Source organism: Erythrobacter sp. JB2-19, assembly GCF_057365005.1.
Genome location: NZ_CP200290.1, coordinates 1301491 through 1415371 on the forward strand (window position 1 = coordinate 1301491; position 113881 = coordinate 1415371).

Below are 113881 nucleotides of genomic sequence, written 5' to 3' on the forward strand. Positions count from 1 at the left end.
GAACAAGGTCAGAAACACCGCAAGGCCGAGCAGGCCAAAGATGATCGATGGTACCGCGGCGAGATTGTTGATCGAAACCTCGATAATGTCGGTCCAGCGGTTCTTCGGCGCATATTCCTCTAGGTAGAGCGCGGCCAATACACCGATGGGAAACGCCAGCAGCAGCGTGATCGTCATCGTCAGGATCGAGCCCTTCAGCGCGCCCCAAATGCCCACCTGTTGCGGGCTGGTCGCGTCGCTGCGGGTCATGAACCCTGCGTCCCAATTCTTTGAAAGCTTACCGTCGCTCACCAGCTGCTGAGCGAGCGCCTGCATTTCAGCAGAGCCTTCTCCCGATAGGCCAGAGGCAAGGTCAGAGGATGCGGGCAAGTCGAAGGTGTGAGAACCGCGGATCAATGCCGGGTTGCTGATCAGGTCGCTAGCAACATCGCGCCAAGCTTCATCGCTAATCTCAGCCGCACCGGCCTCACCAAGTTCGCGTTCAGCATAGAATTCAACAACGGCGCGCAGACCCTGAGTTTCGAGCGATTGAAGCGCGCCTGGTGAACTGAGGGATTGTGCGTCGCCGGTCAGGCCAGCTTCGGCAAAGTCAATCGGCACGGCCAGCTCTGCGCGCTGGAAACCACCAATCCCGTTCAGCAGCATATTGCCGAGCAGGAAGATCAACACCGCAACGGAAAACACAATCGCGCTAAGCCCGAGCGCGCGGAAACGTCGCTCAGAGCGATAGCGCTGCTCGATCCGCTTGGCGAATTCCGGTGTGCGGGTTGGGTGCACCAGTTCTGGGTTGGCGGTATCAGTCATAGGCCTCTCGGAAGCGTTTGACGACGCGAAGAGCGATAAAGTTGAGCGCCAGCGTGACCATGAACAGCACAAAGCCGAGCGCGAAGGCGCTGAGTGTGGCCGGGTGGTCGAAGCTGCCTTCGCCAGTCAGCATTTTGACGATCTGCACGGTAACGGTGGTCATTCGCTCCAGCGGATTGACCGTCAGGTTGGCTGCGGTTGAGGCGGCCATTACAACGATCATTGTCTCGCCAATCGCGCGGCTGACGGCCAGCATCACGCCCGCGACAATGCCGGGTAGGGCTGCGGGGAACAGCACGCGGCGAATGGTCTCTGATTGGGTCGCACCCATTGCGAGGCTGCCATCGCGCATTGCGCTGGGCACGGCGGCGATGGAATCGTCGGCCATGGACGATACGAACGGGATGATCATCACGCCCATCACAACGCCAGCGGCCAGCGCGCTTTCTGTCGAAGCGCCAGAAATACCGATCGCTACTGCAATATCGCGGATTGCCGGCGCGACTGTCAGCGCGGCGAAATAGCCATAGACAACCGTTGGTACACCCGCGAGAATCTCTAGCGCTGGCTTTACCCAGGCGCGCAGTTTCGGGTTGGCATACTGCGTGAGGTAAATCGCGCTCATCAAACCAAGCGGGATCGCGACAATCATGGCGATGATCGCGCCGATAAAGATAGTGCCCCAGAACAGCGGAATCGCGCCATAGCGCGTGCCATCGGCTGCTTCGGGACTGCTCATCGGGTCTGGGCCCCAGAAAGAACCGAACAGGAAGTCTATTGGTGAGACCATGCCAAAGAAGCGCACCGTCTCAAACACGAGGCTTGCAAAAATGCCGAACGTCGTAAGGATCGCGACCAGTGAGGCGAGCAACAACACGATCATCACCGTTCGCTCCACCCGAGTGCGGGCGCGGAAATCCGGCTTAACCCGTAGGAACGCATAGGCGCCCCCAGCGAAGGCAATCATCACTGTAACGACCAGTCCGATCAGATTGTAATGCGAGATCGCCTCTCGGAATGGCTCGATCAGAGCCTCCGCATCAGAGTTGAACACGCCTTGCGCGCTGCCGGTGGCGACGGCGCGGGCTTCTGACAGGATCGATTCGCGTTGGAATCCAAAGGAAGGGAGGGCCTCTGCGCCAGGCGATGCGAGTACCGTCTGCATCACGAGCTGCGGTGCGAGGAATGACCACAGCGCAACGAACGCCAGAACAGGTAAGGCAACCCAGACGGCGACATACCATGCGTGATAGGTTGGACGCGCGACCAGGCGAACATTGGCGTCGGATTTCTGGAAGCTCCACGCCTTCGCACGGCCAGCCAGCCATCCGGCAAGGCCGAGGCCAATAGCGATCAGGATAAGCGTAATCGGCGACATTTCTTAGCCCTGTTTACCCCTGAGAATCGCTACAGGATCAGCATCAGTTTGAATGCCTGCGCCCGCGATGTTGAAGAAATAAGACAAATTCATGACAGCGAATTGGAGGCATTGGACTGGTCTGCTCTGCGCCCTTTGATATCGCTATCTTTTGTGTCCTGTTGCGGTTGATCATTTTCTTGTGTTTCGAGCGGGATTCGCACGATCACCTGAGTGCCTTGACCCAATTCGCTCTCAATTTCGAGCCTTCCGCGATGACGCTCCACAATATGTTTCACAATCGCGAGGCCCAATCCCGTTCCGCCAGAGGCTCGACTGCGCCCTGGATCGGTGCGGTAAAAGCGGCGGGTAAGATGCGGTAAGTGTTCTGGCGGGATGCCTTCGCCAGTGTTTGCGACTGTCAACCGGGCCTGCTGCATGTCTTTAGAGCGGACAAGATCGACGGATACCGGCCCATTTTCTTCGCCATATTTCATCGCGTTATCCACGAGATTGCGTACCAATTGCTCCAATTGTTGCATATCGCCGCGAATATCGACCGCCTCAAATTCGCCAAGTTGCAGCCGTTCGATCCGCTGCGCGCCTGCCGCGTCGCGCGCTGCTCTAGCTACGATTGGTGCGAGTTCGAGCAGTTCACTTGGTTTGTCATGCTTTTCTGCCTCGATCCGCGAGAGCGACATCAGATCACCCACCAATGCTTGCATACGATTTGCCTCGCGCTGGATGGTGCCGAGAAACTTCTGCGGGATCGGCGAATCGAGAGTTTCGGAGCTCTCGCTGAGCGTCTCGGTATAGCCAATGATACCGGCCAGCGGCGTGCGCAGTTCGTGGCTCGCATTGGCGACAAAATCCGTGTGTGCGCGGCTAATATCGGCCTCGGCGGTTTTGTTGATCAGCTCGATCACAGCCAGACTTTCGTCAATCGCTTGACGGTTGATCTGCCAGATGTCCCGCCGCCGCACGAGGCCGCGCACAACCGCTCTACCGCTGCGCCCTTTTGACAGCAGTGAAATAGCCTTTGGTTGGCGAAAAGCCATGCGCGCATCCTGCCCGACCACGTGCTCGCCCAGCATCTTGCGCGCAGTGCGATTGGCGATGGCGATGGTGTTGTTTTCCGTCACTAGGAGAGGCGTTGCCGAGTTTTCGATCAACTTGCGCATGGCGTTTTGGGTCAGCGGCGGTTCGGCTTTTGTGCTGGGCGGATCGGGCGCGGTAGAAGTGGCGAGCACCAAAGACCCCAACCAGACAAGTATGACGGCGCAGACAACAATGAAGTCCACGCCGAGCAGCAGCAAAGCGATAAACGTCACTAGCGCCAAAAGCGCGCTCACCGGAGGGATTGAGTTCTGGCTGCCCATCGCGATTTCGCCTGTAACCCCAAGCGACTAGCGTGGGAAGGGCGCAGCAGCATTTGCGCCGGAAATCGGCGTTTAAAACTGTGGTTTTGTAAGGAGGTGGTGACCCCTACGGGAATCGAACCCGTGTTTCAGCCGTGAAAGGGCCGCGTCCTAACCGCTAGACGAAGGGGCCACACTTGTGTGCGAGGCCGCGCATCTAGTGGGGTAGTGGTTGGCGGTCAAGCCTGTAATCGAAGAACTTCGCGGTTTCTGGCAATCAATCGGCAAAGGCGGCGTCTTCGAGGTGCAATTCTGCTGCGGGCCTTGGGCCCCAATCGTCGATCTTCGCACGCCCGGCGAGATGGAAACGACGGCCTTTTGATCGGTGGATCAGGGTTTGTGCCATTTCGGTTTCCGCCGCGCGAAAGGCGATGGCTTTAAACGATTTGCCATCTTCACCCGCCGCGATCAGGCGCAAATGATCTTTGCCAACAACATCGGCTTTGATGATGCGCACTGGCCCCACGGCCAAACGCGGGGCGGGCCAGCCAACCCCGTAAGGACCAGCCGCTTCCAGCGTCTCGACCAGTTCTGGCGTCAGCCCGCCGGGAGCAACCGACAGATCGAGCTGCATGCGCTGGCCAAGGCGCGCCCGCTCAATATCCTTGGCGAGGCGCGTGTCGAGGAATTCTGTGAAAGCGGGGAGTTTGTCATTCTCGATCGTCAGACCCGCCGCCATCGCATGTCCGCCGCCCGCCACCAGCAGACCTTCTTCACGAGCAGCGATGATCGCCGCGCCCAGATCAACGCCGCTGATTGAGCGGCCCGAGCCTTTGCCTTGCCCCTCCGCCTTATCACGGGCGATTACGATGGCGGGGCGGCCGGTTTTCTCCTTGATGCGCCCGGCGACAATACCGATTACGCCCGGATGCCAGCCATCCCCTGCAAGCACGTGGACCGCATGGTTGTGTTGGCTTTCAAGCTGCCGTTCGGCTTCTTCTTGGACCTCGGCCTCAATGGCGCGGCGTTCTTCATTGAGCTGGCTTAATTGTTCCGCAATGGCGCGCGCTTCCTCTGGATCACGCGTCGTCAGAAGTTTCACGCCCAAAGTCGATTCGCCAATCCGCCCGCCAGCATTAATCCGCGGGCCAAGCGCAAAGCCAAGATCGCTTGCTTGTGGCGCGCGTTTAAGGCGACTTGCATCCATGAGGGCCGCCATGCCGATCCGCTCGCGGCGGGCTAGAACTTTCAATCCTTGCGCAACGAAAGCGCGGTTGAGTCCATGCAGCGCGGCAACATCGGCCACAGTGCCCAGAGCAACCAGATCGAGTAGCGCCATTAGGTCAGGCTCTTTGCGGTCCTTGAAATAGCCCTCGCTGCGCAGGTTTCTGACCAGCGCGATAGCTAATAGGAAAGCGACCCCGACGGCGGCCAAATGACCGTGCGCGGCGGCAAGGTCGTTTTCATCCAACCTGTTGGGGTTCACCAGAGCGGTGGTTGGTGGCAATTCGGCGCCGCATTTGTGATGGTCAACGACAATCACATCGACGCCTTCGTCTCGGGCCATACCAAGCGCTTCATAAGCCATCGCGCCGCAATCGACGGTAACGATCAGGCTTGATCCTGACCGCGCGAGTTTGACCAAGGCTTCGCCGCTAGGGCCGTATCCCTCCAGCAAGCGGTCAGGAATGTAATATCCTGCCTCAACCCCTAATTCGCGTAGTAGCTGAACCAGCAAGGCGGAGCTTGTTGCTCCGTCCACGTCATAATCGCCGTAAATCGTGATCTGCTCACCGCTTAAGACGGCCTTGGCGATCCGCGAGGCTGCGCTCTCCATGTCGTTAAATTCGGATGGGTCGGGTAAAAACTCGCGCATGGTGGGTTTGGCATGGCGCGCCACATCCTCGCGCGCGACACCGCGTGTCAGCAGCAATTGGGTGAGGATGTCGCTCGTCAGCGTATTGGCCTCCGCACCCAGTTCCATATTGCCGCCGCGCCATTGCCAGGCGCGCTCTGACAGAGACGATGCGACGCCTAAAACGTGAGAGATTGCGAGAGATGCCATGCTGCGAAGCTTAGCCTATTGTTTCGCTGCGTGACAGCGCCGCTGATTGACAATCGACAGCCCGCTCGCTTGTGGTGGCTGGATGGAAAACAACGCTCAGCTTCTCATCATCTGGCACAGCCGCACAGGGGCCAGCGAGGCCATGGCTAAGGCTGTGGCTGATGGGGCAGGCGAGGGCAGTGTACTCTTGAAGGCGCAGGATGTGACGAGCGCAGATTTGCTCTCAGCAGGCGGTTACATCTTCGCTTGTCCTGAAAACCTTGCGACGATGAGCGGCGCTATGAAAGAGATGTTTGATGCACATTATTATGATGTGCTCGGACAGATTGAGGGCAGACCTTATGCCAGCATCATTGCCGCAGGATCGGACGGAGAAGGGGCGCAGCGCCAGCTGGATCGGATCGCAACCGGGTGGCGGTTGAAAAGGGTCGCTGATCCGATAATCGTCAACTTCTCAGCTCAGACACCGCAAGAGATTATTGCGGTAAAACAGGTGCCGCCAGAAGTTTTGGAGCAATCACGCGCGTTGGGCGAGGGATTGTCAGAAGGGTTGCGAATGGGGGTTTTCTGACCAGTTGTTTGGCTTTCCCCTAGCAAAACCAAGACGGGACTCGACGGTGACTAAGAATCAGGTCACTATCTTGTTGCAAACGATCTGAAATTTCGCGCCGGGACGAGGAAGGGGGCGGAGATAGTCGATCACGACGGACAAACTGGCTCTCCGGGCCTGTACCTGCTGTTTGCGAAAGGCGAGCGGCCGGATCGTACCGCCATGAAGGAATTCTTCGCGGCGCAAAACACTGTGCTGTTGTCCCATGATCCCTGTGATGCCTCGCCGCTGCAATTGGTGGGGACGGATCACGTGCACTCGGATAAACCGGCTAGCGCTGCCAATCCTGAGGCACAAGAATATGCCTGGATGGAGCTATTGCGCGAAGGGCTGACCTTCGACCTGGAAGGCATCTCACCTGGCCCGCCATCTGGATTCCCTGAAATTGAACACCGTTTTGATCTGGAGCAAGCGCCGAACGGATTTCGTTTCGATGCGATGCGAATTTCGGTGGGGCAGCATCTCTCAGGTGGGGAGCGTTCGTTGCCGATTATGCGCGGCATGGTAGGGCTGGCTCGCGATTTAACGCACCATTTTGACGATGTGGAGGCCGTTGTCTGGTCTCCTTCAAAAAGTGCGATTGGCCGCCAGTATTTCGAATCTGTCTCAACTGCATGGATTGGGGGCGGGTCCTTTCCCGCGCTCGGCTTAACGGCCTTTCGCGAGACGATTGACGGGGCGCTGCAGACAGTGGGTCTCGACTATTGGATTGGTCAGGATCTGCGGATTGAGCCGCCTTTGGCCAATGGGAAGGTTTCCGCCACCAGGCTTGGAGTGCGGTTGGTCAATCAATTGATCTTGGTTGGCGGGCTGAGTGAGAGCGAGCGGATTGTCGCGCCAGACGGCAGCCGATTGATCATGCGTCCATCGAAGAATGGAAAATTTGTGAGGGTTTGGCGCGAATAGGACGCGGTTAGAGGGGCAACATGCACGGCAATATCGGGCCTGCGTATGCGCCTACGCCTGCGCTGGCAAAGCGACGCGGGGCTATCCCGTTCCGATCGGTCAATCGCCGTAGAGAGCCGGGATATGATGCAGGCCTCCAAAGGCACCATTTGTTGCCTAGGCAATTGCTGCAGCGTGACTGCTTTGGTCATTTGTTTGCCGACATAAGCCGCACCGCCATTGGCTTTGACGATTTCCGTGCGAACGGCCTTCTGCTGCCAGCCAATGAGGACGCGACGGTCCGCACGGGCATGCCGCTGCATCGCGGTCCGCATCGCCACTATAACGAAATGGTGATTGAGCGTGTTGGCCGGATTGAGCGAAGCTGGGCAGAGACCCGCATTCACGATCCTGAGGCTGCCTTCATAGACGCTTTGATGCGTTTGCAATTGCTGCAAAGAGCGCTGCGTACTTATCTGCTCAGCCAAAAACGCAAGTTGCTGCTCAATCGCAAGGATCCGCTGGGCAGCGGCTATGATTTCACAGAGCTCGATATGATGGCCGAGCAGCTCTGGAAGGCGACCTAGCAGAGCGGCCTTTCAGCAAGCTCGTCAGTCGGCCCAGCTTGTGTAGTCCGACTTGGTGAGCAGCGCCGCTTTCGCCGCGTGATACTCAGCTTCGAATTTGCTGACCATGTCCTCAACTGTATCGACCGATTTGATCGCGCCGACGCCTTGTCCAGAGCCCCAGATGTCTTTCCAAGCTTTGGCTTTGGTGTTGCCGCCGCTGCCGAAGTTCATCTTGGAGGGGTCACTTTCCGGCAGGTTGTCAGGATCAAGCCCAGCGTTCTCGATCGAGCTGCGCAGGTAGTTGCCATGTACGCCGGTGAACAGGTTTGAATAGACGATGCCGTCCGCTGATCCCTCAACGATGCCGTCCTTATAGGCTTGGTCAGCATTGGCTTCTTTGGTCGCGATGAAGGCGCTACCCGCATAGCCGAAGTCTGCGCCCATAGCTTGGGCAGCCAGGATCGATGCGCCGTTTGCGATCGAGCCCGACAGAGCGACCAGCCCGTCAAACCACTCACGGATTTCCTGCATCAAGGCGAAAGGTGAGAGCGTGCCAGCATGGCCGCCAGCGCCAGCGGCAACCGGGATCAGGCCATCTGCGCCCTTTTCAATCGCCTTCTTGGCAAAGCGGTTGTTGATCACATCGTGCATGGTGATGCCGCCCCAATTGCGCACTGCATCGAAGATCTCTGTCCGCGCGCCGAGCGAGGTGATGACCAGCGGCACTTGCCATTTCTCGCAGGTTGCCATGTCGGCCATGACGCGGTCGTTCGACTTGTGCACGATCTGGTTGACGGCAAACGGCGCGGCTGGCCGGTCTGGGTTCTCGCGGTTGTGCTTGGCCAGCTCTTCGGTGATCTGGTGCAGCCATTCGTCGAGCAGCGTCTGCGGGCGCGCATTGAGCGCAGGGAAGCTGCCGATGATCCCGGCCTTGCACTGAGCGATCACCAGTTCGGGACCAGAAACGATGAACAAGGGGGAGCCGATCAGCGGCAAGCGAAGGCGATCAAATGGAGCGGGAAGAGACATCAATTTCTCCGTCAATGCGGTCGTGGTTTCAGACAGTTAGTCTGCGTTTCTACGCTCAGTCCATAGCGCCGGTTCCCGCCCTGTCGAGCGCCAAGCGCAGTCGGGTCGCGACCAGCCCCCATTGCCGTAACGGAATGTGATGCGATCAAGCGGTTAGAACCTCTTCAATGCCATAGAAGCGCGCTGCATTGCCGGCATAGAGCGCGGCTTTCTCTTCCGCACTTGCGCCCGCTGTGATCCGCTTGAACGCGTTCCACAGAACCGGGTAGGTCGCGCCCCAGCGATCAACCGGATAGTTGCTTTCGAACATCGCACGCTGCGGTCCAAAGGCCTCAATGCAGGTCTCGATATAGGGCTTCCACATGGCGGCGAGCTCTTCCGATCCCATGCCCGCTGCGGGGCCTTGTTCAGGCATTGCGCAATTGTGCATCGCCAAGCCGCCCAGCTTCACCATGACATTGGGGCATCTGCCAAGTTCGATGATGGCCGCCCGCCATATGTCGAAGCGTTCGTCCAGCTTGCCAGTGTAACTCGCAGTGCCGAGCGGTGTGCCGCAATGGTCAAGGCAGATCGGTTGGTCGGGGAAGGCGTGTGCAAGGTCGATCACATCGGGCAATTGCGGCTCCAGGATCCAGGCGTCGAAGGTCAGTCCGCGTTTCCCAAGCTCCGCAAAGCCTGCGCGGAAGGTCGCATCACGGTACAGCTCTGGCGGCGCATGGAATGGAGGGCCAAGCACGTCAGGATCCGCATCCCAAGCGCCCTGATGGCGGATGCCCTTGAACCGGCTGTTTGCCCGCGTCCCGCCTGCCTCGATCAGAGCATCCAGCACTGGGCCTGCGCCTTCGCCCAGCAGCATGTTGGCATGGCCGATGATGCCCGCACAGGCGCGCAGGGGACCGTAAAGCCCGCTGGCCGATTGCGCCGCAACGCCGTTCACAAACTCAACCTCACCGACCGGCTTCAGGTCTTCGCCCAGCGCCGCATTGTAGAACGCGCCGCATTCCATGAAGACGGTGCCGATGACGTTATGGCCCGTTTGCAGGTCCGCATGCAGTTGATCGAAGGTGTAATACGCCGCATCCACCAGCGTTTCGATGAAGCGATGTCGGGGCTCCGGGAACATCGGCAGCATCGGCCGAAGGTCCCACAGGTGATGATGCGGATCGATGATCGGCAGTTCAGGCTCAAGTATCGCTTCACTCATTGCATTGTCTCTCCCTTGAGCCTTGGCCCCTTAAGCCTAGGCATAGCCACTCCGTTCGCCGCACGCAAAGCACGTTTGGAACAGCTGGAACACAGTCTTAGGCTTAAAAACCAATCGATCACAGCGGCGCCATCTGATCGATTTTTCCGATTAACCCGCTGTGTCCGCACGCATGCCATAATGAACGCTTAGCGCGCCGTGCCAAGGTAGGAAATGCTGCCTTACGTCAATCCGCGTATGACCTGCCAAGATCACCTTTAATCAAACCTTGCGAAGGCTCTGCCCGACAGCAATCGAGCCAGGACCATAGCGATGTATCATACCAAGATTGACCCGGTTAATGCGCGGTTGGCGCGGTTGCAGGTGTATGAAATCGATGATCCTGATAAACCTGTTTACCACCAACTTAGCGACATTTTGAGTGCGGCGGTGTCGCAAACTGCGGCAATCTACGTCGATCAATATGCGAAGGTTATGGGTCTGACCCTAAACGACGAGGGTCGCGAGGCGTATATCGAGGAGGTGACCAGGCATTTGCTGGTGAAATATCGCCCGCCTTATGACGAAGCATGGATAAACCGCCGCGAGGATATTGCCGAACTGGTCTATACCTCACGCACTGACCCTGCGGGGCATCTCGGCGCGCTCAGCGTTTCACAACAGTTTGAATTGCGCACAGTTTTCCAATCTGCTGACAGCGTCGAAGAAGGCATGTTGCTGGTCACCGAATTGAGCCGCCTGCACACCATGGATGCTGAAATCCTGCTGACCAAAAATCAGCAATGCCGTGAGAATGAACATTACAAATGGGTGGCCAAACAAACGGAAATGTTTCGGGCGGCTGTAAGTGACGCAGTGGAGCGCGCGGCAGAGCAGAGCGAAGAGAGCAATCATAAGGCCGATCAAGCCAGCAATCTGATTCGTGATTTGCGGGCTCTTGCGGATGAGGTTTCGGTTGCGTCGAGTGAATCTGCGGCGGCTATGGGCGATGCTGCCAACACAGCAGGTGGTTTGCGTATGACCTTGGATGATATGACCTGCGAACTTTCCCGCGCGTCACAATCCTTAGCAGCCGCCACGCAAGTTGCGGAGGAAACCCACGAGACCGTCGATGATCTAACCTCGCAAACCGCATCTATCCAATCGATTGCACAGATGATTCAGTCGATCACCTCGCAAACCAGCATTCTGGCGCTGAACGCCCGGATTGAAGCGGCGAGGGCAGGCGAGGCGGGGCGCGGGTTTTCAGTCGTCGCTAGTGAGATCAAAGGCCTGTCTGAACAAACCGCCAAAGCAACCGAGGATATCGTTTCGCGATTGGGCGGGATCGAAAAGGCCAGCGACCGCGCGCTGAATGCAAACCGGACGATGCACGAAACATTTAGGGCCGTACGAGATGTCACTCAATCGGTCTGTAATGAAGTGACGTTGCAAGGCACAACGGTAACAAAGATTGCAGCGAGCGTTGATGAAACATCACTAAGTGCGCGCTCATCCAGCGAAGCAGTGCAGCGCATTCGTGAGCTGGTTGACGGGATCGCCAAAGAGATGACCGCCGCAACCGGTTTGACCAGTGATTTGAAAGCACAAATCTCAAACCTGCAAGCTGGCGCAGATGACTTCTTGCAAAGCCTATCACTCAATGCTGTGCGGGGTGCGTTGAACAAAAGGCGGCGTGAAGGCGGGGCCGCGCTCAAATCAGCGCTCTAACAAGGCGGTGCCGATTGCGCGGTTGAGATCAGCTGCATTGGCCGTATTGCCAAGCGAAACAACCACTCTGCGGGGCTTCTTCGGGGAAGCCGGGCGCGTCATGAAGAGGGTGCGATAACCTGCATTCGCCCCAGTGTGCCAGACATTCGCGATGCCGCCATTACCATCCGGCGACAGCATAACGCCAAAGCCATAATGTGTGCCGGGCATGAAGTCTGTTTCGGCCTCCGGCGTGAGCATTGCTTTGGCTATCTCTGTGGGGATTGCGCTTTCTTCTCCGGCCGCTGCATCGAGTAAGGCGGCGACGAAACGGGCGTAGTCCTCTGAGGTGGACCATAGACCTGCCGCGGCTTTTTCCGGATAGATGTGCCAGCTGTTTTCGATGGCGCTGAAAACGCCTTGGGTAGGCGCAAATCCTGAATCCGCGCCAACGACAGTCAGGGGCGCGATATCAGCCTCGATTGTGCGCTGAGCGAAGGTGCTTTGCGTCATGCCGAGTGGGCCGAGCAACAGCTCGTCGGCTAATGTCTCGAAGTTCTGGCCTGTGGTGTCTTCCGCCCATAATTGGGCGACGGTGTAGCCGCCGCCTGAGTAGCGAAATTCGCCTGGACTGCCGTCAAATGTGAGCTGAGATTCGAAAATTCGCGGGGGCGCATCTATGACGTCGGCAGTGCTAAGCAGAGCGCTGTTACGGGGATAGCCGGGGTAGCCCGATTGTGATGCGCCGGTTGTGTGGGACAGCAACTGGCGCAAAGTAACAGGTCTGTTGCCGCCTTCGAGTGAGGCAATGTCTACAGAGGTGATCTGCCCGCGTATGTCCTGATCCAGGCTGACGCTTTGTTGCTCAGCCAGGATTAGAATGACGGTAGCGGCGACCGCCTTGGAAAGGCTGGCAACCTGCATCAATCCGCCTTGTTTGGCGCGCCCAAAATAGAGACTTTGCGGTTCTTCACCTGCATCCAGCACAGTCACGCTCAGCGCAGTGACGCCGAGCTGATCTGCCTCGGCCGCGATGAGTTTTGGAATGTCCTCCAGTCCCGCTTCAACGAGGTTTCGCTCAAATTTAGGATTGAGCGATGGTTCGAAAAGGCTCGCAATGCCAATGCCTGCGACAGGCAGGAGGATGACCGTAAGCACTCCCGCAATCACGATCTTCCATTTCGACATTGCGTTCCCCCGCGCGCCAGTCTTGCCTTACTTGATGGCCGAATTCGCCGCGCTCAGCACAGCGCGAACACTGGCGGTTGAGACGTCTTCGTCAATGCCAACACCCCAGATGGTGCGTCCGCCGCTCTCGCATTGCAGATAAGCAGCGGCGCGGGCATTGCGGCCAGAACCAAGTGCGTGTTCGGTGTAATCGAGCACCTTGAGGTCGAGGCCGAAATTCTCCTCCAGTGTGGTTAGCACGCTGGAAATCAGGCCGTTGCCGCGCCCGCTGACGCTTTGCTCTTGTCCGGCGACCGTGATTGTCCCGGCGAAGACCCGCGTGCCATCACCGGTGCGGCTTTCCTCATAACGCACCAGCTGAAAATGCTTATTCTCGGTCTGGACATGATAAGTCGCTTTGAACGCCTCCCAAATGTCGGCTGCGTTCAGTTCACGGCCCAGCTCATCAGCCATGTTCTGGACATGGCGGCTGAAATCAGCCTGCATTTTCTTAGGCAGCTTCAGGCCCTGATCTTGTTCCAGCACCCATGCGAATCCGCCTTTGCCGCTTTGCGAATTGACCCGAATAACGGCCTCGTAATTGCGGCCAAGATCAGCGGGATCGATCGGCAGATAGGGGACGCGCCAGCTTTCATCATTCTGGGTGCCCCGCGCTTCGAAGCCTTTCTTGATTGCGTCTTGATGGCTGCCGGAAAAGGCGGTGAAGACCAGCTCTCCGCCATAGGGATGGCGTTCGTGCACGGGCAGATCGTTGCAATATTCCACTGTCTCGATCACGCGGTCTATATCAGAAAAATCGAGGCCGGGGTCGATCCCTTGCGTGTACATGTTGAGCGCTACGGTGACGAGGCAGCAATTGCCTGTGCGCTCACCATTGCCGAACAAGCAGCCTTCGACGCGGTCCGCGCCCGCCATCAGTCCCAGTTCCGCCGCGGCCACACCGGTGCCGCGGTCATTATGGGTGTGCAGGCTGATCACCGCGCTATCGCGGTTCGGCAGGTTCCGACAGAAATACTCAATCTGGTCGGCGTAGATATTGGGCGTTGCCGCCTCGACCGTGGCAGGTAGGTTGAGAATGATTGGATGGTCCGGCGTCGGCGCCAGCACACCCATCACTGCCTCACACACCTCAATGCTGAAATCCAATTCGGCGGTAGAGAACGTCTCTGGCGAATATTGGAAATGCCAGTCTGTGTCAGGCCGCGCGCCCGCCTCGTCACGCATTACCTTGGCCCCGGCAACGGCAATTTCGCGCACTTCGTCCTTCGACATGCGGAACACGATATCGCGCCATGCGGGCGAAACGGCGTTGTAGAGGTGGACGATTGCTCCGCGTGCTCCAGCCAGACTCTCAAAAGAGGTGCGGATCAAATCCTCTCGGCTTTGCGTCAGCACCTGGACGAGCACGTCTTCGGGGATGCGGTCTGACTTTACGAGGCCTGAGATGAAGTCGAACTCGGTCGCTCCTGCGCTGGGAAAGCCAACCTCGATTTCTTTCACCCCGACCTCAATCAGAAGATCAAAGAAGCGGTTCTTCTTCACCGCATCCATCGGATCGATGATTGACTGATTGCCATCGCGCAGATCGGTCGACAGCCAGCGCGGAGGGGAGATGATCTGCTGAGCCGGCCATTGCCGGTCTGGCAGATTGATCTGGGGGAAGGGGTGATATTTTCGCGAAGGCTGGTTGAGCATAGGCATGATGGCGCGGCTTTCGTGTGCTTGTAAGTGCCATTTGGCAGGTGAATTTTACGACTGTTTGGCGGGTTTGTTTGCTTCCCTTGGGCGCTGCGCATGCCCGGCCGGGAGCATACGTCAGGTCACGCCCAAGGGCGCGTAAGTCGTAGGAATAGCTGCGTGCGTGTTCGCGTCATGAATAACTGCATCGCGCAGAATGGCGCGCATGGCAAGTGCCAAGGATTTTTCGTGGGGAATGTAACCGAAGGTTGCATGCCGGCGAACTCAGGGGCATCATGTCGTCAAGGCACACAATAGGAGACTCCCCAATGCGTAAATCACTATTTGCAATTGCTTTATTGGCCACTGTCGCAGCATGCACTGCGCCAGCGGAAGAAGTTGAAACCCCCGATGTTGCTGAAGCAACCGAGAATGCTGGCCTGTTCGCCGATCTTGGCGGTGAAGCAGCAAATCCAATCCACACCGCTGCCAAAGGTGATACTCTGGCTGTGAGTGGTTATGACACGGTTAGCTATTTTGAAGGCGACGGTGTTCCTGTCGAAGGCTCAGAGGAATTCACTGTGCGCTACGATGGTTATGACTATCGTTTCGCCAGCGCCGAAAACGCTGAGAAGTTTAAGGCAGAGCCAGCCAAATATGCACCAGCATACGGCGGTTATTGTGCCTGGGCGATCGGCGCGAACGATGCTCTCGCACCGGGTAATCCCAACGTCTATGAAATCGTTGATGGCAAGCTCTACTTGAACTTCAATGAGAGCGTTCAAGAGAATTGGCAAAAGGACATCCCAGGTTTCATCGAAGCTGGCGATGTGAACTATCCAACTCACTCAGCGGATGAGCACTTCACCGACTAAGCGAGACATTCTCGAACATTATGAAGCCCCGTCGGAGTGATCCGGCGGGGTTTTGTGTTTGTGGTTTGATGCATCACTGCCCTTGCCAGCCCACACCCTCCACCCTTCCATCCGGAGCCTACCGGGACACAATCCGGGTGGAAGGGTGGAGGGTGTGGGCTGGCTCGGATATATCAATCAGACTGAGAAACTACGGTCACCCTTACAGTCGCTGCGTGATCGATCTCTGCTAGATACTCGCTCCCACTCAGCCGCACCGCGCGTCGCGGATCACACCAGTGTTGTCGATCATCACATTGAGGCGTGATGAGGTTGGGTCTGGATTGATAAAGGTCGAACCTGGAATCACGAAGCGCACCTCGTTTTGAGAGCCGACCGCTGCGACAATCTCTGCGCGCGTCGCTTCATCAGCGTTTCGTCCAAGAAACGGTGCGACCGCAGGCGCTCCGCAAATGGAGGCATTGGGATCGCTGGCGGTGCCCGGAACAAACGGCCCGGTCGTTCCGCTAACGGGTTCGGAATAGGTGATGCTTGGCTGGATTGATTCCTTTGCGGGCGCTGTGCCATTCTCGCCGTCAGTCGCCGTATCAGCTTCCGGGTCGCCCGCTGCTTCATCACTCGCCGGTGCAGGGGTGGGCGGTCCCTTAATCCGGGCGGCAAACTCGTCAGCTTGGCTGGTGCCTTGATCCGGCGCTGCACCACCGCACGCCGCAATCACCAGCGTGGATGCAGTCAGAATTGCAAACCTTAGCTTTCTCATGATCGGCCCTATTGATCTTAAATATTCTCGCCTGTGCTCAGGCGCTTTGGACGTTTCGGTTTCGTGACAGGCTGTTATCACGGGGTCAATGCGCGGCTACCTCCAGCGTAGCCGATCCACTGTCAACTGATCCACGCTGGTCACACCCATCAGGCGCATGCCGCGCTCAATTTCATCCTTAAGGATGCCGATAGCGCGCTCGACCCCGTCTTGCCCGGCGGCGGCCAATGCATAAAGATACAGCCGCCCGCCAGATGCCGCGCTCGCACCTGTGCAAACGGCTTTTAGTGCGTGGGTTCCGCGCCGCACGCCGCCATCGCAGATGATCTCAATCTCACCGCCAACCGCATCGACGATCTCACGCAATTGATCAAACGGAGCGCGGCTGCCGTCCAATTGCCGCCCGCCATGGTTGGAGATCATGATCGCATCCGCCCCAATCTCAACCGCACGTCGGGCGTCGCCTGCGCTCATCACGCCTTTCAGCACGAATTTGCCGCCCCAATCGCTGCGGATGCTGGCCGCGGTGTCCCAATCCATCGAAGTGTCGAGCATGGTGTTGAAATATTCTGCAATGCTTACCGCCTTGCTCGATCCCTCGCTCACATGCGTATCGAGATTGGGCAGCGCAAACTTTTCGCGCAGCAGATAATCGAGCGTCCAACGCGGACGCGTTGCATAGCTCCAAATGCTGGCCGGGGTGAAGCGGGGTGGGGTGGTGAAGCCGCTGCGCAGGCAGCGCTCGCGCTTGCCGGACACGATTGTGTCCACCGTCAGCGCCAGCGCATCAAAGCCGGAGGCCTGACAGCGCTGGATCATGTTAGCGTTCAGGCCTTTGTCTTTATGGACGTAGAGCTGGAACAGCTTGGGCCCGCTGGTCAGCGCGGCGATTTCCTCAATGCTGCGCGTCGCCAAGCTAGAGATGCCAAACCACAGGCCGAATTTCTCCGCCGCTTTCGCGACTGCTGTTTCCCCCTGCCAATGAAAGGCGCGCTGCACGGCGGTGGGGGAGAGCATCAGCGGCAGCGCCGATTTGCGGCCCAGCAAAGTGCAGCTGGTGTCGATCGTCTCCACCCCGGCGAGCACATCAGGCACCAGATCGCAGGCGTCATAGGCGCTGGTGTTGCGCGCCTTGGTCAACTCATCATCGGCGGCGCCATCAATGTAATCGAACACGGGGAAGGGCAGACGTGCCTTCGCGAGCGTTCGAAAATCCTCGATATTATGACAATCAGACAGCCGCATCAGCAATCAAAGCTCTCATAACTCTGCCGCCGATTGAGCTCCCACACGGTGTAGCTTTCCGCCGGTTGGGCCGCGTCACAGCGGACATAGTTCGGATCGGCGGGCAGGCAGCTTTCGCCGCAGATCATTTCGGTCGCCTCTTCCTGCCAGTCAATATGCCACATCCGGCCGCCGGGCGTCGAAACATAGCCGTCGATGCGGTCAGCAATGTCGCCTTCCAGATCAATGGTGGAGGGCACCTCGCTGTCATACTCATCATTGTAGCTGCCATGGGTGTGGAACGATGCGACCGCGAACTTCTCGGGATTGGACACCCATTGAAAACTGCAGGTTGCTGCGTCGCCTTCAAAGATGTCGGACACGCTCAGCTGCCCGTCTTCATCTTCCAGCATCAGCCCGCACAGCTCGCGTTTTTCTTCGAACGATCGGCGTTGCAGATTGGCGAGGGTGGATTTGGCCAGCGAGTCTAGCTGTTCTTGCGACGCGGTGGGCTCGCGAACGGCATATGGCCCCCGGAATGTATCGGTCGCTGTGCCGAAAACAACCACGACCCAGGCGATGCCGCATGCCGCATAGGCGAGATGGAGGGGTTTTGGCATGCGCATTGTTGCCCCCTCAGTGACGGTTCAACTTCTCTTTGTCTAGCAGGGCTTTGCGGCGCGCTCATGCGCAACATTCTTTGGCCGTTGAACGGGCGGATTTCGAAAAATTTCAATTTTTTTTGCGGGCAGTGAAACCAAACGGCCAAACCTTGCGAACTCCATGATGTGCGCGGCCACTGGGCCAAACATCAGATGCCAGAAAGCGAACCGGTCCCCCTACGGTTCAATTTTTTGACCCTCCCTGTCCCTGGCTCTGAGTCTGGTGGCCGCAGCACAAACAGTATTTTTGGAGAACCCCGATGAAGTTTAAGTATCTAGCAATCGCAGCAGCATTCGCCGCTCCGCTCGCACTTGCAATTCCTGCCCAAGCTGATGGCGGCATATTTGTTGGCGTAGAAGGTCAGAGCATCGCAGTTAGCGGTTACGACACGGTCAGCTATTTCCAAGGCAATGGCGTTCCTGTGAAGGGCGATGCCCGTTTCTCAGTTAAGCATGACGGCGCAGAATGGCTCTTTTCCAGCCGAGCCAATGCAAACAAATTTAAAGAAAATCCAGATGCCTATGCGCCGCAATATGGTGGCCACTGCGCTTGGGCGATGAGCCGCGGTTCACTCGCACCAGGTGACCCAACGCTGTACAAAGTTGAAGGCGGCAAGCTGTACCTCAACTTTAACCGCGACGTTCAGCAAACATGGCTCGGCGATATCGCTGGCTTTATTGCCAAGTCTGATCCGGCTTGGAGCAAAATTCCTGAAGGTAAGCGTTTCGGCGATTGAGCCAATCAGGACCACCAATCTCCCACTCGCACTATGACTACCAATCAAATACTCTGACAAAAGGAATATTCTACCATGTCTAGTTCAAAGAACCTCGCCCGCATGTTGATGGTTGCAGGCGGTCTCGCCGTTGCATCGACCGGTGCACCAGCGCTTGCTGATGCGCCATGCGGCCCTCGCACGCAAAGCGCATGCTCGGCCAACCCTTGCCGCGCAGCAAAGAAGGCTAAAAAGGCCAATCCATGCGCAGCAAATCCATGTGCCGCTAACCCGTGCGCAGCGAACCCATGTGCTGCCAATCCATGCGCAGCGAACCCATGTGCCGCTAATCCGTGCGCCGCTAATCCTTGTGCAGCAAACCCCTGCGCAGCCAACCCTTGCGCGCCTAAAGCTTAAGGCGTGCATATAGTGTGGCCGGGGACGCACCCTCCTAGCGCACCCGGTCACATTTGCGTTTGAGAGGTGCCGTCCCTCTGCGGGGGCGGCATCTCGCCATTTGGACCATAACCATGACTGACGGCCTATCGCGCACTCAATACGCTGACATGCTGCTTGCCAGCACAGAGGCGATGTTCGCTGGTGGCGAACCGCTCATGAGCCGACTATTGCCGGAGGATGGCACGGCTGAGCTGTGGGAACACTATCCCGAGGGCGATGTTGTCAATGGTCCGGCGGGCAGCCGCTATTTCTACCATTGTCACCCGCCTGGCGAACGCGCCGAAGGTGAACATGGCCATTTTCATCTATTCTTTGACCGGTCAGCCATGCCCGGCGGCACTGTTCCGCTGATCGCCGCGCCTTTGGCTCCGCGCGATGAACCGCGCGCTGATGTGGTGCATATTGCCGCCTTGGCCATTTCCAACCAAGGGCTGCCGATTCAGTGGTTTGGTACCAATCGCTGGGTCACCGACGAATGGCTATACCCTGCCTACGCTGTGATCGCGATGCTGGATCAGTTCGATCTGCGCGGTCCCAACGGCGACCCATTGGTGAATGAATGGCTGACCGCGATGGTGGGCCTGGCCCGCGAAGACATCGCAGATGTTCTGCACACCCGTGACGATGTCCTGCGCGAGGCAGATATGCACGGCAGAGTCCACGGTGAAGACCGTGCGGTTGAGATAACCAGCACGGCCCCGATTTCGCTTGAACGTTTGCTCGAAACTGCGTGAGATGGCCTGGGCCGCGCGTTCCCGCGCAGCCCCAAGCTGTGCTTAGTTCTTAGACTTATCGACCAGCTTGTTCGCGCTGATCCATGGCATCATTGCGCGCAGCTCCGCTCCGGTCTTTTCGATCGGATGCGCTTCGGCTGCTTTGCGGCTGGCCTTCAGCTCTGGCTGGCCTGCGCGGTTATCCAACACGAAGTCTTTCACAAACCGACCTGATTGAATGTCCGCGAGCACTCGCTTCATTTCAGCCTTGGTCTCATCAGTGATGATGCGCGGACCGGTTTTGATATCGCCATATTCCGCAGTGTTGCTGATCGAATAGCGCATGTTGGCGATCCCGCCTTCGTACAGCAGATCGACGATCAGCTTAGTCTCGTGCAGGCATTCGAAATAGGCCATTTCCGGGGCGTATCCAGCCTCGGTCAGGGTCTCAAAACCGGCCTGAATCAGGTGAGTGATCCCGCCGCACAGGACGGCCTGCTCGCCGAACAGGTCGGTCTCGCACTCTTCCTTGAAATTGGTTTCGATCACGCCGCTGCGGCCGCCGCCCATGGCGCTGGCATAGGACAGGGCGAGCGATTTTGCATAGCCATTGCCGCCGCTGCTGGTGCCTTCCTGGTGGACCGCGATCAGGCACGGGACGCCGCCGCCGCGCTCATATTCGCTGCGCACGGTGTGGCCGGGGCCCTTTGGCGCGATCATGATCACGTCGATGTCCGCCGGCGGCTCGATCAAGCCAAAGTGAATGTTGAGACCGTGCGCAAAGGCGAGCGCGCTGCCCGGCTTCATATGGCCCGCCATATCATCGGCCCAGATCGCGGCCTGATGCTCATCCGGCGCCAGCACCATCACGAGGTCAGCCCATTCAGCCGCCTCGGTGTTGTTCATCACCTTAAAGCCAGCGGCCTCTGCCTTGGCCCGCGTGGCGGAGCCTTCGCGCAGTGCCACGGCGACTTCTTTAACGCCGCTGTCGCGCAGGTTTTGCGCATGGGCATGGCCTTGGCTGCCATAGCCGAGGATCGCGACCTTCTTGTTCTGGATCAGATCAAGATCAGCGTCGGCGTCGTAATAGACTTTCATGGATTTCCCTTTGTCTTCAATTCTATATTTAAGAGCCTTCGGCTCCGCGTAGCATTCCCACAATACCTGAGCGGCCGACCTCTACCAGGCCGAGTTCGCGCATCAGGGCGATGAAACTGTCAATTTTGTCCGGTGCACCGGTCAGTTCGAATACGAAACTTTCGGTGGTGGTGTCGACCACGCTGGCACGGAAGATATCGGCAACGCGCAGGGCCTCAACCCGCGCCTCGCCAGTGCCGGTGACCTTGATGAGCGCCAGCTCGCGCTCAACATGCGGGCCAGCTGTGGTGAGGTCGACGACGCCGTGCACTGGTACCAAACGCTCCAGCTGAGCCTCGATCTGATCGATCACTTGCGGCGGGCCATTGGTGACGATCGTGATCCGGCTGATCGCGTGATCGTCTGAAATATCGGCCACGGTCAGGCTGTCGATGTTGTAGCCGCGCGCGGTGAACAGTCCGGTGATCTTGGCCAGAATACCAGGCTCGTTATCGACCGTAACGGTAAGGACGTGCCGTTCGGCATTGTCGTGCGCAATTTTCATGTGACTGTTTCCTTCGCGGCCCGCTTAGACCAGCGCCTTCGCTTCGTCGTCCATGGTGCCTTCATGCGCATCGCCATACAGCAGCATTTCGGTGTGCGCCGCGCCTGATGGGATCATCGGCAGGCAGTTTGCATCCTTGGCGACCATGCAATCGACGATCACCGGGCCATCGGTGGCCAGCATCGCTTCAATGCCTGCATCCAATTCGTTTTCCTCGGTAATGCGAATGCCGGTCCAGCCATAGGCTTCGGCCAGCTTCACAAAATCCGGTAGGCTATCGGAATAGCTGTTGGAATAACGGCTTTCATAGGTCAGTTCCTGCCACTGGCGGACCATGCCCATATATTCATTGTTGAGGATGAAGATCTTGACCGGCAGGCGGTATTGGCTCGCCGTCCCAAGCTCTTGAATATTCATCTGAATGCTGGCTTCACCCGCAATATCAATCACGAGTGCATCGGGACAGCCAAGCTGTGCGCCAATCGCCGCTGGCATGCCGTAACCCATGGTGCCAAGCCCGCCACTGGTGAGCCATTTGTTCGGCTGTTCAAATCCGAAATATTGCGCCGCCCACATCTGGTGCTGGCCAACCTCGGTGGTGATGATTGGCTCGTGCTTGTGGGTGAGGGCATGCAGCCGCTCGACCGCCCTTTGCGGCATGATGGCGCTGGGATCTTTGGCGGATTTTTCCGGATAGGCGAGGCATTCGCGCGCGCGCCAACCGGCGATCCGCGCTTTCCATTCGCCAAGATCCTTCGGTTTTCGCGCGCCCCAGCTCTCGATCATCTGACCAAGCACTGTGGAACAATCACCAACAATGCCCAGCTCAACTGGGACAACTTTATTGATCGAGCTGCGATCAATATCGATGTGTACCTTCTTGGAATCAGGCGAAAATGCATCAAGTTTGCCAGTGACACGGTCATCAAAGCGCGCGCCGATGCAGACCATAACATCGGCTTTGTTCATCGCCAGATTGGCTTCATACGTGCCGTGCATCCCCAGCATGCCGAGCCAGTCGGGATGCTCAGAAGGAAACGCACCAAGCCCCATCAGGGTTGAGGTGACCGGCGCGCCGGTGATGTCCTGCAATTGACGTAGCAGGCGGGTCGCCTCTGGTCCGGAGTTAATGACTCCGCCTCCGGTGTAGAAAATGGGGCGTTCGGCAGCCGCAATCATTTCAACTGCTTCGATCACCTGCTCTGCGGGCGCTGCCATTTGCGGGGTATAGCGGTGCGATGCGGTCAGCTTTGCAGTGATCCTGCGCGATGGCACGGCGATCTGCACATCCTTGGGGATGTCGACCACAACCGGGCCGGGCCGCCCAGTCGTTGCAATGCGAAATGCCTCTTCCAAAACGGACTGAAGCTCCGCCGGGTCTTTGACCAGATAATTATGCTTTGTGCAGTGGCGCGTGATGCCGACGGTATCCGCCTCTTGAAAGGCATCGGTGCCGATCAGGCCGGTTGGAACCTGGCCGGTAATGACGACCATTGGGATCGAGATCCATATAGGCATCGGCAATCCCAGTGACGGCATTGGTCGCGCCGGGGCCAGAGGTGACCAGAACCACGCCCGGCTTGCCAGTGGCGCGAGCATAGCCCTCTGCCGCGTGTGCAGCGCCGGCCTCATGCCGGACCAGGATATGGCGCAGGCGTTCATCGCCAAACAGCTCATCATAAATCGGCAGAACAGCCCCGCCGGGATAGCCGAATACGAACTCAACACCCTGATCCACCAGGCATTGCGTTAGGATCGCTGCGCCTGATTGCTGATCGGCTTTGAGATTGTCGGGGTGGGGATGGTCCGACACGATTGCTTCCTTCTCGGTCTTGCTTGGCTCAGGCGCGGTCTGCATCCTGGGGCCGGCGGCTGATTTCACTTTGCTTGTTTCGACACAAGCTTGTATCAATAAATGAGGCCCGGCGCAGCGATAATGCGTCGGGCCTGATGAGAGCCTGCTATGAGTTATAATCTATCGCGTCAACGATTAATAACGTAATAATGATGCGAATACATCGGCTACATCAACATTTTTAGACTCGGAACGAGTCCAATCTTGCGATGATTGGTTGCGGAACCACGTATATTGCCGCTTTGCGTAATTGCGGGTCGCCTGCGCACCTGCGGCGATCACATCGGGGATCATGATGTGGCCGTGGAGATAATCGGAGATCTCCGGCACGCCGATCGCCCGCATTACAGGCAATCCCAGATCGAGCTTACGCTTAAGCAGAGCCTCAACCTCTTCAATCGCGCCATGTTCCAGCATCAAGCCAAAGCGGCGATCGCAGCGATCATAGAGCCATTCGCGCTGAGGCAGCATCACCAGCGGATGCAGCGTGATATCCTCGGCAATGCCGCCGGTTTTGGCATTGTGCCAATCGCTAAGGGAAGTGCCAGTGGATCGCACCACCTCCAGTGCGCGGGCGATCCGCTGGCTGTCACCGAGGGCCAGCATCAGGGCGCGCTCAGGGTCTTCAATCTGCAATGCGCTGTAGGCGCCTTGCGTGGGCAGAGCGCGCACATGGCGGCGGATTTCCGGGTCGATTTCCGGGATCGGGGCAATGCCCTCCAGCAGGATGTTCATATACATGCCGGTGCCGCCGACCAGGATCGGGACCGCGCCGTTTTCATGGCAATCGGCGATTTCCACGCGCGCTTTGCTGGCCCAATCGGCGGCGGAGCAGGCCCGCGATCCATCCCATGTGCCAAACAGGCGGTGCTCGATGCCCTCCATCTCCTCGGTGCTCGGACGCGCGGATAGCACTTGCAGATCGGCATAGACCTGCGCGCTGTCGGCATTGATCACAATCCCGGTCTTGCCCGCCTCGGCCAGCGCCTTTGCAAGGGCAATTGCAACCGCGCTCTTGCCGCTGGCGGTCGGCCCTGCAATGAGCGCGACTGGATTCAAATCAGGAGTATCACTTTTGCTCATTGCACGGCTGATAGCAGACAACGCGCAGCTTGAAACACGTCTTGTTGAGGGGCCGGAATGGCTGGCCGCAGCGGATGCAGAATTTTCGCTCACTCAGCTGGATGATGACCTGCACGAATTGGAGTGGGGATCGGAAAATGATCCCTCGTTGCTGCCGCGTGTGCTCGACGAGGTGCTAAAGCCTGAGGCCTCCTTGATCAGCGATCAAGGCTTTGAGATGCCGGACGTGTTCGTCTCCGACATGGATTCCACCATGATTGGGCAGGAATGCATTGATGAGCTGGCGGCTTATGCCGGGATCAAGCCGCAAATCGCGGCGATTACAGAGCGCGCAATGCAGGGTGAACTCGATTTTGAAGACGCGCTGCGGGAACGGGTGAAACTGCTTGCGGGGCTGGATGAGGGCGCAATTGCGCAGTGCCTGGCGGAGCGGATCACGCCCACACCGGGCGCGGCGACATTGGTCGCGACCCTGCTGGAGCAGGATTGCCGCACCGTGTTGGTCACCGGCGGCTTTCATCATTTCGCCGATGCGGTGGCAGAGCAATTGGGTTTCGAACGTGTGGTCGGCAATGTGCTGGAGGTGGAGGGGGGCAAGCTCACCGGGCGTCTCGCTGGGCCAGTCACCGATGCCGAGACGAAAGCGCGGGTGCTGCGCGAAGAGGTCGCAAAGGCAGGGCAGGGCGCGTTCAGCCTGGCTACCGGCGACGGGGCGAATGACATTCCGATGATCCATGCCTCAACCTATGGCTTTGCTTACCGCGCGAAGCCAAAGGCGCGCGCCGCCGCGAATGGGCGAATTGATGACGGAGACCTGACCGCCGTTTTGACCCTGCTCGGCGTGCCACAAGATGAGTGGGTTGAGGGCTGATTGCTGGCCGGTGGGCGCGCGATAGGGTGAGGTCAATGCGGGGCGAGTAACACGTCTTTACAAACCTAGGTCTTGTTTTGGGACTTAAACTACGTTATTTACACTAATGTAAGTAAGCGTCGGTATCATACGAATACCGCAACCCAATAAGGCCCGCACTGATGATCACCACCGCTCTTGAATATGCCCCTGACGGCACCGTCCTGCGTCACCCCGACCGTCCGCAGCCGAAATATTCATTGCCCAAGGCCGTGGGGCATTTCCGTAATTTGATGCGGGACAAGGAAGACACGAGCGAGGTCTTCAAGATTTTCGAAGCGTTGCCATCGAAGAATTTCATGCCGCGCGTTCGCTCTTTGATGCTGAGCGATTGGGGCGAGAAATTGCGCGCCAGCGAGCCAAACCTGCCCGATATTCTCGATGATCACGCGGAGCTGCGCAAAACCCCAAAGGGCAGCGTGGCCCATGCCTATTGCGATTTCATGGAGCGTGAAGGGCTGACCGCAGCGGGTCTGGTTGCTGAAAGTGATGCTTTGGGGCGCCCGAAATATAACGATCTCGTTCAGTGGTTTGGCGATCGTTCGCGCGACACGCACGATCTCTTCCACGTGCTCACCGGCTATGGCCGCGATGCCTTGGGCGAACAGTGCGTATTGCTATTCACCTATGGTCAAAGCCCCAGTCACGGGCACTTGCTGATCGGCTATGCCGGGGCGCTCAACATCAAAAAGTCGCTCGCGCGTAGCAATGCTCCGGTTCTAGGCGCTGCGCGTCAGGCTCAGCGCACGGGCAAGGGCGCACCAAGGCTGATCGAGCAGTCGATCCGCGAGCTGCTGGCGATGGATTTGCATGAGGCGCGCGCGATGCTCAAAATTCCAGAGCCTAGCGTCTACCGTGAATGCCACCGGATTTGGCGCGAAGAGGGGATTGATCCCTACGACATGCTCGCCAGCGAAAACACGCCGGAAGCGGTCGCCGCTTAAGCTGACGACTGCGCTTTCGAATTGCGGCGCCATGCGGCAAATCGAATGCCCGCTGCGGCCAAAGCGACCGCGGTGAACAACACTCCCTCTAATGCGGTTTCGGGCTGAGTGATCCGACCGGCGTAGCTCTGTAGGAATATAAACCACAGATAGTGGATCCCGGCCCAATGCAATTGCTTCCAACGCTTGCCGAGCAGCTTCATCGCTTGTTGGTTGGACGTAATCGCCATGGCGAACAGCAAGACGTAGGCGAAGCCGCCTCCAAGTACGGCTATCAGCTCCGGCAACTCACCCAAGGTCCGGTAAAGCATCACAATTGCCACCAAATGCACCGTGTGCGTGAGCGCGAAACCCAAGCCGATATACTTACGCTGCCTAAGCAGCTGCTTGGCCCATGGGGCTTTTGTCAGCTGCACAAGTGGGCGCGCAATATAGGCGAGAATCAGCAGAGGAAACCCGACCCTGGCGGTGAAGCGCGTTGCGGCGGACCATTGCTCTTCCGCGCCGTCACCCACCGCAAACCCAGCCGCCATCGCTCCCACCGCGAGGGTAATGGCCAGCCATATGGGGTAGCTCTTGGACATCGTCATTCAGCTTGCATCCTAGCCACCGCTATAGCCAGCTAGCGATCTGGCTCAGCGGCTTTTTCTTCAGCGCATGAGCTGGCACGGTTGCATCCGCGCTGGGCCGGCCGGCCACCACAATCATCAGCGGCTTTTCCCATTCGGGCCGCTCACACGCCTCGCGCAGGAAGCCCATGGGTGATGGCGTATGCGTCAGGGTCGAACAGCCGCCCTCATGCAGCGCCGCGATCAACATTCCGCAGGCGATCCCGACGCTTTCATTGACGTAGTAATTCTGCGTTTTGCCATCCTCCTCGATCCCGCCTTTGCGCTGAGCAAACACGACGATCAAATAGGGTGCGGTTTCCAGAAACGGCTTGTCAGCATCGGTGCCAAGGTCGCTCAAAGCATCCAGCCATTCATCGCTCGCCTTGGGTTTGTCGCCATCCTCGCCGTAAAACCGCTTTTCCTCTTCCTCCGCTGCGAGGCGGATCGCGCGCTTCTTCTCTGGCGAGGTTACGACGGCGAAATGCCACGGCTGATGATTGGCGCCATTGGGCGCCGTGCCAGCAGCCTCAATCGCGGCCTCGATCACTTCACGCGGCACCGGCTGATCGGAAAAATAGCGGCAGGATCGGCGCTCTTTCAGCCGATCGCGAAGGCTCTGCGCGCGGGCAATCGCCTCCTCAGCGGGCAGGGCGGGCAGGTGATAGGGAACGGTTTCGTGGTCTTTCATGCCCAACCTATTGCGCGTTGGCTCGGCAAAGGAAAGAGGCGAGTGCACGCACTACTAACATCAATGTAGGTTGCATTTTGTGAACCTATTTGTCATAAGCTGTGTGCGACTCGAAAAAAGCGGAGCAAACACATGAACTGGCTCGACCTTCCACTGCTGCACCCGGACCGCGATGTTACCGGGTTCCGCCCGATTGCGGCCTTGCGCCATTTTCGCAAACTGGTGGCAGATAAGGAAGACACGAAGCAGGTTTTCCATATCATTGAGGCGTTGAAAGGCCGCAAGGTCCAGGCTCAGGCAGAGGAATTCCTCAAATCACCCAACGCGCGCAATTTTATGCGGCGCGAGAGCATTCTGCCGGTTGCTGACATGCTCGATGATCACAGCCGCTGGGACGATTGCGAACCGAACACCGTCGCGCAGCATTACATCCGCTTTATGAAGCGCGAGGGCCTGACCGCGAATGGTCTGGTTGAGGAAAGCTATGGCTGGCGACCGCGTGAGGAACGCCCGGAGGATCAGGTTGAATGGTATCTGTGCCGCCTGCGCGATACACATGATCTGTTCCACATCCTTACGGGCTATGGCCGCGATGCCCTGGGCGAGGCGGCGCTGCTCGGTTTCAGCTATGAGCAGAACCACAATCTCGGCGTGAAATTCATTGCCTATGCCGCCGCGCGGCAGATCAAGAAGGTGACCGGCACGAAGGCACCGCTCTACGATGCGATCCGCGAAGGGCGCGATCTGGGTAAAGCCGCCGCCACTTTGGCGCATATGGATGTTGAGGCGGTGATGCGCGAAGACATTGATACGGTCCGCACAATGCTCAGCATTGGAGAGCCGGTGATCTATCGCCAATGCCTGGCTCAGCTTGATGCGGAAGGTTTCGCTAAACAGAATCTCGACCTGTCGGAGGTTCAAGCAGCCTAATCATCGATGCGAGAAATCACCCGATACAACACAGCGAGTGAGGCATAGCCCAGGATTGCTGCGAGCAGGAACGGCGCTCCGGGAAAGAACAGCCCCTTATCATCGGCGAAATAGCCAAAAGTCGCTGTCATAATCACTGGTCCGATGATGCTGGTGATGCTCATGGTGCTGGCGACTGCACCCTGCAATTCACCTTGCGCGTCTTCTGAAATCCGTTCGCTCATCATCTGCTGCATCGCGGGGAAGGTTACGCCTGCGACTGTGCCGACAATGATTGCCAAGATAATCATCCAGCTACCAACCGCAAAAGCGGATATCAGATAAGATGGTAGACCGATCAGCAAGCCCACGACGGCCGTGCGTTTTGCGCCAAACCGTTTGATCATTACGCCAGTAAGGCCCGCCTGACTGATGACCAGCAGCACACCATAGAGCGTTGCCCCAAGTCCGATGTCAAGCTCACTCCATTCGAACCGGAAACGCACGTAATATGACCATACCGCCATGGTTGCTTGCGCAGCCATTTGCAGCAGAAAGATGACGCCCAAAAAGCCCAAGACGATTGGCGTCTGCGCCATTTGAATGATCGTGCCCATCGGATTGGCACGGGCGAATGAAAAGGTGCGGCGGCGATCAGCGGGTAAAGTTTCGCGCAGCATGAAAAAGCCGAACACAGCGCCGCCAATTGCTAGAATGGCTGAGGCGACGAAAGGCGCTCTTACCGAATATTCACCCAAAACCCCGCCAATTGCAGGACCGACGACAAAGCCGAATGCACCGGCGCCGCCAAGAATGCCGAACAGCCTTCCGCGATCCTCTGGCCCCGCAACATCGGCAACGCAGGAATTCGCCGCGGCCCAGCTTGCCCCCATGATCCCTGATATGATCCGGCCGATGAACAGCCACCACAGGTCCGGGGCAAGAGCCATGATGATGTAATCGATCCCAAGCAGGAACAGTGTGACAAGCAGGATAGGACGGCGACCATATTGGTCGGACAGCCCGCCGATCACCGGCGCAAACAGGAATTGCATCAGTGCATAAGCAAACAGCAGCCAGCCGCCGATGCTCGCCGTCTGGTCTTCGCTCTGCCCCGTCATGCTTTCAAGTAGGGCGGGCATGACAGGCACAATCAAGCCGATACCCATCATGTCGACAAACACGATGAAGGCGACAAATCCCAAGGTGGATTTGCTAACCGGTTGGCTGTTTCCCCCTGTCATGTCACCACATTTGCATCATACAATCGCCATAGTCGACCGCGAGGTGCCACAAGGCGCCAATGCCGAGCGCGCGAACCCACCACGGCGCTTTGGGCAAAGCAACCATCACCGCATAAAGCCCCGCGCCGACCCAGCCGTGCAGATAGTGAAAACCAATGCTGCAGCGGTTCGGATCAAAGATCGGATCGGCCAGCAGGTGATCGAGATCGATCAGGTTCGCGCTGGCGATCACTAACCCTGCGCGCAACCAATTCTCGCGCCAGATCAGCCAGCCGATTGCAAACGGGACGAGCCAATGACCACCGTAGTGGAGTATGGGTTGGAGGAGGTCCAACTAGTTTCCGATCAGGCTGAGCCTGTCGAAGCCTTGAATTTTCTTATTCGCGAAGGGGCGAGGGAAAGACAGCCCTTCGACAAGCTCAGGGCGAACGGCTTTGAAAGTCACCTCTCCATCCAATCCCTCGGCGTCACCCCGGACTTGATCCGGGGTCCATCCCCACCGGCAAGTTTGCGAAGAGTGCGCTTGCGATGGAGGCTGAACCAGGTTCAGCATGACGGGGGATTGGGTTCGTTCACCCCTCCATCCATTCGTGTAATCGTCATCGCGAGGAGGCCAATTGGCCGACGCGGCGATCCAGATTGCGACGGAAGAGAGATGGATTGCCGCGCCTTGCTCGCGCAAGGCTCGCAATGACGAGTGGGGCCGTCACCCCTCCATCCAGTCCCGGAAGAAGCTGGCATGGGCTTCGCGGAGGTCGGCGAGGGGGACGTTCACTTCGTTGTGCATTTGGTCAGCAGGGATATGGATTGACTTACCTTCAACGCGGCCGAGGCCAGCCATATCGATGCCGGCACTTTCGATCGTGTCGACTGCCTCTTGGCCATCTTTGTCTGAAACGCAGATGAGGTAACAACCTTGAGACTCTCCAAAAAGAAAGTCAGGGCGAAGCGAGCAGTCGTTTTCCAAATACACACCGAGGTTGCTAGCCATTGCCATCTCAGCAGCCGCGACTAACCAACCACCGTCCGACACGTCATGAACAGCATTCGCTAGGCCTTTTCCTATTAGAGTTCTGACAAGATCAGCTGTTTCTCGTTCGCGTGATAGGTCTACTTCGGGCGGAGTTCCTCCACTTTGCATCAAGATTTCGTTCGCCCAGAGTGATTGCCCCAAAGTACCTATGGTACTTCCCACTAGAAGGAGGAAATCACCCTCATTCTTGAACCCCATCGTCATCATCTTCGAATAATCATCGATAATGCCGACTCCGCCGATGGCTGGGGTGGGGAGGATCGCGCTGCCGCCACCGGTCGCTTTGCTTTCGTTATAGAGCGAGACGTTGCCGCTCACGATTGGGAAGTCGAGCGCACGGCAGGCGTCGCCCATGCCCTCCAGAGCGTGGACGAATTGCGCCATGATCTCGGGCCGCTGCGGGTTGGCGAAGTTCAGGCAATTGGTCACGGCCAGCGGGCGCGCGCCGACGGCGCATAGGTTGCGATACGCCTCCGCAATCGCTTGTTTGCCGCCTTCATACGGGTCGGCATAGACATAGCGCGGGGTGCAATCGGTGGTCAGCGCCAGCGCTTTCTGCGTGCCGTGCACGCGCACAACGCCCGCATCGCCGCCCGTTTGCAGCGTATCACCCATCACCTGGCTGTCATATTGTTCCGAAATCCAACGGCGGCTGGCGAGGGCCGGGCTGGCCATGAGTTTGAGCAGGTCAGCGCCGATATCCGTGCTTTCCGGCACATCATCCAGCGGCTTGATCTTGGCCCAGGCCTTGTATTCCTCTTTCGAGAGGTACGGCCGCTCATATTCCGGCGCGTCGGCGGCCAGCGGCCCTAGCGGAATGTCGCAAACCACTTCACCGCCCCATTCCAACACCATATGGCGGGTGTCGGTCACTTCGCCGATCACGGCAAAATCGAGCTCCCATTTCTTGAAGATTTCGGCCGCCATCGCCTCTTTGCCGGGCTTCAGCACCATGAGCATCCGCTCCTGACTCTCGCTCAGCATCATTTCGTAAGGGGTCATGCCCTCTTCGCGGCACGGGACCATATCCATGTTGAGGCGGATGCCCGCCTTGCCATTGGTTGCCATTTCCACGCTGGAGGAGGTGAGGCCCGCGGCCCCCATATCCTGAATGGCGACGATGGCGTCGGTCGCCATCAGTTCCAGACACGCCTCAATCAGCAGCTTTTCCGTGAACGGATCGCCAACCTGCACGGTGGGGCGCTTGGCCTCTGCGTCTTCCTCAAAATCGGCGCTGGCCATGGTCGCGCCGTGGATGCCATCGCGCCCGGTCTTTGACCCGACATAGACGATGGGATTGCCGACGCCGGTTGCGGCGGAATAGAAAATCTTATCCGTATCCGCGACGCCCACGGTCATCGCATTGACCAGAATATTGCCGTCATAGGCCGGGTGAAAATTGGTCTCGCCGCACACGGTCGGCACGCCGACGCAATTGCCATATCCGCCAATGCCCGCGACCACGCCCTTTACCAGATGCTGCATCTTGGGGTGCTCTGGCCGGCCAAAGCGCAGCGCATTGGCGTTCGCCACCGGACGCGCGCCCATGGTGAAGACATCGCGCAGGATCCCGCCAACGCCGGTTGCCGCGCCTTGATATGGCTCGATATAGGATGGGTGGTTGTGACTCTCCATCTTGAAGATCGCCGCCTGGCCATCACCAATGTCGATCACGCCCGCATTCTCACCCGGGCCGCAAATCACCCAAGGAGCTTCGGTCGGCAGTTTCTTCAAATGGAAGCGCGAGCTCTTGTAAGAGCAATGCTCCGACCACATCACGGAAAAGATGCCCAGCTCCACCATATTGGGCACGCGGCCCAGGCTTTTCAGGACCTGTTCGTATTCCTCAGGCGAGAAGCCATGCTGCTCGACAATTTCGGGTGTGATTTTGGGCGCGCTGGCTGGTGATGAATCGCTCATGCACGGCCCTTTAATTCACTCGCTTGGGGCCGCCAAGCCTCCACGCCGAATGTGCCAGCGGTTATGCCCGACCCACCACGCCAGAACCGTGGTAACGGCAAAGGCGATCAGCGCCTGGGCATAGAGTACGATGTTCGCCTCTGTCGGGACAGGACCGAACCAATTGATCACCTGCATCAGCAGTAGCACACCCAGCAAGATCAGCGGCGGGCCAATCGGGCCGCGCGTGCGCTTCACATAGATCATGAACGCGCCAATGGTGATCAGCAGCTCCAGCGGCATCGCGATCTGTGGGTAATTCCACAGGCCTAGGCCATATGCCTTTGGCCCGCCTGCGATGGTCATATCCGGTGCATGGGTCAGCCAATCGAGCGCCCAGTGCGACAGGACGACAAAGGCGGCGAGGACCCCGCCAAAGAAATTGCGCTGCCAAATCATCACGATAATCGCGAACACCGCCGCCCATATCGCCGTGCCTAATAAGGAATGCGTGAAGGGCATGTGATAAAGGTCAAACGGCACCATCACCGTCGCGTCCGGATCGACCCGCATTTTTTCAACGCCCACTATGGCAAGTGCGAAAAAGCCCCAATCGACCAATTGCGCCGCGACAAACAAAGTGCCCAGCCGCGGAGAGCGCGGTGAGATGGCTGCGGCGGCAAGTGCCGGCGCGAAGTGACCGATAAACATGGGTGCCCCTTATCCCGATTTTACCGCGCGGATTTCTGCGTGAATTTCAACGTGACGAATGCCGCTATAGAGCTAGCCGTGCCGGTTGCAAACGCGCCCCAGATTATATCCAGCACTGTGACATGCGTTGCCCACACCTTGAACACCGCCTGGCTGGTAAGATCAAAGGTGGCATAGCATAGTGCACCCAGCAGCGCGCCATTGAGTGTAGCACTCGCTACTTTGCCGCTTTCAAGCGCTGGCTTTACGCCAAACCAAACCATGCCTGCGACATAGAGGAAGTAGAACGTGGCCGCCGCGCCGGCATTGATGCTGTCGGCCATCAACTCGCCAATGTTGGGCTGATAAAGGTTCGCTCCCGCCCAATTCAGCCACATCGCATCCAGCACGCCAAATGCGAGCGCCGCCGTGATGTAGGCAATGAACCACTTCATTTGCATTTCCCCGTTTCATGCGCAGCCTTGACCGGGCGCGCCGCGCGGGTCAATGCTCCGCGCTTCGTGAGCCGGGATCAAAACCCGCTTTCTAGTAAATTTGTGGTCTAACGAGGGACAGATCATCGAAAACGCGCCCGAACTTTCCGAAATGAGCTTTGAACAGGCGCTCAGCGCGCTGGAAACCATTGTCCAGCAATTGGAGCGCGGCGATGTTCCGCTCGACGAATCCATCGCCCTGTATGAGCGCGGTGAGAAGCTGCGCGAGGCATGCCAAAAGCGGCTTGATGCGGCGAGCGCGCGGATCGAGAAGATCGTGACCAACCGTGATGGCGCCGCCGCCGGCACAGAGCCGCTCGACGCGCAGCAATAGGAGCCGCGACGCGTGGGGGATAAAGCAAGCTTGCTGGCCGATCAGCTAAAGCGTGTTCAAGGCGAGATCGACTCTGTTTTCGATGCGTTTTTGCCTGTGCCCCAGGATACGCGCGCCCGGCTGGTCGAGGCGATGCGATACGCCGCAATTGGTGGCGGAAAGCGTGTCCGCCCGCTGTTATTGGTTAGCACAGCGGAATTGTTCGGCGTTGATCGCACGGCGGCCCTGCGCGCAGCCTGCGCGGTCGAGGCGATTCATGTCTATTCGCTGATCCATGATGATCTACCCTGCATGGACGATGATGATCTGCGCCATGGCAAGCCGACTGTGCACAAGGTGTTTGACGAGGCGACCGCGGTGCTCGCGGGCGACGCTTTGCACGCGCTGGCGTTTGAAATTCTGGCCGATCAAGACACTAGCACGGATCCCTTTACCTGCAGCGAGTTGATGATGACGCTGGGCACAGCCAGCGGGATGAAAGGCATGGCGGGCGGTCAGATGATGGATATGGTCGCGGATGATGAAGGGATCGAATACGACCTTCACTCCATCACCCGGCTGCAGCAGCTTAAAACTGGCGCTTTGCTGGCCGCTTCGGTTGAGATGGGAGCGATTATGGGCAAGGTTGCCCCGGAAGGGCGCGCGCATTTGCGGGCGTACTCACGCGATATTGGCTTGGCATTTCAGATTGCCGACGATCTGCTCGATGTGAGCGGGGATGAGGCAAAGGCGGGCAAGGCGCTGCGCAAGGATGAAAGCCAAGGTAAGCAGACCTTCGTTACCTTGATGGGCGCGGAGAAGGCCCGTGAACAGGCCAGCGCGCTGGTCGATCAGGCGATTGGTCATCTCGCGAGCTATGGCGAAGAGGCAGAGACGCTGCGGGCGCTAGCGCGCTTTGTGGTTGAGAGGGATCGATGATTACTGGCGCCGTTAGCGGCAAGGTGATTGCATGCGCCATGATCACTCTTGGTTTAGTTGGGTTGATAGGCCTTCAGCATTGGTCTGATCAGTCTCATCGAGATGCTCTCGGAAATTCGGAGGCTCGCATAGAGGCTCTGAATGTCTTTTTTCCCGGCTTCATTTGTGAAGACTTGCGAGTTGTCGAAGTCATCGAGCCATATGATGACCTGCCATATGACGGTGGGTCTGAGATGGTTATGTCAGATGGATGCAGGTCTGATCTATTAGCTAGAGTTCGCGGCGAGGACTCTTTTTTCCCGTCTCTACTTGATGAGAATTGCTACCGCCGCGATGGTAGAACAGCTACCCGTGAATTGTGCTTCAGGGAAAAGACGGTCTATTTTGGCAGCGGCCAAATTGGCTGACTTACGAACCAGCTTGCTCGGCCGTTGAAAGGGATAGATAGTTATGAGCGAACGCATCGGAATTTATCCCGGGACCTTTGACCCGATCACTTTGGGCCATGCCGATATTATTCGGCGCGGGGCGAAACTGGTCGACAAGCTCATCATTGGGGTCACCACCAATCCGTCTAAGAACCCTATGTTCTCGACCGAGGAGCGCTTTGCCATGGTCGAGCGTGAAGTTGCGAATATGGGCGTGAGCAATGTCGAAGTGGTGGGTTTCAACGCGCTACTCGTCAAATTCGCGCAAAAGCAGGGCGCAAGTGTAATCATCCGCGGATTGCGCGCGGTGGCGGACTTTGAATACGAATATCAGATGGCGGGCATGAACCAGCAACTTGATGACGATATTGAGACCGTGTTCCTGATGGCCGATGTATCGCTCCAACCCATTGCCTCGAAATTGGTCAAAGAAATTGCGCTATATGGCGGTGATATAACGCCTTTTGTCAGTAAAAAAGTGTGTGATGAGGTCAATGCGCGGGTCAAAGAAATCGGCCTGAAGGGCGATTATTAGGCCAATCGCGCTGTCCCGGGCCTGCGCTTAGCTGTCGATGGCGTGTCACTCATTCATTGAAGTGTCAGGCGCGCGTGGTTAAACAGCGTCCAGAACACACAATTGCCCGGAAAAACGACCTTCATGATCTTTCGTAAAATACTCTGCGCTTCCGCTTCGCTTGCGCTGTTTTGTGCGCCTCACGCTGCTTCTGCGCAAGACGCAGAACCCGAAGGTGAGGCACCAGCCGCAGAAGGTGAAGCGCCAGCAGCAGAAGCCGAAGCGCCAGCGGCAGAACGCCGGGTCTTTGGGCCCGTGAGTTTTGATATGAATGAGGATCCCGATAATGTCTGGGTGCTCGATCTGTCGAACGGCGAACGCGTGGCAATCCGGTTGAAGCCGGATTGGGCGCCGAACCATGTTGAGCGGGTCAAAACGCTGACCCGTCAAGGATTTTACGACGGGATCATTTTTCACCGCGTGATTGAGGGCTTTATGGCTCAAGGCGGGGATCCAACGGGCACCGGTCAGGGCGGCTCTGAATTGCCTGATCTCAAGGCAGAATTTAACCCGATGCCGCATGTCCGCGGCAGCCTGGCAATGGCCCGAGCTACCTCAGAAGACAGCGCGAACAGCCAGTTCTTCATCGTATTCTACCCGCGTTTCAGCCTGGATAAGCGCTACACCAACCTAGGTCGCGTGATCAGCAATATGGCCGGCGTCGATGCGATCAATCGGGGCGAGCCGCCAACCGAGCCAACCCGCATTCTTCAGGCCTCGCTGGCCAGCGACAACAAGCCGAAGCCGGCATTGCCAGCACCAGCGGTGGAAGAAGAGATCACTGCGGACGCTCTAAGCGCGCCGATCAGTTAAGAATCTGATCCCGGTTTTGCTTTCCGCAGCGGGCAGGCGCAGCTAAGGCCGCGCGCATGCGCGTTGACCTGTTTGATTTCGACCTTCCGCAAGATCTGATTGCGCTGCGCCCGGTGCGCCCGCGCGATGCTGCGCGCATGCTTGTAGCGCGCGGGGATGAGCCGTTTGCCGATAAAGGCGTTCGCGATCTGCCCAGCCTGCTTAAGGCGGGCGATGTGCTGGTCTTCAACGATACGCGCGTGATCCCGGCTCAGCTAGAGGGGCGACGCGCGGGCGGTGAAGCCAAGATCGGTGCGACGCTGCACAAAAGGATCGATCTGCGCCGTTGGCAGGCCTTCATCCGCAACGCGAAACGCGTGAAAGAGGGCGATCAACTGGTATTTGGCGGCGGAGTGACCGCCATTGCGGAGGCTCGCCATGCTGATGGCAGCATCACTTTGATGTTCGAAGGCGAGGAACCGGTTGAAGTGCTGCTGGAGCGGGCGGGGCGGATGCCTCTGCCGCCTTATATCGCGGGTAAACGCGGGATCGATGAGGCTGACCTCAAGGACTATCAAACCATGTTTGCCACCGAGGATGGCGCAGTTGCTGCGCCCACGGCTTCGCTGCATTTCACGCCTGAGCTCGTCGATGCGATTGATGCGGCGGGGATCGGGCGAGAGACGCTGACCTTGCATGTGGGCGCGGGCACATTTCTGCCAGTGAAGGCTGACGACACCGACGATCATCAAATGCACAGCGAATTTGGCCGGATAGAGGCCGATGTTGCCGAGCGCCTGAACGCCGCCCGCGCGGCTGGCGGGCGGTTGATCGCGGTTGGCACCACCTCTCTGCGGTTGCTCGAAAGCGCGGCGCGGGTGGATGGCCAGATCGAGGCCTTTGCGGGCGATACCGACATCTTCATCACGCCGGGGTATCAATTTCGCGCGGTCGATGGGCTGATGACCAATTTTCACCTGCCGAAATCGACGCTGATGATGCTGGTCAGCGCGCTAATGGGCCGGGACCGTATGATGGCGGTCTATGCCCATGCGATTGAAAACAAATACCGGTTCTACTCTTATGGTGACTCGTCCCTGCTGCTGCCGTAACCAATGGCTATGCATGAACCCATTCTTTCCATCGCAGGCCTGACCAAGGTGTATTCTGGCGGCGTAAAGGCGCTGGATGATGTTGATCTGGAGATCCGCAAGGGCGAGATTTTTGCTCTGCTAGGGCCAAACGGGGCGGGCAAGACGACGCTGATCGGCGCGGTTTGTGGATTGGTGCGGCCAAGCGGCGGGGTGATCACCGCATTCGGTCATGATCTGTCGCGCGAATGGCGAGCTGCGCGAGCGCGCATTGGCCTGGTTCCGCAAGAGCTTAGCACGGATATGTTCGAGACCGTTGAGCGGGCGGTCAGCTATTCACGCGGCTTGTTTGGCCATCCGCCGGACAAAGCGCGCATCCACGAAATTCTGCGCTCGCTCAGCCTCTATGAAAAGCGAAGTGCGCAAATCCGTGAGCTTTCGGGCGGGATGAAGCGCCGCGTTCTGATCGCGAAAGCGCTGGCGCATGAGCCAGAGCTGTTGTTCCTTGATGAACCCACCGCTGGGGTTGATGTCGAGCTGCGCAAAGACATGTGGCAGCAGATTAGCGCTCTGCGAGAACGCGGGACAACGGTTATCCTCACCACTCATTACATCGAAGAGGCGGAGGAAATGGCTGACCGCGTCGGGATCATTCGCGGCGGCAAAATCCTGATGGTGGATGACAAAGCCTCAATGATGAAGCGGCTTGGGCGGACGGAGGCGGTGCTGCAATTGGCTGAGCCGTTGTCTGAATTGCCGCAGAGTATTTCGGCGTTACCATTGGAGTTGAGCGCGAATGGCCGCGAGCTGTGCTTTCGCGGCGGAGATGGGACAGGCAAGGGCCGCCAACAGGTCGCCGAGCTAACCAAGGCGCTGATCGCGGCGGGAATTGACTTCACTGGTATCGACATCCGTGAAAGCTCGCTGGAGGATATCTTTGTCTCGCTCCTCTCCGATCAGCAGGAGGCCGCGCAATGAGTTTTGGTTTCAACGCGCGCGGTGCTTGGTCGATCTACACTCGCGAATTGATGCGGGCGTTGCGCACGGCATTCCAGTCGATCCTCTCGCCCGTGCTCACCACATCGCTCTATTTCATCGTGTTCGGCACGGTCATCGGCGCACGGATGGAGCCGGTTGACGGGGTCGCTTACGGGGCCTTCATCATTCCCGGACTGCTGATGCTTACCCTGCTGGGGGAAACCACCAGCAATTCGAGTTTTGGTATCTACATGCCGCGATTTACCGGCACGATTTACGAGCTGCTCTCTGCGCCGGTGGGCGTGGCAGAGACGCTGATCGGATTTGTCGGGGCGGCGGCGACCAAGGGGCTATTGCTAGCAGGCATCATCCTCATCACCGCGACCTTCTTTGTCGATTACGAGATTAAATATCCGCTGTTTACCGCACTCTACATCATGCTGATCGCGGCGAGTTTCTCTCTGTTCGGCTTTATTCTCGGCATTTGGGCGGATGGTTTTGAAAAGCTTGGGATTATCCCGCTGCTCATTCTCACTCCGCTGACGTTCCTGGGGGGCACATTTTACTCGATCGATGATTTGCCAGAGCCGTGGAATTCGGTCGCATTGGCCAATCCTATCGCCTTTCTGGTCAGCGGGCTGCGCTGGACGTTTTATGGTACCTCGGATGTGCCGATTGAGTTGTCGCTGGGCCTGACGCTCGGCTTTTTGGTCATTTGCACGGCAATTATCGCATTCATTTTCAAGACTGGCTGGCGCTTGCGAGAGTGACGCGCTAGGCGCTGCGCGACTTATGACCGAGCGTTTCAAATTCAGCATCGCTGCCACCGATGGCAAGGCGCGAACCGGCAGCATTGAGATGCAGCGCGGCACCATCGCGACGCCTGCGTTCATGCCGGTTGGCACGGCGGCCACCGTGAAGGCAATGAAGCCAGAGAGCGTGCGGGCGCTGGGCGCGGATATTATCCTTGGCAACACCTATCATCTGATGCTGCGTCCGGGCGCGGAGCGGGTGGCGAAACTGGGCGGATTACACAGTTTCATGAACTGGGATCGCCCGATCCTGACCGATAGCGGTGGCTATCAGGTGATGAGCCTGTCTGACCTGCGCAAGCTGACCGAGGAAGGCGTTGAGTTTCGCAGCCATATCGATGGCTCCAAACACATGCTGACCCCAGAGCGCTCGATGGAAATTCAGCGCCTGCTGGGCAGCGACATCGTGATGGCGTTTGATGAATGCCCGCGTGCGGATCGCCCACGTGATGAGATCGCCGCTAGCATGGAGCTTTCCATGCGCTGGGCCAAGCGCAGCCGCGACGGGTTTGATAGTGGCGGCGAGCATGCGGCGCGCTCAGCCCTATTTGGAATTCAGCAGGGCGCTCTGGATGAGGAACTGCGCAAGATCAGCGCTGAGAAGCTCACTGACATTGGCTTTGATGGCTATGCGGTCGGCGGCCTGGCCGTGGGTGAGGGGCAAGAGGCGATGTTCGGCGTGCTCGATTATGCACCGGGCCAGCTGCCGGAGGATAAACCGCGATACCTGATGGGTGTTGGCAAGCCAGACGATCTGGTCGGCGCGGTGGAGCGCGGGATCGATATGTTCGATTGTGTGCTGCCAACCCGCTCTGGCCGCAATGGTCAGGCTTTCACCTGGAACGGCGCGATTAACCTGCGCAATGCGCGCTTTGCCGAGGACACCGGACCGCTGGATGAGCGCTGCGAATGCCCGACGTGTAGCACCTATTCGCTGGCCTATTTGCACCATTTGCAAAAATCAGGAGAGATCCTGGGCGCGATGCTGGTGACCGAGCACAATCTTGCCTTTTACCAAAGCTTGATGAAGGCGATGCGCGATGCCATTGCGGGCGGAACATTTTCTGCCTTTGCCGCTGATTTTCGGCGCGATTATCTGAAAGATCGTAAGTGATGCCCAAGACCCCCGAGGCCAAAGCTCCAGAGGCCAAAGCCCCTGAGGAATGCGCGAGCATGACCGAAGTGCGCGAAGGCGTGGATGCGACCGACCGGGAGTTGGTGGCCCTGCTGGAGCGGCGCTTTGGCTATATGCGGGCGGCGGCCCGGATTAAGCCCAGCCGCGATGTGGTGCGTGATGAAGCTCGCAAGGCGAGCGTAATCGCCGCCGCTGTTGCCGAAGCGGAAGCGCGCGGCCTGCCCGGCGATGTCATCGGCGATATTTGGGAGCGCCTCGTCGAAGGTTCGATCGCTTACGAATTTGAGGAATGGGACCGCACGCGGGGCTAGGCGTCACCTATTGCGTTGGAAGCGTCCGCTATTGGATCGGAGATAAGTCAGCGATTACGGCTGTTTCTGGGGGTGAAAGCGGGCATGTCGGTTTAGGCGGAAATCAAGACCGGGAAACGCCGCATCATCCAGTATTTGCTCTCACCAATTAACAAGGTTTTAGATGAAGCAGGACGGGAACGCTAAAATTTGGGGTGATAGCGTTAAAGCAAGTGCTCGAACCGCCTGCACTTTTCGGTGGATTAAAGGCTAAAGTTTTCTGCAACCCGTCTGTAGGTTCAATCGAAAGCTATCAATATTCTGTGAATTAACCATCATCAATTGATTTACGGGTTGAATACTTTGTTCAGAAGTGCACAATTGCTGGAGGAGACTGCGGGTCATTGTACTCGCTAAATATAGGGGCGATTTGGATGGAAAGGCAACTCCCACTGATTCAATCTAAGTCATTTGTCGAACATGTTGTGACATCGTTTCGTGCTTCGCTGGGCGGGTTAGTGGTATTGATGCTCGCCATCTTATCGGCAGCCTGCGGAGAGCGAGAGACCTTCCAATACGAAATGACGGTCGAAGTCGAAACGCCCGATGGGGTGTTAGCGTCGAGTGCGGTACGCGAGGTAACGCGCTCTAGGCCGTGGATTGAGGGGCCCTTCGCACAAAAGGCGCCGACGTGGACAGTTAGGGGTGAAGCCGTCGCGATTGATTTGCCAAATGGGCGGCCCTTATTTGCGGTCCTGACGGGTTCCCCCCTCGATGCCTCCCAGCCACATAGCACTATGTCCAGATTTTTTGAGGATCGTGGTGCGGTCGAAGGGCAGGAGTTCAATCTTTGGACCATGCGAGACGGTGATTCTGTGATGGACAATGCGATGTTGCGGCCAATGCTGGTAATTCTGCGCGACCCAAGTGACCCGGCAAGTGTGATGGAAATTGATCCAGCGGCAGAAAATGTTGAACTTGGTCGCGGGGTTTCGCTTCGTAAGATTTCGGTCGCTCTAGTTGATGAAAAGCCGGACTATGTGTTGATCGAGAGATATCCTTGGATCGCCAATTATAAAAACAAATGGCTCAATGGGTCGCAAGCGAAGTCCATAGATTTGCGGGCAGGGACTGGTGCCCGCTTGCAGGCGGGACATTTTTCAACTGGAGTAACAGAATGAATTTCCAGCTCTTGATGTCGTTGCTTGCACTAGATTCCTATAACCGTGGTTATGCTGAACAAGTGTCCGGCTTGCCCGATGTAGGCGCAATTGGTCCGGTAACTATCGATAGGATATCGAACACGACGCCTGGATCCGACGACTTCGAATCCGGTTTCTTCGCAATTGCATACGAAATCGGTGAAGGGGTTGAAGGCGTAGCGCCGGGCACGAAGGTGATAATGTATCGGGGGACTGATAATTTTGCCGGCGAAAACGGGAGTGTTTCGGCCGGTGACGGCTTCAACGGATTCGGCATTGCGCTCGGCCGGTTTGGTGGCCCTCAAGCTAAGCGCGCAGTCGAATTCTATAATGATGTTCTCGGAAGGCAGCCAGGAGACAGCATAGCGGGCCAAGAGCAGGTGATTCTCAGCGGGCACTCGCTTGGTGGCGGGTTGGCAGGCTTTGTTGGTTCCCTCTTTCAGCAGCAGACGGTGCTTTTCGATCCGATGCCTTTCAGGGCTGCTGCGTTTAACGCGAGCTATCTCCAGGCTACAAGCTCGGATGGAGCTGAAGCGGCAGCGCTCGGTCCCGGAGAAGTCGAGCTAATCAACTTGGTCTACGGCGGCTTTGCATTTCAAGGTGTGCCAGGTTGGGCTGCGACAGCTCCTATCAGCGGTTCCTATATTGCGAACACGTCTTCGGATTTAGATGCAAACAACCTTGATAGCATTCGCATAGCTCTTGGCCTCGAGTCTGCCGTAGAAGGACTGACAAGGTACAACTTGCCAGACAACGTGGATCTCCAGACTACATTGTTCAATAAGGTTGGGCAGCGTCACGCGGGTACACTTATTGCGCTGCGCGAGTTTGCAAGTACGCTTCCACAAGGCGAACAAGGTTGGCGTGAAATTGCAAAATACTTGCTTCCCGCCTTTTTCGATCAAAGTGTTGCTAGCGCAGCTGGTGGTGCATCGATTGACGGTACCGGCAGCGATCCATCGAACGCAGTGCAAGCCGCAATCGCCTATTCTGCTTTAGAAGGCGAAAATCTCGTGTTCGGCGATACCGGCATCCGCGCTTTATTCGATGATGCCGACAATTTTGGCGACACGGCGGATGCTCTGCCCAGCTTTATTACGGATGAAATCAAAACCAACATCAGTAAGCTAATTATGGAGTTTGCTGGCTTACTAGCGGTAAATAAGGTCGAGCAAACCGATTGGGCTGGGGCCACTAGCGGCGTTCTTGGGTTGGCGAACGCCTCCGCCGATAGCGCGCTGTTGTTTGATTTTTCGGACGAACGCTGGACGCTGAATGGTGCAACCGAACTCAAAGGTGTTGGCCGAAAGATTGAACTAATCGACAGTTTGGTGACCAAGGCTCTTGGGTCATCGACCAATCAATCTGACCCCAGCGAAACACTCTTGTCATTAAAGCAGTGGCTCGGACTTCGGCCTGGCGAGGACAACACTGCCATCAACCCCTTCCGTAGCGTTGATGGTGCTTCGATTGCATTGAGTGAAGGCGCGCTTTACAGTGTCTCCGCGTCAACCTCTCGCCAGCTCATAATAGGGACAGATGGCGCTGAGGAGTATACGATAGTGGGCTTGCCATCCATCGTTCTGGGGGGCGGCGGTGCTGATGTAATTTTTGGAACTTCAGGCGATGATGCCTTTTTGGGTGGCGATGGTTTCGACCTTTTCCAAAGTCAGGGAGGCGATGACTTTTTTGCAGGGGGTGGTGGATACGACACCTTGTTGCTGCGCTCAGACCAAGGCGAGCCTGAGGATGTAAGAATTGAGCGCCGCAATCCAAATGATAATAGCGGGCATGAAGTCTACGGTATCACTAATGGTGACGACAGTTATACCGTAGTCGATGTCGAGTCATTGAAGCTTGCTGATGGCAATCGGCGGCTCATTATTGATTCTCCGCTTTCAAGTTACGGTTTGTCTAAGATTGAAGTCGATTTTGGTTCAAGCGCTTACGCGCAAGACCAAGACAAGGTTGACCTGTCTGGCTTAGGTCACGGTGCCAAATTCTCGCTTGCAACAGGCGTGCTCTCAGCTGTTGGCTCAGGCACAGTCTCTGGCCTGAAAATCACCAACGCTAACTCAGTCGATGGCACCGCTTTCGACGATTACATCGAGGGCGCATCAGGTAAGGTTGGCACCGATGAGGGCTTCTCCGATATTTTCGGTGGTGCTGGCAACGACACGATATTCGCCCGCGGCTGGTCTTCTCTCATTGATGGCGGGGAAGGCGCAGACCGCATTAATATTGGCGCGAACGCCGTCGTCCAAAACTCCGAAGCGATCGACAAGACCTATTTCGGCCAGCAGCTCTATGGCGGAGTAAAGCAATGGTGGATGGAAGGGGGCACCGCATATTGGTCCCCGTTCTCCACCATCATGGCAGCGTTCCCGGTGATCGGATCAAGCATTCTGGCTACCGCGTCTTTCTTCGTGGACTCTGCGACCATGAAATTCGCGAGCTACAAGAGCCTCGAAGATGGCAGCCTTGGCATCAATTTCGGTTATGGGCTCGGCGGTGCAGCAAAGATTGAGAACTATCAACTCGATCTAGATACTGGATTGGGCTCAGGCGGAATTGCCGTCTTCGAGGCAAGCCGCGGCAATGGTTCTGCGTCGGGAGGCCGAGACGCAAACAAAGAGAAGTTCATTCAATTCGTCAACCTCGCACTCAAGGCAGGCTTTGGCGTCGGGTTCACGGGCTGGGACCCTATTGTTCTCGATCTTGACGGCGACGGCTATGAGCTGACTACGCAGCGCAACAGCGGTGTGCATTTCGAATTTGACGGTGATGGCTTCGCTGAGAAAACCGGTTGGGTGCGCCCGGATGATGGCTTCCTCGTGCTTGATGCCAATGGCAACGGCATTGTCGACGATTCCAGCGAGTTCTTCGGTGATGAGACGCAGGGCGGCTTTGTCGAACTGGCCACCCACGATCTCAACAGCGATGGCGTAATCGATGCCAATGACGCTGTATTCAGCGAGTTGCGCGTATGGCGCGATCTCAACAGCGACGGTGTGACCGATGATGGTGAATTAGTAACCTTAACAGATTTGGGCATTACCTCAATCAGTCTCGCAGCCACGACTCCGGCAGAAGTGATCGATATTGGCGGCAACACCATCGCATTTGAATCGACCTTCACACTTGACGACGGAACGGTTCGCAAAGCCGGGGATGTGGTGCTCGATATCAGTCATATCGACACGCAATATATCACCAGCACGACCATAAGCGCTGCAGCGACCGCTTTGCCGGAACTGCGCGGCTTCGGCAACGTGGCGGACTTGAGCGTAGCGATGAGCGAGGACGCCGCACTTCTGGCTCAAGTCGATGCCTTTGATCAGCTCGCAACCAGTGATTTGACCACGCTGAAGCAGGCTGCAGAAGACATAATCTATGCTTGGGCCAATGTAGACGGCGTCGCGGCTGATGCCATTGGAGCGGGTGGCTTTGATGCGCGCAAGCTCGCTTTCCTTGAGGCTTTCAGTGGACAGGAAATCGCACCGCGCGATCCCGTCACGGGCGAAGTCTCGACGGCAGGCCTTGCTGAGTTGGAGGCAAGCTGGACCGACACGCTCGAAAGCCTGACGCTCCGCTTGGTTATTCAGAGCTCAAGCCTGCCGGCGTTTGCCGACATGACGTACCGCGAGGACATCGATCTCATCGTGATGGGCGGGGCGGACACGCTGAAGCAGGCCTATGAGGCGATCCTTGGTGGTTTGTCCAGCGATCCGGTTGCTGCGCAGGCAGAATGGGATGCATGGGGCGAGTTGCTGCGCGCGGTTCAGGATGGTTCGCGCAGGTTTGATAACAATATTGTGCGCGATGATTTTGCAGCGGCGCAGCTGCAGTCGGCAATTCTCGCGAGCGGCACTAGCTTTGATCTTGCCGCTCTCGCGCCCGCGCTGGGCATTGATAATCTGCAAGTTGGCACAGCTTCAGCCGAGACTTTGTCGCAAATTGACGGCGGGACGATATTCTCTGGACTGGGTGATGGGGACACTGCGGTCGGTCGCTCAGGCCAAGATGTGTATTTGCTCGAAAGCGGCTTTGGCGCCGTCACGATTGACGATGAAGAAGCCAGGCAGTCGGGTGACCGGATCCGGTTTGTCGATCTGAACCGTGCGGATGTATCAGCCGCGCGGGTCGGCGAAGACCTCGTGCTTACCGTTGATGCAACCGGCGATATTGTGACCATCCTAGGTCAGTTTGCAGATGTCGTGCCGCTTTCGTCGGACGTCATCATCAGCAACAACCGCGGCATAGAGGAAATCCAGTTCGCCGATGGTGGCATTATGGAGCTGCCAGACATTGCGATTGCTGTTGGCGAGGGTACATCGGGCGATGACGTGATGCATGGAACAATGCACACAGATGTCTTCCAGGGCCGCGAAGGCAATGATCTGCTGATGGGCGGCGACGATGCTGACCTCTATGTTTTCGATGCAGGAGATGGTTCGGATATCATTCGCGATACCCAGACCAATCCGCTGCTCCGTGCCGCTGATATGGTGATTTTTGGGGACGATATTGCACCATCAGATTTGACATGGTCTCGCGGAGCCGACCCTGATGATTTAGTCATCACGATTGGCACGGACGGCGACAGCGTTACGATTGAAAATCAATTCAGCTACTCATCACTTGGATACAACGCTCAATTCGCACCCAACTCCCGGATCGAGGTGTTCTCCTTCCGTCACTACGGGGATGTCTACACGCACAAGGACATCCAGCAGCAATTGATCGCCTCCGAAACCACCGATGGCGATGATGTAACTCGCGGCTTTGGTGACGATGACATCTTTGGACCAAGCCTTGGCGATGATACTCTCATTGGTCTTGATGGGGCTGACACGTACTTCTTCGCTCGTGGCTACGGCAACGATACGATTGACGAGCAGGCAGAGTATATTGACGTCAATGTGGGTCTTGGCGGCCTCTCATTGGAACACGGCGCCGATACGATTGTGTTTGCGAACGATATTGCGCTTGAAGATGTGACATTCAGCCGGTCGAGCAGCGCGCCGCATCTCACCATTGCGCTTGATAGCGGTGAGACGATGACCGTTAGAAACCAGTTCGACGGCTTCCAAACTGGTGTTTTGGGCGAGCAATGGTTCGACCGGATCGAATGGTTTGAGTTTGGCGATGGCACGCGCCTCAGCTGGCAGGATATACTGCTTGAGGTTACGACTGGCGGTGATGGCGATGATAGCCTTTGGGGCGATCTTTATCAGGATACGCTCGCGGGTGGGTTAGGGAACGACTATCTCTCCGGCGGCGGATATGCCGACACCTACATTTTCAATCTGGGTGATGGTCAGGATGTCGTAGACGACAACAATCCCTTCATTCTTGGCCAGGGCTTCGTGTCGGTTGATACGACGCCGGATGTGCTGCGCTTAGGGCAAGGAATTACCTCAGCCGATGTGCAGCTCGTGCGCAATGGGAATGATCTGACGCTGATGATTGGTGCGGGCGGAGACTCTGTCACCCTCAAAGGCCAGAATGCTTATTACCACACGGGCGTATTCGGAGCCATTTCAGATAGCCGGATTGAACGCGTTGAATTCGCCGACGGCGAAACCTGGACCTGGCAGGATCTCAACGAACGCGCGATTGCTGACCAGACCACTGCGGGTGATGATGTCATCAGCGGATTTGCGCTCGAAGACCGGTTTGAGGCCAGTGCTGGCAACGATACGATGCGCGGCGGCGACAGCAGCGACACCTATGTGTTCGGCTTCGGGTCCGGTCAGGACCGGATTGAAGAGACCGTCAACAACCACAATTTTCAGGATGACGACCGAGTAGAGTTCGGCGCCGGGATTACGACCAGCGATATCAGCTATTCTCGCAGCGGCGATGACCTGATCATCAACCTGCTCGGTACTTCGGATCAGCTTACGATTGCAGGGCAGTTCGACAATTATGTTTGGCTGACAGACCACGACGTCGAAACTTTCCACTTCGAAGACGGCACCACTGTCACCAAGGCGGAAATCCAGCAGCAGCTCACCATCGGAACCGCCGGTAATGATGTCATCTATGGTTTCCATACGTCCGACACGCTTGTCGGCGGACTAGGCAATGATAGCCTGCATGGCGGGGATGGATCCGACCGCTATGAATTCAATCTCGGTGATGGCCAGGATACGATCTACGAGACCGTTGAATATGCCAATCTGGATGACGATGACCGCCTTGTGTTTGGGGCTGGCATTCTGCCCGAAGATATCACGCTCAACCGTACTGGTGATGCACTCACGCTCAGCATAAATGGCACTACCGATTCTGTTACTATTGACGGTCAATTTGCGTTCGCGAGCTGGTTCAGCTGGCACGATGTCGAGTTTTTCGAATTTGCCGATGGGACAGTTTGGACCAAACGTGATGTTTCAAACTTCTTGTCTGGCGGTACTGCTGGCGATGACGTGATTGTCGGCACGTTCCAATCCGACGAAATCAATGGCGGAGCAGGAAATGACACCCTGCGCGGCGAAGATGGCGCGGATATTTACTACTTTGATATCGGCCACGGCCAGGACCGGATCGAGGAAACTCGGACCAATGCAAACCTCTCCAACTACGATCAAATCGTCTTCGGTGAAGGTATCACTGCTGCGGATTTGACCTTCTCGCGCAGTGGCGACGATCTGACGATTGGCTACGTCAACGCGCCCGATACGATCTTAATCGCCGGGCAGTTCGACAACTACATCAATTTCACCGATCACGATATCGAGCGCCTGCAATTTGCCGATGGAACGGTCATGACCAAGGCGGAAATCCAAAGCCAGCTTACAATCGGTACGTCGGCTGACGAAACTGTGTTTGGCTTCCATACCCATGACTATCTCGATGGCGGGGCAGGCAATGATATCCTGCGCGGTCTTGATGGTTCGGACACCTATTTCTTTGGTCGCGGGTCGGGCAACGATATCATCCGCGAAAGCGTTCAATACGTGAACATCGACGATGATGACCGGATCCAGTTCGCGCCGGATTTGACGCTCGATGATATCGTCTGGTCGCGCAGCGGCACAAATTTGATCATCGCAATTGCCGACACATCCGACACCATCACTGTCGAGGGCGGTCTCGATAAGGAAGGCAGCACCGGATACACATGGCGCGACATTGAGTTCTTCGACTTCGCTGATGGGACCACGCTGACAAAGCAAGATGTCCGGGAAATCCTGCTAACGCCAACCGATGGTGACGATACCCTGGCTGGCTTCTACACCAGCGACGTGCTGGCGGGGGGACTTGGCAACGACATACTGCGGGGCGGTCAAGGCGCCGATCGGTACATTTACAACCTCGGCGATGATCATGACGTCATCGAAGAATACCATTTGCGAGATGGAAGCGTAGACGTCCTGCAACTAGGATCCGGGATCACGCCAACCGATCTGGTATTCGGCACATCCTTCCAGAACACCTTCGATATGGTCATCAGCTTTGCAAATGCTGATGGCTCGATCCAGTTATCCAATCAGGTTCTGGGTGGCTCGGATTGGGGCATTGACCGCGTCGAGTTTGCCGACGGCACGCAGCTTGATCGCGCGCAGCTGCTTGCTCGCTATCTGGCGGAGCAAGGTGGGGCCGGTGATGATCTGATTGGCGGCGACAATACGGCCAACGTCCTTGATGGACAGGCTGGCGATGATTTCATCCGTTCGCTTGGCGGCAGCGATACGCTAACCGGCGGCGCAGGTGCCGACCGCCTCGAAGGCGGTAGCGGCTCTGACATCTACAACTATTCACTTGGCGACGGCACGGATACGATTTTCGATGCCGGAACAGACGCGTCCGACCGCCTGATATTCGGCGCAGGCATCGCGCCCACAGATGTTTTGCTCGATCCTGATCTACTGTCACCCAATGCCATGGTTGTCCGGTTTGTCGGCAGCAGTGAGACCATCTACATCGAGGAGCAATGGGCGAGCAATTCGGGCCTCGAATTCATTGAATTCGCTGACGGTACTGTCTGGGACTACGCAGCGATACAACAGCAATTTGCTCTCGGCGAAGAGCGCGCTGGTAGCCAATCTTTGACGGGTACCAGCGGCGCTGACGTGATCAATGGCTACGGCGGTAACGACACGATTAACGGCGCAGGTGGGAATGACACGTTAAGCGGGGGCGCTGACAATGATACCGTTATCGGCAGCACCGGGAACGACACCTACGTTTACAATCTGGGCGATGGCGAAGACCGCTTTTTCGAAAGCGAGAGCCGGTTCAGAACAGGAGGCAATGACACGCTTCTATTCGGCGTGGGTATAGCTCTTAGTGATTTGACCTTTAACAAGTTCGGTTCCGACTGGGACGATCTGCATGTGACGGTCGCTGACGGTGGCTCTATCCACCTTGATGAACAGGATGCGAGCTACCAAGGCCGCATGTATAACCGTATTGAGAACTTCGTATTCCAAACACAGGAAGCCGACGGTTCCATTACTCAGACGACACTATCTTCGACGGCAATTCAAGCACATCGAATTGCCGAAGCGGTAACCGATCAGGCAGATACGATTATTGGCAGCCGCGGCGGCGATACTGTTCTGGGCGGAGCCGGGAATGACGCACTTTATGGTTGGAGTGGCTCCGACACCCTCGATGGGCAGGCAGGCAACGATACCCTTGTGGGCAGCACTGGCAACGACACCTATGTCTACAACCTTGGCGATGGAGACGATCGTTTCTTTGAGAGCGAAAGTAAGCACGGCCATGGCGGCAACGATACTTTGCTCTTCGGAGTGGGGATCACCCTCAGTGATTTGACCTTTGACAAGTACGGTTCTGACTGGAACGATCTGCATGTGACCGTTGCTGGCGGCGGCTCAATCCATTTGGATCAGCACGATGTTAGCTACCGCGGCCGCTTGTACAATCGGATCGAGAATTTCGTGTTCCAAACACAGGAAGCCGACGGTTCGATCACCCAGACGACAATGACGGCAGCAGAAATCCATATTCACCGCCTTGCCCATGCCGTGACTGCTCAAGACGATACGATCATCGGTAGTCAATATGGGGAACTGGTAAGCGGCGGAGCTGGAAATGACACTCTCTACGGGTGGAATGGCTCGGACACACTCAATGGCGATGAAGGTGATGACTATCTCGTCGGAAGCACTGGCAACGATACCTATGTCTACAATTTAGGCAGTGGGAACGATCGGATCTTCGAAAGCGAAAGCAGGCACGGCCATGGCGGAAACGATACGCTGCTTTTCGGAGCAGGGATCACGGCCGATGATTTAGTTGTCACTCGATCATTGTCGAATGCCAATGACATCGAATTGACGTTCAAACACTCTACGGGTTCGATTTACATCGATGGTCAGAGCGACAGCTATCGCGGCCGACTCTACAATAGAATTGAAAACTTCACTTTTGCCGATGGCACAACACTGAGCCACGCCGACATTGCGGCGCGCATGATCGTGGTTAGCGGGGCGACTATCACGGGCGGTGTTGCTGATGATGTGCTTTCCGGTACGGCAGCAAACAACGTGATCCTGGGCAACTCTGGCAGCGATGAGCTGTTCGGGGAAGACGGTGATGACGAACTGACCGGCGGCCTAGGCGATGATCAGCTGTTTGGCGGGATTGGTGCAGATACCGCTGTTTATGCAGGTCTAAGCACCGAATTTACGATCCTTACATCGGGCGGCACCTTCCAACTGCGCGATGATGAGATCGCAACAGGCGATGATGAAGGAACCGACACGCTCGTTGGTATTGAAACGCTGAGGTTCGGCGATGGTCAAACCATGGGCATCACCTCCCCGATCATCCTTGATTTTGGCGGTGATGGCATCACTACTCAAAGCGCGAGTGAAAGTGCTGCCCGCTTTGATCTTAATGGCGACGGAATTGGCGACGATACCAGTTGGATCTCCGGCAACGATGCATTCCTATTCCTGGACCGTGACGCCAATGGCACCGTATCTGGTGTCGAAGAAATTAGCTTCGTCGATGACATACCCAATGCCGCGACTGACCTTGAAGGGCTACGGGCGTTTGACAGCAATGGGGACGGTGTTCTTGACGCAGAGGACGCGCGCTTTGCAGAGTTCGGCGTTTGGAACGATGCGAACGGGGACGGTGTGGCTGATGCGGGCGAGATCGCATCACTAGCGCAAGCAGGCGTAGTATCGATCAATCTGTCCGGCACACAGAACAATGCGGATTTCCAGTTTGGCGATGTGGCCGTTGCCAATATCGGCAGATTCTCGCTGGCAAATGGCGAAACGCGCGAGTTTGCGGATGCAGCGCTGACCTATTTTGCAGGCACTCCAGAAGAGACTGAGGTTGCTAATTCTGAGCTGGTGCCGGAAATGGTCGCTCGCGGCTTTAATGCGGCTCTCTACGCCGACCTAATGGGCTTTGGTGCGCAATTACCAACCCGTGACGCGGTCTTCGACATGATCCGTTCGGATCATTTTGAAGCCTTAGGCGATGTGTTCGGTTTGTTCGACCAAGCCAGCAAACCTGCGTTCGTTTCAACTCATTTATCCGTTGCAACTCCAGCGCCGGTCGCCTTTGAAACAGACGTAACCTTTGAACAGAGCCGGATATTGCAAGTGATGCCTGGAGAGCGCAGCGAGGCTAGCGATCTTGGGATCCCGCCACTTAGCGAGCGCTTGCTTCACGTAGCACCGCAACGAAGAACGCCGCTTGAAGAGTTCGAGCTAGGCGAGTTCAATCCTGATCTTGAAGGCGCCCGTGCGGACTTCGCTCGCAGGCTGATGATGATTAGCCAAGACATGGCCGCATTTGGAGCTCCATCAGCTGCAGAGACTGCACGTCTGGACCGCAGGTCAGGATATATGCCGGAACTGTTCGTGGCTTAGTATGGGGCTGGCGTCCAACCCAGTTGTTGATGTTGGCGGACGCGTTGGTCAGGTCTAGACATGCCTGGGTCTGACCATGGGGTAGACTCTCGCTCACCCTCGGCTCATTTCCACTTGATCCGTGGAGCCTGCACAGATGCATCTGTAGCACTCGATTGTCAGTAACTGGGTCGGAAGGAGACAGTCCGCTTTTTGCGGTACAGAAGACGATTTGCGGCAGGGCGCCGTCGCTGCCGGAAAACCAAGGCCGCATCACAAACAAAAAGGGCGGCCCGCTCCGCTGAAGGAGGGGGCCGCCCGTTTCGTATGAGATGTTCGCGGATTAGCGCGAGTAGAACTCGACCACGAGGTTTGGTTCCATCGTTACCGGGTAAGGCACTTCGTCGAGCTTCGGTACGCGAGTGAAAGTGATCTTGTCTGTGCCATCAGGCGCGACATAGTCAGGAATTTCACGCTCTGGCAGGCTTTGCGCCTCGATAACCAGAGCCATTTCCTTGGCTTTCGCACCGAGGCTGATCACGTCGCCCACGTCGCAGCGGCGGCTGGCGATGTTGCACTTTACGCCGTTCACAAGGATGTGGCCGTGGCTGACGATTTGGCGCGCAGCAAAGATCGTTGGTGCGAACTTCGCGCGGTAAACGATCATGTCGAGGCGGCGCTCAAGCAGGCCGATCAGGTTCTGGCCGGTGTCGCCCTTGATCCGGGTCGCATCCTTATAGGTGCTGCGGAACTGCTTCTCAGTGACGTCGCCGTAATAGCCTTTGAGCTTCTGCTTAGCGCGCAGCTGAAGGCCGAAATCGCTCATTTTGCTCTTGCGACGCTGACCGTGCTGGCCAGGACCGTAAGAACGCTTGTTCACTGGAGAGTTTGGACGACCCCAGATGTTTTCACCCATCCGGCGGTCAAGTTTATGCTTCGAGCTGGTACGCTTCGTCATAGATATATCTTTCAAATTGCATGAGCCGCCCCAGTGGCGACCGTTGAACCCGGCATCGCTCCGCTTGAAGATGTCTCAAGCGCGGCTACCGCTTCACCGGGGTGCGGAGCCAATTTGCGAAGGCGCGCGAATAGCAGGAATGGTGAGCGCGTCAAGCCTTTGTCGCAGCGCGCTGTCCCTGTAATTGCCGTGCGTTTGGCCTAGGGATCAGGGGGTATTCGGCCGAGCGAGGACAAGACCCCGCGCAAGGTGCGGATTTCAAGGTGATTCCACCCTGGCTTGGTCAGCACATTGCGTAAGGTTTGCGCTGTTGCCTCGCGTCGCGGTTCTGGCAGGAAATAGCCCTTTGGCTCCAGCAGTTGCTCAAAGTGAGCGACCAATCCGTCGAGCTCTTCTTGCGGGGCGGGGGGAGCAGGTCCTCTTGCGGTGGCTGAGCAAGGTCAGTCTCACCACGCACCACTTTTGACCATTCATAAGCGCACAGGATCACCGCCTGTGCCAGATTAAGCGAGCCAAATTCTGGATTGATAGGCACGGTCAAAATACTGCGCGCCAGGCCAACGTCCTCGGTCGCCAGTCCAGAGGCCTCGCGTCCGAACAGAATGGCGCTGCGCCCGCTCTGGGCCTTGATCTCGCGTGCGGCCTCATCGGGCGTCACAACCGGCTTTGATACGCCGCGTTTGCGCACCGTAGTGGCGTAGATATTCGCGCAATCGGCCACCGCATCTTCGGTGGTGGAGAAGACCTGCGCCTGCTCCAGCACGATATCCGCACCAGCCGCCGTGGGGCCAGCGGCCGGATTGGGCCAGCCATCGCGCGGATCGACCAGACGCATCTTGGTAAGCCCGAAATTGAGCATTGCGCGCGCGGCATGCCCGATGTTCTCGCCCATTTGCGGACGGACAAGGACGATGATGGGTTGGTTGCTGCTGGCCATGCGCGCGGATCAGTCCTGCGCCGCTTCCTGCACGGTGCTGGCAAATTCCTCAAAATCGCGCGCTTCGCTGAAATCGCGGTAGACCGAGGCGAAGCGGATATAGGCGACGCTGTCGATCTGCTTCAGTCCCTCCATCACCATTTCGCCGATCTTGGCAGAGGGCACTTCGGCATCGCCAGCGGTTTCCACTTGGCGTTGAATGCCGGATACCAACCGGTCGATCCGGTCCTGTGTCACGCCGCGTTTGCGGCAGGCGAGCGAGACGGAGCGTTCCAACTTGTCCCGGTCAAACGGCTCACGGCGCTCTTCCTGACCGCCATCGCCCGCTTTGACGATAACGATTTCGCGCAATTGCACGCGTTCAAAAGTCGTAAAGCGCGCGCCGCAGCTGGAGCATTGACGCCGGCGCCGGGTCGCGGTTGCGTCCTCGGTCGGCCGGCTGTCCTTAACCTGGCTGTCGTCGTTCGCGCAAAAGGGGCAGCGCATGGTTTGGGGCTACTTCTTGATACGGTTGTAAAGGGCGATACCAGCGCCAGCGGCAAGGCCAAGTGGCAGGCTGATCACGGGCAGGATTGCACCGGCAACCGCACCAATCGCTGCGCCAGTTAGCACAGGCTTGGTAGAAGGGTGCTTCATCCCTTCCTTGGCCATGCCGGACAGTTCAGACTTGGTGTCTTCAATCCAGTCGGGACCATCGTCTTCCGCGTTGCTCATGATCTTGGCCCTCACATGCCCGGATAGACAGGGAAGGCGGAGCAAAGCTCGCTGACACGGGTGCGCACGCTTTCTTCGACCTGCGCATCGCCTTCTGGGCCATTTTTCGAGAGACCATCGACGACTTCTGCTATCAGCTTGGCCACCGTGCGGAATTCAACCGGGCCAAAGCCGCGCGTCGTGCCTGCTGGTGTGCCAAGGCGGATGCCGCTTGTCACGAATGGTGACCGTGTGTCGAACGGGATGCCGTTCTTGTTGCAGGTGAGCCAGGCGCGGTCGAGGCCAGCCTCGGCAGCCCTTCCGGTCACGTCTTTCGCCGTCAGATCGACTAGCATGGAGTGATTGTCCGTGCCTCCAGAGACGATCCGCAGGCCGTTCTCTTCAAGGCTCGCGGCGAGCGCGCGGGCGTTTTCAACGATCCGGTGCGCGTAGGTTTTGAACTCAGGCTGCAACGCCTCGCGGAAAGCCACTGCCTTACCGGCCACTACATGCATCAACGGGCCGCCTTGCAGGCCAGGGAAGACCGCCATGTTCAGCGGCTTGGTCAACTTCTCATCATTCCACAGGATGATGCCAGAACGCGGACCGCGCAGGCTCTTATGCGTGGTGGAGGTGACGATGTCGCAATGCGGGAAGGGTGATGGGTGCGCGCCGCCCGCGACCAGGCCCGAGATGTGGCTCATATCGCACAGCAGATATGCGCCGACTTCGTCCGCGATTGCACGGAACGCGGCAAAGTCCCAAGTGCGCGAATAGGCCGTGCCTCCGCAAATGATCAGCTTCGGCTTGTGCTGGCGCGCGGTCGCCGCAACCGCGTCCATATCGATCAGCTCATCGCCCTCTGTCACGCCGTAGCTGACCGGGTTGAACCATTTTCCGCTCATATTGACAGGTGAACCATGGGTCAGGTGCCCGCCAGAATTGAGATCAAGGCCCATGAATGTGTCCCCCGGCTCTAGCAGAGCGAGAAACACAGCCTGGTTCATCTGGCTGCCGCTGTTTGGCTGAACATTGGCAAAGTTACAGCCAAACAATTGCTTGGCGCGCTCAATGGCTAATGTTTCGACCTGATCGGCATAGTCACAGCCGCCGTAATAGCGCTTACCCGGATAGCCTTCGGCATATTTGTTGGTGAAGACACTTCCGGTCGCTTCCAGCACGGCGCGGCTCGCTATGTTCTCACTCGCGATCAGCTCAATCTTGTCGCGCTGGCGGGCCAGTTCGCTGGTGACAGCGGCTGAGATTTCCGGGTCAGCGGCGGCGAGGTCATCGTTCCAGAAACCGTCCATCACAGGCAGAACGTCAGAGGGGGCAGTGCTCATTGGTGGGTCTCGATTCGTGTCGTCTGGATGGGCGGAGTGCCGAGTTTGGCAACGCGGCGTTGATGCCGGCCAGCGGGATCATCAGCGTCGGCGAATTCTGTTTCTAGGAAGGTCGCGATGCAGCTCTTGGCCATCTCGATGCCTGTCAGCCGCGCACCCAGCGCAATCGCATTGGCATTGTTGTGCTCGCGCGCGAGCGCGGCGGACAGCGGCTCTGACACCAGCGCGCAGCGCACGCCGGGATGGCGGTTGACGCTGATCGAAATGCCGATTCCCGATCCGCACAGGGCGATGCCGCGCTCGACGGTTCCCTCCGCGACGACTTCGGCCAATTTATAGCCATAGTCGGGGTAATCGACGCTCTCGCCCGCTGCGGGCCCAAGGTCTGCCACCTCATGGCCTTCTTCGATGAGCCATTCGGCAATTTCCGCTTTCATTTCGGTAGCGGCGTGATCTGATGCAATTGCTATACGCATGGGGGCTGATTTAGGGGCTCGCGCGCCCGATGACTAGGCCCACCAAGCGGCTTTTCCGGCAGCTTCCCCAAATCTATGCGTTTTGTATAGGTGATCTACGCGAAACGCAGAGTGCAAGCTGTCCAGCAATGGGGGATAGAGCGCGTGTAATTTAGGGGAATTGCAATGATAAACCCGATTGGCGGCGGCTTGGCCGTCATAACGCGTATGGTGAACCCCCTCCTTCCTGGAGGCGCGGTGCAAATCTCGCCCGATGTCGCTGGGCATTTCCAAGACCCACTGGGCGCGGGCCGCTTTGCCTCCGCCACCACGCCGGAATTTGTGGTCGCGCGCTGTTATACCGATTGCAGCCCTGGGGCAGACTTCCATCCACCACCACTGGCCACGCCAAGCTCGACCAGCGGGGACCCTGAGCCTGTGCAAGAATGGGTTGCAAAGACCACGGGGGATGGGCGTGCAGAGCTGCAGTTGGGAGATGGCTACACCCTCAATTTTGACGAGCGATCCAGCGAGATTGAAGTCTTCAATGCAAACACAAGCGAATACACGAGAATTTGGGGCGATCCGCACATCGATGCTCAAGGTATACGGGCGTTCGATTTTTGGGGTACAACCACATTCAAGCTCGAAAATGGTGCGAAGATCACGATCAAGACCGAGCAATGGGACGGCAATCCCAACGCTTATGTCGCCAGCAAGGTTGTAATCACAAAGGGGCGCAATGCTGTGGTTGTTGACGGCATCAGCCAAAACCAACTGGGCGACCTTTCGCTGGACGTTTCCAAGCGGGGTTATGCTCTCGATATGCGGCATCGTGATGGATATTTATTGCAAGAGAATGCAAGCGGGGTCGGTTGGAAATCGGAGTTTACCGGTGAGATCGCTACCCAAGAGGACTTGGATGCGACCCGCATTGGCGGCCGTTTTGAGCCTGGGAGCCGCTGGCCTTCTTGGGCGCAAACACTGCCGTTATTCAGCCAATTCCTGATGTTTGAAGGGTTGGTCAATTTCTCCTCAGAGCTTGGTGATGACCCGCAGGATGCACCGAAGCGCAAACCACGAGTCCACTGCTAGGCCGCCTTTCTGCATTGCGAATTCTCAGCCTGCATTGGCCGCCAATTGGCTTCTTAGGCCAGGCATTATGTAAGCTAAACGCTCGTTGCCCTTGGCTTTTCCTGCAAGATACTGAACAAGCTTGCGCATCGCTTGGAAAAGGCAAGGGGATTTGAATGCGCTGGCTGACTTTGGCTGTGATGGTTGTGATCGGCATCGCTCTCGCGATTTTAGGCACCACGCCGCAATCCCCGGCTAGCATCAGCAGCGATGAGGCGAGCTTTTCTGCCGAGCGGGCGATGGAGCATGTGCGCATTATCGCGGCAGAGCCGCATCCCACAGGTTCCGTCGCCAATGCTAAGGTGCGCAGCTATCTGGTCGCAGAGCTGGAGGCGCTGGGCGCGGAGGTGTCGCTTTCCGAAGGGCCGGTTCCAGAGCGCGCCCGCGCCAGACTGGGCCGGTGGAGCGGCGAGGCGCCGCCCGATGCGCTGACCCTGACCAATGTTATTGGCGTTATCCCCGGCCGTGATCGGTCAAAGCCTGCCGTCGCCCTGATGGCGCATCACGATACGGTTTGGGGATCACCCGGTGCCTCTGATGACACAGCGGGTGTCGCGAGCATATTGGAGGCGGTGCGCGCGATCACCAGCCAAGGGACAGTCGAGCGCGATATCATCGTGCTGCTGACTGATGGTGAAGAGGTGGGCCTGCTGGGCGCGCAGCAATTCATCGACGAAAATCCACTCGCGGATAAAATTGGCGCGATGATCAATCTGGAGGCACGCGGCGCAGGCGGGCGCACGACCCTGTTTCAGACCTCGAAAGACAATAGCGCGGCGATTGAGCTTTATGCAGGTGCCGTCTCGCGGCCAGGCGGATCGTCACTGGCGACCTTCGTATACGAGGTGCTTCCCAACGACACCGACCTGACGCCTGCGTTGGAGCGGCCATATGTGGCCTATAATCTGTCCTTTATAGGCAGGCCGGGCCTGTATCACTCGGCTAAGGCCACGCCGGAAAACCTGGATCAAGGCGCCGTGCAGGATATGGGTGATCAGACGTTGGAGCTGACGCTGGCGCTCGCCAATGCGGATGAGCTGCCAGAGGCGGCGGAGGATCGAACTTTCTTCGACGTGTTCGGCATTTTCCTGCTGCATTATGGCGCGGTCATCGGCTGGGTGCTGCTTGCGCTTGCCGCGGTGCTGCATGTGATTTGCTTGCGAATGAACCAGCCCGGCGATTGGTGGAAGAGCTTGGCTGCGTCTGCGGTGGTGATCCTGGGCGGCGGGCTCGCGCTTTACACGCTCAATGCGATTTCGGGGCAGGGGGCTGGCGAGTCGGTTTATTACGACCGGCTGGCGGCAATCCCGATGCTGGAGGCGCAGGCGCTGCTGATTTGCATCGCAGCGCTCGCAGTTAGCGCGCCTCTATGGGCTGGGCGGCGCGGCAGCATCGTTGGCATTTTGATCGCTTTGGCGATGCAAATATTCGTGCCAACCACCGCGTTTCTGGTAGTTTGGCCGCTGCTGCTCGCCGGAATTGTCGGGGTGGTGACGGGCAAGTCCGATGGAGCAATTGCGAAAGTGGTCGCGGTGGTTTGCGGCGGTGTGGTGCTTGGATTGATGCTGCAATTTGGGCATCAATTTATGCAAGGCGTTGGGCCGGATGCACCAATGGTGGTGGCTCTGCTCGCGGCTTTGATGGTGCCGGTGCTTGGCCCAATGATCCCGGCGGTGAATGCGAAACGTTGCTTTATGATCGCGGGGGTATGCTTGGTCGGCGCGCTCGCCATTGCGACCTGGGTGCGGTTTGATCCGGTTGCCGATACGATGCCGATTTACGAGACTCAATGAATGGATAGGGCGTGTCCCGCCCTATTCAGCGGGATTTGCCCCAGACGCTATCAATTCATCCATCAGTCCGGGCATTTCGGCCATTACGGTTTCCATGGTCTCATCCATGAAATTCTGATTTGCACCGGCAAACGCAGGGTGAGATATAAGGTCCTGCGAACGTTGCATAAATGCCTGGCCACTCGGAGTTGAGACGAACGCAAGGATGTCGCGCAATTCCGGCTCTGAGTAGGTCTCGGCATAGGCCATGACCCAGCCATCCATTAGAGCTGGAATGTGGCTGCGCATGATGGTGTCGGTCTTTACAGACAGGCGCTCTTGCCAATCAGCGATAATGCCATTCGCATTTTCGTCTGTGATCATGCCGCTCAAAGACTGCATCATCTGACTTTCCATTTGATCAGTGATCGTCTGGAACATTTCGACGCGTGTCTCTTCAGGAAAAGACTTGTCTAGGATGTCAGCGGCGAGGGCCAGTCGCACATCGCTCGTCTCAGATGCAGTTGCGTCGTCACCATCGGGCACCCCCTGCGCAGCCAATGGCGCCGCCCACAAAACCAGCGGAGCGGCGCACAAGGCAAATCGCTTAAATGGCATCACTGATCCAGGAAAGAGCGCATTTTGCGTGACCGCGAAGGGTGCTTGAGCTTGCGCAGCGCCTTCGCCTCGATCTGACGGATGCGTTCGCGCGTCACGCTGAACTGCTGACCGACTTCTTCCAAAGTATGGTCGGTGTTCATGCCGATGCCAAAGCGCATCCGCAGCACGCGTTCTTCGCGCGGCGTCAGCGATGCGAGCACGCGGGTGACGGTTTCTTTCAGGTTTGCCTGGATCGCGGCATCCACAGGGATGATCGCGTTTTTGTCTTCGATGAAATCACCCAGGTGCGAATCTTCCTCATCACCAATTGGCGTTTCGAGGCTGATCGGTTCCTTGGCGATTTTCATCACCTTGCGCACTTTTTCCAGCGGCATGGACAGGCGCGCTGCCATTTCCTCTGGGGTCGGTTCTCGGCCTTCCTCGTGCAGGAATTGACGTGAGGTGCGCACCAGCTTGTTGATCGTCTCGATCATGTGGACCGGGATACGGATCGTGCGCGCTTGGTCCGCGATCGAGCGGGTGATCGCCTGACGGATCCACCAGGTCGCATAGGTGCTGAATTTGTAGCCGCGGCGATATTCAAACTTATCAACCGCCTTCATCAGGCCGATGTTACCTTCTTGAATAAGATCAAGGAATTGCAGGCCACGATTGGTGTATTTCTTGGCGATGGAGATCACCAGTCGAAGGTTGGCTTCCACCATTTCCTTCTTGGCGATACGCGCTTCGCGCTCGCCCTTTTGCACCATGTTCACGATGCGGCGGAATTCAGGCAGGGCCATACCGGTGTTGGCGGCAATATCGGTGATTTCGGTGCGAATACGCTCAACCGCTGCGCCTTCTTTCTCAACGAAAGCGGCCCATTTCTTGTCTTTTTTCGCGTTCGCCTTGATCCAGCTATCGTCTAGCTCGTTGCCGACATAGCTTTTCAGGAAATCGATCCGTTTGATCTTGTGACGCTCTGCCAGACGCAGCATCTGTCCGCCCAGCGCGGTCAGACGGCGGTTGAAGGCATAGAGATTGTCGACCAGGAATTCGATCTTGGTCGCATGGAACTGCATGCTTTCGACTTCCGCCGTCAGCTCTTCGCCCAGTTTTTCGTACTTGTTTTCTTTGGCCTTCGGGAATTCATTGCCAGCCGCCAGAGTGTCGACCCGCTCAGCCTGCAGTTTCTCGAAGGTTTTGAACAGCTTGGTGATACGAGCAAAGCGCTCGATCGCATCCGGTTTAAGCGTGGCTTCCATCTGCGCGAGTGAAAGAGTGTTGTCCTCTTCCTCTTCTTCTTCGCGTTTTGAGCTGCCTTCTTCGCCGTCTTCATCCTCATCGGATGTTTCGTCGCTGTCATCTTCATCATCGTCGCGGATGGTTGGGCCAGCGGTCTCTTCAGAGATTTCGCCGTCGTCATCATCCTCGGCGCCTTCTGCCATTTTGTCAGCAGGCGGCTCTTTGGAAAGCATCGCGTCCAGATCGAGGATTTCGCGCAGCTGCATTTCTTCGTTGTTGAGCGCTTCGGACCAATGGATGATGGCGTGGAATGTGATCGGACTTTCGCACAGGCCGATGATCATCATGTCGCGGCCGGCTTCGATCCGCTTAGCAATCGCGATCTCGCCTTCACGGCTGAGCAGTTCCACCGCGCCCATTTCGCGCAGATACATACGAACCGGGTCATCGGTGCGTTCGCCCGTGCCGGTCTTCTTGACCGCTGCGGCGGGCGCTTTCTTGGCGTCTTTCTTGTCATCGCCGACCTGCATTTCTGCAACTTCGGCCTCTTGCTCAGCTTCGGCCTCGGCCTCTTCGTCGTTCTCGACGATCTGGACGCCCATTTCCGACAGAGCGGTTTGGATGTCCTCAATCTGATCCGGGCTCATTTCACCAGACGGCAAAGCTTCGTTGAGCTCATCATAGGTGATGTAGCCCTTTTTCTTCGCCTTGGTCATGAGCTTCTTAACTGACGCCTCGTTGAGGTCGATCAGTGGAGCATCGTCTTTATCTTGCGCTTTAGCTTTTGAAGCCATGGATCCCAATTAGTCCGTTCTAAAGTCGCTCGCCGGATCGTCATCCGACGTCGAGGTTAAATCTGTTGTCGCCGCTTGTGCGGCCTTGCGGCGCCCGAAGGCCTTCAATCTATCATTCAATAAGGTCTGGCTTTGTCGTAACCTGGCTTGCTCAGCCATCGATCCTTCAGGGTCTTCGTCAAACCTGGCGATGGTTGCCAATAGTGCAGCATCCAGCGCAGGTCTTTCGACCAGTAACGACACAGCTTCAGCCAATTCCTCGCTCGCATCACTCGGTGTGGTGCCTTCTCTGAGGAAAGCATAACGACTATCGTCCGGTGGGGCGGGAAGGCCTTGCTCGCCTGATATGGCGTTTGTGCCGCCCGAATCAAGCGTTTCTGCAAGTTCGAACAAGGATTCCACCAGATCATTTGTTTTTGGGTCGAGCTGCGCGAGCCGCGTGAGCGCCTCTGAGTGACGTGAAATCTCGTTTGGATGGCGGACAAGGCCAGCGATTACGGCGCGGGACAGGGCATCGCGCATCCCGCCTGACATGGCGCGTTGTAACTCGCCGCGCGCCTCCGCCGACAGGGTTGGATTGCGCGGTTTGCCAAAGCTTTGCCGTCCGCTGCCGCCTCGCCAATTCGAACCTGATCCGCCGCGCTGCTCCCTCGGTGGGAATGCAAAGGCGGAATAACGATCCAGCAATTCGCGGCGGTAGAGGGCAACGATATCGCCGTGCCCTATGGTATCAACATGATCGAGCAGGCGTTTCTTGAGGCCCGCTTTGGCCTCGGGGCTATCGAGAGGCTGCGCATCGCGTTCAAATTGCCACAGAGTTTCCAGCAGGCTGGCCGGTTCGCTCAGCAATTTCTCCATCGCCTGCGGGCCGCTTTTCGCGATCAGATCGTCCGGGTCCATCCCGCTGGGCAGGCGCACAATGTTGAGCGAGCGCCCCGGCGCAAGCATCGGCAGAGCGCGGCCAATTGCGCGCATCGCCGCCTTTTGCCCCGCATTGTCGCCATCAAAGCACAGGGTCGGCACCTCGACCATGCGCCATAGCATCTCCAACTGCATCTCAGTCAGCGCGGTGCCGAGTGGGGCGACTGCGTCCTCAAACCCAGCCTGCGCCAGCGCGACAACGTCCATATAACCTTCGACCACGATTACTCGGTTCGTTTGCCGAGAGGCGGGGGAGGCACGGTGCAAATTGTAGAGCGTGCGGCCCTTGTCGAACAGCGGGGTGTCCGGCGAATTGAGGTATTTCGCGATGCCATCACGCTTACCCAGAATGCGCCCGCCAAAGGCGATCACTCGCCCGCGTGCGTCCTGGATCGGCAGCATGATGCGGCCCCGGAACCGGTCATATTTGGTACCATCATCGGTCGCGATCCGCATACCGGTTTCAACCAGCATCGTCTCATCAAATTTGGATAGCGCCCCCGCGAGTGCTTGCTTGTTTTCTGGCGCATAGCCGAAGCCGAATTCGCGAAGCGTCATTGGTTGCAAGCCCCGGCTTCTAAGATATTCCTTAGCTTCGCGCACCTCTGCGCTCGATCCGCTAAGCAGATTGTCCATGAACCATTGTTGCGCATCGGTTGTCACATCAATCAGGCTGGCGCGCTTTTCCGCCTTCTTCGCCGCGACGGGGTCTGGCGCGGGGACTTCCATCCCGGCCTCGGCCGCCAATTCCTTCACCGCATCCATAAAGCCCATGCCGCGCTGGTCGGTCATCCAGCGGATCACATCGCCATGCGCGCCGCAGCCAAAACAGTGGTAGAAGCCCTTTTGATCATTGACTGTGAAGCTGGGCGATTTCTCGTCGTGAAACGGGCAGCATGCTTTCCATTCACGCCCAGCCTTTTGCAGCTTGTCGGTGCGCATGATGACCGTCGACAGCGTCACGCGCGCGCGCAGTTCGTCCAGCCATTGCGGGGAAAGTGCCATAAGGAGAAAATGGGCCTAGTCGCCGCTGCAATCAAGCGCGGCTTGTGGAACAATCTGTGCGTGATCGCGGCTTAAGAAAGCGCAGCTTTGACCAGCCCGCTCGCCATTCCGCCATCGAGCAGCGCGCCGTGGCGCTTTTTCAGCTCGCCCATGACCCGGCCCATATCTTTCATGCTGTCTGCGCCAAGCTCTGCTTTGATCGCGGCGATGGCGGTGGCGGTTTCTTCCTCGCTCATCATCGTCGGCAGGAATTCTTCGATAATGCTCAGCTCGGCCTGTTCCTTCGCGGCCAGCTCCGCGCGTCCGCCATCTTCATACATCGTGATCGATTCGCGGCGTTGCTTCGCCATTTTCTGCAGGACTGACGTCACCAGCTCATCATCCGGCGTGTCCTTGCCCGACGTGCGCATTTCAATGTCGCGGTCCTTAATCTTGGCCGAGATCTGGCGCAGGGTCGCTGTGCGTTCTTTTTCGCCTGCTTTCATTGCAGTGATCGTGGCCGCCTTAATTGTGTCGCGCATGGTACCTTCAGGCATCGTCTGGGTCTTCTTTTTGTCTAAGCTGTGGATGATTGAGTGTTTGGTCGCGCTCTAACGTGTTTCTGGCCGCTCGCCTAGGTTGACGTGAGGGCTGCGCAGCCCTAGCTGCTGGGTCTTAGCGACATTGCTGGAAACCCACTGACTCGGAGCGCCCTATGGCCGACACCGCATCTTCTCGCGCGCAACCCACCGGCGCGACGGGAGTCCTCGTTCTGGCCGATGGTTCGGTGATCTGGGGACGCGGCTTTGGCGCCGCCGGTGAGAATGTCGGCGAGGTCTGCTTCAACACTGCGATGACCGGCTATCAAGAGGTGATGACCGATCCCAGCTATGCGGCGCAGATCGTGACATTCACGTTCCCACACATCGGGAACGTGGGAACGAACGGCGAAGATATCGAAAGTCGGGTGGAAGGTGCCGTGGGCTGCATCGTGCGCGAGGATGTGACGGAGCCATCGAATTTCCGCTCGGCCGAACGCTTTACCGAATGGATGACGGCCAATGGCAAGATCGGGCTGGCCGGGGTTGATACCCGCGCGCTCACCCGCCGCATCCGCCTGTCCGGCGCGCCCAATGCCGTGATCGCGCATTCGCCCAGCGGCACGTTTGACATTCCCGCGCTGATCAAGCGCGCGCAGGATTGGGCTGGGCTACAGGGCATGGACCTTGCCAGCCGTGTTTCGCGTGAGGCGCAAGAAAGTTGGGAAGGCGGATATTGGCGCCTGGGTGAAGGGTATACGGATGTGAACCTGCCCAAATCCGTTCGCCCTGAGCCTGTCGAAGGGTCGGATTTGGACGCCGCCCGTATTTCGACAAGCTCAGCACGAACGGCTATTGAAAGGCCGCATGTGGTCGCGATTGATTACGGCGCAAAAGACAACATCTTCCGCAATCTGATGCGGGCCGGCGCTAAAGTGACCGTTGTGCCCGCGCAGACCTCGCTGGAGGATATCCTCGCGCTATCACCCGACGGCGTGTTCCTGTCGAACGGTCCGGGCGATCCGGCGGCGACCGGTGAGTTCGCGGTGCCGGTGATCAAGGCTCTGCTGGAGCGCGATATGCCGCTGTTCGGCATTTGCTTGGGGCACCAGATGCTGGCTCTGGCCGCGGGTGCGAAAACGGTGAAGATGCACCAGGGCCACCGCGGCGCGAACCACCCGGTTCAGCGCGTGGGTGAGGGCTGGGGCGAGACGCTTGAGCTGGTCGAGATCACCAGCATGAACCACGGTTTTGCCGTGGATGCGGATAGCCTGCCAGACACTCTGGAGCAGACGCATGTGTCGCTGTTCGATGGCTCCAATTGCGGGATCGCGGTGAAGGGCAAGCGCGCGTTTGGCGTGCAATATCACCCAGAGGCCTCGCCGGGGCCGCAAGACAGCTTCTACCTGTTTGAGAAATTCGTTGGGGGTCTGGGGTGAGATCCGTCGTCTCTCGCTTAACACTTACGGCCAGCCTCTTGCTGCTCTCTGCCTGCGAAAATCCGTTCGCGAAGAAGGATTGGCGTGAGGTTGAAGAGACCGCTGAGGAATGCGCTGCGCGTCTTTCTGGCAAGCTTGAAGTAAGGCAATTGCTGGAGGCGGCAGAGGGGCAGGTCGTGCCAACCTATGCTTTCGACATTACCAAGATGGAGCTGATGGCGATTAACGAGATGATCGTTCCCCCTCCGGTAATTCGCGCGGCTCGCTGCGGACATCTGCCTTTGGCGCGACCGCGCCGCCTGTCGCCGCCTTTATGGAGCTCAGCGTGACGGAAGACGGCGCGTTCTATTTCGGCGACGACCCCTCGCTTTACCGCGTTCGCGGAAAAGCAGTGTCGGGTGATCAGGTTCTAGCCAGTGGATGCGCCATGCAAAAGCCGGGAATGCGCTTCATTAGTTTCAAGCTTCAGAATTCGCGCGGTGCAAGCGCCGAAGGTGAGGACAATTGATGATCCCCGCCGCCATGTCTCTCCCCTACCACAACCATCCTTTTAAGGGTCACGCCTAGATGCCCAAACGCAGCGACATATCCTCCATCCTCGTCATTGGCGCTGGTCCGATCATCATCGGTCAGGCGTGCGAGTTCGATTATTCGGGCACTCAGGCGATTAAGGCGCTGAAAGAGGAAGGGTACCGGGTCATTCTGGTCAATTCCAATCCGGCCACGATCATGACCGATCCGGAGTTTGCGGACCGGACCTATGTTGAGCCGATCACACCAGAGATCGTGACCAAGATCATCGAGAAAGAGCGCGCGGCGCATCCCGATGAGACAATGGCCTTGCTGCCGACGATGGGCGGGCAGACCGCGCTCAATTGCGCGCTTGCACTGGATGCCGATGGCACGCTGGAGAAGTTCGGTGTTGAGATGATCGGTGCAAAAGCAGACGCAATCGACAAGGCGGAGAACCGCCAGCGTTTCCGCGATGCGATGGATGCGATCGGGTTGGAAAGTGCGCGCAGCGGCGTCGCCAACACGCTGGAGGAAGCGCGCGAAATTCTGGAACGCACTGGCCTGCCATCGATTATCCGGCCCAGCTTCACGCTTGGCGGCACGGGCGGGGGCATCGCCTATAACAAGGCGGAGTTCGACAAGATTGTCTCCGAAGGGCTCGATGCATCGCCCACCACGGAGGTGCTGATCGAGGAATCGCTGCTCGGCTGGAAAGAATATGAGATGGAGGTCGTGCGCGACCGCAAGGACAATTGCATCGTCATCTGCTCGATTGAGAATGTCGATGCGATGGGCGTGCACACCGGCGACAGCATCACGGTGGCCCCGGCGCTGACACTGACCGACAAAGAATATCAGATTATGCGCACCGCCAGCCTCAAAGTGCTGCGCGAGATTGGCGTGGAAACCGGCGGGTCGAATGTGCAATTTGCGGTCAATCCCAAGGATGGCCGCCTGATCGTGATCGAGATGAACCCGCGCGTGTCGCGCTCATCCGCGCTTGCGTCCAAAGCCACTGGCTTCCCGATTGCCCGCGTCGCGGCAAAACTGGCGGTGGGATACACTCTCGATGAGATCACTAACGAGATTACAGGCGCGACCCCGGCCAGCTTTGAACCGACTATTGACTATGTCGTCACGAAAATCCCGCGCTTTGCCTTTGAGAAATTCAAAGGGTCAGAGGCGAAGCTTTCCACCGCGATGAAATCGGTCGGCGAAGTGATGGCGATTGGCCGCAACTTCCGGGAATCGATGCAGAAGGCTCTGCGCGGTCTGGAAACCGGGCTCGACGGGTTCAACCGCGTCCGCGAGTTGGAGGGGGTAAGCCGCGATGTCGTCACCGCGGCGCTCAGCCAGCGCACACCGGACCGCCTGCTGAACGTTGCTCAGGCTATGCGCGAGGGCATGACGCCGGAAGATATTCAGCCGATCACCGGGTATGACATGTGGTTTCTGCGCCAGATTGAGGCGATTGTGGCCGCAGAGAGCGACATTGCTCTGAACGGCTTGCCGCAAGATGCGGACGGTTTGCGTTCTCTGAAGGCCATGGGCTTTTCCGACAAGCGGCTGGCGATTTTGGCGGTGCGTTCCGTCGGCGTGGCAGGCGGCATGGCGGAAACGCAGGCGAAGCGTAGCGGGCTGCTGCATGATGCGCTGCAAGCGATGGCGGGGGCAACCAGCGAGGACGAAGTGCGCGCCCTGCGCGAGCGGCTGGGTGTGCGGCCAGTGTTTAAGCGGATCGATAGCTGCGCAGCCGAATTTGAGGCGATCACGCCTTATATGTACTCGACCTATGAGGCGCCGACATTCGGAGAGCCAGAGTGCGAGGCGGCCCCATCGGATCGCAAGAAAATTGTGATTCTGGGCGGTGGTCCGAACCGGATCGGGCAGGGGATTGAGTTCGATTATTGCTGCGTCCACGCCTGCTTCGCGCTGGAAGAGGTCGGATATGAGACCATTATGGTCAATTGCAATCCGGAGACCGTTTCGACCGATTACGACACATCGGACCGGCTCTATTTTGAACCGCTGACTGCGGAAGATGTGCTGGAAATCCTGCAAGTGGAGCAATCCACTGGCGAGCTGGTGGGCGTGATTGTGCAGTTCGGGGGGCAGACGCCGCTGAAGCTTGCTCAAGCGCTCGAAGATGCTGGCATCCCGATCCTTGGTACGTCGCCCGACGCGATTGATCTGGCCGAGGACCGTGAGCGTTTTGCCAAGCTGGTGAACAAGCTCAATCTGAAGCAGCCGGCCAATGGCATTGCGCGCAGCCGCGATGAAGCCGCCGCTGTCGCTGCGCATATTGGCTATCCGGTGCTGCTGCGGCCATCCTATGTGCTGGGCGGACGGGCGATGGAAATCGTCGATTCCGAGGCGCAGCTTGATGATTACATCAACACCGCCGTCAATGTATCGGGCGAGAGTCCAGTGTTGATCGATCAATATCTGCGCGATGCTATCGAGTGCGATGTTGATGCTCTGTGTGATGGCGACGAAGTGCGCGTCGCCGCCGTGATGCAGCACATTGAAGAGGCCGGCGTACACTCCGGCGATAGCGCCTGCACATTGCCGCCCTATTCGCTTCCGCCAGAAACTATCGCTGAAATGGAGCGCCAGGCAGAGGCTCTGGCATTTGCATTGGGCGTGCGCGGCCTGATGAACATTCAGTTTGCGGTGAAGCAAGAGGATGACAAGCAAGTCGTCTATCTGATCGAGGTCAATCCGCGTGCCAGCCGCACCGTGCCGTTTGTGGCAAAGGCCATCGGCCAACCGGTGGCGAAGATCGCCGCGCGCGTGATGGCGGGCGAGAAACTGGCAGACTTCCCGGCTTTCCGCCGCGACCTGCCATATATGGCAATCAAAGAGGCGGTGTTCCCATTCGCTCGCTTCCCCGGCGCCGATCCGATCCTGACCCCGGAGATGAAATCGACCGGCGAAGTGATGGGTATCGACACCAATTTTGAGGCCGCCTTCCTCAAATCGCAATTGGGCGCAGGGATGACCCTGCCACGCGAGGGCACTTTGTTCGTCTCGGTTAAAAACAGCGACAAGAGCGTGATCGTGCCTGCTGTGCGCGGCATGATCGACAAGGGGTTCAAGGTTGTCGCGACCGGAGGCACTCAGACCTATCTGGCGGAGCAAGGGCTGGCGGTTGAGAAGGTCAATAAAGTCGCAGAAGGCCAGCCGCATATCGTCGACAAAATCATCGATGGCGAGATTGCGCTTATCTTCAACACCACAGAGGGTTGGCAGTCTCTACGGGACTCCAAATCGATCCGCGCCACCGCTTTGGAAAAGAAGGTTCCCTATTACACAACGGCCACCGCTTCGAAGGCGGCGGCAGCCGCAATTGGCGCTGTAAAGCCAAGCCAGCTTGAAGTCCGCGCATTGCAAGACTATTATAGCTGAGTAATACAGCGAAGTTTCCCGACATTTCGATGCAATCTCGCCGCCTCGGCAGAAGCGGTTATGCACGAAATGACCCATAATCTCGGGGGCTTAGGCCAATAGAAAGAGACGGAATGGCGACGATGGAAAAAGTTCCAATGCTGGCTGAGGGCTATGAGCGGCTAACCACCGATCTGAAAGCTTTGCGTGATGAACGCCCAAAAATTGTTGATGCGATCGAAGAAGCTCGTGCGCATGGCGATTTGTCCGAGAATGCCGAGTATCACGCTGCGAAAGAGCGTCAGGGCCAGGTTGAAGCCATGATTGGCGACATCGAAAGCAAGGTCAGCCGCGCTCAGATTATCGACCCAGCGACGCTGACCGGCGACAGAATTGTGTTCGGTGCGACCGTCACTTTGCTCGACGATGATGATAAGCCGGTGAAGTATCAGATCGTTGGTGAGACAGAGGCTGATGCCGCAGCGGGACGCATTTCGTTCAGCTCACCTCTCGCACGGGCGATGATTGGTAAGCAGGTCGAAGACGAGATCGAAGTAACGGTCCCGTCTGGCGACAAGTTCTACCTCGTCAACAAGATCGAATTTATCTGAGCTTCGCGCGTGAGGTCGCTCTAAGTGAGCGGCTTTTCCATGGCCAAATTGTGGATCGGCACGCCGTCTATTTCAAAGTTGCGGCGGTTCTGAATAACGTAACCTGCACGCTCAAACGCGGCGCGGGCGAGTTCGCTAGCCTCGGTGTATAGGCGGGCCGAGCCTTGCTCGCGTGCGTGCTCTTCCGCTGCGCTGAGAACGGCTTCTGCCAGGCCGCGTCGCGTGTGATCAGGGTGGCAATAGAGGTGATCGAGGTGTCCGCCGTACTCCGCTGATATTTCCAGCAGCGAATAGGCCTGAACCATATCATCGGCATCTACGGCGACGAAGATTGCCGCACCAGCGGCTATACGCTCTAGGAAACGTTTGCCGCCTGGCACGCGGTTTGCCCAAGCATCAACCTGCTCTGGCGAATAGGCCCGAGAGCCAATCGACAGGATCGCGGCCTGCATGACCTCCGCAAGCCTATCGGCATCCGCCTCGCGGTACGGGCGTATGGTGTATGTCATTGAGCGTAGCTTTCGCTCGCGCTGTCGGGCTTATGCGTCCGGCGTCAGCAGTTGATGGATCGGCACAAGCACATATTTCATTTCCGCATCATCTACTGTGCGCTGTGCCTGCGCGCGCCATGCATCTTCGGCGGCATCATAGCTGCTGAAAACGCCGACAACGTGGATGCTTTCCGGGTCAGCAAACTCGATCCCGCGAGGGTCATTCACGCGGCCACCCATTACGAGGTGGAGCTTCTGGCTTGGGGTGGTCTCTTCCATGTTGGGCGCCTTTCCTTGGGGAGCAAGAATATCTCCGCGCCCCTTAAAGCAAGCGTGGCTGGGTGCAAGTCCTGCGCATTAACACCTGGTTTGGTGGGTAGGGTTTCGCAAGAGGGCTCAGCGGGTAACGCGGCCCTTCATGTCTCGCACGGCGCGTTCTGCTTTGCGTGTCGCCCGGCGAGAGATCGCGCGCGTCGTGTCACTGGCACTGCCGACTACATGGCTGGCATCGCGCTTTAGCTCGCGCGCTTTGGCGGTTCCAGCATCGCTCAGGTCTTCGATCGCGTCCTGGCCGCTTTGCGCGGCATCCATCGCGCTGTCGATGGCATTGATCCCATATGCGATCACAGCATCGCCGAGCAGTGAGAGTACCTCGTTGCTGCGCTTTTTGGCACTGGTCAGAGAGGCGGTCTTGATGCTTTCTGCGCCCTTTTTCGCACCGCTGACCGCGCCTTTGGCCGCTTTGCCAGCCGCACGGCGGCCCGGCTTGGTCATCATGCCAATCGCAAGGCCCGCTGCGACTGCGCCGCCAATAGCCACGGCGGGGTTATTCTTGATGAACTCGCCCGCTGCGCTCGCCGCCTCGACCGCATCATCGCCAATGCTGCGTTTTGCATTGCGGCGCTCGCTGGCTTCGATTTTGGCGCGCAGCTCGTCGCGCTTGTCGCCTGTGTCAGTCATTGTTGTCTCCGGGTATTGTCTCGCTGAGCGCATCGTCGGGGGAAGGGGCTGCGTCATCTGCGATCTGTTCAGTCTCGGCGATTGCCTCGCCACCATTCAATGTGTCGTGCTCAGAAGCTTCTGCCTCAAGGTTATCCTCGGCTGCTCCATCTTCTTCGCCAGCTCCGATCAGCTCCAGGCCCAGCCCTTCGAGGATCGGGCCGCGTGCAAACCATAGAGCGATGGCGCCAAACAATGCCGCTATAATGCCGCGATTGTCGCTGGCTGCCTCGCCAGCATCGCTCAGCGCATCTTTCGCGCCAGTGCCGATGCGGCGGACGGTGCGCTCTGCCAGACCTTTGCCGGATAGGCCGGTCTTCAGGTGGGTGATGTCATCTTTTAGCGCGGCGAGGGCTGCGTTGCGCAGTTCGCGGTCTTCAAGGAATTGCTCATCCAGCTTGCTCATGCGTCGTCATCGCCCTTGAACAGCGCGACTAGACCCAGGGCATTGCTGCGAACCAGCAGCAGCAAGCCGATCACGCCGAGCAGCAGAACGCCCACGACTATGCCGATCGCGCCCCAGATTGTGAGCAACGGCTCCAGTGCGATGACCATGCCGACGGCCAAGGCGATGAACATCAAATGCAGCAGAATGAGCGCCAGGATCGCAAAGACAACTGCACCGCCGATCTTGCGACCAGCCAGGCTTGCACGCCGTTTTTGGAACGCAAGCTCTGCCTCGGCATAGGTGCGGCCGTCATCGATCAGCGCGGCAATCTCTTCGGTTAGAGATTCGCTGAATTCATCGTCATCTGTGTTGTCGGGCAAGGGGGTGTCAGCGTTATCAGACACAGCCTGTCCGTCCACCGGGCTCTGGCCCGCTGGCGCGGCGTCTGGGTGAGAATTCGCATCGTCTCCCAGACGGTTCGGCTGTTCCTCATCGCGCATGCACAGCCCCTAGCAAGCGCAGATTAATCGTTAGAGCCGCGGAACATGCGCGCGATCAGGAAGCCTGCAACGGCGGCCAGACCAACGGCAACGCCGGGACTCTTGCGGACCATTTCACGGGCATCTTCGCCCAGCTCGTCCACGCTTTTCGCGTCCAGCTTTGCTGAGGCTTCGACCAAGCTTTGAGAGGCTTTGCGCGCATAATCGCCATATTGCTCGCCAAAGCGCTCATCAATTTGAGCAGCTGTATCGCCAACCACGCGGCCAACCGATGCGATTGCGTCGCTGGTCGCAGCTTTGCCTTCCGTGGCAAGCTCATTGGCCTTGGTTTTGGCCTGATCGCCGTAAGCTTTGGCGTCTGCCACCAAATCGTCACTCTTGTTCATTGCATTCTCCCGATAAGATCCAGCGCGTGTACCAGCCTCAGCGCGCAGTGCGGCTGCGCCTGCTTTGGCCTCTTCTAGCGCTGCGTTAAAGCGGCTCTTCGCCTCAGTACGGTGCTCGCTGCCAGTTTCAACCGGCACGGTAGGCATTTTCTCAGCTGATTTCGCGGTCGCGCCCGTTTTCTTAGGCGCGGCCTTCTTTGGTGCAGCCTTCTTTGCAGTGGATGCCTTTTTCGCTGGGGTGCGTTTAGCTGGGGCTTTGCCGCTCTTCGCGGCGGGTTTGGTTTTCTTTGCGTCAGCCATTGGTCTGTTTTGATCCTCCAGATACGTATTCACAGCGAATGTATAGGGGCACATTCGCTTCAATAGTCCAACGCGCCTTGCGCGGAATTGATCCGAAGCATAGAGCGCATTTGCTCCCACTATATGGGGGTGTCTTAGTAATATACAACACATTCTCTCCGGAGCAAAACATGACTGCGATTATTGATCTGCACGGCCGCGAAATTCTGGACAGCCGGGGCAACCCAACCGTTGAAGTGGATGTGTTGCTGGACGACGGCAGCTTTGGGCGCGCTGCGGTGCCCTCCGGGGCATCGACGGGCGCCTATGAAGCGGTTGAGCTGAGAGATGGTGATGCGGCGCGTTACAAGGGCAAAGGCGTGCTGAAAGCGGTCGATGCGGTTAACGGCGAAATCGCGGAAATGCTGGACGGCCTGCACGCCGAGGATCAGCGCGATATCGACATGGCGATGATCGCTTTGGACGGCACGGAGAACAAGGGCCGCCTCGGCGCGAACGCAATCCTGGGTGTAAGCTTGGCGGTTGCGAAAGCGGCGGCGAATGCGCGCGGCATGCCACTGTTCTCTTATCTTGGCGGGGTCTCGGCCCACCGCCTGCCGGTGCCGATGATGAACATCATCAATGGCGGCGAGCACGCGGACAATCCGATCGACATTCAGGAATTCATGGTGATGCCGGTCGGTGCGCCAACCCTGGCCGAGGCGGTTCGCTGGGGTTCTGAGATTTTTCACACACTGAAAAAAGGTCTGGCAGACAAAGGCCTGGCGACATCCGTAGGTGATGAGGGTGGCTTTGCCCCTGATCTGGCGAGCACACGGGCGGCGCTCGATTTCATCATGGCCTCGGTGGAGCAGGCTGGCTTTACTCCGGGCAAAGACGTGGTTCTCGCGCTTGATTGCGCAGCGACTGAATTTTACCGTGATGGCAAATATGAAATCTCCGGCGAGGGCGTGTCGCTCGATGGTCCGGGCATGGCCGACTATCTGGCGAAACTGTGCGCAGACTATCCGATCAGCTCCATCGAAGACGGCATGGACGAGGACGATTTTGACGGCTGGGCGGCTCTGACACAGGCGGTCGGCGACACAGTTCAGCTGGTTGGCGACGATCTGTTCGTGACCAATCCAGATCGCTTGGAAATGGGCATTGCCAAGGGGCTGGCGAACTCCCTGTTGGTGAAGGTCAACCAGATTGGAACGCTCACCGAAACTCTGGCAGCGGTCGATATGGCGCACCGCGCGAGCTACACCTCGGTTATGAGCCACCGTTCTGGTGAAACCGAGGATTCCACCATCGCTGATCTGGCGGTTGCGACCAATTGCGGGCAGATCAAAACCGGTTCGCTGGCGCGCTCTGACCGCCTCGCGAAATACAACCAATTGATCCGGATCGAGGAAGAGCTGGGCGCAAGCGCAGACTATGCGGGAATGGGCTGTTTTGGTTCGCTGAGCGCTTAAGCCTGACAGTGACGTGAGGGCGGCTGATGCGTGGTGACTAGGTCGCGCCGCGCTTCACCGCCTCTTCAAAATAGCGATCCATCGCTTTCAATCCGGTGTCGCTCAGCCGCACCAAAATGCGGCGTTGATCCTCAGCGTCTTGTTCGCGCAGAATGAGGCCTTGTTCCGCCAGTACGCCAAGCCAGCGCAGCCCGGTGGTGGGCGGAGCGGCGGAGCCAATGCAGGCGCTGGAGACAGAGACGGACTTATCGTCGACATGCGCGACGTAAAGGTCGAGCAATATGTCCCACGCAGGCTCTCCAAACAGATCAGGATCGCCGAAGAAGGTGCCGCGTGTGCGTCGCACATCGTACGCTTTTCTCGCCATGAGCGCGTAGCTGCGCCGCCGGGCTGATAAGGTTGTTGGGGCGCTTTGAGGTGCGTCTGAGATCGGGGCAGGGGCTCCCTCATTCCAGGCGTCGGCGTTTGTGCTGGCCCTGTCCTCCCCGCCGGTGAGCGAAGCGAAGACCGCTGCCTGATCGCCAGAGCGCAACTGCTCTGCAATGGCGATTAACTGGTCTGCTACGGGTGCCAGGTCACCGTAACTTGGTTGGGATGCACTCGTTCGGGGATCACTCGATTGATGCTGGTCTGCGGATTGGAGGGGGCACGCTCATCGGTTGCGCTCTGATCGGTCAGAGCATTATCTGTCACATGTTCGTCTGACATGTCGCGGTCTGATAAAGTTGATCTGCGAGCTTCATCCATGGTCAGCTCAGCATAGCCATGGTGAGAGATGTGGAACTCGACCGAACCAAGCAATCCTCCTTGCACATATGGGCTTGAAGAATGGTTGAACGGTTTGCCCCCGGTCGCCCTGTGTAGCCCTTGCTTCTCTCCATAATGGAGCGGAATAAGTTTGGCTTTACGTGTGATTACGCATGCGGGCGTGTGGGCGGTTTTGGTCCTTCTATTCCTGACATGTAATCCATGCGCAGCTTGGTGATCGCAGCATCAACATGTGCAGCGGCAATAAACGCACCGATCCTGTCCAGATCTCGATAGCTGTGCCTCTAGGGTCATGATAATCGGCGCAATCTCAGCCTGGATTGCGTTCTCTTGAGCGGTCAAAACAAATCGATCCCAATTTGAAGGTCATCTACGTCGTCCCGCGGACTGCAACACGCGCTGAATTGATGGCTGCCAATTCAACCTAATGCCTTCATAAAATCTACAGAGGGAAACTACGTAGTTTTCGCCCTATAGTTCGAAATTGGCACAGCTTTTCCCCCTTTTTCAGTGTCAGCGTGGGAACCTTTGGGTGAGGTCCAGGAGGGCTAGCGCCGCCTTCGCCGCTTCACCGCCTTTGTCCTTCGCTGCGGGATTGGCGCGCTCCAGCGCTTGTGCTTCGTTCTCGGTAGTGATGATGCCATTGCCGATTGGAATGCCATCCATGGTCAACGCCATAATCGCCCGTGCGCTTTCCCCGGCCACGATCTCAAAGTGATAGGTTTCGCCGCGGATCACCACGCCAATCGCGACAAAGGCGTCATAGCCTCCGCCCTCCACCGCGAGTGCAATCGCGCCTGGGATCTCGAGTGCACCTGGCACAGTGAGCACTTCCGCCTCGTGCCCGGCGGCCTCAATCGCGGCCTTCGCGCCGGCGATCAGCATGTCATTTAGATGCGCATAGAAGCGCGCTTCGACGATCAGAATGCGGGCCATAATCTTTACTCCGGAATGGGGTGGTGCCCGACGATGTTCAGGCCATAACCCTCGATCGCCACGACGTTGGGCTGTGAATTGGATAGCAGTATCATATCGTCAACGCCCAGATCGGCGAGGATTTGTGACCCGATGCCGACGTTGCGATTGGCCTCATCGTCGGTGTATTCGCCGCTTGATCCAACCCGACCGGTCAGGATCACGATAATGCCAGAGCCATGCTCGCCAATCGCCTGCATCGCGCGCTGCAAGGTGCGTTTACGCGGGCCAGGCTGGCCCAGCACATCGTCAAACACCGAGATCGGGTGAACGCGGGCGATGGTCGGCTCGCCGGGCTGAATGTGGCCCTTTTGCAAGACGTAGGCTTCGTTTTCAGACACGGTGTTGCGATAGGTAATCATGCGCCACTGCCCGCCATAGTCGGAATCGAACGCGCGTTCGTCCAGTCGCTCAACCAGATGGTCATTGCGCATGCGATAAGCGATGAGGTCGCGGATTGTCCCAATCTTCAGGTCATGCTTGCGGGCGAATGTCACCAGATCATCAAGCCGCGCCATCGAGCCATCGTCGTTCATGATTTCGCAAATCACGCCGCTGGGGTTGAGACCTGCAAGGCGTGAAATGTCCACGGCCGCCTCGGTATGGCCAGCACGCACCAGCACGCCGCCATCGCGAGCGGTCAGAGGGAAGACATGGCCAGGCGTGACGATATCGTCCGGACCCTTGGTCGCATCAATCGCAACCGAGACGGTGCGCGCCCGGTCCGCCGCAGAGATGCCGGTGGTCACGCCTTCTTTCGCCTCGATGGAGATCGTGAAAGCGGTCTGCATGCTTTCCTTATTGTTGCGGCTCATTGGCTCCAGACCCAGTTGATCAACCCGCGCCTTGTCGAGTGAGAGGCAGATGAGGCCGCGTCCGTGCGTCGCCATGAAGTTGATCGCAGCGGGTGTCGCCATTTGCGCCGGGATGATCAGATCGCCTTCGTTCTCGCGGTCTTCATCATCGACGAGGATGTACATCTTGCCATTGCGCGCTTCGTCGATGATCTCTTCGATTCCGACCAGAACGGGGCGCTCATCATTGGCGTCAAGGAACGCTTCCAACTTGGTCAGCGTCTCAGTGGTGGGATTCCAGTCTTCATCTGCACAGTCGCGCAGAGTGTTAGCATGGAGGCCAGCGGCGCGGGCGAGGCCGGCTTTGGTCATCTCGCCATTTTCGACGATTGTGCGAACGCGTGTGATTGTTGATGTGCTCATATCTGCGAGGTACCACATTTCAATGTGATTGCAAACTCTACTATCTGTCTTTGCCCAATCGCTGCGACCCCGATCGAAAATCCGCATCCACGCACGAGCGACGATATTTTTTGCCTGGGATCATTGATGAATTTCAAAAACCGAATTCGGTTTCATGCGTTTTCTGTCTATTGAGGCGTTGACAGCCAGAAGAGCTTGCTTCAAATTTGTCCGGACAAATTATTTAGGATCAAAAGATGTCTTCCGATCTGCCGCCCCCTTATACCGCTCTAACTCGCCATCCTATGCTGCCTAAGCCTCAGCATGACGAAGCTGCTCGCTTCAATTTCCTCACTCATTTCAATCGTTATGTCTCCGGTGCCATCGGGACGGGTAACAAGCTGGCCTATGAAAAGCGTGCCTTGCCCTCGTTCCGGGCAGAGCATGGCCGAGATCCAGAGCATCGCTATGAGATCCGCGATGCAATGAATCAGAATGGCTGGCATCGAACATGGTCCGCGTTGAAACGCAATTCGATGGAGATGCGACAACACAATGGTCGTCAGATCGTGCTTCGCCAGATTGATGAACTCAATGCGCTGGCCAGGCAGTATAATGAGCATTCCAATATGCTTGAGCTCGACCCGGCCATTGAGCAACCACACTACCAGACTGCGGTAGATATTCATTGTCAGCCAGGTGGTTATCACAGCGAAGAAGTGCCTAGCGACGTGACGATGGGTGCCAATTATGATGTTGGCCTGTTCGCGACAACGGGTGGCGCGCTTGGCGGACTTAACGATGGCGGTGGGCAGGCCGTTGTTGAGTGGGCCAAGAAAGAGCGTCCTGATTGGTCGCCCAAACGGATTCTGGATATTGGCTGTACCGTTGGCCACAATGCCGTGCCAATTGCACTGGCTTATCCTGATGCAGAGGTTATCGCCATCGACACTGCTGGCGCGAGCCTGCGATATGCGGCGGCTCGTGCAGCCTCGATGGGTGTGACAAACATCAAATTTGTCCAAGCATCTGGCGAGGATTTATCGCGTTGGACTGATGGTCATTTTGACTGGGTGCAAACCACTATGTTCCTGCACGAGCTGTCCGCCAAGGCGATGCCAAAGCTTTTGGCCGAGGCCCACCGTGTGCTCGCGCCAGGCGGCCTGATCTTCCACATTGAACAACCTCAATACTCTGATGAAATGCCCTTGTTCGAGCAGTTCATGCGCGATTGGGACGCCTTTAATAACAACGAGCCTTTCTGGACCGCGATGCACTCGCAGGACCTTAAGCAGGTGATGGCTGAAGCAGGCTTTGATCGCGAAAATCAATTCACGATCGGTGTTCGCGCCGTAGTCGATCCAGAGATTTTTCCGCCGTCTCCCGACGAGGGTGAAGAAGATTTCGGCCGCGCTGCGATCTGGAATGCTTATGGCGCCTGGAAAGGCGAGACGCAGGCGGTTGCGGCATGAACAATGAAGATTTCGACTGGGTCCTCGCATCGGGGCGCCGAGCCAAAGGCAAACGTCCTGAGTATTTTGAGGACCCTGCGCTAGATCGCCTCTATTCCGTTGTGTTCGCTTTGGCCGCTGAAGTTTCCGCTTTGCGTGAACGGCAAGACACGGTTGAGCGACTCCTTGAAAAGAACGGATCGCTGACCCGTGAAGACGTTGAGACTTTCATGCCTACACGCGAAGAAGGTGAAGAACGCGGGCTAGCAACGAAGGCATATGTCTCTCGGATTATGCGCGGCTTCCAACAAGAAGTCGAAGCGATGGAGGCTGAAGATCCGCCAATCATGGAGATCGTGGATCGGCTGTCAAAGAGCTAACTGAACCAGCAGTCTGCTGCGAACGGGAGGGGAAATGGAATTCTTGGAATTGCACGAGCTTAGCATTTTGCGCTGGGTGCATATTCTGGCCATGGTCTATTGGCTCGGCGGTGAGTGGGGTGTCTTTCAGACCAGTTATCATGTGACGAACCCAGCGTTGTCGCTCGAAGAGCGCAAGCGGCATATGGAAACGGCCTATCGCATCGATATTCTCGCACGCACGGGCATTGTTCTGTTGCTCCCGCTCGGGCTGCATATGGGCAAGCTCTTCGGTTTTGTGCCGATGCTCAATGGATCGGGTGTCTGGTGGATGTGGCTCTTCTTCGCAGCGTGGCTGGGGATGACCTGGGGGGCCTTCATCAAGCGTGAGACAGATATCGGCGTCAAAATCTCTCGCACAGAAGAATTGCTGCGCTACCCTTTGATCGCAGCTCTCGTGCTGTTCGGTGTGATGGCGCTGAGTGGCTACGGCCCGATTGAGGTGGGTGAGGGAAATCACTGGTATCCGGCCAAAATGATTATGTATGCTTTTGCCCTTTGCATTGGTTTGTTTCTTCGCCTGGTCATGCGCCGTTGGACCGAGCGATTCAGGATACTCGCAATGGGGCCTGACGCAGAGCAGGAGGCAGCACTGGCAAGGGAAATCGGCCAGGCGCGGATCTCTGCGTATATCTATTGGATAACCATCGCGAGCGTGTGTTTCCTGGGCGCGGTGAAGCCGTTCTAAGGCATGGTCTCAAGGAGCAAGTTTTGGATTGGTGAACATTGCGCAGAGCAAGCGCTGAGATAATGCTGCGCGTTGCGACTGGCAATTATGGGGCGCTCGATATTCGGGCCACCGATACCAAGGATGCTGGATGCTATCTGCGCGAAAAGACGCGCTGGCTGAAATAGGAGAATTCTGTGCCTGCTTACATGATCGTTACCGCAAAGATCGCTGACCGCGATGCCTTCATTGAAGGTTACGGTGCCACTGCCGGCGCACTGGTCGCAAAGTTCGGCGGTAAATATATCCTACGCGGGCCTGGAGCAGAATTGCTTGAAGGAGATTTTGGGGACGGGGCCTCGATGGTTATTTCCGAATGGCCTGACAGGGCTGCGGCCAAAGCATTTTGGGACAGCCCGGAATATGGCGAAGCGAAGAAGCTTCGCGAAGGAATAGCTGATTGTCAGGTGCTGTTGATCGAGGCACCAAGCATTAAGGATGCGCTCAATGGTTGATATTATAAAGCGGACCACATTGATGGTGCGTGATGCCGACAAGGCAGCAGATTGGTATGAAAACGTACTCGGCATGAAACGCTGGATGGATGTGCCGTTCACATTGTCGGGCAACCAGCTTGCAGCCGGTAGCAAGGGCGATCAGACCCGCCTGATTATTATGCAGGCAGAACACGACACGATTGGCATGATCGGCCTGCTGGAATGGGTCGATCCCAAGCGGACGGATATTCCATCTGAGGTTCCGACAGAGATCGCTTTCGGCAGCCCGGTTTTCGTTGTCGCTGCCGAGGATTGCCGCGCTACGATTGAACGGGCCAGAGCCCATGGATCGCGCATTCATGCCGAACCCAACGATTGGTCGGTTACCGGCGCAGACGGCAAGGTCAAGGACATGGTCGGCGCAAGTTTGTGGGATCTGGACGGCTATTTCTTTGAGGTAAATCAATTGGTGCGAGTGCATGAAGGGTGAGCCATTTGGCGGTCCTTTCTGCCTTTGATGCACATGCGGACCACATCATTGACGATGATGCCAATTATCAATGGCGTATTGCGCACCGGCCGCAAGGCAATGTCGTGCCCGATGATTTTGCCTGGCATGCGGAGCCAATCCCGGAGCCGGGGGAGGGCGAGGTGCTGCTACGCACGCATTATCTCGGCCTGGCCCCGGTCATGCGGTTTTATATGCAAGGAACAGCGCGGACGGGTGATGCCACACTTGGCCCGGGCGATGTGATCCACGGGCGCGGGGTCGCGCAAGTTGTCAAATCGCGCCACCCGGATTGGCGAGAGGGTGAAGTCGTGCAGGGCCAGATCGGCTGGCAAACCTACAAGGTCAGCAAGATGACCCGGCAAGAAAAATTCTTCCGCATGCCGAACAACGGTCTTCCCGCAGCACTGGGAGCAGGCGTTCTCGGGATGACTGGCCTGTCCGCGCATGCGGGTTTGTTCGCTTGCGGTGATCCGCGTGAAGGCGATCGAATGGTCTTGTCTGGTGCCGCAGGCGGGGTTGGTTCAATGGTCAGCCAAATGGCCGCAAATGTGGTTGGCTGCGATGTTGTAGGCATTGCTGGAGGCACAGAAAAATGCGCCCTTATCCGGGAGCATGGCTGCCGTGCGGCGATCGATTACAAGGCAGACGATATCGAGGCGAAGCTAGATGAACTGCGCGCCGATGGTATCGATCTCTATTTCGACAATGTCGGCGGGGAGACACTGGAGGCGTGTCTTGAACGTCTGCGCATGCATGCCCGCATTGTATTGTGCGGTTCGATCAGCGAATACACTCGTGAAGAGCCGTTCATGCTATCCAACTACACGCGCCTACGTGCAACCGACAGCGTTATGCGGGGCTTCTTCGTCTACAATCACATTGATCGATGGGATCAAGTAATGGGTGACATTGCAGGCTGGGTTGCCGATGGCCGATTGAAACCTGTGCAAGATATCGAAGAGGGTTTTGGCGCTATGCCACGGGCCCTCGCAAATCTCTATTTTGGCGCCAATGTGGGCGTCCAATGCTGCAGCGTACGCGGCGAACCTAAGGAATGGCTATGAGTGACAAACCTCCCGTCCGATTTCAACGCGGCAATTTTGTTGTTGCCGATCTCGACCGCGCACTGACCTTTTACGAAGAGGTGCTGGGTTTTGAGGTTGAGTATCGTTTGGGCGACAATCCGGATAGTTACTCACGGCCCGTCTTTGCCATTCCGACAGAGGCAACGCTTGGCTTCGTTACGCTTAGCCTGCCTAACCAACAACGTGTCATGGCGTTGACTGAGATTAAGGGAATTGTGCTGGAGCCGGTTCCGCATCCGCGCCGCAATGCCATCGTGTTGGAAACACAAGACCCTGACGCCGTGATGGCTGGTGCGCGAGATCTTGGCCTTACGGTCTATGAGGAGGAAGTACTCAAGACCGGCGATGGCCGTGTGGGCCGGGAGATTGGGATCGTTGATTTCGACGACAATCTAGTCGTGATCTACAAGATTTTGGGAGCCGGCGAGTGAGCGCTGAGGCAGTTGCCCAAGATGGAGCGGAAGTGAACGCTGAGGACAAGCCTTACCCCAGTGCCGTTGCTGGCTGGACGCTCGTCGTCTTGCTAACTCTGGCCTATATCTTCAGCTTCGTTGATCGCTATATTCTTGGTTTGCTGATTGAGCCGATAAAGGCTGAATTTGGATTGTCGGACAGGGCGATTGGTTGGCTCCTGTCTGCCTTCACAATTGTATATGGTTTCGTCGGCATCTTCATGGGATGGATGATTGACCGCGGGCGGCGTACGTGGATTGTCGCTATCGGCATGGCACTGTGGTCGGCGGCCACCGTGGCAACGGGCACCGCGAAAAGCTTCGCTCAGTTGTTTACTGCCCGCATGGGCGTGGGCGTGGGAGAGGCAACACTTAGCCCCGCTACATTCTCGATGATCGGAGACAGTTTTCCGCCGGAAAAACGCGGTAAGCCTATTGCGTTCTATTCGAGTGCACTACCGATAGGAGCGGGGCTTGCTTCACTGCTATCGGGTGCGGTCATCGCCTGGACGGCGGCCAGCGGCACCCAAAGCTTACCGCTGTTTGGGGAGTTAGAACCGTGGCGTTTCACACTGATTGTCGTTGGCCTGCCGGGGCTGTTTTTTGCGGCTCTGTTTTTCTTCGTTCGCGAACCAATCAGACGCCCTGCTCAAACGAGCGAAGACGTAATTGCCGGAAACGGGATTGCCGATGCGTTCCGATACATCTTTGATAATTTTGCGCTATATTTCGGTTTCGTGATGGTCGTCTGTTGCATGACCGCGATTGCGTATAGCCAAGGGTTTCTTGCCCCGGTTTTTGAGCGGACTTGGGGATGGTCGCCGCAAACCTATGCGACTTTCAATGGCATTGCGTTGCTGATTATCGGTCCGCTCAACATGATGTTGATGGGCACGATTTCAGACAGCTGGACAACTAAGGGGGTTCCCGATGCAGCCTTGCGTTTGATGTATATCGGGTTCTTCATCATGGTTCCAACGGCAGCTTTGCCGATGTTCATGCCCAGCGCTGAGCTGGCCTTCCTGATATTGTGTGTCAATACTGTGGGGATCGGCATCGTCTCGGCAATCGGTGTCACGGCTTTGCTTGTTATCACGCCGGCCCAAATTCGTGGTCAAGTCGTTGCGCTGTATTATCTCGCGATCAGTTGGTTCGGTTCACTCGGTCCGATTATGGTGGGTGAGTTATCGAGCCTTGTGTTCGGGGAGGATGAGTTGCGGCTAGCGGTTGCTACTGTGCCATTCATCTTTGCGATTATTCCGCTCGCCATGATGCCGATGACAAGGCGGCTTTATGGTGACCAGATCGCCCGCCTCGATGGAAGTGGCCGATGAAACAGAGCACGCCTGATTTTTATGCGGGCGATCTTTTTGGCGAGCTCTATGAACCGCCAGCGGCGGCCAAGCTGCATCTCCTTGATTACCTCCCAGGCCTTGCGGCATGCGGGACGGCATCGTTGGCGGCCGTATGGTTGGCGGAGCATTATGGCTTTCCGATCATTTTGCTCGGACTTCTGATCGGGCTTGCCCTAAGCTTTCTAGCTGAGGTCGAACGGACCGCGCCTGGGCTAGATCTTGCGTCGCGTTACCTGTTGCAGGCAGGGCTGGTATTGCTTGGCCTGCAAGTAACATTTGCGCAGGTTGCCGAGCTAGGCTGGCTTGCGTTTGCCGGCTTGCTGTTGGTGATGATTGTTACCTTTGCCAGTGCAATGGTGACTGCAAGGATACTCGGCGAACAGCGTGAAACTGGTATTCTGGCCGGCGGCGCAACCGCGATTTGCGGAGCCTCTGCCGCGCTCGCTTTGTACGGAGTGATTGGGAAAGATCGGTTGGACCAGACACGCTTTTCCGTCACCCTTGTTGGGGTGGCTGTGGCTAGCGCTATCGCCATGTCAACCTACCCAGCGATCGCGCAATCGGTTGGATTGTCTGATGCGCAGGCGGGATTCCTGATCGGCGCATCCGTGCATGATGCGGCACAGGCCATTGGCGGGGGGTACAGTTATAGCGATGCAGCAGGGGCAAGCGCGACCGTGGTAAAGTTGTCGCGCGTGGCAATGCTGGCGCCGATGGTTGCATTGATCGCCTGGTGGATCGCGCGGACTGGTAACCCCAAAGCAGAGGGAGCAGCAAAACGGGTCGCGCTGCCGTGGTTCATACCCGTCTTCTTCCTTGTGGTGATCGTAAACAGCTTCGTCGCGGTCCCGGATCAGGCAACCGAAGCGTCGCTCAACCTGTCCAAGGGGTGTCTGCTGCTAGCGGTGACCGCCACGGCGATGCGATCACGCCTGGAGTTGTTGCTGGACGCGGGGTGGAAAACCCTGGCCCCGGTGGTCGTGGCAACTTTGGTGTCTTTCACATTGTCATTCGCTGTGGCTATATTCTTGACATGATTAGCTGCGGCTATCGTAATGGGCCAGATGGCCAAATCCATTTCCGTGAGGCGGGAGAGGAAGGGGGCGTTCCTCCTCTGATCTGTTTGCATCCTGCGCCCTTTAGCGGGCTTGCCTTCACCAATATCTTGCCGCACCTGGCGAAAGATCGCCGAGTGATCGCTCCCGATTTTCCGGGGCACGGGGGATCTCATTCTTTCTCAGCTCAAGCCTCCATCGATGACTACGCCAAAGCGATGGCCGCTGTGATCAAGTCCTTGTGCGGGGAAGGGCCGGTTGACCTATTCGGATTTCACACGGGCACGTTAGTCGCGACAGAGCTGTCACTGATAGCTCCAGGCATGGTTCGCCGAATGGTGTTGTGTGATGTTCCAGGGTTTCCGCCAGACGCACGGAAAAGTTTTCTGGAAAGCAATGGGACACCGCCTAGTTTTACGACTGATTTGTCTTCGTTGGCCCCAGCTTGGGAGCGCGGCGTTATGCGTAGGATCGAAAGCCAGGGGATGGACCGCAGTTTTGCTATGTTTGTAGAACAACTGCGGCACGGTGAGGCGATGAATGCCGGTTTCCATGCCGGTTTCAGCTACCCGTTGGAGGATCGTCTTGCTCGGGTAAGTGGCGATGTCACTGTATTGGCGTCGCAATCGGGCCTGCTTGACACAACACGCCGCGCGGCAGGCCTAATCCAGGGGGCAAAGCTGGTGGAGCGTCTCGACATAACCCGCGCGGTTCTGGACGAAGCGGCTCCTGTAACAGCGAATGCGGTGCTTGCGATCCTGGATAGTTAAGCCGGGCGGGGCAGGGCGGTGACGTGCTTAATGCGTTCCATTGAGAAGCTGGCACTAACGTCGGACAATCCCGGCACCTTTGCGATCAACCTTTGATAGATACGATCATAGTCACCGATATCGCGAACCTGTAGAACCAGCATATAGTCGATGTCGCCTGCCATCCGGTGACATTCAATTATCTCGTCGATTGCTGCGACGCCTTGCGAAAAAAGCTTCAGCCATTCGCTATCATGGCGATTGATGCGGATCGTGACAAACACCGTCGTGCCGAGCCCAATCTTGTCTGGGTTGAGCAGCGCAACCCTACGATCAATTATGCCCGCGTCCTCCATTCGCTTGATACGCCGCCAACACGGATTGGTGGAGAGGCCCACAGCTTCCCCTATGGCGTGAATAGGCTGCGCGCTATCTCGCTGAAGAATCGCGAGAATTGCCCAATCAAGAGAATCAAGTTCTATATTTTTGTCCATATCCGAGAAAGAATACCACAAATAAGACGTAAGAGAGGTGAATTTGGGAAATATTTTTCCGAAAGGTAGCCTATAAGCCTCGGAACGACGGAAATTTTGGAGCAGCCTGAGCCATGAAACGTTTTTTTACCGAGCACCCAGAATCGGTGGGCGAAAACTATTGGCAGCACTTGCGGCATGCTTGCGGGTTCGGCGTTCGAATGATTTTGGGCGGCTTTGCATGCGTGCTTCACGGCTTGCTGCCGTTCCTATTCGTGAAAACGGGTAGCAAACAGATCGAAACGTTGCATGGGAAAATGGTGATCGGCCGCAGCAAACTGCCGCAGCCGATCGACTTTGTTATTTGAGATCGTGATCCCGGCCTGCGCCGTTAGTTCAACAACTGGTTGATCTCGACCGCGACGCCATTGGGCTCAAACACGTTGCATCCCCGCACATTGATATCGGGCCTTCCATCGCGGCCTGGATAGACTTGCAGGCGGGTTGGACCAGTCATGGTCACTCCCTCCAACTTAACCGCCGCCTCACATGTCGCTTCCGCATCATCAGTGTTTACCACCAGAAATGCAGTTCCCGGCGCGAGGCGCTTCGCATATGGCTCGTCATTTCCTTCAAGCACAGGATCGAACGGGTGTAGCAATCCGATCCAGCCGATATACGGATCATTACCGTTGAGCAGCACCAATCGAGCCTTTGCGCCCGGCTCACCAACAGGCAAATTCACGCCCGACAATTCCACAACGGTGTCATAGTTGACTTCGAGGCCCAGCACGTCGCGGTAGAATTCGAGGCTGCGCTCCATATCGCGCACAACGATTGAGGCGCGGCGGATATCAGTTGGGAGGCGGCCATCAATCGCAACCCCCTCCATCGCGCGATTGGCGGCTTGCGCTGATCCTTTGTCTTGCTCCTCCGATTGCGGCGCGGCGTTGCATCCCGCAATCATCGTTGCAACCGTAGCCAATATGGCTAATTTCATCTTTCTCATTGGTTCTCTCCTATTGCCCCGCTTTCAAAAAGCTCAAATATCTTTTCCTGGCTATAACCGAGCCCTGCCAGGACTTCGGCTCGATCCGCACCAGCCTTCGGCAATTGCTGAGGTGCGCCAATTCGTTTGCCATCCATTTCCAGCGGAATGGTTGGCAGGCGTACCTCGATGCCATTGTCGAGCGTCACATCTTCCAGTCCGCCCTGATTGAGATGCGGGTCGTCAAACATGTCTTCAGGCTTGCCGATTGGCGCGAAGGGAAGGCCGCTGCCATCAAGCTTACCGATCACTTCTGCGGCGCTCATCCCGCCGATGAGAGTGCGGATTTGCGGCAAGATCTGATCGCGGGCCTGAACGCGCGCATTGTTCTCACGCAGTGTCTCATCAGCCCACAGGTCATCGAGGCCGAACAGCTTGCAGAATTTCTCCCACAGCGCGTCGGTCACTACGCCGATGAAGACTGGCTCGTCCTTCGTCTCAAAGACATCGTAAATCGCCCAGGCGGATACGCGCGCGGGCATCGGGGCGGCGGGCGTGCCGGTGACGGCGTATTGCGCCATATGCTGACCGACGAGGTAGATCGTCGTTTCAAACAAGCTGGCGGTGACTTTTTGTCCCTTACCAGTGCGGTGGCGTTGCTCCAGCGCAGCAAGAATACCGATCACGCCGAACATTCCGCCGGTCACGTCGATCACGCTGGCGCCAGCGCGGGTTGGCTTGCCCGGCTGACCGGTCATGTAGGCAAGCCCGCCCATCATTTGCGCGACTTCATCCAGCGCGGTGCGGTTTTCGTAAGGGCCGGGGAGGAAGCCCTTCTCGCTGCAATAGATTAGACCGGGATTGTCTGCTGAGCATTCCTCATAACTGAGACCAAGCCGGTCGAGCGCACCTGGGCGGAAGTTTTCGACCAGCACGTCAGCCTTCGCGATCAGGTCTTTGGCAACGGCGATGCCGTCTGCGTTTTTGAGATCAAGGCAGATCGATTGCTTACCGCGATTGTACATCGGGAAATAGCCGGAGCCGGAGCCGATCAAACGGCGTGTGCGGTCTCCGCCAATCGGTTCTACCCGAACGACTTCTGCGCCTAACCCAGCCAGGATATGACCCACCGTTGGCCCCATCACCATGTGGGTGAATTCGACAACGGTGATCCCGGCAAGAGGCTGCGGAGAATCGCTCATGCTGCGGCCCTTTCTTTGTAATCCAGCATTGGTCCGGCATCGGGCGTGAAGCCATAGAGCGGCTCGCCCGGCAGTGCCTCTTCGACAATGCTGCGCACTTTGAGCAGCGCCTCCAAATCAATCCCGGTCTTACAACCCATGGAATTGAGCATCAGCACAAGGTCTTCGGTAACAAGATTGCCGGAGGCGCCGGGGGCGAACGGGCAACCGCCAAGGCCGCCCAGCGAGGAATCAAACGTGGTGATGCCTTCTTCCAGGCCCGCAACAACATTGGCGAGGCCCAGCCCGCGCGTGTTGTGCAGATGCAAGGTCGTGAGCATATCATCGCCGACCGCTGCCTTCACTTTTCGGGTTAGGCGGCGGACCTGTGCGGGATCGGCATAGCCGGTGGTGTCGGACAGGCTGAATTCCATTGCGCCTGCTTCTGCAGCTTGCTCAGCCAGACGCACGACCTGATTTTCGCTGACGGCGCCTTCCATGGTGCAGCCAAAGGCGGTGGAGAGGCCGACGGCAAAGTGGATGTCATGATTTCGGGCGATGGTGGCGGCTGCACGGATTTCCTCCAACATGGCCGGGTGGTCTTTGCGCACGTTCTTAATCGAATGCGTCTCACTCATCGAAAACGGGATGCTCATGCCATCAACCCCGGCATCGGCAGCAAACTGCGCGCCCTTGGCATTGGGTACGAGGGTGACGACGGTGAGACCGTCGATACCTTTGGCAAAAGCGACAAGCTCTGGCGTGTCGGCCATTTGCGGGAGCAGTTTGGCCGGGACGAAACTGCCCACTTCGATTTCCTTGACCCCGGCAGCGGCCTCGGCAGCGATCCAGCGTTTCTTCGCCTCCAGCGGCATGACCCGATCAATCGATTGCAGACCGTCACGTGGGCCCACTTCGGAGATAAGGATATCGGTCATGTTGAATGCTCCAGATAGACCCACGGGCGCGCGGCTTTGTCGCTGACGGTCCAGTTCGTGATCGCTTGCGCTTGGGTCAAAGTGAGGTCAATCGCATCGAGCCCTTCGGTCAGCATTTGCTTGGCCTCGGCATCGATCTCGAAGGAATAAGTGGCATCGCCGCAATCGACGGTTTGCGCGGCCAGATCGACGGTGATCTCGCGCCCGATCAAGACCGTAAGCGCGCTGCGTTCCAACGTGATTGGCAGGATGAAATTGCGGATGCAATTGCCATAGAAAATCGGTGCGAAGCTCTCTGCGATTACCACTTTGATACCGTATTCAGCGAGGGCCCAAACGGCGTGTTCACGGCTCGATCCGCATCCGAAATTCGCGCCGCATAACAAGATGGAAGCGTCACGAAACTCTGGTTGGTTGAGTACGAAATCCGGATTCTCGATGCGCGCATCCGCATCGGAATAACGCCACGGTGCGAACAGCCCGTCGGCGAGGCCAGTGCGGCCGGTGCTGCGCATTTCGCGGCTTGGGATGATCGCATCGGTATCGACATTGTCGCGCAATGCGCCTGCATCCAGCGGGGCTGCAATGCCGGTGAGGGGCTGAGGAAAGGCGCTCATGCGGCGGCTTCCTCTTGGCGCATGTATTCGCGCGGATCAGCGATCGCTCCCGCGAGGGCGCTGGCCGCGACGGTTTCGGGTGAGGCAATGTGGGTTTTGATGCCGGGGCCTTGCCGTCCTTCGAAATTGCGATTGGTGCTGCTGATTGTTCGGCTGCCTTCAGGAAAGCCTTCTCCGCCTGCGTAAAAGCACAAGCTACAGCCGCTCATGCGCCATTCAAAACCTGCGGCAATGAACATTTTGTCCAGCCCTTCGGCTTCCGCTTGGCGTTTGACCGAGAGGGAGCCGGGGACAACCATCGCCTTTTTAATTGAGGGCGCAATCGTGCGCCCATCAAGCAGCCGAGCGGCGCGGCGAAGGTCGGAAATTCGGCTGTTGGTGCAACTGCCGATGAAGGCCACATCGATTGGCGTTCCCGCCAATGGCGCGCCCGCGTCCAGCCCAGTGTATTCATGCGTACGGGCCGGGCCATGCGGGACGGTGCCATCGACCGGGATCGTGTGCTCGGGACTGGTACCCCAACTAACCATTGGCGCAATTGCGCCCGCGTCGATCACAATCTCTTGATCGAATTCCGCATCCTCATCGCTCTTCAACGCGGCCCAATAGGGATCATCGAAATGCGCTGGGGCATAGGTGCGTCCGACGAGATATTCATAGGTCTTAGTATCAGGCGCGATCAGGCCGGTCATTGCGCTAAACTCGGTTGCCATGTTGCAGAGTGTCATGCGCGCTTCCATGTCGAATCCGCGCACTGTTTCGCCGGCAAACTCCACCACATGACCCGCACCGCCGCCTGCGCCATATGAAGCGATCAGCGTCAGGATCATATCCTTTGCCGTCACCCCAGATTGCAGCGTCCCATCAAAGGTCACGCGCATCGTCTTGGGCTTTTCCAGTCGCAAAGTGCCGGTGACCATTGCGTGCTCTGCCTCAGACGAACCGATGCCCCATGCGAGCGCGCCGAAGGCCCCTTGTGTGCAAGTGTGACTGTCAGGCGCAACCAGCGTGACACCGGGCAGGACAATGCCCTGCTCAGGCGAGATCACATGGACGATACCCTGATCGCGGTCGTTGACATCAAACAGCGTGATCCCAGCCGCTCTGCAAGCGGCGCGGGTCTCTGTGATGAAGCCTTCACCGCCTTGCATCAGAGTGCCGTCACCGCGTCCGGGCACTGGTATCGACGATGTGATCCATGACGGCAAAGACGCGCGCCGGATCGCGCACTGCACGGTTCATTTCAGCCATGCGCTTAAGCGCCGCTGCCCCGGTGCGCTCGTGCAGGAACACGCGATCAATCGCGATTAAGGTAGAGCCGCCTGCGGTTTGTGCGGCCGCATGCGTTTCCCATATCTTTTCAAACAGCGTGTGTCCCATGATGGCTTTCTATCAGGCGGAAACCGTGGCCTTCATCTCTGCATCAATGGTGCGCCAGTCCTTCGTCACAAAGCTTTCTTGGATTGCTGTGCGTGTTTCAAGCACACTGTTGCGGATCCAGTGCCACGTGCGGCAGCGGCTTTGGCCATCATCGGAAATTTGGATTTGTTCGTAGAGGTAGAGGGACGGATCGCCAGTGCGCTGCCAGTAAAGCATCATGGTGCGGTTATATTCATCGAGTGGGACCTCTGCAGCCCAGCCCTGGATCAGTTCGTTGTCCCACCAAATGCGACCTTCACGATAAGTCGCTGGGAATTCGCGCACCTCGGTTGTGCCATCCGCCCAAGTGTAGTGATTGGTTTGATGATAGGGGACGTTGTCTTCGCCCGTCATCCGGCACAACAGGCGGCTGGCGTGCTGATCGATCATCTCATCTTGCGCATTGAAATAGGTGTATGTGCCGTCCCAAACGCCTTCGTGACGGGCGAGCAGAGGCATGCTTGCGGAAAACTCAGCGTAAGTCGTCAATTGGGAGCTCCATCATTATCGATTAGTGTTTGGTGCCAGCGACTTGCCGCGTCGCCGGCACGAATTCGCGCGATCGCGCGGGCGTGAAGGGCGTGTGGTTCCAGTCCGGCAGGATCAAGTGTGGTGGCATGGGCAGCATTGGCTTCATACCAGGGGGCAAAAAACTGCTCGGCGCGGGCCGCCCCCAGGCGCGTTGCAAATGAAGGCCAAATCGGTCTGGCGTCATGTCCGGGTAAAGTTGAGCGGGGTCGCCTTTGGGCGGGGCTGGCCACAGAATCTCGCTAGCGCCCAGCGCCTCAGCAGCAGCCTCAATTGTGCCGCGTATGTCCGCAAAATCACTCGATTGTCCATGGCCAGGCACATCGATAGCAATGTCGCTCTGGGCTGGCTCGGCCATTTCACCTGCCGGGCCGTGTAGCAACAGTCTGCCGCCGCCTGAGGTGGCATCAGCGCTGCGCCAATGGATTAAACCGTCGCCAATTTGCAGCCAACCTTCGTTGTCATCTTCGGCGAGCTGCGGGCATTCTTCATTTCCGGCATTGGCCAGCAGGAATGCAAGGCTTCGGGTTTGATGGTCATCAGGCGTTGTGACTTTCTCTGCCTTCCAGCCTGCTGGGATATCGCCCAGTCGATCAATATGCACCTGCAATGGATCGCCATCATAGGCTGTGATCAGACACGGCGGTACGGCAGCGTCGGCGGCTGGTATGTCGCGCGGCGCGCGCAGCACCGCCCCATAACCAGCTTTGTAGTCATTACCCGCATCGAGCATTTCAGCGACGGCTTGGTTGACGCGCGCAATGTCTGCATGCGCGACCGAAAGTCGCGCCTCTTCACGTCGATCAAACCAGGGGAAGATCCAGCTTTGCTCAAGCATCCGGTTCCATAGCCAGGTCAAGTGCTCGCCATAGTCGGACGGATGCCATTCGGGCAGATATTGCTCCCCGAAGATTCGCATCTCTTCCGCCGTCCAGATCGCGTAGCCACCGATCGCGAGGGAGGAGAATAAATCAGGGCGGCGTTTTAAGGCGGTGACCAAGATAATTCCGCCGGAATGAAAACCGTAGGCCGCACACCGCTTCACCCCGAGCACTTGTAGAAATTCCGTCAATGCATCAGCGAAGTCGTCGATTTCAGGATTGCCCTGTAGCGGTTCGGATTGACCAAAGCCGGGCGTGTCGGGCGCGATACAGGTGAAGCTGTCGCTCCATTTTTTCATCAGCGCGTCATACTCAGCGCTGGAGCGCGGGCTCTGATGCACCATCAGCAGCATTGGCCCATCGCCGCAACGACGATAGTGTACCCGTCTTGCGGGACGTGATCCAGAGGCGGGGATCGTGAGGATATGGCGCGTTATAACAGTCAATAATTTGTCCGGACAAATTTTACTCGACAAGCCTCTAAGCGTGTTTATTACCGTCTGTCAAAGAGGAATCGAAAGGTATCTTTATGAGCAAACTGATTGGTACCAAGATGGCCGAAGATGGGAAAAGCGCCCGTCAGCTGTTCGAAGAGGTCATGGCCAATCCCGCGCGCAAGAAGTTCGGCTTTGGCGAAAAACTGGCGATTGTGAACGTTGATGTGCAGCAGGCCTACACCCGTACGGACATGTTCAAGACTGCTTATGAGACAGATCCTAAGCAGATCGATTACATTAATCAGATCAGCCGCTTGGCTCGTGCGAAAGGCATGCCGGTAATCTGGAGCCGGGTGGCGTATAAAGGCGATGCGGCGGATGCCGGTGTTTGGGGCACGCGCACCGATACCGAGGACAGCCTGCAGAACATCAAATATGACAGTGAGCGCCACGCCTATGACCCGCGCTGCGACGTTCAAGAAGATGATCTGCAGTATACCAAGCGGATGCCGAGCAGCTTTTTTGAAAGCCCGCTGGCGAGCTATCTGACCTTTCACAAAGTCGACACGGTTGTTGTGACCGGCGGCTCAACCAGCGGTTGTGTGCGGGCGACAGCGGTGGATTCGCTGTCTTACGGATACAGCACGATTGTCCCGATTGAGACCTGCGCTGACAAGCATGAAAGCTATCACTTTGCGAACTTGACTGACCTTCAGTTGAAATATGCCGATGTTGAGCCGGTCCAGGCCGTCATCGATTGGCTGGAGGCGCGCTGATGCATGAAGGCGCGGCCGACCCGGGACTCTACGATTATCACCCCTATGACGCGCGACCAAAAGTTGCTTGGCCAGAGGGCAAAAGCTGCGCGGTATGGGTCGCGCCCAATCTTGAATATTACGAAATTGATCCGCCTGCGAACCCGCACCGCAAGAGCTGGCCCAAGGCGCATCCTGATGTTGTCGGCTATTCCTATCGCGATCATTCCAACCGGGTCAGCCATTGGCGCATGGCCGATGTGATGAGCCGCCACGGCTTTCCCGGATCGGTCAGCCTGTCGGTCGCTTTGTGCGATCACCATCCCGAAGTCGTCGCGGACGGAGTGGAGCGCGGCTGGGAGTTCTTCAGTCACGGGATTTATAACACGCGCTATTCCTACGGCATGTCAGAGCGCCAAGAACGCGCGATCATTGAAGATTCTATTGAAACGGTTGAGCGCGCGACGGGACAGCGCATCCGCGGCTGGCTCGCACCCGCTTTGACGCATACGCCGCGCACGCTGGATCTGCTGGCGGAATATGATTTCCACTACACCTGCGATCTCTATCACGATGATCAGGTGCAAGAGGTGAAGGTCGCCAAGGGTGCGCTTGCCTCAATCCCCTACAGCCTAGAGGTGAACGACCATTACGGTTTCAACGTCTATGGCATGTCGGGACGCGAATATGCCGATTGCTTGATTCAGCAATATCAGCGGCTGGCCGACGAAGGCGAGCGCACCGGCTCTGGCACGGTGATGTGCGTGCCGCTGCACGCGTATTTGATTGGGCAGCCGCACCGGATTGGTCCGTTTGAAGAGGCTTTGGCGCATATCGCAGCCGATAACCGCTGTTGGAAAGCGCGCGCTGGCGAGATTGTGGATGCATGGCGAGCGCAAGTGGGGAGGGCCGCGCAATGAGCTTGCCCGATAATTACACAGCCTATCCCCGCCGCGCCGAAGGATATGACCACGATTATTACGGCTGGTCGAACATGCATGGCCGCGCGCCTGTCGCATGGCCGGATGGCAAATCGGTAGCGGTATGGCTGTGCGTCAGCCTCGAGTGGTTTCCAATTACGCCGGAGGACAAACCCTTTCGCGCGCCCGGCCATATGGTCACGCCCTATCCCGATTATCGCCATTACACCGTGCGTGATTACGGCAACCGTGTCGGCGTATTCCGCATGTTGGAGGCGTTCAAAGCGGCCGGGGTCAAGGCGAGTTTTGCGGTCAATGCAGCGGTGGCAGAACGCTATGCAGAACTGATCGAGGCGGTGCTGGCCGATGGTCATGAGATAATTGCGCATTCGACCGATATGAACGGCACGATCACCAGCGATTTGGCCGAAGCCGATGAGCGCGCGCTTATCGCAGACAGCCTTGCACGACTGGAGGTGGCAAGCGGTGTGAAGCCTAAGGGCTGGCTGTCGATTGCTCGCTCGCAAAGCTGGCGCACCGCCGATATACTTGCGGAGCATGGCCTAAGTTACACCTGCGACTGGGTGAATGATGAGCTGCCTTATCGTTTCAAGAATGGGCTGGTGAATCTGCCGCTCAATACAGAGCTGTCCGACCGTATGATCATCGCCACTCAGCAGCACTCCGCAGAGGGCTGGGCGCAGATGATGCGGGATGCGTTCGATTGGCTCGCGGCGGAAGCGCGCGGTACGGCCTACACCAAAGGGGGCGGACGGATGCTGCCGATCCACATCACGCCCTATATCATCGGTCAGCCATTCCGAATCGGCGCGTTGGAACAATTGCTCGCCGACTTGAGCGGCCTCGCGGAAGCTTGGATTGCGCCGGGCGCCGAGATCGTCTCCGCATGGGAAGAACAGCAATGACAATGATGAGCGCACGCAACCCCCGCACCGGCGAATTGGACTACGAATTCGTCGTCAGCTCGCGAGCTGACATTGCCGCCGAAGCGGCGCGGTTGAGAGCTGCGCAACCCGCATGGGAGGCGCTGGGCCCTGAAGGGCGCGCGCAGGTTTTGTTGCGCTTTGCCGATGCGGTTGCAGCCGCGGCGCCGCAGCTGGCAGAGGCGCTTGCCATCGACACGGGACGCCATGCGGTCGCTGCGATTGAGGTGGATGGCCTGGCGCGATCCTTGCGCCGCTGGGCAGAGCGCGGACCAGCACTGATCGCCGGGTTGGATCGCGACGCGAAACCGTCTGCTTCGCCTGGCTTCGAAATCCGCGCAGACTATACTGCTTTTCCGCTTTTCGGAGCGATCGCGCCGTGGAATTTCCCGATAGTCTTGAGCCATATTGATGCAGTACCTGCTCTGATGGCTGGCTGCACTGCGCTTGTGAAACCGTCTGAGGTTACGCCGCGTTTTGTGGAGCCCATGCTGGAGGTGCTCGCTCAGGTGCCAGAGCTCCCGCTCGCTTATGTTATGGGCGGTGCGGACGTTGGCCAGACCTTGATCGAAGAAGTCGACTATATCTGCTTCACAGGGTCCACTGCGACTGGGAAGAAGGTGGCTGAGGCCGCTGCGCGTCAATTGATCCCGGCCAATCTGGAATTGGGCGGGAAAGATCCGATGATCGTCACCGCAAATGCAGACCCGGAATGGGCCGCGAAGATCGCGCTGCGCAGCTCGATTGTGGCGACAGGGCAGGCATGCCAATCGATCGAACGCATCTTTGTGGCGCGAGAGATCGCCGAGCCATTTCTGGCTGCGCTAGCTGACGCTGCGAAGGCGGTCGAAATAACTTTTCCCGATCCCAGGCAAGGCCATATCGGCCCCTTCATTTTTCCCTCACAAGGGCAAAAAGTGCAGGAGCAGATCGACGATGCTCTTGCCCGGGGCGCCCGAGTTCTTTCCGGCGGACGAGTAGAAAATTTGGACGGGGGCGTTTATTTGCGCCCCACGGTCATGGCCGATGTGTCATCGGATATGGCGGTAATGCAGGAGGAGACATTTGGACCGGTTCTGCCTGTCACTGTCTTTGACGACCTTGAGCAGGCCGTCGTGCAGGCCAACAACACCGACTACGGTCTTTCTGCGGCGGTTCTCGCAGGCTCGACAGCCGAAGCCGCCAAAATCGGCATGCAATTAGAGGCAGGCGCAATTAGCCTTCAAGACGGGGCGCTAACCAGCATGGTCTCGGATGCGACCAACCATTCGCGCAAAGCCTCTGGATTGGGACCAAGTCGGATGGGCGATGAAGGCCTGCTGCGATTTTTGCGTCGCCGGGCGATAATTATCCAGACCGGCGAAGCGTTACCAATTGATGCATACCGTGAAGGGCAAAATAGTTGAGCAATCTTGCAGTAAACTACCGCTCCAATTCGACCAGCTCGTAGCGGTTCATCATATATCCGTCGATCGATCCATAGACTAGGATGTGATCCTCATCTGCTGTTACCCACATATCGTAATCCGGGTGCCGCGTGCCGCCCATTCCGTCATCGGTTTCATCTACATAGCGAAAATGGTGGCACTGGAATGTCCCCGCCTCCACGCTCTTTTGCTCTTCGCCGACATATTCCATTGCCATTTCAAGTGTGGCAATTTGCGGAGCGGTCGCGCCGCGATGATCGGGTGAGGGGAGGAAGAAGCGAAACTTGCGCTTGTGCGGACCCTTGCTGACATCCATTAGACGCGTGGTGAACCCGTCGCTAACAATCGGATGCGTGCCGAATGCATCGAATTCGCCTGCTTCGCGTGTTTCCGAATTGCGCCCAATTGACGGACCAGAACTTTCGCAAATGATCTGGCCACTTCGCTGATCATATTGCATCCAGCCTGACCCGAGAAACTCGTCACCCAGCGTCAGATGCACCAGCAAGTTGTTTGGCTTACCATCGGGACCGATGTGATAAGTAATGTCGCGCAATACGGTGGGATCCGGTTCTTCAATCTCGCATTGTGCACGCATGATCACAGAGCCATCGCTGTGGTGCGAGAAGGCGAACCACTCGCGTCCGCGTTCTTGCCCCTCCATGCCGGGTTTGACGGATGAATAGCGGATCTTCCCGCGGACATTGCGATGCTGCATTAGATCACTCCTGCTTTGCTAAGGCGTTCGATTACTTCCTCTTGCGCTCGCTTGAAGTAGTCGCGGTCTGGGATCGCTGGTGAGCCGCTCTCCATCATCCCGTTGGCCCTATGAAACGCCTCTGCGCTGGCGGCATAGGCATCTGCGAATAGGCCAGGGCGCTGGCGGGCGAGCGAATTGAGCATGGCGGGTGTACGGCGAGCCGCACGCAAAGCAGCAAGGTCAATCGCAGCGAATGCCGTGAATGTCTCTCCGTCGCCAGCTTGCGATAATAGTTTGCCGCGGAAGTCGACCACGCGGCTGTTCCCGTCTGCACTGGCGAGCGGTAAGCCAGTGCCCGCAATCCCTGCCGTGTTGGCTGAAACGACATAGGCCATATTTTCAAAAGCGCGCGCTTGTTTGGCAATATCCTTTGGTGTGGCGAGCGGCGATCCGATCTCTGAAGATGAATGCGCGAACACTTCTGCTCCGCGCATGGCCAGCACTCTTGCGATTTCGGGATAGAGAATTTCTTCACTCGCAATTGCCGCTATGCGGCCAATTTCTGTCTCAGCAACAGGAAACACCGCGTCAATGCCATAGCGGTCGAGATAGGCGTCCCATACGTCATGCGGGCTGGGTGCAAACATTGACAACAGGCGGCGGTAACGCAGCACAGTGTCTCCGTTTGGTGCGACGAGGAAGCTGGTTTGGAAATAGAATTCGGGAAAGGCCGCATCGCGTTCATAGGCATTGCCCGAAATGAATATGCCTAGTCGCTGTGCGACGCCGCCTAGCGCCTCATATTCTGGACCGCCGGCATCCCACGCAGCCTTGGCCGCAAAATCCGGGAGTGAAATCCGGCCTGGATAGGATGTGAAAAGATATTCAGGCAGGACCGCCAGTTTGACGGGAACCCCGGCATATTGCGCAATAAAGATCGACGAGGTTCTGATCTGTGTCTCGATCTCGCTGATATGCGCCAGCATAGCTGTGCGTGCTGCATCATTATCCAATGGCTCGACCGCGCGAGCGGTCAATTGCATGGCTACGGCGGCATAGGGTGCAGGTGTTGTCATGGTGGCCATCTCTAGCGCCAAATTTGGGTCAAGCGAACCGGGATTCTTTTGCTCACGCGGGTCAAGTGCAACCTTGGCGGCCTTAATGCATTGGATTCGCGCGTGATTCTGGAGGCGACGCTTACTTATGGGGTGGAAAACTTGTCCAGACAACTCTGGTTTGTTGAGTAACTTTCGACTATTTGCATGGGTGAATTTTCCATCTCTTGTGCGTGCGTGCTTCCCGGCATGTGCTGGGATTAGGCGGAGTAACCAGTGGACCTTTCGATTACGCCCTACGCAGTTCTCGTATACGTGCATTTGCTTTTGTTTGTGCTCTGGCTTGGCGCCGATGTCGGGGTTTTCCTGCTTGGACAGCATTTTCGCAAACGGACTGAATATTCTTTGGATCAACGGGTCGCGCTGCTCAAACTATTGGTGCTCGTCGATATGACCCCGCGCAGCGCATGGGCGTTGATGGTGCCGCTATCACTCAGTGTCGTCGACGCCGGGAATTGGTGGGATGTGCCACCATTGCTTCTGTGGGGTGCGTGGGCAGTGGGATTGTTCTGGCTTTGGCTGGTGTGGGATTCTCACTGGCATGATCAGACCCCACGAGCGGTGCGCAACAGGCGTGTTGAGGGTTGGCTTCGGTGGGTTGTCGGCGCTTTCTACCTTTGGCTTGGAGGGCAGAGCCTATTGCTAGATGCGCCGCTTCAGCCAGACTGGCTGGCTTGGAAAGCGTTATTGTTTGGCACTATTTTTGTGGCCGCGATCATGATTGATGTGACCTTCAAGCCAGTTGGTAAGCAATTGACCGCTGTTCTTGAAGAAGGTTCAAACGACGCGACGGAGATCCCGTTGCTCAGAACGATGAACAAAACGCGGGTCTGGGTCTGGGCTGTTTACCTGCTGCTTCTTGTCACGGCCTTTCTCGGGAACGTCAAACCGTTGCATTGAGGCAACAGGAATGTGACTCAGATTGCGCGATCAGGGCGGTGGGTAAATTTGTCTGGACAAATTTGTCTGGACAAATATTCTCCTGACATAGCGCCTAGGGGATTGGGCCTGCTTGTTTAGGGAGAAACGTAAATGAAACGCATGGTGAAGTCTGCTCTGTTGGCAGCGACGATGATCACGCCTGTTGCGGCATTCGCACAAGATAATGATGTGGCTGCGAGTGAAGAAGGCTTTACGGATGGCAACGTCATCATCGTTACCGCACGTAAGAAAGAAGAGACGCTTCTCGATGCGCCGTTGGCGGTGTCTGTCCTAGGCCAGGAAGAGCTTGAACAAGGCGGCTTCACCGACATTACCGAAATCACCAAGGCAACTCCCGGTGCCTTTGTCGAACCGAGCGGTAACAACGTGAACGGTCCAGCGCGTATCAACAGCACGCCTCGGTTCCGCGGCATCTCTGTTTTGAGTGGAGACCGGCTACAGCAGACAGCGACCGTATTCCTTGATGGCGTTTATCTTAGTGGCGGTATTGAGACCATTGGCGTTAACGAACTTCAGCGCGTCGAGGTGATTAAGGGGCCGCAATCGAGCCTGTTCGGACGCAATACATTTGCAGGCGCAATCAACTATGTGACGAAAGACCCAAGCGACGAATTCCGCGCGGATCTCGACTTGACCCTCGCCACACGCGATGAATATCGGATTGCAGGCGGCATCGAAGGGCCAATCCTTGATGGACTGAGTTTTCGTGTCGGCGGTAGCTTCGACACCAAAGACGGTCATTTCGACAATGCTGCAGTAGAAGGCCAGCGACTGGGCGATCAGGAACAATGGTCAGTCAACGGAACGCTGCTGATCGAACCGTCATCGGCCTTTCGCTTGAAACTTCGCGGTTCTTATCAAGAGATTGATGATGGTCCGGCTGCAGCGGCGGCATTTTTTGGTACTGCACAGCACAATTTTGGCGGCTTCCTGATCAATCCCGATGGGTCGGTGGACCTGACCGACAGCAGTCAGCCAGCCTTTGGTTCGCGCACTGAATCTGTGTTTCGTGGTCAAATCACCCAGCCACCAGCGGCGGCAATTGGGCAAAACTCCGGGCCGGACGCGGTTACTCAGTTTCTCGGTTTCTTGAATGATGCACGCTCTGATCCGAGCGATGCAATTTTTGACTTCAAGTATAATCCGACGACGGTTGACGATTTTGGTCTGAATCTCGATTCTATTCGCCTCAGTGCGCAGGGCTCAATTGCATTGAGCGACAACATCGAATTCAATTTCCTTGCGGGTTATAATGAGGAGCAATTCGGGTTTTATACAGACTTTGATCTCACACCGGACGTTTCGTTCACTAGTTTCTCAGCTCGTGAAACAACCGATCTAACACTGGAAGGGCGGTTCCAAGGGAGCTTCCTGGAGGATCGGCTCACGCTCATCGCTGGCGCGAGTTATGTCGATATCGACATTGAAGAATTGGGGGGCACAGCGAACTTCTTCTCTTTCCCAATCTTCTTTGGGGACATTTTCCGTGAGACCCCGTTTGTCTCTGGTGCGGAAACGATCGGTGTCTTTGGCTTGATCGATTATGAGATCAGTGATCAGTTTTCGATTACGCTCGAAGGTCGTTATCAGGAAGACGAGATCTTTGAAGACGAGGCCAATCTGGGGCTTACAGACCCTATTTCGCCAGCGACCATCACGAACTTTCTGCCACGCGCTACATTGCGATATCAGCCGTCGAGCCTGACCACCATTTACCTGACTTATAGCGAAGGTAACCTACCGGGCGGTTTCAACGCGGAGATTGCCCAACTGGATGACGTGCAGCTTGCAGAGCTGGCTGCGCTTGCACCGGATGCGTCAGTTGTATTCGGCGAAGAGAAGTTGCGGAACTACGAGTTTGGGTGGAAGCAGCAATCGGCTGATGGACGGATCGCGGTTAACCTCGCGGCGTTTTACATGACGCGCAGCGACGAGATATTTAACTCGATCGAGGTTGTGACCGATACCAGCCCGATGGCCCCAAATCCTCAGCGGACGGTGAACTTCATTTCCAATGGGGCGACGACCGATATCTATGGCGTAGAACTGGATGCAGCTATCCAAATCACCGACCAATTCTCGGTGAAGGGTTCATTCGCCTATGTTGATGCGACAATCGCCAGCTTCCCAGAAGGCGCGGGCAGCGGAGATTTCGGCGATATCTTCGGCCCAGATGCCGATATCTCGGGCCAGGAGGCACCGCGCTTTCCTCCGATATCACTGTCACTGGGCACGCTGTTTGAAGACAATCTCAACGGGCTGGGTGACATGCTTGATACCTGGTTCATCAGAAGCGATCTGTTCTTCACTGGGGAGTACTTTATCAGCAATGCCAATGTGGCGGCTGTCGAACCAGCAACGGATATCAATGTTCGTGCAGGTTTGAGAGGCGAGAACCTTGGTATTGAGTTCTTTGTGACCAATCTCTTGGATGAAGATGCCCCGACTTCTGCACAAAACTTTGCTGATACGAGCTTCGGCACGCGTACCTTGCCAGGCGGTTTCTTCAACTTTGGCCGGGAGGGTGCTCGTGTGATTTTGCGGGATCGCCGTCAGTTCGGCATCCGGTTGAATTACACGTTCCGGTAACGCCGCCTTTGTGTTGTCATAAACGGCAAGAACCTTGTCGATGAGGTGCACTAACGCTTGGTTAGCTGCACCTCATCGAACCACATGCCGACCATGGCCGCCGCATTGATGCGACCGTTCGTTATCAATTCTGGTCGCGTTTTGAGGCGGTAAGGTTGAAAGAGATTTTGGGGAGGGCTCAGCATGTCGCTGAGCCCTTTTGCTTTAATGGGTCAATGAACAGTCGGTTTTTAAGACCTGTGTCAGGGATAAAGTTCTAAAGGCGGCCTGCAACCAGATGGGCCGTGCGCTCCCCACTTTCGAGCGCGCCCTCCATACCGCTTGTCGCTTGCGCTAGATGTTCGCCTGCAAAGTGCAGCCGGTGGCCCACCCACTGCGTCGCGGAGGCCAGATCAGCGGCCATACCCGTACCAATATGATGATAGATTCCGCGTGCGTGCGGCGATTTCTGCCAGCTATAAAGCTGCACGTTCTCTAACTGCCCACGCAGCGACGGGCGCATATTTTCGAGCCTTTCGACAATGAGTTTTTCGGCGACATGAGGCGGCAAACGGTCAAGCAGATCGGCACCTGCGCCTGTTGTCCAGAGCTTTAGCATCGCGGGTTCATCGCCCAACACGAAAACTCTTCCGATCAGCGGATCATCCGTCCAAAGCGTATCTGGCATTCCGTCCTCACGCCATGCAGGTCTGCGGGCGCTGATGTAGGCGAAGCTGGCACGCGTATAGGGCAGATCGGCGACCGTTCGGGCCAGGGGCGGCGTTAGGTTGCTAGCGACGGGTATGTAGCGGAGCGCCGAGAATGGGATTGTGCAGATACAATACCGTACGCGGATGGCGTGATCGGAAAGGCGAAGTGTAACACCGCCATTGTCCTCTGCGATCGCCGAAACGAGCGTGTTTTTCCGAACTGGCTCGGTAAGGTTTGCGGCCATTGCTTCAGGCAGACGTTGGGCGCCACCAACAATTGTCGAAACCGCTCCTGCGCCTGCGTGAAAGATTGCCAGCGTCCGCGCCAAATGGAGCTGCGACATTCCTGAGAGGGAGTTACCGTTGAGGTTGGTCTCTATCAAACGCAGCTCTTCTGCGCTTGCGCCTGCTTGCAGCAGCATCTGCCGTATCGATATGTCTTGATCCGCTGGCGCGTTTAGCCAATCGGCGGGAGCGCTGAATTGAGGAAGTTTCCCGAAATAGGCCCTTAAGAGCGTTGCGGGCTCGCTTGCTCTCTTGTCCGCATTCAGTGTGTTGGCTGAGCTTTCGCTCCAACCGCTGCTTGGCGTGGATATCCCGTTCACGTGATACAGGTTACCCGGTATCTGGCCGCGGCCTACGCCTGCCCCGGTGCCGGTCTGGCGCGCCACACCCAATTCTTCTGCGACTGCATGCAAACGAGTATAACCTGCACCGACCTGTATGCCACCCGCATCAGGCGCACCGGGCAAATCGTCGAGCGTATGAAGCCTGCCGCCAATTCGGTTTTCTGCTTCAACTACGATAACACGGGCACCAGCACGCTCTAGAATGCGCGCTGCGTTAAGTCCGGCAAGGCCAGCACCGATGATCGCGACATCGGCTTGGGTCGTTGCCTAGTGCGGCACGCAGGGCAGCCCCTGCAATAATCGCCGCAGAGGTCCCTTTCAGAAAACTGCGACGATCAGCGTGCATCGAACTTAATGCCCGCCAGCGGGTTGGGTGTCTCCGCCTACCTCGCGTGCTTGGTCGGTCAGCAGTTTGAATTTGGTCCAAGTCGTCTCGTTAGGGCGAGTGTCATCTTTCGGCGGCGCATTTTCGTAGATCGGATAGTTTTTTCTGATTTCATTTTTGAGCACGTCGGGCAATTCTTCAAACCCACCAGGCAGTTTTCGGCCCATCGCGTTGAACACCATCTGGCCGGGGCGTCCGCCCATTTCCATCCAAGGTGCCCAACCGGAAATGCGCACCCAGCTGATCATTGGATAGGCCGTGGGTTTGGTAGAATCGAACAATTCGTCTTTCAGCGCGGCGAAGTCGAAAATTTCCATCGCATGATATTTGCCACCAACATATTCTTGATAATCGCCAGCCAACGGATTGGTGTAAAAAAGCGGAACTTCGAACGGCATGAAAACATAGGGCCCCGCTTCACGTAGTGTACCGATGGTGTACGGCGTGCCATCCGCGCCGCGCGGGAAAGTGGGACTGCGGCTATTCACTGGATCATTGTGGATTTGCATCACGGTGACCGTTTTGCCCGTGTACGGATTCTCCCATTTATCGACGACTTCGCCGGTCTGAGGATCTAGCATCAACATGATCTCTCGGCTGATAAGGCGCCAGCCGGTGCCGCGCTCGGCATCCACAACCTCAACACAGCGCCGGATGTTCATTCCTTCGCCTTTGAACAAGAGCTTATCGCGAATGCCAGGCGAGCGTCCGTAGATGTTACCGGACCAATGATAGACGGCTGGCTCATCCGCTGACACGCCGCATTGCAGTCTCTTAGAGATTTCGACAGCGTCTTCGGGAACGGAAGGATCCAGCGTCCGCGCACTCGCGAAAGAGCTTGCGCCAAGCAGTGCCGCAACGCCGATTCCAATCAAAAAACGATAGATAGCCATAGTTCCGTTCTCCCAAAAACGAAATTTGTCCGGACAAATTTGCATTTCTTGCTTGACTTTAGATTTGTCCGGACAAATTGTGAAGCCACAAAATGGCGCGAGCTTTGGCGTCGGCAAAACGGGTTGATGATTCTTTGTTTTCTGCAGCTTCTTTATTGTTTGTTCCCGGCTCCAGGGCTGATCGCTTTGATAAGGCGAAAGCTGGCGGTGCCGATCTGACGGTGATCGATCTTGAAGATGCGGTCGCCGCGGATGACAAAGTGAGCGCGCGAGAGGCGGCCTTGGGACAGATTGCTGAGGACAAGGATGGTTGGGCAATCCGGATCAATCCTGTGCCGACCGCTGCTGGGGTTCGTGATCTTGCGGTGCTGGCCGACACTGAGGCATTACCTGACACGCTGCTGGTACCGATGGTCGAAAGCGCGACTGAGGTTGCCGTTATCGCCGGAGTGCTTGGCGATCGCTGTCCTGCGTTGGTACCACTGGTTGAGACGCCAAAGGGTTTGCGTCACGCGCTTGAGATCGCTTCTCATGATGCGGTTGCGGCACTGATGTTTGGCGGCGGCGATTTCTCCGGAGAGCTTGGTGTGGAGCTCGCTTGGGAGCCGCTGCTGACAGCGCGTCAGCAAGTCATTCTGGCCTGCGCAGAGGCGGGCAAGCCCGCAATTGATGTGCCTTATATCAAGCTAGATGACGAGGCTGGCCTGACGGATGAATGCGCCCGCGCGCAATCGATTGGCTTTGCTGCCAAGGCTGCGATCCATCCGCGCCAACTGCCCGCGATCAAATCTGCCTTTGCGCCCAGCGATGCCGAAGTGGCCGAAGCGCGCGAAGCGTTGACGGCGTATGAGGCGGGTGGTGGGCGCGCCATTCGATTTAATGGACGGATGCTTGAGGCACCATTTATCAAAAAATACCGCGCGGTGATTGCGCGGCATGAGGAGCAAACAAATGCGTGACGGTGTTATTGAAGTTGCCCCTGGGCGCTTTCGCGAGGTTCAGGGTCGCTACTTCGAAGATTTCGAAGAGGGTCATGTTTACGAACACCGTCCGGGCCGCACGATCACGGATGCGGACAATGTGTGGTTCACGCTGCTGACGATGAACACCCATCCGGCGCATTTTGACTATGAGCTGTCAAAGGATACTGAATTCGGCAAACCGCTAGTGGTTAGTCCGTTCACCATTGCACTGATGACTGGCATGAGTGTCTCCGATACCAGTGGTAAGGCGATCGCCAATCTCGGATGGGACGAGGTTCGCATGACCAAGCCCTTGTTCGTGGGTGACACGCTCTATTGCGAGAGCGAAGTGCTGGAAAAACGTGAAAGCAAGAGCCGTCCTGAACAAGGCATCGTGACTTTCAAAACTATCGCCAAGAACCAGCATGGAGACATGGTGAGCCACTACAAACGCACCGTGCTTGTTTGGAAGCGCGGCTTTGGCGGCCTTGACGACTAAACTTACCCCTTAAGGAATTGACCATGGCAACCGCTGCAGTGCTTGAAAATCAAATACGTACCATTGATCCCGATGAAGAACGGGCCTTCATGGACGCGATCGACCGCTGGCTAGAACGGGAAGTCATCCCGGTGATTCAGCATCACGACCACAATGATCTGTGGCCAGAGAAGCTTGTGGAACAAATGGCAGAAATGGGTCTGTTCGGCGCTACGATCGGTCAGGAATATGGCGGCCTAGGCCTGCCGGCGACGACATATGCCAAGATTGTGATGCGCATTTCCAGCTATTGGATGGCTATCACTGGTATTTTCAATTCTCACTTGATCATGGCGGCTGCGGTCGAGCGGTTCGGCACGCCAGAACAAAAAATGAAATGGCTGCCGAAATTTGCGACCGGCGAGATCCGGGGCGGCCTTGCCCTGACTGAGCCAAATGCAGGTACTGATCTTCAGGCGATCCGCACCGTGGCGAAGCGCGACGGTGATGACTACGTGCTCAACGGCACGAAAACGTGGATTTCGAACGCCCTTAATGGTCAGTGCTTCGCAATGCTTGCGAAGACTGATCCGGGTGCAGATCCAAGGTATAAGGGCATGAGCCTGTTCATTGCCGATAAGCGGGACGGGCTGACGACTGGCAAGAAATTTGAGAAACTCGGCTACAAGGCGATCGATTCCGCTGAGCTGGTAATGGAGGACTATCGCATCCCGGTTGATCAATTGATCGGCGGCATTGAAGGTCAGGGTTTCTTCCAGGCAACGGGCGGGCTTGAGCTTGGCCGCATCAATGTGGCCGCGCGTGGTGTTGGGCTAGCCGAGGGATCGCTGCGGCTCGCGACGGAATACGCGCAGCAGCGTGAAACGATGGGCAAACCCATCGCCCAGCACCAAGCAATCCAGTTGAAACTGGGTGAGATGGCAACCCGTGCGCGTGCAGCGCGTCTGCTCACGCTTGATGCCTCCGAAGCTTACGATTCCGGTGAACGCTGCGATATGGAAGCGGGCATGGCGAAATACTTCGCTTCTGAAGCTGCGGTCGAAAACAGCCAGGAGGCGATGCGCGTTTTCGGTGGCTATTCCTACTCGAAGGAATACGACATTGAACGCTTCTATCGCGACAGCATGCTGATGTGCATTGGAGAGGGGACCAACGAAATGCAGCGGATGATTATCGCTAAACAACACCTCAAAGCGAACCCGGTCTGATCTGGTTCTCATGAGCGTGTCGCTACCCCTAGCCGGCTATCGTATAATCAGCGCCGAGCAATATGGCGCTGGTCCATATGGGACGATGCATCTCGCGCAACTTGGCGCGGAAGTGATTAAGATTGAACCACCTAGGAAGGACGGCAAAGGTGGGGGCGATACGGCGCGTGCTGTGGGTCCGCACTTTCTGCAAAAGGGCGAGAGTCTGTATTTTCAGTCGTTCAACCTTAACAAGAAATCGCTGACCCTCGATCTTCGCACAGATGAAGGTCAACAGGTGTTGCGCGAACTGGCCGCGACCAGTCATGCGGTGGCCAACAATATGCGCGGGGACTTACCTGAGAAATTGGGGCTGACCCATGATGCGCTGAAGGATGTTAATCCTGCTATCGTTTGCGCTCATCTGTCGGCTTACGGGCGAGATAATGAGCGTGCGAAATGGCCGGGTTATGACTATCTGATGCAAGCCGAAGCGGGCTATTGTGCGATGACGGGCGAGCCAGGCGGCGAACCGCAGCGGATGGGATTGTCGATGGTTGATTTCATGACCGGTACAATCTTCACGATCGGCCTGCTGGCAGCGCTGGTCGACGCGCAGCGAACCGGACAAGGGCGCGATGTCGACACCGATCTGCTGTCGGCGGCGGTGCATCAGACCAGCTATCCGGCGCTATGGTACATGAATGAAGGCGATGAGACCGCTCGTACGCCGCGCAGTGCGCACCCTACGGCGACACCTAGCCAGATGTTCAAGGCATCCGATGGCTGGATGTTTGTGATGTGCCAATTGCCGAAGTTCTGGGACATCCTTGTCGATCGAATTGGCCGCGAAGATCTGCGCAATGATTCTCGTTTCACGAGCAATGCAGACCGCTTGGCGAACCGCGAAGTGCTCACTCAATTGCTTGACGATGAATTTTCTAAGCGCCCGATGGCGCATTGGCAGGAATTGCTCGCCGGGTTTGTGCCGGTCGCCCCGGTTTACGAGTTGGGCGACGCGATGGACAACCCATGGCTGAAGACCATCGGAATGCGGGATAGTGTCAACCATCCGGCGCGGGACAATATCCAGATACTCGCCAGCCCGATTAAACTTGATGGCCAGCGCCTTCCCAATCGCGCGGCGCCTCTGCTGGGCGCTGATAGCGACGATATTCTAGGCGAGCTCGGTTATGATGAGGATGCGATTGCTGAGCTGCGCGCTGGCGGGGTTATCTGATCGGCGATGGGCAGGCTTTCGGGAATTACAGTTGTCGATCTGACGCAGTTTCTGCCTGGTCCGATGATGACGGTCATGATGGCCGATCATGGCGCGCGGGTTATCAAAGTCGAGCCGAAAGCAGGGGACCCTGCGCGAGCTATGGAACCGCGTGAAGCCGGTCATTCCGTGTGGTTCGCCAATCTCAATCGCGGCAAGGAAAGCGTTGTCATCGACCTCAAGAGCGAAGATGGCAAAGCGCAATTGGCGGATCTTTGCAGAGAAGCCGACGTATTCGTCGAAGGCTTTCGCCCAGGTGTCATGAAGCGGTTGGGCTTTGACTATGACAGCGTTAAGGCACTGAAACCCGACATTGTCTACTGCTCCATCTCCGCCTTTGGGCAGGATGGCGCGTTGGCGCATCATCCGGCGCACGACATGGCGGTCCAGGCGCTGGCTGGGTTCCTTTCGGTGAATGATGGCCCCGACGGAACGCCGGTTGTCCCGGGCGCGCCTAGCGCAGACATGGCGGCTGGGCTGACCGCGCTTTCAGCAGTTCTGATGGCGATTGTCGGTCGTGATCGCACGGGGGAGGGCGCCTATATCGATTGCGCGATGTTCGACAGCCTGTTGCCATGGTGTGCGCATACCGCCGGTGGCGCGATCGCAGGCGGGGAAAGTCCTGTCTCGCAAAGTCAGCGATCATTGGGCGGAGCTGGCTTCTATCAAGTCTACAACACTAGTGATGGAAAGCACGTTGCGTTGGGAGGACGCGAAATTAAATTCGCGCGCAACCTGCTGACCGCACTGGGCCGCGAAGACCTGATCATTCATGCCGAGCGCGAAGCGGGCGAGCAGGGCGAGCTGATCCAGTTCTTGCAGGATACATTTTCGTCCAGGTCGCGCGACGAATGGGTTTCATGGTTCGCGGACAAAGACGTGGCCTTCGCACCGGTCCTCGATTTCCGTGAGGCGCTCGACGAACCACATATTGCCGAACGTGGTCTGCTAGTCGAAGCGTCCGATGGAGCGCATCATATTGCCTCGCCAATTCGTTTTAGTGATGAGCCCTTCGTACCCGCACCAGTGCCAGGATTGGGCGAAAAATGAGCGTTTCAGCTATCGAGGTCGATATGCATCGCGTAAGCGAAGCGATCACCGGGGTGATGGCTCACAGAGATCTCATAGACGCTACTCCGCGGGTCAAGATAACATCTGATGATCCGCAGAACAGGCTTCCCCTCATCGATCTCGAGGAAGTTAGCGACGCGGTCATCCGCTGTGATCGCCTGAATGTCTTGCGTCACTCGCCCAATTGTTACGCCGGCAATCCGTTCAATCTGACTGAACAATGTTCCCGCCGCCAAATCGAGCTCATCAACAGCGTCGCCGAGTTTTTCGTGAAAATAGGCGTCTGTCACGGCGATCGGCGGCGTGTTGGCGCTTTGCCGCCGCACACCACGGAAGCGGCGCCAAATTCCGTCAGTATCTTCACCAATCTGTTCAGCCACGACCGCCGGCAGGGTGCCGGAATCACGCTCGGTGTATTCAACTTCGCTTTCGCGCGAGTATTGCAGAAGCTCACCAACATTGGACAAGGGTTGATGCAAGGCTCCGCCGCGCGCCGCGGCCGGTTGAACGATTGTGCCCGAGCCATGCTTACGCGCAATCAAACCTTCGTTTTGCAGCCGCTTAAGCGCTTCACGAACTGTAAAACGGCTGACGTCGAACTGGCTGCAAAGCGCTGTTTCCGTTGGAAATTGTTTGCCTTCGGCGAATCGTCCGGCGAGGATCGCTTCCCGCAATTCACCAGCTACCTGCATGTAGCGCGGCGTCTTGCCTTTGACGGTAGCGGCGGTTTCGGCCAACGATCTCTCCCAGTCCCTGCGCGGGGTTCAAGGCTTTGAGCGAACCCCATCTTGTGAATCTAGCGTGTAGGCTAGCGCGCATTGTCCCCGATAGCGAGAAAAAGCGTGCGCGCCTCCACCTTCTCGATTGGCTCGCCTGTGTTGCTGGTGCGCGCGATAGTCAGGCTCGCCAGGTGGGCAGCAAGATTTCTGCAAAAGGTTGGGAACGCGCCACATATCTCGGAAATGTGCTGGAGATGGATGATGTCCACCGCGCGGCCTTGCTGCACCCCGGCCCGGTGATCTGGCCAGCGGCGATGAGTATCGGCGGCGGTGATATGGACGCGTTGCTTCACGCGGCAGTGCGCGGCTATGAAGCGATGATTGCCATTGGTGCGGCGTTCGATGCGAAGCACTATGCGCATTGGCATCCGACAGCGACGATGGGTGTGTTGGGCGCGGCCGCCGCCGCAGGTTCACTGCTAGAGTTTTCACCCGCCCAATATGCGCATGCGCTGGGCAATGCTGGGTCGGTTTCCGGCGGGCTGTGGCATATGCGACATGATGATGTGCTGACCAAGCAGTGGCACATCTATCACGCGGTTCGCACTGGGCGTGATGCAGCGTTGCATGTGCAGCATGGCGCAACCGGTCCGCACGGCATTCTGGAAGGTCCACAAGGATTGTTCGCGGCAATGACCCAGCAGCCTAGAGAACTTGTGTCTAACGAAGCTGGCTGGCTGATCGATGAGGTTAGTTTCAAGCCATTTGCTGCCTGTCGTCATGCCCATCCGGCGATTGATGCAGCAATGGAATTGCGTGCTCTTGGAAAACTTGAGGCGCCCTTTGTTGTTGAAACATTTGGTGATGCACTGACGTTCTGCGACCGGCCCGATCCGCAGACAGAACATGAGGCGAAATTCTCGCTCCAACATGCGGTTGCGGTTGTGGCTGACGGGCGTGAAGCCAGACCAGAAGACTTTACCGAGGCGGCCATTGCTGAGCTATCTGAACTGCGTGCTCAGGTAACTGTGGCCGAAGATTCCGCAATCACAGCTCGCTATCCGGCGCATTTTGGCGCGCGTGTGAATGGGTTTGAACTGGTCGACACTTTAGGTGATCCAGAACGACCTGTTTCTGAAGATCAAATCATTGCCAAGATGCACACGCTGGCGACCTGGGGCGGGCTTTCTGAAGCGGATGCCGACAAAGCGGTTGATCTGGCGTTGCACGGCAATGATGGCGACGCGATCAATACGATGCTGCAGGAGTGGCTGACGTGAGCGCGCCTTCCAAACACACAGCTGATTTGATTAGATTTGCATCGGCTGAGCATACACTCCCGAAGGATGTCCGCGACGCATCGGTCCGCCTCCTAGGCGATACGCTCGCGATTGGAGCGGCGGCGGTTGATGCGCCGGGTGAACCGGCGATCCTTAGCACA

General features: G+C 57.4%; 106 protein-coding genes, 1 tRNA gene and 3 pseudogenes (2 of these 110 running past the window's edge). 54 read left to right on the forward strand and 56 right to left on the reverse strand.

What is annotated here, in order from left to right:
• From pstA to recJ, 5 genes are all read right to left on the reverse strand, one after another.
• Positions 1 to 804 carry the 5' portion of a phosphate ABC transporter permease PstA gene (gene pstA, locus AC0V6O_RS06230; RefSeq protein WP_486142458.1) on the reverse strand. It extends 462 nt beyond the left edge of the window, so only the first 804 of its 1266 coding nucleotides appear in the window; its start codon is at positions 802 to 804; its stop codon lies off the left edge, out of view.
• On the reverse strand, positions 797 to 2182 hold the full coding sequence (pstC, locus tag AC0V6O_RS06235) for a phosphate ABC transporter permease subunit PstC (RefSeq protein WP_486142460.1): 1386 nt from the start codon (positions 2180 to 2182) through the stop codon (positions 797 to 799). Before pstC ends, pstA begins: the two co-directional genes overlap by 8 nt.
• 89 nt (positions 2183 to 2271) lie before the next feature.
• On the reverse strand, positions 2272 to 3540 hold the full coding sequence (locus AC0V6O_RS06240; protein ID WP_486142462.1) for a sensor histidine kinase: 1269 nt from the start codon (positions 3538 to 3540) through the stop codon (positions 2272 to 2274).
• A gap of 97 nt (positions 3541 to 3637) precedes the next feature.
• Positions 3638 to 3712: transfer RNA gene (locus AC0V6O_RS06245), tRNA-Glu, on the reverse strand.
• A gap of 84 nt (positions 3713 to 3796) precedes the next feature.
• Positions 3797 to 5584 carry a single-stranded-DNA-specific exonuclease RecJ gene (gene recJ / locus AC0V6O_RS06250; protein WP_486142464.1) on the reverse strand — a complete coding sequence of 596 codons (1788 nt, stop codon included), beginning with the start codon at positions 5582 to 5584 and terminating at the stop codon, positions 3797 to 3799.
• Between the two features lie 82 nt (positions 5585 to 5666).
• On the opposite strand from recJ, the gene AC0V6O_RS06255 reads away from it, so the two are divergent.
• The 3 genes from AC0V6O_RS06255 (at position 5667) to AC0V6O_RS06265 (ending at position 7666) form a co-directional block, all read left to right on the forward strand.
• Positions 5667 to 6155, forward strand: a complete 489-nt coding sequence (locus tag AC0V6O_RS06255; RefSeq protein WP_486142466.1) for a flavodoxin family protein — start codon at positions 5667 to 5669, stop codon at positions 6153 to 6155.
• A gap of 201 nt (positions 6156 to 6356) precedes the next feature.
• The gene (locus AC0V6O_RS06260; RefSeq protein ID WP_486142468.1) at positions 6357 to 7100 is read left to right on the forward strand and encodes a hypothetical protein; all 744 of its coding nucleotides are present in this window, start codon (positions 6357 to 6359) and stop codon (positions 7098 to 7100) included.
• A 20-nt stretch (positions 7101 to 7120) separates the two neighbouring features.
• Entirely contained in the window at positions 7121 to 7666 is a 546-nt protein-coding gene (locus tag AC0V6O_RS06265; protein WP_486142470.1) for an AHH domain-containing protein, read from the forward strand.
• Positions 7667 to 7690: 24 nt separating this feature from the next.
• On the opposite strand, the gene AC0V6O_RS06270 is transcribed toward AC0V6O_RS06265, so the two are convergent.
• Together AC0V6O_RS06270 and AC0V6O_RS06275 are read right to left on the reverse strand one after the other, a co-directional pair.
• Positions 7691 to 8677: an NAD(P)H-dependent flavin oxidoreductase gene (locus AC0V6O_RS06270; RefSeq protein WP_486142472.1), complete on the reverse strand. Its 987-nt coding sequence runs from the start codon at positions 8675 to 8677 to the stop codon at positions 7691 to 7693.
• A gap of 145 nt (positions 8678 to 8822) precedes the next feature.
• Positions 8823 to 9881, reverse strand: coding sequence for an amidohydrolase family protein (locus AC0V6O_RS06275; RefSeq protein WP_486142474.1), 1059 nt, complete (start codon positions 9879 to 9881; stop codon positions 8823 to 8825).
• Between the two features lie 312 nt (positions 9882 to 10193).
• Here AC0V6O_RS06275 and AC0V6O_RS06280 point away from each other — a divergent pair, with 312 nt between their 5' ends.
• The gene (locus AC0V6O_RS06280) at positions 10194 to 11591 is read left to right on the forward strand and encodes a methyl-accepting chemotaxis protein (RefSeq protein ID WP_486142476.1); all 1398 of its coding nucleotides are present in this window, start codon (positions 10194 to 10196) and stop codon (positions 11589 to 11591) included.
• Here the strand turns inward: AC0V6O_RS06280 and AC0V6O_RS06285 are convergent.
• Positions 11580 to 12758 carry a serine hydrolase domain-containing protein gene (locus AC0V6O_RS06285; protein ID WP_486142478.1) on the reverse strand — a complete coding sequence of 393 codons (1179 nt, stop codon included), beginning with the start codon at positions 12756 to 12758 and terminating at the stop codon, positions 11580 to 11582. The genes AC0V6O_RS06280 and AC0V6O_RS06285 overlap by 12 nt on opposite strands.
• Before the next feature lie 27 nt (positions 12759 to 12785).
• On the reverse strand, positions 12786 to 14459 hold the full coding sequence (leuA, locus tag AC0V6O_RS06290) for a 2-isopropylmalate synthase (protein WP_486142480.1): 1674 nt from the start codon (positions 14457 to 14459) through the stop codon (positions 12786 to 12788).
• 305 nt (positions 14460 to 14764) lie between these two features.
• On the opposite strand from leuA, the gene AC0V6O_RS06295 reads away from it, so the two are divergent.
• Positions 14765 to 15310, forward strand: a complete 546-nt coding sequence (locus AC0V6O_RS06295; RefSeq protein WP_472638482.1) for a YHS domain-containing (seleno)protein — start codon at positions 14765 to 14767, stop codon at positions 15308 to 15310.
• A gap of 247 nt (positions 15311 to 15557) precedes the next feature.
• Here AC0V6O_RS06295 and AC0V6O_RS06300 read toward each other — a convergent pair whose 3' ends face one another.
• From AC0V6O_RS06300 to AC0V6O_RS06310, 3 genes are all read right to left on the reverse strand, one after another.
• Positions 15558 to 16070, reverse strand: a complete 513-nt coding sequence (locus tag AC0V6O_RS06300) for a hypothetical protein (protein WP_486142482.1) — start codon at positions 16068 to 16070, stop codon at positions 15558 to 15560.
• A 96-nt stretch (positions 16071 to 16166) separates the two neighbouring features.
• A complete protein-coding gene (locus AC0V6O_RS06305) occupies positions 16167 to 17315 on the reverse strand; it encodes an alpha-hydroxy acid oxidase (RefSeq protein ID WP_486142484.1) in 1149 nt (382 codons plus the stop codon).
• A complete protein-coding gene (locus tag AC0V6O_RS06310; protein ID WP_472638485.1) occupies positions 17315 to 17914 on the reverse strand; it encodes a DUF4329 domain-containing protein in 600 nt (199 codons plus the stop codon). Before AC0V6O_RS06310 ends, AC0V6O_RS06305 begins: the two co-directional genes overlap by 1 nt.
• A 302-nt stretch (positions 17915 to 18216) precedes the next feature.
• Here AC0V6O_RS06310 and AC0V6O_RS06315 point away from each other — a divergent pair, with 302 nt between their 5' ends.
• Both AC0V6O_RS06315 and AC0V6O_RS06320 read left to right on the forward strand, forming a co-directional pair.
• On the forward strand, positions 18217 to 18693 hold the full coding sequence (locus AC0V6O_RS06315) for a YHS domain-containing (seleno)protein (protein WP_486142486.1): 477 nt from the start codon (positions 18217 to 18219) through the stop codon (positions 18691 to 18693).
• A gap of 509 nt (positions 18694 to 19202) precedes the next feature.
• The gene (locus tag AC0V6O_RS06320; protein WP_486142488.1) at positions 19203 to 19865 is read left to right on the forward strand and encodes a DUF6969 family protein; all 663 of its coding nucleotides are present in this window, start codon (positions 19203 to 19205) and stop codon (positions 19863 to 19865) included.
• Positions 19866 to 19907: 42 nt separating this feature from the next.
• Here AC0V6O_RS06320 and ilvC read toward each other — a convergent pair whose 3' ends face one another.
• The 4 genes and pseudogenes from ilvC to miaA form a co-directional block, all read right to left on the reverse strand.
• Positions 19908 to 20942, reverse strand: a complete 1035-nt coding sequence (ilvC, locus tag AC0V6O_RS06325) for a ketol-acid reductoisomerase (RefSeq protein WP_472638489.1) — start codon at positions 20940 to 20942, stop codon at positions 19908 to 19910.
• 28 nt (positions 20943 to 20970) lie between these two features.
• Positions 20971 to 21486: an acetolactate synthase small subunit gene (ilvN, locus tag AC0V6O_RS06330; protein ID WP_486142491.1), complete on the reverse strand. Its 516-nt coding sequence runs from the start codon at positions 21484 to 21486 to the stop codon at positions 20971 to 20973.
• Positions 21487 to 21510: 24 nt separating this feature from the next.
• Positions 21511 to 23299, reverse strand: a pseudogene (gene ilvB, locus AC0V6O_RS06335) (biosynthetic-type acetolactate synthase large subunit).
• Positions 23300 to 23476: 177 nt separating this feature from the next.
• Positions 23477 to 24424 carry a tRNA (adenosine(37)-N6)-dimethylallyltransferase MiaA gene (gene miaA, locus AC0V6O_RS06340; RefSeq protein WP_486142493.1) on the reverse strand — a complete coding sequence of 316 codons (948 nt, stop codon included), beginning with the start codon at positions 24422 to 24424 and terminating at the stop codon, positions 23477 to 23479.
• On the opposite strand from miaA, the gene serB reads away from it, so the two are divergent.
• On the forward strand, positions 24417 to 25295 hold the full coding sequence (gene serB / locus AC0V6O_RS06345) for a phosphoserine phosphatase SerB (protein ID WP_486142495.1): 879 nt from the start codon (positions 24417 to 24419) through the stop codon (positions 25293 to 25295). The genes miaA and serB overlap by 8 nt on opposite strands.
• 161 nt (positions 25296 to 25456) lie before the next feature.
• Complete coding sequence (locus AC0V6O_RS06350; protein WP_472638493.1) at positions 25457 to 26278, forward strand: Coq4 family protein; 822 nt, start codon at positions 25457 to 25459, stop codon at positions 26276 to 26278.
• Here the strand turns inward: AC0V6O_RS06350 and AC0V6O_RS06355 are convergent.
• A complete protein-coding gene (locus tag AC0V6O_RS06355; protein ID WP_486142497.1) occupies positions 26275 to 26868 on the reverse strand; it encodes a ferric reductase-like transmembrane domain-containing protein in 594 nt (197 codons plus the stop codon). The two genes, AC0V6O_RS06350 and AC0V6O_RS06355, sit on opposite strands and share 4 nt — an antisense overlap.
• Before the next feature lie 22 nt (positions 26869 to 26890).
• A complete protein-coding gene (locus AC0V6O_RS06360) occupies positions 26891 to 27577 on the reverse strand; it encodes a nitroreductase family protein (RefSeq protein ID WP_486142499.1) in 687 nt (228 codons plus the stop codon).
• A 132-nt stretch (positions 27578 to 27709) separates the two neighbouring features.
• On the opposite strand from AC0V6O_RS06360, the gene AC0V6O_RS06365 reads away from it, so the two are divergent.
• A complete protein-coding gene (locus AC0V6O_RS06365) occupies positions 27710 to 28507 on the forward strand; it encodes a Coq4 family protein (RefSeq protein WP_472638495.1) in 798 nt (265 codons plus the stop codon).
• On the opposite strand, the gene AC0V6O_RS06370 is transcribed toward AC0V6O_RS06365, so the two are convergent.
• The 5 genes from AC0V6O_RS06370 to AC0V6O_RS06390 form a co-directional block, all read right to left on the reverse strand.
• Positions 28504 to 29730 (reverse strand): TCR/Tet family MFS transporter, encoded by a 1227-nt coding sequence (locus tag AC0V6O_RS06370; RefSeq protein WP_472638496.1) that lies wholly within the window; start codon positions 29728 to 29730, stop codon positions 28504 to 28506. The two genes, AC0V6O_RS06365 and AC0V6O_RS06370, sit on opposite strands and share 4 nt — an antisense overlap.
• A gap of 1 nt (position 29731) precedes the next feature.
• A complete protein-coding gene (locus tag AC0V6O_RS06375; protein WP_472638497.1) occupies positions 29732 to 30064 on the reverse strand; it encodes a DUF6122 family protein in 333 nt (110 codons plus the stop codon).
• A 372-nt stretch (positions 30065 to 30436) separates the two neighbouring features.
• Complete coding sequence (gene purL / locus AC0V6O_RS06380) at positions 30437 to 32683, reverse strand: phosphoribosylformylglycinamidine synthase subunit PurL (protein WP_486142502.1); 2247 nt, start codon at positions 32681 to 32683, stop codon at positions 30437 to 30439.
• 15 nt (positions 32684 to 32698) lie between these two features.
• Positions 32699 to 33373, reverse strand: coding sequence for a metal-dependent hydrolase (locus AC0V6O_RS06385; protein WP_486142504.1), 675 nt, complete (start codon positions 33371 to 33373; stop codon positions 32699 to 32701).
• 20 nt (positions 33374 to 33393) lie between these two features.
• Positions 33394 to 33807 (reverse strand): DUF2177 family protein, encoded by a 414-nt coding sequence (locus AC0V6O_RS06390; RefSeq protein WP_472638500.1) that lies wholly within the window; start codon positions 33805 to 33807, stop codon positions 33394 to 33396.
• A 121-nt stretch (positions 33808 to 33928) separates the two neighbouring features.
• Here AC0V6O_RS06390 and AC0V6O_RS06395 point away from each other — a divergent pair, with 121 nt between their 5' ends.
• From AC0V6O_RS06395 to AC0V6O_RS06450, 12 genes are all read left to right on the forward strand, one after another.
• Entirely contained in the window at positions 33929 to 34180 is a 252-nt protein-coding gene (locus AC0V6O_RS06395) for an exodeoxyribonuclease VII small subunit (RefSeq protein ID WP_486145531.1), read from the forward strand.
• A 12-nt stretch (positions 34181 to 34192) separates the two neighbouring features.
• A complete protein-coding gene (locus tag AC0V6O_RS06400) occupies positions 34193 to 35098 on the forward strand; it encodes a polyprenyl synthetase family protein (RefSeq protein WP_472638502.1) in 906 nt (301 codons plus the stop codon).
• The gene (locus AC0V6O_RS06405) at positions 35095 to 35505 is read left to right on the forward strand and encodes a hypothetical protein (protein WP_486142507.1); all 411 of its coding nucleotides are present in this window, start codon (positions 35095 to 35097) and stop codon (positions 35503 to 35505) included. The genes AC0V6O_RS06400 and AC0V6O_RS06405 overlap by 4 nt, the downstream gene beginning before the upstream one ends.
• Before the next feature lie 43 nt (positions 35506 to 35548).
• Entirely contained in the window at positions 35549 to 36061 is a 513-nt protein-coding gene (gene coaD, locus AC0V6O_RS06410) for a pantetheine-phosphate adenylyltransferase (protein ID WP_486142509.1), read from the forward strand.
• A 123-nt stretch (positions 36062 to 36184) separates the two neighbouring features.
• Positions 36185 to 36913 carry a peptidylprolyl isomerase gene (locus tag AC0V6O_RS06415; RefSeq protein WP_486142511.1) on the forward strand — a complete coding sequence of 243 codons (729 nt, stop codon included), beginning with the start codon at positions 36185 to 36187 and terminating at the stop codon, positions 36911 to 36913.
• 56 nt (positions 36914 to 36969) lie between these two features.
• A complete protein-coding gene (queA, locus tag AC0V6O_RS06420; protein WP_486142513.1) occupies positions 36970 to 38004 on the forward strand; it encodes a tRNA preQ1(34) S-adenosylmethionine ribosyltransferase-isomerase QueA in 1035 nt (344 codons plus the stop codon).
• Between the two features lie 9 nt (positions 38005 to 38013).
• Positions 38014 to 38961, forward strand: a complete 948-nt coding sequence (locus tag AC0V6O_RS06425) for an ABC transporter ATP-binding protein (protein ID WP_486142515.1) — start codon at positions 38014 to 38016, stop codon at positions 38959 to 38961.
• A complete protein-coding gene (locus tag AC0V6O_RS06430; protein ID WP_486142517.1) occupies positions 38958 to 39731 on the forward strand; it encodes an ABC transporter permease in 774 nt (257 codons plus the stop codon). The genes AC0V6O_RS06425 and AC0V6O_RS06430 overlap by 4 nt, the downstream gene beginning before the upstream one ends.
• Before the next feature lie 22 nt (positions 39732 to 39753).
• A complete protein-coding gene (gene tgt / locus AC0V6O_RS06435) occupies positions 39754 to 40887 on the forward strand; it encodes a tRNA guanosine(34) transglycosylase Tgt (protein ID WP_486142519.1) in 1134 nt (377 codons plus the stop codon).
• A complete protein-coding gene (locus AC0V6O_RS06440; RefSeq protein ID WP_486142521.1) occupies positions 40887 to 41219 on the forward strand; it encodes a chorismate mutase in 333 nt (110 codons plus the stop codon). The genes tgt and AC0V6O_RS06440 overlap by 1 nt, the downstream gene beginning before the upstream one ends.
• Positions 41220 to 41632: 413 nt before the next feature.
• Positions 41633 to 42379, forward strand: a complete 747-nt coding sequence (locus AC0V6O_RS06445) for a hypothetical protein (protein ID WP_486142523.1) — start codon at positions 41633 to 41635, stop codon at positions 42377 to 42379.
• A complete protein-coding gene (locus tag AC0V6O_RS06450) occupies positions 42376 to 53268 on the forward strand; it encodes a calcium-binding protein (RefSeq protein ID WP_486142525.1) in 10893 nt (3630 codons plus the stop codon). The genes AC0V6O_RS06445 and AC0V6O_RS06450 overlap by 4 nt, the downstream gene beginning before the upstream one ends.
• A gap of 322 nt (positions 53269 to 53590) precedes the next feature.
• On the opposite strand, the gene rpsD is transcribed toward AC0V6O_RS06450, so the two are convergent.
• From rpsD to rpiB, 6 genes and pseudogenes are all read right to left on the reverse strand, one after another.
• Complete coding sequence (rpsD, locus tag AC0V6O_RS06455) at positions 53591 to 54205, reverse strand: 30S ribosomal protein S4 (RefSeq protein WP_472638509.1); 615 nt, start codon at positions 54203 to 54205, stop codon at positions 53591 to 53593.
• Between the two features lie 200 nt (positions 54206 to 54405).
• Positions 54406 to 55142, reverse strand: a pseudogene (locus tag AC0V6O_RS06460) (RNA methyltransferase).
• A 9-nt stretch (positions 55143 to 55151) separates the two neighbouring features.
• Positions 55152 to 55628 (reverse strand): transcriptional regulator NrdR, encoded by a 477-nt coding sequence (gene nrdR, locus AC0V6O_RS06465; protein ID WP_472638512.1) that lies wholly within the window; start codon positions 55626 to 55628, stop codon positions 55152 to 55154.
• Positions 55629 to 55637: 9 nt separating this feature from the next.
• Positions 55638 to 55856: a hypothetical protein gene (locus tag AC0V6O_RS06470; RefSeq protein ID WP_486142528.1), complete on the reverse strand. Its 219-nt coding sequence runs from the start codon at positions 55854 to 55856 to the stop codon at positions 55638 to 55640.
• Positions 55857 to 55867: 11 nt separating this feature from the next.
• Positions 55868 to 57178, reverse strand: a complete 1311-nt coding sequence (gene glyA / locus AC0V6O_RS06475; RefSeq protein WP_486142530.1) for a serine hydroxymethyltransferase — start codon at positions 57176 to 57178, stop codon at positions 55868 to 55870.
• Positions 57175 to 57654, reverse strand: coding sequence for a ribose 5-phosphate isomerase B (gene rpiB / locus AC0V6O_RS06480; RefSeq protein ID WP_472645487.1), 480 nt, complete (start codon positions 57652 to 57654; stop codon positions 57175 to 57177). Before rpiB ends, glyA begins: the two co-directional genes overlap by 4 nt.
• 165 nt (positions 57655 to 57819) lie before the next feature.
• Here rpiB and AC0V6O_RS06485 point away from each other — a divergent pair, with 165 nt between their 5' ends.
• Together AC0V6O_RS06485 and AC0V6O_RS06490 are read left to right on the forward strand one after the other, a co-directional pair.
• Complete coding sequence (locus AC0V6O_RS06485) at positions 57820 to 58728, forward strand: DUF1521 domain-containing protein (RefSeq protein ID WP_486142532.1); 909 nt, start codon at positions 57820 to 57822, stop codon at positions 58726 to 58728.
• A gap of 155 nt (positions 58729 to 58883) precedes the next feature.
• Entirely contained in the window at positions 58884 to 60560 is a 1677-nt protein-coding gene (locus AC0V6O_RS06490) for a M20/M25/M40 family metallo-hydrolase (RefSeq protein ID WP_486142534.1), read from the forward strand.
• Between the two features lie 21 nt (positions 60561 to 60581).
• On the opposite strand, the gene AC0V6O_RS06495 is transcribed toward AC0V6O_RS06490, so the two are convergent.
• From AC0V6O_RS06495 to AC0V6O_RS06510, 4 genes are all read right to left on the reverse strand, one after another.
• Positions 60582 to 61157, reverse strand: coding sequence for a DUF2059 domain-containing protein (locus AC0V6O_RS06495; protein ID WP_486142536.1), 576 nt, complete (start codon positions 61155 to 61157; stop codon positions 60582 to 60584).
• Positions 61157 to 63178, reverse strand: a complete 2022-nt coding sequence (rpoD, locus tag AC0V6O_RS06500) for an RNA polymerase sigma factor RpoD (RefSeq protein ID WP_486142538.1) — start codon at positions 63176 to 63178, stop codon at positions 61157 to 61159. Before rpoD ends, AC0V6O_RS06495 begins: the two co-directional genes overlap by 1 nt.
• A gap of 9 nt (positions 63179 to 63187) precedes the next feature.
• Positions 63188 to 65104, reverse strand: coding sequence for a DNA primase (gene dnaG, locus AC0V6O_RS06505; protein ID WP_486142540.1), 1917 nt, complete (start codon positions 65102 to 65104; stop codon positions 63188 to 63190).
• Between the two features lie 71 nt (positions 65105 to 65175).
• Complete coding sequence (locus AC0V6O_RS06510) at positions 65176 to 65625, reverse strand: GatB/YqeY domain-containing protein (protein WP_486142542.1); 450 nt, start codon at positions 65623 to 65625, stop codon at positions 65176 to 65178.
• Between the two features lie 173 nt (positions 65626 to 65798).
• Between AC0V6O_RS06510 and carA the strand changes: the two genes are divergently transcribed.
• From carA to greA, 5 genes are all read left to right on the forward strand, one after another.
• Positions 65799 to 67061, forward strand: coding sequence for a glutamine-hydrolyzing carbamoyl-phosphate synthase small subunit (gene carA, locus AC0V6O_RS06515; protein WP_486142544.1), 1263 nt, complete (start codon positions 65799 to 65801; stop codon positions 67059 to 67061).
• Complete coding sequence (locus tag AC0V6O_RS06520) at positions 67058 to 67390, forward strand: hypothetical protein (RefSeq protein ID WP_486142546.1); 333 nt, start codon at positions 67058 to 67060, stop codon at positions 67388 to 67390. Before carA ends, AC0V6O_RS06520 begins: the two co-directional genes overlap by 4 nt.
• Positions 67387 to 67569 (forward strand): hypothetical protein, encoded by a 183-nt coding sequence (locus AC0V6O_RS06525; protein WP_486142548.1) that lies wholly within the window; start codon positions 67387 to 67389, stop codon positions 67567 to 67569. The genes AC0V6O_RS06520 and AC0V6O_RS06525 overlap by 4 nt, the downstream gene beginning before the upstream one ends.
• 59 nt (positions 67570 to 67628) lie before the next feature.
• Complete coding sequence (carB, locus tag AC0V6O_RS06530) at positions 67629 to 70982, forward strand: carbamoyl-phosphate synthase large subunit (protein ID WP_486142550.1); 3354 nt, start codon at positions 67629 to 67631, stop codon at positions 70980 to 70982.
• Positions 70983 to 71095: 113 nt separating this feature from the next.
• On the forward strand, positions 71096 to 71572 hold the full coding sequence (gene greA / locus AC0V6O_RS06535) for a transcription elongation factor GreA (protein WP_472638523.1): 477 nt from the start codon (positions 71096 to 71098) through the stop codon (positions 71570 to 71572).
• A gap of 20 nt (positions 71573 to 71592) precedes the next feature.
• Here greA and AC0V6O_RS06540 read toward each other — a convergent pair whose 3' ends face one another.
• The 6 genes from AC0V6O_RS06540 to AC0V6O_RS06565 form a co-directional block, all read right to left on the reverse strand.
• Positions 71593 to 72081: a GNAT family N-acetyltransferase gene (locus tag AC0V6O_RS06540; RefSeq protein WP_486142552.1), complete on the reverse strand. Its 489-nt coding sequence runs from the start codon at positions 72079 to 72081 to the stop codon at positions 71593 to 71595.
• A 30-nt stretch (positions 72082 to 72111) separates the two neighbouring features.
• On the reverse strand, positions 72112 to 72342 hold the full coding sequence (locus tag AC0V6O_RS06545) for a DUF4170 domain-containing protein (protein WP_472638525.1): 231 nt from the start codon (positions 72340 to 72342) through the stop codon (positions 72112 to 72114).
• A 117-nt stretch (positions 72343 to 72459) separates the two neighbouring features.
• Positions 72460 to 73023 (reverse strand): hypothetical protein, encoded by a 564-nt coding sequence (locus AC0V6O_RS06550; protein WP_486142554.1) that lies wholly within the window; start codon positions 73021 to 73023, stop codon positions 72460 to 72462.
• Complete coding sequence (locus tag AC0V6O_RS06555; protein ID WP_486142556.1) at positions 73016 to 73468, reverse strand: hypothetical protein; 453 nt, start codon at positions 73466 to 73468, stop codon at positions 73016 to 73018. The genes AC0V6O_RS06550 and AC0V6O_RS06555 overlap by 8 nt, the downstream gene beginning before the upstream one ends.
• Complete coding sequence (locus AC0V6O_RS06560; protein WP_486142558.1) at positions 73465 to 73950, reverse strand: phage holin family protein; 486 nt, start codon at positions 73948 to 73950, stop codon at positions 73465 to 73467. The genes AC0V6O_RS06555 and AC0V6O_RS06560 overlap by 4 nt, the downstream gene beginning before the upstream one ends.
• Positions 73951 to 73973: 23 nt before the next feature.
• Entirely contained in the window at positions 73974 to 74636 is a 663-nt protein-coding gene (locus AC0V6O_RS06565; protein WP_486142560.1) for a hypothetical protein, read from the reverse strand.
• Between the two features lie 170 nt (positions 74637 to 74806).
• Between AC0V6O_RS06565 and eno the strand changes: the two genes are divergently transcribed.
• Positions 74807 to 76093, forward strand: coding sequence for a phosphopyruvate hydratase (eno, locus tag AC0V6O_RS06570; protein ID WP_486142562.1), 1287 nt, complete (start codon positions 74807 to 74809; stop codon positions 76091 to 76093).
• Positions 76094 to 76130: 37 nt separating this feature from the next.
• Here eno and AC0V6O_RS06575 read toward each other — a convergent pair whose 3' ends face one another.
• The 4 genes from AC0V6O_RS06575 to ribB all read right to left on the reverse strand — a co-directional run bounded on the left by AC0V6O_RS06575 (position 76131) and on the right by ribB (position 79053).
• Positions 76131 to 76439, reverse strand: coding sequence for a hypothetical protein (locus tag AC0V6O_RS06575; RefSeq protein WP_486142564.1), 309 nt, complete (start codon positions 76437 to 76439; stop codon positions 76131 to 76133).
• A 215-nt stretch (positions 76440 to 76654) separates the two neighbouring features.
• The gene (locus AC0V6O_RS06580) at positions 76655 to 76894 is read right to left on the reverse strand and encodes a hypothetical protein (RefSeq protein ID WP_486142566.1); all 240 of its coding nucleotides are present in this window, start codon (positions 76892 to 76894) and stop codon (positions 76655 to 76657) included.
• A gap of 480 nt (positions 76895 to 77374) precedes the next feature.
• Positions 77375 to 77797 carry a 6,7-dimethyl-8-ribityllumazine synthase gene (ribH, locus tag AC0V6O_RS06585; RefSeq protein ID WP_486142568.1) on the reverse strand — a complete coding sequence of 141 codons (423 nt, stop codon included), beginning with the start codon at positions 77795 to 77797 and terminating at the stop codon, positions 77375 to 77377.
• Between the two features lie 5 nt (positions 77798 to 77802).
• A complete protein-coding gene (gene ribB, locus AC0V6O_RS06590) occupies positions 77803 to 79053 on the reverse strand; it encodes a 3,4-dihydroxy-2-butanone-4-phosphate synthase (protein ID WP_486142570.1) in 1251 nt (416 codons plus the stop codon).
• 236 nt (positions 79054 to 79289) lie between these two features.
• Here ribB and AC0V6O_RS06595 point away from each other — a divergent pair, with 236 nt between their 5' ends.
• The 10 genes from AC0V6O_RS06595 (at position 79290) to AC0V6O_RS06640 (ending at position 87294) form a co-directional block, all read left to right on the forward strand.
• Positions 79290 to 80504 (forward strand): class I SAM-dependent methyltransferase, encoded by a 1215-nt coding sequence (locus AC0V6O_RS06595; RefSeq protein ID WP_486142572.1) that lies wholly within the window; start codon positions 79290 to 79292, stop codon positions 80502 to 80504.
• A complete protein-coding gene (locus AC0V6O_RS06600; RefSeq protein WP_472638537.1) occupies positions 80501 to 80863 on the forward strand; it encodes a hypothetical protein in 363 nt (120 codons plus the stop codon). Before AC0V6O_RS06595 ends, AC0V6O_RS06600 begins: the two co-directional genes overlap by 4 nt.
• Before the next feature lie 34 nt (positions 80864 to 80897).
• Positions 80898 to 81590, forward strand: coding sequence for a hypothetical protein (locus AC0V6O_RS06605; RefSeq protein ID WP_486142574.1), 693 nt, complete (start codon positions 80898 to 80900; stop codon positions 81588 to 81590).
• Between the two features lie 176 nt (positions 81591 to 81766).
• Complete coding sequence (locus AC0V6O_RS06610; RefSeq protein WP_486142576.1) at positions 81767 to 82084, forward strand: DUF1330 domain-containing protein; 318 nt, start codon at positions 81767 to 81769, stop codon at positions 82082 to 82084.
• A complete protein-coding gene (locus tag AC0V6O_RS06615) occupies positions 82077 to 82556 on the forward strand; it encodes a VOC family protein (RefSeq protein ID WP_472638540.1) in 480 nt (159 codons plus the stop codon). The genes AC0V6O_RS06610 and AC0V6O_RS06615 overlap by 8 nt, the downstream gene beginning before the upstream one ends.
• 5 nt (positions 82557 to 82561) lie before the next feature.
• Positions 82562 to 83641 carry an NADP-dependent oxidoreductase gene (locus AC0V6O_RS06620; protein WP_486142579.1) on the forward strand — a complete coding sequence of 360 codons (1080 nt, stop codon included), beginning with the start codon at positions 82562 to 82564 and terminating at the stop codon, positions 83639 to 83641.
• A complete protein-coding gene (locus tag AC0V6O_RS06625; protein WP_486142581.1) occupies positions 83638 to 84093 on the forward strand; it encodes a VOC family protein in 456 nt (151 codons plus the stop codon). The genes AC0V6O_RS06620 and AC0V6O_RS06625 overlap by 4 nt, the downstream gene beginning before the upstream one ends.
• Positions 84090 to 85448 (forward strand): MFS transporter, encoded by a 1359-nt coding sequence (locus AC0V6O_RS06630; RefSeq protein WP_486142583.1) that lies wholly within the window; start codon positions 84090 to 84092, stop codon positions 85446 to 85448. Before AC0V6O_RS06625 ends, AC0V6O_RS06630 begins: the two co-directional genes overlap by 4 nt.
• On the forward strand, positions 85445 to 86506 hold the full coding sequence (locus tag AC0V6O_RS06635; RefSeq protein ID WP_486142585.1) for a YeiH family protein: 1062 nt from the start codon (positions 85445 to 85447) through the stop codon (positions 86504 to 86506). The genes AC0V6O_RS06630 and AC0V6O_RS06635 overlap by 4 nt, the downstream gene beginning before the upstream one ends.
• Positions 86503 to 87294, forward strand: coding sequence for an alpha/beta fold hydrolase (locus AC0V6O_RS06640; protein ID WP_486142587.1), 792 nt, complete (start codon positions 86503 to 86505; stop codon positions 87292 to 87294). The genes AC0V6O_RS06635 and AC0V6O_RS06640 overlap by 4 nt, the downstream gene beginning before the upstream one ends.
• On the opposite strand, the gene AC0V6O_RS06645 is transcribed toward AC0V6O_RS06640, so the two are convergent.
• Positions 87291 to 87767: an Lrp/AsnC family transcriptional regulator gene (locus tag AC0V6O_RS06645; RefSeq protein WP_486142589.1), complete on the reverse strand. Its 477-nt coding sequence runs from the start codon at positions 87765 to 87767 to the stop codon at positions 87291 to 87293. The genes AC0V6O_RS06640 and AC0V6O_RS06645 overlap by 4 nt on opposite strands.
• Before the next feature lie 113 nt (positions 87768 to 87880).
• On the opposite strand from AC0V6O_RS06645, the gene AC0V6O_RS06650 reads away from it, so the two are divergent.
• Complete coding sequence (locus AC0V6O_RS06650) at positions 87881 to 88114, forward strand: DUF6356 family protein (RefSeq protein ID WP_472638547.1); 234 nt, start codon at positions 87881 to 87883, stop codon at positions 88112 to 88114.
• 23 nt (positions 88115 to 88137) lie between these two features.
• Here AC0V6O_RS06650 and AC0V6O_RS06655 read toward each other — a convergent pair whose 3' ends face one another.
• The 7 genes and pseudogenes from AC0V6O_RS06655 to AC0V6O_RS06685 all read right to left on the reverse strand — a co-directional run bounded on the left by AC0V6O_RS06655 (position 88138) and on the right by AC0V6O_RS06685 (position 94651).
• A complete protein-coding gene (locus AC0V6O_RS06655; RefSeq protein WP_486142591.1) occupies positions 88138 to 88755 on the reverse strand; it encodes a VOC family protein in 618 nt (205 codons plus the stop codon).
• On the reverse strand, positions 88752 to 89936 hold the full coding sequence (locus tag AC0V6O_RS06660) for a CaiB/BaiF CoA transferase family protein (protein WP_486142593.1): 1185 nt from the start codon (positions 89934 to 89936) through the stop codon (positions 88752 to 88754). The genes AC0V6O_RS06655 and AC0V6O_RS06660 overlap by 4 nt, the downstream gene beginning before the upstream one ends.
• Complete coding sequence (locus AC0V6O_RS06665; protein WP_486142595.1) at positions 89933 to 90853, reverse strand: hydroxymethylglutaryl-CoA lyase; 921 nt, start codon at positions 90851 to 90853, stop codon at positions 89933 to 89935. The genes AC0V6O_RS06660 and AC0V6O_RS06665 overlap by 4 nt, the downstream gene beginning before the upstream one ends.
• Positions 90850 to 91470 (reverse strand): 3-isopropylmalate dehydratase small subunit, encoded by a 621-nt coding sequence (gene leuD, locus AC0V6O_RS06670; RefSeq protein WP_486142597.1) that lies wholly within the window; start codon positions 91468 to 91470, stop codon positions 90850 to 90852. The genes AC0V6O_RS06665 and leuD overlap by 4 nt, the downstream gene beginning before the upstream one ends.
• A pseudogene (locus AC0V6O_RS06675) lies at positions 91467 to 92850 on the reverse strand (3-isopropylmalate dehydratase large subunit). Before AC0V6O_RS06675 ends, leuD begins: the two are co-directional and overlap by 4 nt.
• A gap of 12 nt (positions 92851 to 92862) precedes the next feature.
• Positions 92863 to 93378, reverse strand: coding sequence for a DUF3598 family protein (locus tag AC0V6O_RS06680; protein ID WP_486142599.1), 516 nt, complete (start codon positions 93376 to 93378; stop codon positions 92863 to 92865).
• Positions 93379 to 93400: 22 nt separating this feature from the next.
• Positions 93401 to 94651, reverse strand: a complete 1251-nt coding sequence (locus AC0V6O_RS06685; RefSeq protein ID WP_486142601.1) for an alpha/beta hydrolase — start codon at positions 94649 to 94651, stop codon at positions 93401 to 93403.
• Positions 94652 to 94827: 176 nt separating this feature from the next.
• On the opposite strand from AC0V6O_RS06685, the gene AC0V6O_RS06690 reads away from it, so the two are divergent.
• The 4 genes from AC0V6O_RS06690 to AC0V6O_RS06705 are packed head-to-tail and all read left to right on the forward strand — an operon-like array spanning position 94828 to position 98760.
• Complete coding sequence (locus tag AC0V6O_RS06690; protein WP_486142603.1) at positions 94828 to 95511, forward strand: isochorismatase family protein; 684 nt, start codon at positions 94828 to 94830, stop codon at positions 95509 to 95511.
• On the forward strand, positions 95511 to 96410 hold the full coding sequence (locus AC0V6O_RS06695) for a polysaccharide deacetylase family protein (RefSeq protein WP_486142605.1): 900 nt from the start codon (positions 95511 to 95513) through the stop codon (positions 96408 to 96410). The genes AC0V6O_RS06690 and AC0V6O_RS06695 overlap by 1 nt, the downstream gene beginning before the upstream one ends.
• Positions 96407 to 97336, forward strand: coding sequence for a polysaccharide deacetylase family protein (locus tag AC0V6O_RS06700; RefSeq protein WP_486142607.1), 930 nt, complete (start codon positions 96407 to 96409; stop codon positions 97334 to 97336). Before AC0V6O_RS06695 ends, AC0V6O_RS06700 begins: the two co-directional genes overlap by 4 nt.
• The gene (locus AC0V6O_RS06705; RefSeq protein WP_486142609.1) at positions 97318 to 98760 is read left to right on the forward strand and encodes an aldehyde dehydrogenase family protein; all 1443 of its coding nucleotides are present in this window, start codon (positions 97318 to 97320) and stop codon (positions 98758 to 98760) included. Before AC0V6O_RS06700 ends, AC0V6O_RS06705 begins: the two co-directional genes overlap by 19 nt.
• A gap of 16 nt (positions 98761 to 98776) precedes the next feature.
• On the opposite strand, the gene AC0V6O_RS06710 is transcribed toward AC0V6O_RS06705, so the two are convergent.
• Together AC0V6O_RS06710 and AC0V6O_RS06715 are read right to left on the reverse strand one after the other, a co-directional pair.
• On the reverse strand, positions 98777 to 99499 hold the full coding sequence (locus tag AC0V6O_RS06710; RefSeq protein ID WP_486142611.1) for a DUF3108 domain-containing protein: 723 nt from the start codon (positions 99497 to 99499) through the stop codon (positions 98777 to 98779).
• The gene (locus AC0V6O_RS06715) at positions 99499 to 100557 is read right to left on the reverse strand and encodes a nitrilase-related carbon-nitrogen hydrolase (RefSeq protein WP_486142613.1); all 1059 of its coding nucleotides are present in this window, start codon (positions 100555 to 100557) and stop codon (positions 99499 to 99501) included. The genes AC0V6O_RS06710 and AC0V6O_RS06715 overlap by 1 nt, the downstream gene beginning before the upstream one ends.
• A 414-nt stretch (positions 100558 to 100971) precedes the next feature.
• Between AC0V6O_RS06715 and AC0V6O_RS06720 the strand changes: the two genes are divergently transcribed.
• Together AC0V6O_RS06720 and AC0V6O_RS06725 are read left to right on the forward strand one after the other, a co-directional pair.
• Positions 100972 to 101496, forward strand: coding sequence for a hypothetical protein (locus tag AC0V6O_RS06720; RefSeq protein WP_486142615.1), 525 nt, complete (start codon positions 100972 to 100974; stop codon positions 101494 to 101496).
• A gap of 132 nt (positions 101497 to 101628) precedes the next feature.
• Positions 101629 to 104127 (forward strand): TonB-dependent receptor, encoded by a 2499-nt coding sequence (locus AC0V6O_RS06725; RefSeq protein ID WP_486142617.1) that lies wholly within the window; start codon positions 101629 to 101631, stop codon positions 104125 to 104127.
• A gap of 256 nt (positions 104128 to 104383) precedes the next feature.
• On the opposite strand, the gene AC0V6O_RS06730 is transcribed toward AC0V6O_RS06725, so the two are convergent.
• Together AC0V6O_RS06730 and AC0V6O_RS06735 are read right to left on the reverse strand one after the other, a co-directional pair.
• Positions 104384 to 105688 carry a flavin monoamine oxidase family protein gene (locus AC0V6O_RS06730; protein ID WP_486145533.1) on the reverse strand — a complete coding sequence of 435 codons (1305 nt, stop codon included), beginning with the start codon at positions 105686 to 105688 and terminating at the stop codon, positions 104384 to 104386.
• 108 nt (positions 105689 to 105796) lie between these two features.
• Positions 105797 to 106723, reverse strand: coding sequence for a DUF1838 family protein (locus tag AC0V6O_RS06735; protein ID WP_486142619.1), 927 nt, complete (start codon positions 106721 to 106723; stop codon positions 105797 to 105799).
• A gap of 104 nt (positions 106724 to 106827) precedes the next feature.
• Between AC0V6O_RS06735 and AC0V6O_RS06740 the strand changes: the two genes are divergently transcribed.
• Genes AC0V6O_RS06740 through AC0V6O_RS06760 form a run of 5 tightly spaced genes read left to right on the forward strand, consistent with a single transcriptional unit; the run spans position 106828 to position 111700 of the window.
• Positions 106828 to 107682, forward strand: coding sequence for an HpcH/HpaI aldolase/citrate lyase family protein (locus AC0V6O_RS06740; RefSeq protein ID WP_486142621.1), 855 nt, complete (start codon positions 106828 to 106830; stop codon positions 107680 to 107682).
• Positions 107675 to 108184, forward strand: coding sequence for a MaoC family dehydratase (locus tag AC0V6O_RS06745; RefSeq protein ID WP_472638567.1), 510 nt, complete (start codon positions 107675 to 107677; stop codon positions 108182 to 108184). Before AC0V6O_RS06740 ends, AC0V6O_RS06745 begins: the two co-directional genes overlap by 8 nt.
• A gap of 23 nt (positions 108185 to 108207) precedes the next feature.
• Positions 108208 to 109392 (forward strand): acyl-CoA dehydrogenase family protein, encoded by a 1185-nt coding sequence (locus AC0V6O_RS06750; RefSeq protein WP_486142624.1) that lies wholly within the window; start codon positions 108208 to 108210, stop codon positions 109390 to 109392.
• Positions 109393 to 109402: 10 nt separating this feature from the next.
• Positions 109403 to 110611 (forward strand): CaiB/BaiF CoA transferase family protein, encoded by a 1209-nt coding sequence (locus AC0V6O_RS06755; protein ID WP_472638569.1) that lies wholly within the window; start codon positions 109403 to 109405, stop codon positions 110609 to 110611.
• Between the two features lie 6 nt (positions 110612 to 110617).
• On the forward strand, positions 110618 to 111700 hold the full coding sequence (locus AC0V6O_RS06760; protein WP_486142626.1) for a CaiB/BaiF CoA transferase family protein: 1083 nt from the start codon (positions 110618 to 110620) through the stop codon (positions 111698 to 111700).
• Positions 111701 to 111705: 5 nt separating this feature from the next.
• Here AC0V6O_RS06760 and AC0V6O_RS06765 read toward each other — a convergent pair whose 3' ends face one another.
• Complete coding sequence (locus AC0V6O_RS06765; RefSeq protein WP_486142628.1) at positions 111706 to 112458, reverse strand: GntR family transcriptional regulator; 753 nt, start codon at positions 112456 to 112458, stop codon at positions 111706 to 111708.
• Between the two features lie 35 nt (positions 112459 to 112493).
• Here AC0V6O_RS06765 and AC0V6O_RS06770 point away from each other — a divergent pair, with 35 nt between their 5' ends.
• Positions 112494 to 113720, forward strand: coding sequence for an MmgE/PrpD family protein (locus AC0V6O_RS06770; protein ID WP_486142630.1), 1227 nt, complete (start codon positions 112494 to 112496; stop codon positions 113718 to 113720).
• Positions 113717 to 113881, forward strand: partial view of an MmgE/PrpD family protein gene (locus tag AC0V6O_RS06775; protein WP_486142632.1) — the beginning only. 1134 nt of this gene lie beyond the right edge of the window; only the first 165 of its 1299 coding nucleotides appear in the window; its start codon is at positions 113717 to 113719; its stop codon lies off the right edge, out of view. The genes AC0V6O_RS06770 and AC0V6O_RS06775 overlap by 4 nt, the downstream gene beginning before the upstream one ends.

What these genes read in the sequence shown, in the direction of transcription:
- AC0V6O_RS06300 (WP_486142482.1), bottom strand. Translation starts at nt 16,070, where the DNA reads ATGAGAAAGCTAAGGTTTGCAATTCTGACTGCATCCACGCTGGTGATT.
- purL (WP_486142502.1), bottom strand. Translation starts at nt 32,683, where the DNA reads ATGAGCGATTCATCACCAGCCAGCGCGCCCAAAATCACACCCGAAATT.
- AC0V6O_RS06440 (WP_486142521.1), top strand. Translation starts at nt 40,887, where the DNA reads ATGCCCAAGACCCCCGAGGCCAAAGCTCCAGAGGCCAAAGCCCCTGAG.
- AC0V6O_RS06490 (WP_486142534.1), top strand. Translation starts at nt 58,884, where the DNA reads ATGCGCTGGCTGACTTTGGCTGTGATGGTTGTGATCGGCATCGCTCTC.
- AC0V6O_RS06265 (WP_486142470.1), top strand. Translation starts at nt 7,121, where the DNA reads ATGCACGGCAATATCGGGCCTGCGTATGCGCCTACGCCTGCGCTGGCA.
- AC0V6O_RS06450 (WP_486142525.1), top strand. Translation starts at nt 42,376, where the DNA reads ATGAATTTCCAGCTCTTGATGTCGTTGCTTGCACTAGATTCCTATAAC.
- AC0V6O_RS06415 (WP_486142511.1), top strand. Translation starts at nt 36,185, where the DNA reads ATGATCTTTCGTAAAATACTCTGCGCTTCCGCTTCGCTTGCGCTGTTT.
- AC0V6O_RS06470 (WP_486142528.1), bottom strand. Translation starts at nt 55,856, where the DNA reads ATGAGCAACGCGGAAGACGATGGTCCCGACTGGATTGAAGACACCAAG.
- miaA (WP_486142493.1), bottom strand. Translation starts at nt 24,424, where the DNA reads ATGAGCAAAAGTGATACTCCTGATTTGAATCCAGTCGCGCTCATTGCA.
- glyA (WP_486142530.1), bottom strand. Translation starts at nt 57,178, where the DNA reads ATGAGCACTGCCCCCTCTGACGTTCTGCCTGTGATGGACGGTTTCTGG.
- AC0V6O_RS06560 (WP_486142558.1), bottom strand. Translation starts at nt 73,950, where the DNA reads ATGCGCGATGAGGAACAGCCGAACCGTCTGGGAGACGATGCGAATTCT.
- carA (WP_486142544.1), top strand. Translation starts at nt 65,799, where the DNA reads ATGGCCGACACCGCATCTTCTCGCGCGCAACCCACCGGCGCGACGGGA.
- AC0V6O_RS06550 (WP_486142554.1), bottom strand. Translation starts at nt 73,023, where the DNA reads ATGACTGACACAGGCGACAAGCGCGACGAGCTGCGCGCCAAAATCGAA.
- AC0V6O_RS06255 (WP_486142466.1), top strand. Translation starts at nt 5,667, where the DNA reads ATGGAAAACAACGCTCAGCTTCTCATCATCTGGCACAGCCGCACAGGG.
- ribH (WP_486142568.1), bottom strand. Translation starts at nt 77,797, where the DNA reads ATGGCCCGCATTCTGATCGTCGAAGCGCGCTTCTATGCGCATCTAAAT.
- AC0V6O_RS06275 (WP_486142474.1), bottom strand. Translation starts at nt 9,881, where the DNA reads ATGAGTGAAGCGATACTTGAGCCTGAACTGCCGATCATCGATCCGCAT.
- AC0V6O_RS06485 (WP_486142532.1), top strand. Translation starts at nt 57,820, where the DNA reads ATGATAAACCCGATTGGCGGCGGCTTGGCCGTCATAACGCGTATGGTG.
- AC0V6O_RS06665 (WP_486142595.1), bottom strand. Translation starts at nt 90,853, where the DNA reads ATGACCGATATCCTTATCTCCGAAGTGGGCCCACGTGACGGTCTGCAA.
- AC0V6O_RS06625 (WP_486142581.1), top strand. Translation starts at nt 83,638, where the DNA reads ATGAGTGACAAACCTCCCGTCCGATTTCAACGCGGCAATTTTGTTGTT.
- AC0V6O_RS06655 (WP_486142591.1), bottom strand. Translation starts at nt 88,755, where the DNA reads ATGAGAAAGATGAAATTAGCCATATTGGCTACGGTTGCAACGATGATT.
- AC0V6O_RS06285 (WP_486142478.1), bottom strand. Translation starts at nt 12,758, where the DNA reads ATGTCGAAATGGAAGATCGTGATTGCGGGAGTGCTTACGGTCATCCTC.
- AC0V6O_RS06690 (WP_486142603.1), top strand. Translation starts at nt 94,828, where the DNA reads ATGAGCAAACTGATTGGTACCAAGATGGCCGAAGATGGGAAAAGCGCC.
- ilvC (WP_472638489.1), bottom strand. Translation starts at nt 20,942, where the DNA reads ATGAAAGTCTATTACGACGCCGACGCTGATCTTGATCTGATCCAGAAC.
- AC0V6O_RS06660 (WP_486142593.1), bottom strand. Translation starts at nt 89,936, where the DNA reads ATGAGCGATTCTCCGCAGCCTCTTGCCGGGATCACCGTTGTCGAATTC.
- AC0V6O_RS06705 (WP_486142609.1), top strand. Translation starts at nt 97,318, where the DNA reads ATGGGAAGAACAGCAATGACAATGATGAGCGCACGCAACCCCCGCACC.
- AC0V6O_RS06545 (WP_472638525.1), bottom strand. Translation starts at nt 72,342, where the DNA reads ATGGAAGAGACCACCCCAAGCCAGAAGCTCCACCTCGTAATGGGTGGC.
- tgt (WP_486142519.1), top strand. Translation starts at nt 39,754, where the DNA reads ATGACCGAGCGTTTCAAATTCAGCATCGCTGCCACCGATGGCAAGGCG.
- AC0V6O_RS06645 (WP_486142589.1), bottom strand. Translation starts at nt 87,767, where the DNA reads ATGGACAAAAATATAGAACTTGATTCTCTTGATTGGGCAATTCTCGCG.
- AC0V6O_RS06370 (WP_472638496.1), bottom strand. Translation starts at nt 29,730, where the DNA reads ATGACAGGGGGAAACAGCCAACCGGTTAGCAAATCCACCTTGGGATTT.
- AC0V6O_RS06735 (WP_486142619.1), bottom strand. Translation starts at nt 106,723, where the DNA reads ATGGCTATCTATCGTTTTTTGATTGGAATCGGCGTTGCGGCACTGCTT.
- AC0V6O_RS06405 (WP_486142507.1), top strand. Translation starts at nt 35,095, where the DNA reads ATGATTACTGGCGCCGTTAGCGGCAAGGTGATTGCATGCGCCATGATC.
- AC0V6O_RS06605 (WP_486142574.1), top strand. Translation starts at nt 80,898, where the DNA reads ATGGAATTCTTGGAATTGCACGAGCTTAGCATTTTGCGCTGGGTGCAT.
- coaD (WP_486142509.1), top strand. Translation starts at nt 35,549, where the DNA reads ATGAGCGAACGCATCGGAATTTATCCCGGGACCTTTGACCCGATCACT.
- AC0V6O_RS06295 (WP_472638482.1), top strand. Translation starts at nt 14,765, where the DNA reads ATGCGTAAATCACTATTTGCAATTGCTTTATTGGCCACTGTCGCAGCA.
- AC0V6O_RS06260 (WP_486142468.1), top strand. Translation starts at nt 6,357, where the DNA reads ATGAAGGAATTCTTCGCGGCGCAAAACACTGTGCTGTTGTCCCATGAT.
- queA (WP_486142513.1), top strand. Translation starts at nt 36,970, where the DNA reads ATGCGCGTTGACCTGTTTGATTTCGACCTTCCGCAAGATCTGATTGCG.
- AC0V6O_RS06350 (WP_472638493.1), top strand. Translation starts at nt 25,457, where the DNA reads ATGATCACCACCGCTCTTGAATATGCCCCTGACGGCACCGTCCTGCGT.
- eno (WP_486142562.1), top strand. Translation starts at nt 74,807, where the DNA reads ATGACTGCGATTATTGATCTGCACGGCCGCGAAATTCTGGACAGCCGG.
- AC0V6O_RS06600 (WP_472638537.1), top strand. Translation starts at nt 80,501, where the DNA reads ATGAACAATGAAGATTTCGACTGGGTCCTCGCATCGGGGCGCCGAGCC.
- pstC (WP_486142460.1), bottom strand. Translation starts at nt 2,182, where the DNA reads ATGTCGCCGATTACGCTTATCCTGATCGCTATTGGCCTCGGCCTTGCC.
- carB (WP_486142550.1), top strand. Translation starts at nt 67,629, where the DNA reads ATGCCCAAACGCAGCGACATATCCTCCATCCTCGTCATTGGCGCTGGT.
- AC0V6O_RS06700 (WP_486142607.1), top strand. Translation starts at nt 96,407, where the DNA reads ATGAGCTTGCCCGATAATTACACAGCCTATCCCCGCCGCGCCGAAGGA.
- AC0V6O_RS06305 (WP_486142484.1), bottom strand. Translation starts at nt 17,315, where the DNA reads ATGCGGCTGTCTGATTGTCATAATATCGAGGATTTTCGAACGCTCGCG.
- AC0V6O_RS06540 (WP_486142552.1), bottom strand. Translation starts at nt 72,081, where the DNA reads ATGACATACACCATACGCCCGTACCGCGAGGCGGATGCCGATAGGCTT.
- AC0V6O_RS06425 (WP_486142515.1), top strand. Translation starts at nt 38,014, where the DNA reads ATGCATGAACCCATTCTTTCCATCGCAGGCCTGACCAAGGTGTATTCT.
- AC0V6O_RS06565 (WP_486142560.1), bottom strand. Translation starts at nt 74,636, where the DNA reads ATGGCTGACGCAAAGAAAACCAAACCCGCCGCGAAGAGCGGCAAAGCC.
- AC0V6O_RS06715 (WP_486142613.1), bottom strand. Translation starts at nt 100,557, where the DNA reads ATGACAACACCTGCACCCTATGCCGCCGTAGCCATGCAATTGACCGCT.
- AC0V6O_RS06750 (WP_486142624.1), top strand. Translation starts at nt 108,208, where the DNA reads ATGGCAACCGCTGCAGTGCTTGAAAATCAAATACGTACCATTGATCCC.
- AC0V6O_RS06430 (WP_486142517.1), top strand. Translation starts at nt 38,958, where the DNA reads ATGAGTTTTGGTTTCAACGCGCGCGGTGCTTGGTCGATCTACACTCGC.
- ribB (WP_486142570.1), bottom strand. Translation starts at nt 79,053, where the DNA reads ATGAGCACATCAACAATCACACGCGTTCGCACAATCGTCGAAAATGGC.
- AC0V6O_RS06445 (WP_486142523.1), top strand. Translation starts at nt 41,633, where the DNA reads ATGGAAAGGCAACTCCCACTGATTCAATCTAAGTCATTTGTCGAACAT.
- leuD (WP_486142597.1), bottom strand. Translation starts at nt 91,470, where the DNA reads ATGAGCGCCTTTCCTCAGCCCCTCACCGGCATTGCAGCCCCGCTGGAT.
- AC0V6O_RS06365 (WP_472638495.1), top strand. Translation starts at nt 27,710, where the DNA reads ATGAACTGGCTCGACCTTCCACTGCTGCACCCGGACCGCGATGTTACC.
- AC0V6O_RS06320 (WP_486142488.1), top strand. Translation starts at nt 19,203, where the DNA reads ATGACTGACGGCCTATCGCGCACTCAATACGCTGACATGCTGCTTGCC.
- rpsD (WP_472638509.1), bottom strand. Translation starts at nt 54,205, where the DNA reads ATGACGAAGCGTACCAGCTCGAAGCATAAACTTGACCGCCGGATGGGT.
- AC0V6O_RS06615 (WP_472638540.1), top strand. Translation starts at nt 82,077, where the DNA reads ATGGTTGATATTATAAAGCGGACCACATTGATGGTGCGTGATGCCGAC.
- AC0V6O_RS06360 (WP_486142499.1), bottom strand. Translation starts at nt 27,577, where the DNA reads ATGAAAGACCACGAAACCGTTCCCTATCACCTGCCCGCCCTGCCCGCT.
- nrdR (WP_472638512.1), bottom strand. Translation starts at nt 55,628, where the DNA reads ATGCGCTGCCCCTTTTGCGCGAACGACGACAGCCAGGTTAAGGACAGC.
- AC0V6O_RS06310 (WP_472638485.1), bottom strand. Translation starts at nt 17,914, where the DNA reads ATGCCAAAACCCCTCCATCTCGCCTATGCGGCATGCGGCATCGCCTGG.
- AC0V6O_RS06595 (WP_486142572.1), top strand. Translation starts at nt 79,290, where the DNA reads ATGTCTTCCGATCTGCCGCCCCCTTATACCGCTCTAACTCGCCATCCT.
- recJ (WP_486142464.1), bottom strand. Translation starts at nt 5,584, where the DNA reads ATGGCATCTCTCGCAATCTCTCACGTTTTAGGCGTCGCATCGTCTCTG.
- AC0V6O_RS06725 (WP_486142617.1), top strand. Translation starts at nt 101,629, where the DNA reads ATGAAACGCATGGTGAAGTCTGCTCTGTTGGCAGCGACGATGATCACG.
- AC0V6O_RS06685 (WP_486142601.1), bottom strand. Translation starts at nt 94,651, where the DNA reads ATGCTGCTGATGGTGCATCAGAGCCCGCGCTCCAGCGCTGAGTATGAC.
- AC0V6O_RS06495 (WP_486142536.1), bottom strand. Translation starts at nt 61,157, where the DNA reads ATGCCATTTAAGCGATTTGCCTTGTGCGCCGCTCCGCTGGTTTTGTGG.
- AC0V6O_RS06695 (WP_486142605.1), top strand. Translation starts at nt 95,511, where the DNA reads ATGCATGAAGGCGCGGCCGACCCGGGACTCTACGATTATCACCCCTAT.
- ilvN (WP_486142491.1), bottom strand. Translation starts at nt 21,486, where the DNA reads ATGAAAATTGCGCACGACAATGCCGAACGGCACGTCCTTACCGTTACG.
- AC0V6O_RS06755 (WP_472638569.1), top strand. Translation starts at nt 109,403, where the DNA reads ATGAGCGTGTCGCTACCCCTAGCCGGCTATCGTATAATCAGCGCCGAG.
- AC0V6O_RS06710 (WP_486142611.1), bottom strand. Translation starts at nt 99,499, where the DNA reads ATGCAGCATCGCAATGTCCGCGGGAAGATCCGCTATTCATCCGTCAAA.
- AC0V6O_RS06745 (WP_472638567.1), top strand. Translation starts at nt 107,675, where the DNA reads ATGCGTGACGGTGTTATTGAAGTTGCCCCTGGGCGCTTTCGCGAGGTT.
- AC0V6O_RS06635 (WP_486142585.1), top strand. Translation starts at nt 85,445, where the DNA reads ATGAAACAGAGCACGCCTGATTTTTATGCGGGCGATCTTTTTGGCGAG.
- AC0V6O_RS06240 (WP_486142462.1), bottom strand. Translation starts at nt 3,540, where the DNA reads ATGGGCAGCCAGAACTCAATCCCTCCGGTGAGCGCGCTTTTGGCGCTA.
- AC0V6O_RS06650 (WP_472638547.1), top strand. Translation starts at nt 87,881, where the DNA reads ATGAAACGTTTTTTTACCGAGCACCCAGAATCGGTGGGCGAAAACTAT.
- AC0V6O_RS06640 (WP_486142587.1), top strand. Translation starts at nt 86,503, where the DNA reads ATGATTAGCTGCGGCTATCGTAATGGGCCAGATGGCCAAATCCATTTC.
- leuA (WP_486142480.1), bottom strand. Translation starts at nt 14,459, where the DNA reads ATGCCTATGCTCAACCAGCCTTCGCGAAAATATCACCCCTTCCCCCAG.
- AC0V6O_RS06510 (WP_486142542.1), bottom strand. Translation starts at nt 65,625, where the DNA reads ATGCGCGACACAATTAAGGCGGCCACGATCACTGCAATGAAAGCAGGC.
- dnaG (WP_486142540.1), bottom strand. Translation starts at nt 65,104, where the DNA reads ATGGCACTTTCCCCGCAATGGCTGGACGAACTGCGCGCGCGCGTGACG.
- greA (WP_472638523.1), top strand. Translation starts at nt 71,096, where the DNA reads ATGGCGACGATGGAAAAAGTTCCAATGCTGGCTGAGGGCTATGAGCGG.
- AC0V6O_RS06315 (WP_486142486.1), top strand. Translation starts at nt 18,217, where the DNA reads ATGAAGTTTAAGTATCTAGCAATCGCAGCAGCATTCGCCGCTCCGCTC.
- AC0V6O_RS06385 (WP_486142504.1), bottom strand. Translation starts at nt 33,373, where the DNA reads ATGTTTATCGGTCACTTCGCGCCGGCACTTGCCGCCGCAGCCATCTCA.
- AC0V6O_RS06555 (WP_486142556.1), bottom strand. Translation starts at nt 73,468, where the DNA reads ATGAGCAAGCTGGATGAGCAATTCCTTGAAGACCGCGAACTGCGCAAC.
- AC0V6O_RS06355 (WP_486142497.1), bottom strand. Translation starts at nt 26,868, where the DNA reads ATGACGATGTCCAAGAGCTACCCCATATGGCTGGCCATTACCCTCGCG.
- AC0V6O_RS06760 (WP_486142626.1), top strand. Translation starts at nt 110,618, where the DNA reads ATGGGCAGGCTTTCGGGAATTACAGTTGTCGATCTGACGCAGTTTCTG.
- AC0V6O_RS06390 (WP_472638500.1), bottom strand. Translation starts at nt 33,807, where the DNA reads ATGAAGTGGTTCATTGCCTACATCACGGCGGCGCTCGCATTTGGCGTG.
- AC0V6O_RS06270 (WP_486142472.1), bottom strand. Translation starts at nt 8,677, where the DNA reads ATGTCTCTTCCCGCTCCATTTGATCGCCTTCGCTTGCCGCTGATCGGC.
- AC0V6O_RS06280 (WP_486142476.1), top strand. Translation starts at nt 10,194, where the DNA reads ATGTATCATACCAAGATTGACCCGGTTAATGCGCGGTTGGCGCGGTTG.
- rpoD (WP_486142538.1), bottom strand. Translation starts at nt 63,178, where the DNA reads ATGGCTTCAAAAGCTAAAGCGCAAGATAAAGACGATGCTCCACTGATC.
- rpiB (WP_472645487.1), bottom strand. Translation starts at nt 57,654, where the DNA reads ATGCGTATAGCAATTGCATCAGATCACGCCGCTACCGAAATGAAAGCG.